The sequence below is a fragment of the Undibacterium sp. Di24W genome (assembly GCF_049340325.1).
In the GTDB taxonomy this organism is placed as follows: domain Bacteria; phylum Pseudomonadota; class Gammaproteobacteria; order Burkholderiales; family Burkholderiaceae_D; genus Undibacterium.
Map to the genome: position 1 here is coordinate 1 of NZ_JBMPOP010000011.1, position 112,270 is coordinate 112,270.

Annotated in this window: 123 protein-coding genes and 5 tRNA genes (1 of these 128 cut by a window edge); 52 read left to right on the forward strand and 76 right to left on the reverse strand. The window is 45.6% G+C overall.

The annotated features are described in order from the left end of the window. Positions 1-101: integrase core domain-containing protein (locus ACO0KZ_RS18935; RefSeq protein WP_186942982.1), on the forward strand; the 101-nt coding region annotated here is incomplete at its 5' end. A gap of 73 nt (positions 102-174) precedes the next feature. Here the strand turns inward: ACO0KZ_RS18935 and yaaA are convergent. Further along, positions 175-945, reverse strand: coding sequence for a peroxide stress protein YaaA (gene yaaA, locus ACO0KZ_RS18940; protein WP_422998111.1), 771 nt, complete (start codon positions 943-945; stop codon positions 175-177). An 85-nt stretch (positions 946-1,030) separates the two neighbouring features. Between yaaA and ACO0KZ_RS18945 the strand changes: the two genes are divergently transcribed. From ACO0KZ_RS18945 to ACO0KZ_RS18980, 8 genes are all read left to right on the forward strand, one after another. Next, on the forward strand, positions 1,031-1,477 hold the full coding sequence (locus tag ACO0KZ_RS18945; protein ID WP_422998113.1) for a putative toxin-antitoxin system toxin component, PIN family: 447 nt from the start codon (positions 1,031-1,033) through the stop codon (positions 1,475-1,477). A gap of 223 nt (positions 1,478-1,700) precedes the next feature. Beyond that, the gene (locus tag ACO0KZ_RS18950; protein ID WP_422998115.1) at positions 1,701-2,435 is read left to right on the forward strand and encodes a protein phosphatase CheZ; all 735 of its coding nucleotides are present in this window, start codon (positions 1,701-1,703) and stop codon (positions 2,433-2,435) included. After that, a complete protein-coding gene (locus tag ACO0KZ_RS18955) occupies positions 2,436-4,271 on the forward strand; it encodes a chemotaxis protein CheA (protein ID WP_422998117.1) in 1,836 nt (611 codons plus the stop codon). Positions 4,272-4,412: 141 nt separating this feature from the next. Next, positions 4,413-5,900: a protein adenylyltransferase SelO gene (locus ACO0KZ_RS18960; protein WP_422998119.1), complete on the forward strand. Its 1,488-nt coding sequence runs from the start codon at positions 4,413-4,415 to the stop codon at positions 5,898-5,900. Between the two features lie 72 nt (positions 5,901-5,972). Continuing rightward, positions 5,973-6,368, forward strand: coding sequence for a peptide-methionine (R)-S-oxide reductase MsrB (msrB, locus tag ACO0KZ_RS18965; RefSeq protein ID WP_422998121.1), 396 nt, complete (start codon positions 5,973-5,975; stop codon positions 6,366-6,368). An 18-nt stretch (positions 6,369-6,386) separates the two neighbouring features. Next, complete coding sequence (locus ACO0KZ_RS18970; RefSeq protein ID WP_422998123.1) at positions 6,387-7,004, forward strand: septation protein A; 618 nt, start codon at positions 6,387-6,389, stop codon at positions 7,002-7,004. Then, positions 7,001-7,285: a BolA family protein gene (locus ACO0KZ_RS18975; RefSeq protein ID WP_422998125.1), complete on the forward strand. Its 285-nt coding sequence runs from the start codon at positions 7,001-7,003 to the stop codon at positions 7,283-7,285. Before ACO0KZ_RS18970 ends, ACO0KZ_RS18975 begins: the two co-directional genes overlap by 4 nt. A gap of 66 nt (positions 7,286-7,351) precedes the next feature. Continuing rightward, on the forward strand, positions 7,352-8,125 hold the full coding sequence (locus ACO0KZ_RS18980) for a peptidyl-prolyl cis-trans isomerase (RefSeq protein ID WP_422998127.1): 774 nt from the start codon (positions 7,352-7,354) through the stop codon (positions 8,123-8,125). A gap of 75 nt (positions 8,126-8,200) precedes the next feature. Here ACO0KZ_RS18980 and ACO0KZ_RS18985 read toward each other — a convergent pair whose 3' ends face one another. The 3 genes from ACO0KZ_RS18985 to ispD all read right to left on the reverse strand — a co-directional run bounded on the left by ACO0KZ_RS18985 (position 8,201) and on the right by ispD (position 9,910). Beyond that, on the reverse strand, positions 8,201-8,473 hold the full coding sequence (locus tag ACO0KZ_RS18985; RefSeq protein WP_422998129.1) for a DUF4404 family protein: 273 nt from the start codon (positions 8,471-8,473) through the stop codon (positions 8,201-8,203). A gap of 70 nt (positions 8,474-8,543) precedes the next feature. Beyond that, positions 8,544-9,068: a 2-C-methyl-D-erythritol 2,4-cyclodiphosphate synthase gene (gene ispF / locus ACO0KZ_RS18990; RefSeq protein ID WP_422998131.1), complete on the reverse strand. Its 525-nt coding sequence runs from the start codon at positions 9,066-9,068 to the stop codon at positions 8,544-8,546. Further along, positions 9,065-9,910 (reverse strand): 2-C-methyl-D-erythritol 4-phosphate cytidylyltransferase, encoded by an 846-nt coding sequence (gene ispD, locus ACO0KZ_RS18995; protein WP_422998133.1) that lies wholly within the window; start codon positions 9,908-9,910, stop codon positions 9,065-9,067. The genes ispF and ispD overlap by 4 nt, the downstream gene beginning before the upstream one ends. A 30-nt stretch (positions 9,911-9,940) precedes the next feature. Here ispD and mfd point away from each other — a divergent pair, with 30 nt between their 5' ends. Both mfd and serB read left to right on the forward strand, forming a co-directional pair. Beyond that, the gene (mfd, locus tag ACO0KZ_RS19000) at positions 9,941-13,360 is read left to right on the forward strand and encodes a transcription-repair coupling factor (protein WP_422998135.1); all 3,420 of its coding nucleotides are present in this window, start codon (positions 9,941-9,943) and stop codon (positions 13,358-13,360) included. 29 nt (positions 13,361-13,389) lie between these two features. Further along, complete coding sequence (gene serB, locus ACO0KZ_RS19005; protein ID WP_422998137.1) at positions 13,390-14,238, forward strand: phosphoserine phosphatase SerB; 849 nt, start codon at positions 13,390-13,392, stop codon at positions 14,236-14,238. Positions 14,239-14,352: 114 nt separating this feature from the next. Here serB and ACO0KZ_RS19010 read toward each other — a convergent pair whose 3' ends face one another. From ACO0KZ_RS19010 to ACO0KZ_RS19020, 3 genes are all read right to left on the reverse strand, one after another. Continuing rightward, a complete protein-coding gene (locus ACO0KZ_RS19010) occupies positions 14,353-15,072 on the reverse strand; it encodes an SIMPL domain-containing protein (RefSeq protein WP_422998139.1) in 720 nt (239 codons plus the stop codon). A gap of 98 nt (positions 15,073-15,170) precedes the next feature. Further along, on the reverse strand, positions 15,171-16,634 hold the full coding sequence (locus ACO0KZ_RS19015; RefSeq protein WP_422998141.1) for a TonB family protein: 1,464 nt from the start codon (positions 16,632-16,634) through the stop codon (positions 15,171-15,173). Beyond that, positions 16,631-17,047 (reverse strand): BlaI/MecI/CopY family transcriptional regulator, encoded by a 417-nt coding sequence (locus ACO0KZ_RS19020; protein WP_422998143.1) that lies wholly within the window; start codon positions 17,045-17,047, stop codon positions 16,631-16,633. The genes ACO0KZ_RS19015 and ACO0KZ_RS19020 overlap by 4 nt, the downstream gene beginning before the upstream one ends. 267 nt (positions 17,048-17,314) lie before the next feature. Here ACO0KZ_RS19020 and ACO0KZ_RS19025 point away from each other — a divergent pair, with 267 nt between their 5' ends. Both ACO0KZ_RS19025 and ACO0KZ_RS19030 read left to right on the forward strand, forming a co-directional pair. After that, positions 17,315-18,007: a glutathione binding-like protein gene (locus tag ACO0KZ_RS19025; protein WP_422998145.1), complete on the forward strand. Its 693-nt coding sequence runs from the start codon at positions 17,315-17,317 to the stop codon at positions 18,005-18,007. Between the two features lie 104 nt (positions 18,008-18,111). After that, positions 18,112-19,347 (forward strand): DUF2863 family protein, encoded by a 1,236-nt coding sequence (locus tag ACO0KZ_RS19030; protein ID WP_422998147.1) that lies wholly within the window; start codon positions 18,112-18,114, stop codon positions 19,345-19,347. Between the two features lie 89 nt (positions 19,348-19,436). On the opposite strand, the gene ACO0KZ_RS19035 is transcribed toward ACO0KZ_RS19030, so the two are convergent. Together ACO0KZ_RS19035 and ACO0KZ_RS19040 are read right to left on the reverse strand one after the other, a co-directional pair. Continuing rightward, a complete protein-coding gene (locus ACO0KZ_RS19035; RefSeq protein WP_422998149.1) occupies positions 19,437-19,901 on the reverse strand; it encodes a CYTH domain-containing protein in 465 nt (154 codons plus the stop codon). Position 19,902: 1 nt separating this feature from the next. Continuing rightward, positions 19,903-21,039: a M14 family metallopeptidase gene (locus ACO0KZ_RS19040; RefSeq protein WP_422998151.1), complete on the reverse strand. Its 1,137-nt coding sequence runs from the start codon at positions 21,037-21,039 to the stop codon at positions 19,903-19,905. 242 nt (positions 21,040-21,281) lie between these two features. On the opposite strand from ACO0KZ_RS19040, the gene ACO0KZ_RS19045 reads away from it, so the two are divergent. Further along, positions 21,282-21,358, forward strand: a tRNA-Pro gene (locus ACO0KZ_RS19045). A gap of 70 nt (positions 21,359-21,428) precedes the next feature. Here the strand turns inward: ACO0KZ_RS19045 and ACO0KZ_RS19050 are convergent. From ACO0KZ_RS19050 to ACO0KZ_RS19060, 3 genes are all read right to left on the reverse strand, one after another. Then, complete coding sequence (locus ACO0KZ_RS19050; RefSeq protein ID WP_422998153.1) at positions 21,429-22,013, reverse strand: hypothetical protein; 585 nt, start codon at positions 22,011-22,013, stop codon at positions 21,429-21,431. A gap of 304 nt (positions 22,014-22,317) precedes the next feature. Continuing rightward, positions 22,318-22,608: a hypothetical protein gene (locus tag ACO0KZ_RS19055; protein WP_186889660.1), complete on the reverse strand. Its 291-nt coding sequence runs from the start codon at positions 22,606-22,608 to the stop codon at positions 22,318-22,320. A 297-nt stretch (positions 22,609-22,905) separates the two neighbouring features. After that, positions 22,906-22,996, reverse strand: a tRNA-Ser gene (locus ACO0KZ_RS19060). Positions 22,997-23,435: 439 nt separating this feature from the next. Between ACO0KZ_RS19060 and ACO0KZ_RS19065 the strand changes: the two genes are divergently transcribed. Further along, a complete protein-coding gene (locus tag ACO0KZ_RS19065; protein ID WP_422998155.1) occupies positions 23,436-25,259 on the forward strand; it encodes a GGDEF domain-containing protein in 1,824 nt (607 codons plus the stop codon). 73 nt (positions 25,260-25,332) lie between these two features. Here ACO0KZ_RS19065 and serS read toward each other — a convergent pair whose 3' ends face one another. After that, positions 25,333-26,625, reverse strand: a complete 1,293-nt coding sequence (serS, locus tag ACO0KZ_RS19070; protein ID WP_422998156.1) for a serine--tRNA ligase — start codon at positions 26,623-26,625, stop codon at positions 25,333-25,335. 943 nt (positions 26,626-27,568) lie between these two features. Here serS and rpoD point away from each other — a divergent pair. Continuing rightward, positions 27,569-30,013: an RNA polymerase sigma factor RpoD gene (rpoD, locus tag ACO0KZ_RS19075; protein WP_422998362.1), complete on the forward strand. Its 2,445-nt coding sequence runs from the start codon at positions 27,569-27,571 to the stop codon at positions 30,011-30,013. A 172-nt stretch (positions 30,014-30,185) separates the two neighbouring features. On the opposite strand, the gene ACO0KZ_RS19080 is transcribed toward rpoD, so the two are convergent. The 3 genes from ACO0KZ_RS19080 to ACO0KZ_RS19090 form a co-directional block, all read right to left on the reverse strand. After that, positions 30,186-30,746: an AAA family ATPase gene (locus ACO0KZ_RS19080; RefSeq protein WP_422998158.1), complete on the reverse strand. Its 561-nt coding sequence runs from the start codon at positions 30,744-30,746 to the stop codon at positions 30,186-30,188. Continuing rightward, positions 30,734-31,327, reverse strand: a complete 594-nt coding sequence (gene pnuC, locus ACO0KZ_RS19085) for a nicotinamide riboside transporter PnuC (RefSeq protein WP_422998160.1) — start codon at positions 31,325-31,327, stop codon at positions 30,734-30,736. Before pnuC ends, ACO0KZ_RS19080 begins: the two co-directional genes overlap by 13 nt. A gap of 206 nt (positions 31,328-31,533) precedes the next feature. Next, positions 31,534-32,454, reverse strand: a complete 921-nt coding sequence (locus ACO0KZ_RS19090; RefSeq protein ID WP_422998162.1) for a ChaN family lipoprotein — start codon at positions 32,452-32,454, stop codon at positions 31,534-31,536. A 635-nt stretch (positions 32,455-33,089) separates the two neighbouring features. On the opposite strand from ACO0KZ_RS19090, the gene ACO0KZ_RS19095 reads away from it, so the two are divergent. The 3 genes from ACO0KZ_RS19095 (at position 33,090) to ACO0KZ_RS19105 (ending at position 34,685) form a co-directional block, all read left to right on the forward strand. Next, positions 33,090-33,165 (forward strand) — tRNA-His (locus ACO0KZ_RS19095). A gap of 684 nt (positions 33,166-33,849) precedes the next feature. Then, complete coding sequence (locus ACO0KZ_RS19100; RefSeq protein WP_422998164.1) at positions 33,850-34,356, forward strand: toxin-antitoxin system HicB family antitoxin; 507 nt, start codon at positions 33,850-33,852, stop codon at positions 34,354-34,356. A gap of 11 nt (positions 34,357-34,367) precedes the next feature. Further along, entirely contained in the window at positions 34,368-34,685 is a 318-nt protein-coding gene (locus tag ACO0KZ_RS19105; protein ID WP_422998166.1) for a hypothetical protein, read from the forward strand. 76 nt (positions 34,686-34,761) lie between these two features. On the opposite strand, the gene ACO0KZ_RS19110 is transcribed toward ACO0KZ_RS19105, so the two are convergent. The 35 genes from ACO0KZ_RS19110 to ACO0KZ_RS19280 all read right to left on the reverse strand — a co-directional run bounded on the left by ACO0KZ_RS19110 (position 34,762) and on the right by ACO0KZ_RS19280 (position 60,554). Then, the gene (locus ACO0KZ_RS19110) at positions 34,762-35,277 is read right to left on the reverse strand and encodes a hypothetical protein (protein ID WP_422998168.1); all 516 of its coding nucleotides are present in this window, start codon (positions 35,275-35,277) and stop codon (positions 34,762-34,764) included. Further along, positions 35,277-35,723, reverse strand: a complete 447-nt coding sequence (locus tag ACO0KZ_RS19115; RefSeq protein WP_422998170.1) for a M15 family metallopeptidase — start codon at positions 35,721-35,723, stop codon at positions 35,277-35,279. Before ACO0KZ_RS19115 ends, ACO0KZ_RS19110 begins: the two co-directional genes overlap by 1 nt. Further along, a complete protein-coding gene (locus ACO0KZ_RS19120) occupies positions 35,723-35,989 on the reverse strand; it encodes a hypothetical protein (RefSeq protein ID WP_422998172.1) in 267 nt (88 codons plus the stop codon). Before ACO0KZ_RS19120 ends, ACO0KZ_RS19115 begins: the two co-directional genes overlap by 1 nt. A gap of 8 nt (positions 35,990-35,997) precedes the next feature. After that, positions 35,998-36,492 carry a hypothetical protein gene (locus tag ACO0KZ_RS19125; protein ID WP_422998174.1) on the reverse strand — a complete coding sequence of 165 codons (495 nt, stop codon included), beginning with the start codon at positions 36,490-36,492 and terminating at the stop codon, positions 35,998-36,000. Beyond that, the gene (locus tag ACO0KZ_RS19130; protein ID WP_422998176.1) at positions 36,492-36,878 is read right to left on the reverse strand and encodes a hypothetical protein; all 387 of its coding nucleotides are present in this window, start codon (positions 36,876-36,878) and stop codon (positions 36,492-36,494) included. Before ACO0KZ_RS19130 ends, ACO0KZ_RS19125 begins: the two co-directional genes overlap by 1 nt. A 2-nt stretch (positions 36,879-36,880) precedes the next feature. Then, positions 36,881-37,741 (reverse strand): glycine-rich domain-containing protein, encoded by an 861-nt coding sequence (locus tag ACO0KZ_RS19135; RefSeq protein ID WP_422998178.1) that lies wholly within the window; start codon positions 37,739-37,741, stop codon positions 36,881-36,883. 2 nt (positions 37,742-37,743) lie between these two features. Beyond that, entirely contained in the window at positions 37,744-38,163 is a 420-nt protein-coding gene (locus ACO0KZ_RS19140) for a hypothetical protein (RefSeq protein ID WP_422998180.1), read from the reverse strand. A 9-nt stretch (positions 38,164-38,172) separates the two neighbouring features. Beyond that, positions 38,173-38,763 (reverse strand): hypothetical protein, encoded by a 591-nt coding sequence (locus ACO0KZ_RS19145; protein ID WP_422998182.1) that lies wholly within the window; start codon positions 38,761-38,763, stop codon positions 38,173-38,175. A 1-nt stretch (position 38,764) separates the two neighbouring features. Further along, complete coding sequence (locus ACO0KZ_RS19150) at positions 38,765-39,682, reverse strand: hypothetical protein (protein WP_422998184.1); 918 nt, start codon at positions 39,680-39,682, stop codon at positions 38,765-38,767. Next, complete coding sequence (locus ACO0KZ_RS19155) at positions 39,658-45,063, reverse strand: phage tail length tape measure family protein (RefSeq protein ID WP_422998186.1); 5,406 nt, start codon at positions 45,061-45,063, stop codon at positions 39,658-39,660. Before ACO0KZ_RS19155 ends, ACO0KZ_RS19150 begins: the two co-directional genes overlap by 25 nt. Before the next feature lie 24 nt (positions 45,064-45,087). Next, on the reverse strand, positions 45,088-45,354 hold the full coding sequence (locus tag ACO0KZ_RS19160) for a DUF1799 domain-containing protein (protein ID WP_422998188.1): 267 nt from the start codon (positions 45,352-45,354) through the stop codon (positions 45,088-45,090). A 44-nt stretch (positions 45,355-45,398) separates the two neighbouring features. Next, positions 45,399-45,830: a phage tail assembly chaperone gene (locus tag ACO0KZ_RS19165; protein ID WP_422998190.1), complete on the reverse strand. Its 432-nt coding sequence runs from the start codon at positions 45,828-45,830 to the stop codon at positions 45,399-45,401. A gap of 105 nt (positions 45,831-45,935) precedes the next feature. Beyond that, positions 45,936-46,580, reverse strand: a complete 645-nt coding sequence (locus ACO0KZ_RS19170; RefSeq protein WP_422998192.1) for a phage tail protein — start codon at positions 46,578-46,580, stop codon at positions 45,936-45,938. A gap of 119 nt (positions 46,581-46,699) precedes the next feature. Further along, entirely contained in the window at positions 46,700-47,044 is a 345-nt protein-coding gene (locus ACO0KZ_RS19175; RefSeq protein ID WP_422998194.1) for a DUF3168 domain-containing protein, read from the reverse strand. Continuing rightward, positions 47,031-47,432: an HK97-gp10 family putative phage morphogenesis protein gene (locus ACO0KZ_RS19180; RefSeq protein ID WP_422998196.1), complete on the reverse strand. Its 402-nt coding sequence runs from the start codon at positions 47,430-47,432 to the stop codon at positions 47,031-47,033. The genes ACO0KZ_RS19175 and ACO0KZ_RS19180 overlap by 14 nt, the downstream gene beginning before the upstream one ends. Further along, positions 47,429-47,746, reverse strand: coding sequence for a phage head closure protein (locus ACO0KZ_RS19185; protein ID WP_422998198.1), 318 nt, complete (start codon positions 47,744-47,746; stop codon positions 47,429-47,431). The genes ACO0KZ_RS19180 and ACO0KZ_RS19185 overlap by 4 nt, the downstream gene beginning before the upstream one ends. Beyond that, positions 47,743-48,315 (reverse strand): head-tail connector protein, encoded by a 573-nt coding sequence (locus ACO0KZ_RS19190; protein WP_422998200.1) that lies wholly within the window; start codon positions 48,313-48,315, stop codon positions 47,743-47,745. The genes ACO0KZ_RS19185 and ACO0KZ_RS19190 overlap by 4 nt, the downstream gene beginning before the upstream one ends. Before the next feature lie 2 nt (positions 48,316-48,317). Beyond that, complete coding sequence (locus ACO0KZ_RS19195) at positions 48,318-48,521, reverse strand: hypothetical protein (RefSeq protein ID WP_422998202.1); 204 nt, start codon at positions 48,519-48,521, stop codon at positions 48,318-48,320. A 76-nt stretch (positions 48,522-48,597) separates the two neighbouring features. After that, positions 48,598-49,848: a phage major capsid protein gene (locus ACO0KZ_RS19200; RefSeq protein ID WP_422998204.1), complete on the reverse strand. Its 1,251-nt coding sequence runs from the start codon at positions 49,846-49,848 to the stop codon at positions 48,598-48,600. A 75-nt stretch (positions 49,849-49,923) separates the two neighbouring features. After that, entirely contained in the window at positions 49,924-50,658 is a 735-nt protein-coding gene (locus tag ACO0KZ_RS19205; protein ID WP_422998206.1) for a head maturation protease, ClpP-related, read from the reverse strand. Beyond that, positions 50,655-51,953: a phage portal protein gene (locus ACO0KZ_RS19210; protein ID WP_422998208.1), complete on the reverse strand. Its 1,299-nt coding sequence runs from the start codon at positions 51,951-51,953 to the stop codon at positions 50,655-50,657. The genes ACO0KZ_RS19205 and ACO0KZ_RS19210 overlap by 4 nt, the downstream gene beginning before the upstream one ends. Positions 51,954-51,957: 4 nt before the next feature. Further along, positions 51,958-53,628, reverse strand: coding sequence for a terminase large subunit (locus ACO0KZ_RS19215; RefSeq protein ID WP_422998210.1), 1,671 nt, complete (start codon positions 53,626-53,628; stop codon positions 51,958-51,960). A 2-nt stretch (positions 53,629-53,630) separates the two neighbouring features. Further along, complete coding sequence (locus ACO0KZ_RS19220; RefSeq protein ID WP_422998212.1) at positions 53,631-54,140, reverse strand: P27 family phage terminase small subunit; 510 nt, start codon at positions 54,138-54,140, stop codon at positions 53,631-53,633. Positions 54,141-54,285: 145 nt separating this feature from the next. Further along, positions 54,286-54,612: an HNH endonuclease gene (locus ACO0KZ_RS19225; protein ID WP_422998214.1), complete on the reverse strand. Its 327-nt coding sequence runs from the start codon at positions 54,610-54,612 to the stop codon at positions 54,286-54,288. Between the two features lie 192 nt (positions 54,613-54,804). After that, positions 54,805-54,874, reverse strand: a tRNA-Ala gene (locus ACO0KZ_RS19230). 250 nt (positions 54,875-55,124) lie between these two features. Then, positions 55,125-55,325, reverse strand: a complete 201-nt coding sequence (locus ACO0KZ_RS19235) for a hypothetical protein (protein ID WP_422998216.1) — start codon at positions 55,323-55,325, stop codon at positions 55,125-55,127. Beyond that, on the reverse strand, positions 55,322-55,540 hold the full coding sequence (locus ACO0KZ_RS19240; protein WP_422998218.1) for a hypothetical protein: 219 nt from the start codon (positions 55,538-55,540) through the stop codon (positions 55,322-55,324). The genes ACO0KZ_RS19235 and ACO0KZ_RS19240 overlap by 4 nt, the downstream gene beginning before the upstream one ends. After that, complete coding sequence (locus ACO0KZ_RS19245; RefSeq protein WP_422998220.1) at positions 55,533-55,892, reverse strand: hypothetical protein; 360 nt, start codon at positions 55,890-55,892, stop codon at positions 55,533-55,535. Before ACO0KZ_RS19245 ends, ACO0KZ_RS19240 begins: the two co-directional genes overlap by 8 nt. 77 nt (positions 55,893-55,969) lie before the next feature. Continuing rightward, positions 55,970-56,200 carry a hypothetical protein gene (locus ACO0KZ_RS19250; RefSeq protein ID WP_422998222.1) on the reverse strand — a complete coding sequence of 77 codons (231 nt, stop codon included), beginning with the start codon at positions 56,198-56,200 and terminating at the stop codon, positions 55,970-55,972. Positions 56,201-56,206: 6 nt separating this feature from the next. Continuing rightward, the gene (locus ACO0KZ_RS19255) at positions 56,207-56,650 is read right to left on the reverse strand and encodes a hypothetical protein (protein ID WP_422998224.1); all 444 of its coding nucleotides are present in this window, start codon (positions 56,648-56,650) and stop codon (positions 56,207-56,209) included. Position 56,651: 1 nt separating this feature from the next. Beyond that, positions 56,652-56,849: a DUF7696 family protein gene (locus ACO0KZ_RS19260; RefSeq protein WP_422998226.1), complete on the reverse strand. Its 198-nt coding sequence runs from the start codon at positions 56,847-56,849 to the stop codon at positions 56,652-56,654. A 287-nt stretch (positions 56,850-57,136) separates the two neighbouring features. Next, the gene (locus tag ACO0KZ_RS19265; protein ID WP_422998228.1) at positions 57,137-59,650 is read right to left on the reverse strand and encodes a PriCT-2 domain-containing protein; all 2,514 of its coding nucleotides are present in this window, start codon (positions 59,648-59,650) and stop codon (positions 57,137-57,139) included. Further along, complete coding sequence (locus tag ACO0KZ_RS19270; RefSeq protein ID WP_422998230.1) at positions 59,650-59,865, reverse strand: hypothetical protein; 216 nt, start codon at positions 59,863-59,865, stop codon at positions 59,650-59,652. Before ACO0KZ_RS19270 ends, ACO0KZ_RS19265 begins: the two co-directional genes overlap by 1 nt. Next, entirely contained in the window at positions 59,862-60,305 is a 444-nt protein-coding gene (locus ACO0KZ_RS19275; protein WP_422998232.1) for a phage regulatory CII family protein, read from the reverse strand. Before ACO0KZ_RS19275 ends, ACO0KZ_RS19270 begins: the two co-directional genes overlap by 4 nt. A gap of 63 nt (positions 60,306-60,368) precedes the next feature. Next, complete coding sequence (locus ACO0KZ_RS19280) at positions 60,369-60,554, reverse strand: helix-turn-helix domain-containing protein (RefSeq protein ID WP_422998234.1); 186 nt, start codon at positions 60,552-60,554, stop codon at positions 60,369-60,371. Between ACO0KZ_RS19280 and ACO0KZ_RS19285 the strand changes: the two genes are divergently transcribed. Both ACO0KZ_RS19285 and ACO0KZ_RS19290 read left to right on the forward strand, forming a co-directional pair. Beyond that, complete coding sequence (locus ACO0KZ_RS19285; protein ID WP_422998236.1) at positions 60,553-61,074, forward strand: helix-turn-helix domain-containing protein; 522 nt, start codon at positions 60,553-60,555, stop codon at positions 61,072-61,074. The genes ACO0KZ_RS19280 and ACO0KZ_RS19285 overlap by 2 nt on opposite strands. An 82-nt stretch (positions 61,075-61,156) precedes the next feature. After that, positions 61,157-61,525: a helix-turn-helix domain-containing protein gene (locus ACO0KZ_RS19290; protein WP_422998238.1), complete on the forward strand. Its 369-nt coding sequence runs from the start codon at positions 61,157-61,159 to the stop codon at positions 61,523-61,525. Here the strand turns inward: ACO0KZ_RS19290 and ACO0KZ_RS19295 are convergent. Continuing rightward, complete coding sequence (locus ACO0KZ_RS19295) at positions 61,496-61,720, reverse strand: hypothetical protein (RefSeq protein ID WP_422998240.1); 225 nt, start codon at positions 61,718-61,720, stop codon at positions 61,496-61,498. The two genes, ACO0KZ_RS19290 and ACO0KZ_RS19295, sit on opposite strands and share 30 nt — an antisense overlap. Positions 61,721-61,930: 210 nt before the next feature. On the opposite strand from ACO0KZ_RS19295, the gene ACO0KZ_RS19300 reads away from it, so the two are divergent. Further along, a complete protein-coding gene (locus tag ACO0KZ_RS19300; RefSeq protein ID WP_422998242.1) occupies positions 61,931-62,827 on the forward strand; it encodes a LysR substrate-binding domain-containing protein in 897 nt (298 codons plus the stop codon). Positions 62,828-62,875: 48 nt separating this feature from the next. Here the strand turns inward: ACO0KZ_RS19300 and ACO0KZ_RS19305 are convergent, their stop codons facing one another. The 3 genes from ACO0KZ_RS19305 to ACO0KZ_RS19315 form a co-directional block, all read right to left on the reverse strand. Next, positions 62,876-63,301, reverse strand: a complete 426-nt coding sequence (locus ACO0KZ_RS19305) for a hypothetical protein (protein ID WP_422998244.1) — start codon at positions 63,299-63,301, stop codon at positions 62,876-62,878. Further along, positions 63,301-63,591 (reverse strand): hypothetical protein, encoded by a 291-nt coding sequence (locus tag ACO0KZ_RS19310; protein WP_422998246.1) that lies wholly within the window; start codon positions 63,589-63,591, stop codon positions 63,301-63,303. Before ACO0KZ_RS19310 ends, ACO0KZ_RS19305 begins: the two co-directional genes overlap by 1 nt. 97 nt (positions 63,592-63,688) lie before the next feature. Next, positions 63,689-64,144 carry a thermonuclease family protein gene (locus tag ACO0KZ_RS19315; RefSeq protein WP_422998248.1) on the reverse strand — a complete coding sequence of 152 codons (456 nt, stop codon included), beginning with the start codon at positions 64,142-64,144 and terminating at the stop codon, positions 63,689-63,691. Positions 64,145-64,785: 641 nt separating this feature from the next. Here ACO0KZ_RS19315 and ACO0KZ_RS19320 point away from each other — a divergent pair. From ACO0KZ_RS19320 to ACO0KZ_RS19415, 20 genes are all read left to right on the forward strand, one after another. Next, on the forward strand, positions 64,786-65,022 hold the full coding sequence (locus ACO0KZ_RS19320) for a hypothetical protein (RefSeq protein ID WP_422998250.1): 237 nt from the start codon (positions 64,786-64,788) through the stop codon (positions 65,020-65,022). Beyond that, positions 65,019-65,267, forward strand: coding sequence for a hypothetical protein (locus ACO0KZ_RS19325; RefSeq protein WP_422998252.1), 249 nt, complete (start codon positions 65,019-65,021; stop codon positions 65,265-65,267). Before ACO0KZ_RS19320 ends, ACO0KZ_RS19325 begins: the two co-directional genes overlap by 4 nt. A 290-nt stretch (positions 65,268-65,557) precedes the next feature. Further along, complete coding sequence (locus tag ACO0KZ_RS19330) at positions 65,558-65,749, forward strand: hypothetical protein (RefSeq protein WP_422998254.1); 192 nt, start codon at positions 65,558-65,560, stop codon at positions 65,747-65,749. 17 nt (positions 65,750-65,766) lie between these two features. Next, positions 65,767-66,033 carry a DUF7681 family protein gene (locus tag ACO0KZ_RS19335; RefSeq protein ID WP_422998256.1) on the forward strand — a complete coding sequence of 89 codons (267 nt, stop codon included), beginning with the start codon at positions 65,767-65,769 and terminating at the stop codon, positions 66,031-66,033. A 14-nt stretch (positions 66,034-66,047) separates the two neighbouring features. Continuing rightward, positions 66,048-66,398: a hypothetical protein gene (locus ACO0KZ_RS19340; protein ID WP_422998258.1), complete on the forward strand. Its 351-nt coding sequence runs from the start codon at positions 66,048-66,050 to the stop codon at positions 66,396-66,398. Next, positions 66,391-67,257 carry a DUF2303 family protein gene (locus ACO0KZ_RS19345; RefSeq protein WP_422998260.1) on the forward strand — a complete coding sequence of 289 codons (867 nt, stop codon included), beginning with the start codon at positions 66,391-66,393 and terminating at the stop codon, positions 67,255-67,257. The genes ACO0KZ_RS19340 and ACO0KZ_RS19345 overlap by 8 nt, the downstream gene beginning before the upstream one ends. Further along, positions 67,254-67,448 (forward strand): hypothetical protein, encoded by a 195-nt coding sequence (locus tag ACO0KZ_RS19350; RefSeq protein ID WP_422998262.1) that lies wholly within the window; start codon positions 67,254-67,256, stop codon positions 67,446-67,448. Before ACO0KZ_RS19345 ends, ACO0KZ_RS19350 begins: the two co-directional genes overlap by 4 nt. Before the next feature lie 2 nt (positions 67,449-67,450). Then, entirely contained in the window at positions 67,451-67,768 is a 318-nt protein-coding gene (locus tag ACO0KZ_RS19355) for a hypothetical protein (RefSeq protein ID WP_422998264.1), read from the forward strand. Beyond that, complete coding sequence (locus ACO0KZ_RS19360; RefSeq protein ID WP_422998266.1) at positions 67,765-67,992, forward strand: DUF3310 domain-containing protein; 228 nt, start codon at positions 67,765-67,767, stop codon at positions 67,990-67,992. The genes ACO0KZ_RS19355 and ACO0KZ_RS19360 overlap by 4 nt, the downstream gene beginning before the upstream one ends. Positions 67,993-67,994: 2 nt before the next feature. Continuing rightward, complete coding sequence (locus ACO0KZ_RS19365; protein ID WP_422998268.1) at positions 67,995-68,525, forward strand: hypothetical protein; 531 nt, start codon at positions 67,995-67,997, stop codon at positions 68,523-68,525. Beyond that, positions 68,522-68,686 carry a hypothetical protein gene (locus tag ACO0KZ_RS19370; protein WP_422998270.1) on the forward strand — a complete coding sequence of 55 codons (165 nt, stop codon included), beginning with the start codon at positions 68,522-68,524 and terminating at the stop codon, positions 68,684-68,686. The genes ACO0KZ_RS19365 and ACO0KZ_RS19370 overlap by 4 nt, the downstream gene beginning before the upstream one ends. 243 nt (positions 68,687-68,929) lie before the next feature. After that, a complete protein-coding gene (locus tag ACO0KZ_RS19375; RefSeq protein WP_422998272.1) occupies positions 68,930-69,124 on the forward strand; it encodes a hypothetical protein in 195 nt (64 codons plus the stop codon). Between the two features lie 328 nt (positions 69,125-69,452). Continuing rightward, positions 69,453-69,917, forward strand: a complete 465-nt coding sequence (locus ACO0KZ_RS19380; RefSeq protein WP_422998274.1) for a DUF1566 domain-containing protein — start codon at positions 69,453-69,455, stop codon at positions 69,915-69,917. 59 nt (positions 69,918-69,976) lie between these two features. Then, on the forward strand, positions 69,977-70,351 hold the full coding sequence (locus ACO0KZ_RS19385; RefSeq protein ID WP_422998276.1) for a DUF1566 domain-containing protein: 375 nt from the start codon (positions 69,977-69,979) through the stop codon (positions 70,349-70,351). A gap of 77 nt (positions 70,352-70,428) precedes the next feature. Next, positions 70,429-70,896, forward strand: a complete 468-nt coding sequence (locus tag ACO0KZ_RS19390) for an HNH endonuclease signature motif containing protein (protein WP_422998278.1) — start codon at positions 70,429-70,431, stop codon at positions 70,894-70,896. A 4-nt stretch (positions 70,897-70,900) separates the two neighbouring features. Continuing rightward, positions 70,901-71,635, forward strand: coding sequence for a JAB domain-containing protein (locus ACO0KZ_RS19395; RefSeq protein ID WP_422998280.1), 735 nt, complete (start codon positions 70,901-70,903; stop codon positions 71,633-71,635). 110 nt (positions 71,636-71,745) lie between these two features. Next, complete coding sequence (locus ACO0KZ_RS19400; RefSeq protein ID WP_422998282.1) at positions 71,746-72,000, forward strand: hypothetical protein; 255 nt, start codon at positions 71,746-71,748, stop codon at positions 71,998-72,000. Then, positions 71,997-72,254: a hypothetical protein gene (locus ACO0KZ_RS19405; protein ID WP_422998284.1), complete on the forward strand. Its 258-nt coding sequence runs from the start codon at positions 71,997-71,999 to the stop codon at positions 72,252-72,254. Before ACO0KZ_RS19400 ends, ACO0KZ_RS19405 begins: the two co-directional genes overlap by 4 nt. 10 nt (positions 72,255-72,264) lie before the next feature. Further along, complete coding sequence (locus ACO0KZ_RS19410) at positions 72,265-72,492, forward strand: DUF4224 domain-containing protein (protein WP_422998286.1); 228 nt, start codon at positions 72,265-72,267, stop codon at positions 72,490-72,492. Then, complete coding sequence (locus tag ACO0KZ_RS19415; protein ID WP_422998288.1) at positions 72,489-73,586, forward strand: hypothetical protein; 1,098 nt, start codon at positions 72,489-72,491, stop codon at positions 73,584-73,586. Before ACO0KZ_RS19410 ends, ACO0KZ_RS19415 begins: the two co-directional genes overlap by 4 nt. A 291-nt stretch (positions 73,587-73,877) precedes the next feature. On the opposite strand, the gene dusA is transcribed toward ACO0KZ_RS19415, so the two are convergent. Further along, positions 73,878-74,909, reverse strand: a complete 1,032-nt coding sequence (gene dusA, locus ACO0KZ_RS19420; protein ID WP_422998290.1) for a tRNA dihydrouridine(20/20a) synthase DusA — start codon at positions 74,907-74,909, stop codon at positions 73,878-73,880. 180 nt (positions 74,910-75,089) lie between these two features. On the opposite strand from dusA, the gene ACO0KZ_RS19425 reads away from it, so the two are divergent. Further along, positions 75,090-76,412, forward strand: a complete 1,323-nt coding sequence (locus ACO0KZ_RS19425) for an aspartate aminotransferase family protein (RefSeq protein ID WP_422998292.1) — start codon at positions 75,090-75,092, stop codon at positions 76,410-76,412. Between the two features lie 31 nt (positions 76,413-76,443). Next, the gene (locus ACO0KZ_RS19430) at positions 76,444-77,454 is read left to right on the forward strand and encodes a type II secretion system F family protein (protein WP_422998294.1); all 1,011 of its coding nucleotides are present in this window, start codon (positions 76,444-76,446) and stop codon (positions 77,452-77,454) included. A gap of 46 nt (positions 77,455-77,500) precedes the next feature. Here ACO0KZ_RS19430 and yegQ read toward each other — a convergent pair whose 3' ends face one another. The 4 genes from yegQ to ACO0KZ_RS19450 all read right to left on the reverse strand — a co-directional run bounded on the left by yegQ (position 77,501) and on the right by ACO0KZ_RS19450 (position 82,196). Next, the gene (gene yegQ / locus ACO0KZ_RS19435; protein ID WP_422998364.1) at positions 77,501-78,865 is read right to left on the reverse strand and encodes a tRNA 5-hydroxyuridine modification protein YegQ; all 1,365 of its coding nucleotides are present in this window, start codon (positions 78,863-78,865) and stop codon (positions 77,501-77,503) included. Positions 78,866-79,033: 168 nt separating this feature from the next. Beyond that, positions 79,034-79,936 carry a DMT family transporter gene (locus ACO0KZ_RS19440; RefSeq protein WP_422998296.1) on the reverse strand — a complete coding sequence of 301 codons (903 nt, stop codon included), beginning with the start codon at positions 79,934-79,936 and terminating at the stop codon, positions 79,034-79,036. A 149-nt stretch (positions 79,937-80,085) separates the two neighbouring features. Then, entirely contained in the window at positions 80,086-81,921 is a 1,836-nt protein-coding gene (typA, locus tag ACO0KZ_RS19445) for a translational GTPase TypA (RefSeq protein WP_186920627.1), read from the reverse strand. Between the two features lie 137 nt (positions 81,922-82,058). Continuing rightward, positions 82,059-82,196 carry a hypothetical protein gene (locus ACO0KZ_RS19450; RefSeq protein ID WP_422998299.1) on the reverse strand — a complete coding sequence of 46 codons (138 nt, stop codon included), beginning with the start codon at positions 82,194-82,196 and terminating at the stop codon, positions 82,059-82,061. 47 nt (positions 82,197-82,243) lie between these two features. On the opposite strand from ACO0KZ_RS19450, the gene htpG reads away from it, so the two are divergent. After that, on the forward strand, positions 82,244-84,157 hold the full coding sequence (gene htpG / locus ACO0KZ_RS19455) for a molecular chaperone HtpG (protein ID WP_422998301.1): 1,914 nt from the start codon (positions 82,244-82,246) through the stop codon (positions 84,155-84,157). A 71-nt stretch (positions 84,158-84,228) separates the two neighbouring features. Here the strand turns inward: htpG and ACO0KZ_RS19460 are convergent, their stop codons facing one another. Continuing rightward, positions 84,229-84,687: a glycine zipper 2TM domain-containing protein gene (locus ACO0KZ_RS19460; protein WP_422998303.1), complete on the reverse strand. Its 459-nt coding sequence runs from the start codon at positions 84,685-84,687 to the stop codon at positions 84,229-84,231. Positions 84,688-84,974: 287 nt separating this feature from the next. On the opposite strand from ACO0KZ_RS19460, the gene ACO0KZ_RS19465 reads away from it, so the two are divergent. The 3 genes from ACO0KZ_RS19465 to ACO0KZ_RS19475 all read left to right on the forward strand — a co-directional run bounded on the left by ACO0KZ_RS19465 (position 84,975) and on the right by ACO0KZ_RS19475 (position 90,705). Further along, positions 84,975-85,784: a spermidine synthase gene (locus tag ACO0KZ_RS19465; protein WP_422998305.1), complete on the forward strand. Its 810-nt coding sequence runs from the start codon at positions 84,975-84,977 to the stop codon at positions 85,782-85,784. A gap of 97 nt (positions 85,785-85,881) precedes the next feature. Next, entirely contained in the window at positions 85,882-87,660 is a 1,779-nt protein-coding gene (locus tag ACO0KZ_RS19470; protein ID WP_422998307.1) for a GspE/PulE family protein, read from the forward strand. A gap of 237 nt (positions 87,661-87,897) precedes the next feature. Beyond that, positions 87,898-90,705 carry a diguanylate cyclase domain-containing protein gene (locus ACO0KZ_RS19475; protein ID WP_422998309.1) on the forward strand — a complete coding sequence of 936 codons (2,808 nt, stop codon included), beginning with the start codon at positions 87,898-87,900 and terminating at the stop codon, positions 90,703-90,705. Between the two features lie 39 nt (positions 90,706-90,744). Here ACO0KZ_RS19475 and ACO0KZ_RS19480 read toward each other — a convergent pair whose 3' ends face one another. The 13 genes from ACO0KZ_RS19480 to ACO0KZ_RS19540 all read right to left on the reverse strand — a co-directional run bounded on the left by ACO0KZ_RS19480 (position 90,745) and on the right by ACO0KZ_RS19540 (position 107,826). Next, the gene (locus ACO0KZ_RS19480) at positions 90,745-93,090 is read right to left on the reverse strand and encodes a TonB-dependent receptor plug domain-containing protein (protein ID WP_422998311.1); all 2,346 of its coding nucleotides are present in this window, start codon (positions 93,088-93,090) and stop codon (positions 90,745-90,747) included. Positions 93,091-93,265: 175 nt separating this feature from the next. Then, positions 93,266-94,579 carry an ABC transporter permease gene (locus ACO0KZ_RS19485; protein WP_422998313.1) on the reverse strand — a complete coding sequence of 438 codons (1,314 nt, stop codon included), beginning with the start codon at positions 94,577-94,579 and terminating at the stop codon, positions 93,266-93,268. Positions 94,580-94,679: 100 nt separating this feature from the next. Further along, a complete protein-coding gene (locus tag ACO0KZ_RS19490; protein ID WP_422998315.1) occupies positions 94,680-95,627 on the reverse strand; it encodes an ABC transporter ATP-binding protein in 948 nt (315 codons plus the stop codon). A gap of 254 nt (positions 95,628-95,881) precedes the next feature. Next, positions 95,882-97,402, reverse strand: a complete 1,521-nt coding sequence (gene purF, locus ACO0KZ_RS19495; protein WP_422998317.1) for an amidophosphoribosyltransferase — start codon at positions 97,400-97,402, stop codon at positions 95,882-95,884. Positions 97,403-97,506: 104 nt separating this feature from the next. After that, on the reverse strand, positions 97,507-97,995 hold the full coding sequence (locus tag ACO0KZ_RS19500; protein ID WP_422998319.1) for a CvpA family protein: 489 nt from the start codon (positions 97,993-97,995) through the stop codon (positions 97,507-97,509). A 92-nt stretch (positions 97,996-98,087) separates the two neighbouring features. Next, a complete protein-coding gene (locus tag ACO0KZ_RS19505; RefSeq protein WP_422998321.1) occupies positions 98,088-99,161 on the reverse strand; it encodes an SPOR domain-containing protein in 1,074 nt (357 codons plus the stop codon). Between the two features lie 88 nt (positions 99,162-99,249). After that, entirely contained in the window at positions 99,250-100,566 is a 1,317-nt protein-coding gene (gene folC, locus ACO0KZ_RS19510; RefSeq protein ID WP_422998323.1) for a bifunctional tetrahydrofolate synthase/dihydrofolate synthase, read from the reverse strand. A 157-nt stretch (positions 100,567-100,723) separates the two neighbouring features. Next, a complete protein-coding gene (gene accD, locus ACO0KZ_RS19515; protein ID WP_422998325.1) occupies positions 100,724-101,596 on the reverse strand; it encodes an acetyl-CoA carboxylase, carboxyltransferase subunit beta in 873 nt (290 codons plus the stop codon). A 167-nt stretch (positions 101,597-101,763) separates the two neighbouring features. Continuing rightward, entirely contained in the window at positions 101,764-102,561 is a 798-nt protein-coding gene (gene trpA / locus ACO0KZ_RS19520; RefSeq protein ID WP_422998327.1) for a tryptophan synthase subunit alpha, read from the reverse strand. A 248-nt stretch (positions 102,562-102,809) separates the two neighbouring features. Beyond that, on the reverse strand, positions 102,810-104,090 hold the full coding sequence (gene trpB / locus ACO0KZ_RS19525) for a tryptophan synthase subunit beta (protein ID WP_422998329.1): 1,281 nt from the start codon (positions 104,088-104,090) through the stop codon (positions 102,810-102,812). 17 nt (positions 104,091-104,107) lie between these two features. After that, a complete protein-coding gene (locus ACO0KZ_RS19530; RefSeq protein WP_422998331.1) occupies positions 104,108-104,791 on the reverse strand; it encodes a phosphoribosylanthranilate isomerase in 684 nt (227 codons plus the stop codon). A 154-nt stretch (positions 104,792-104,945) separates the two neighbouring features. Next, positions 104,946-106,253, reverse strand: a complete 1,308-nt coding sequence (gene aceA, locus ACO0KZ_RS19535; RefSeq protein ID WP_422998333.1) for an isocitrate lyase — start codon at positions 106,251-106,253, stop codon at positions 104,946-104,948. A gap of 316 nt (positions 106,254-106,569) precedes the next feature. Next, complete coding sequence (locus ACO0KZ_RS19540; RefSeq protein ID WP_422998335.1) at positions 106,570-107,826, reverse strand: YihY family inner membrane protein; 1,257 nt, start codon at positions 107,824-107,826, stop codon at positions 106,570-106,572. Positions 107,827-108,105: 279 nt separating this feature from the next. On the opposite strand from ACO0KZ_RS19540, the gene wrbA reads away from it, so the two are divergent. Genes wrbA through ACO0KZ_RS19560 form a run of 4 tightly spaced genes read left to right on the forward strand, consistent with a single transcriptional unit; the run spans position 108,106 to position 111,046 of the window. After that, positions 108,106-108,714: an NAD(P)H:quinone oxidoreductase gene (wrbA, locus tag ACO0KZ_RS19545; RefSeq protein ID WP_422998337.1), complete on the forward strand. Its 609-nt coding sequence runs from the start codon at positions 108,106-108,108 to the stop codon at positions 108,712-108,714. Next, positions 108,711-109,115, forward strand: coding sequence for a DUF2069 domain-containing protein (locus ACO0KZ_RS19550; RefSeq protein WP_422998339.1), 405 nt, complete (start codon positions 108,711-108,713; stop codon positions 109,113-109,115). The genes wrbA and ACO0KZ_RS19550 overlap by 4 nt, the downstream gene beginning before the upstream one ends. 24 nt (positions 109,116-109,139) lie before the next feature. After that, on the forward strand, positions 109,140-110,546 hold the full coding sequence (locus tag ACO0KZ_RS19555) for an FAD-binding oxidoreductase (RefSeq protein ID WP_422998341.1): 1,407 nt from the start codon (positions 109,140-109,142) through the stop codon (positions 110,544-110,546). 8 nt (positions 110,547-110,554) lie between these two features. After that, positions 110,555-111,046: a hypothetical protein gene (locus ACO0KZ_RS19560; RefSeq protein WP_422998343.1), complete on the forward strand. Its 492-nt coding sequence runs from the start codon at positions 110,555-110,557 to the stop codon at positions 111,044-111,046. A gap of 481 nt (positions 111,047-111,527) precedes the next feature. Here the strand turns inward: ACO0KZ_RS19560 and ACO0KZ_RS19565 are convergent. Together ACO0KZ_RS19565 and glmM are read right to left on the reverse strand one after the other, a co-directional pair. Further along, positions 111,528-111,604 (reverse strand) — tRNA-Arg (locus tag ACO0KZ_RS19565). A 109-nt stretch (positions 111,605-111,713) separates the two neighbouring features. Further along, positions 111,714-112,270 carry the 3' end of a phosphoglucosamine mutase gene (gene glmM, locus ACO0KZ_RS19570; RefSeq protein ID WP_422998345.1) on the reverse strand. It continues 781 nt past the right edge of the window, so only the last 557 of its 1,338 coding nucleotides appear in the window; the start codon falls outside the window, past its right edge — the gene reads right to left on this strand; its stop codon occupies positions 111,714-111,716.

Below are 112,270 nucleotides of genomic sequence, written 5' to 3' on the forward strand. Positions count from 1 at the left end.
TCGCACAATCCATTCAAATTTATAACAACGAACGACCACACTCGAGTCTCAAAAACAAAACGCCCAATGAGGTTCATCGGGCGTGTTTGCAACACTTTTAGTTGTCAACTTATTTTAGGACTAGACAGCATTAGTTTACTGCTTTGACCACTTTCCTTAAAAATTAACAGAGTCTCATTGCTTTCGACGATAAACCCAATGCGTTTGATTGGACTCCTCTTCGATAAATTGATATCCATCCCAATCAAAATTCTTTAATTTTTCTGGATGTCGAATCTGGTTCACAGCGCAATACCGCACCATGGAACCACGGGCTCGTTTCGCAAAAAATGAAATAACTTTGAACTTACCTGCAGAGTAGTCTTGGAAAACAGGGTGAATCACTGGCAAGCCCAAGTCTTTTAGTATCAACGCTTTAGCATACTCTTCCGAGGCAAGATTAACCAAGAACTTACTTTTTGTAACTGATAGTTCTTGCCTTAAGTAGGCACTTAGCTTGTCGCGCCAATAGGCATACAAGTTACTTCCCGCACTATTTTTTAAGCCTGTTCCCATTTCTAAGCGATAAGCCTGAATCGTATCGAGCGGGCGCAAGATGCCGTACAAGCCGGACAAAATTCGCAAATGCGACTGCAAGTAACTCACTTCTTTTTTGGGCAATTGACGCGCCTGCAGTCCGTCATAAACATCGCCATCAAATAAAAAGACCGCTTGTCGAGTTGGCATAGTATGCTTGCGATCACGCATTGCAGCAAAACGTTCGAAATTAAGCTCCGCAAGATTAGTCGATATACTCATCAGGTTCTGTAAATCTGCCACACTTAAGGTCGCAGCTAGTTGAGATAAATACGCAGTTTCGTCAGCAAATGCAGGTTCACTCGATGTCTTCACAAGCGCAGGTGTCTCAAAATCGAGACTTTTTGCGGGAGATAACAAAATCAACATAGAAGTTCAATTCAAAATTTAACTACTCAATAAAGGATCCGTGCCGCGCTACGCAAATTGCTAGGCACTAAATGTAAATACACGTATGACGCTTAAAATTATTTTAGATACGAATGTTTGTTTGGATTTATTTGTGTTTCGCGATCCACGGTGGTCTCAAATAAACGCAGGACTTAAAGATCAGACTCTGCAAGCAATCACGCGGGCTGACTGCCGCGACGAATGGTTGGCCGTACTGCACTACAAGCACCTACCAATCACCGACGACACGCGAGGCGCGATTGTAGCAACTTTCGACGACTTAATTGCTGTTGAAGACCTTCCTGCAAAAAATATAAAGCTGCCAGTTTGCACTGACAAGGACGATCAAAAATTTCTAGAGATCGCACGCGATGCAGATGCACATATTTTGGTAACGAAAGACAAAGCATTACTTAAATTAGCTAGAAAAACTCAACAATTATGTCTATTTATTATTGAAACTCCCGAAAAATTTTGCTCACGCTTAGTTGCAAATCCGCAAGCTTTGTAAATAAATTCACTAATTCAGTAATTAAGTGATGACAAATTTTGTTGCTCGGGGTTATCCTTACAACATGCAAGTCTGGTTGCTGTCGGCAAATTCCCTTAGGAATTGAGTCACTTCATGACAGCATGGCTTTTTGACTGAATCCATCTTGAAATTGAGCATGAAAAAAGCCAATTTCGATTTGAATTCGGCAATCAATATTGGCGACTATGGAGAATAAAGAATTATGACAGACTCAGCTGATGATCTAGACGCACTATTCGAGGAGATGGCGACACAACGTGACAGCAATGCCACAGAAAGTCCGTCACCTGCAGCCGCACCAGTCATTGAGACGCCACCAGCAAAATTAATTTTACAAGCAGGCACAGATGCCGCTAAGCCTATGTTTGACCGTTTAGGTGGTTTAGTTCGCATGATGCATGACTCCATGAGAGAGCTTGGCTATGACAGATCACTTTCAGACGTGGCTTCGCAGATTGCCGATGCTCAGGGCCGTCTTGAGTATGTCGCCACCCTAACTGAACAGGCAGCCAACAAAGTACTTAACGCCACCGATGCTGGCATTCCAGAGCAAGACGCTCTGGGAAAAAATGCAAAAGACATCGATGAGCGCTGGGGCACACTATTTGACGGAAAATTAAGTATTGACGATTTTAAAGTACTCGCATCAGACTCAAAGTCGTTTGCAAACAAGGTACTTGCCTCGACCGACGCCGAAAAAGCGCGTTTGCTTGACATTATGATGGCTCAGGATTTTCAAGACTTAACCGGGCAACTTATCAAAAAAGTATTGGTTATTACCCAGGCCGTAGAACACGAACTTGCCCAAATTCTGCTGGATAATGCACCTAAAGATTTAAAAGAAAAAGCCATTGAATTAATGGAAGGCCCATCGGTTCCTAACGCTGCGCTTGAGCAGGACGATGTAGACAACCTACTTGATAGCTTGGGTTTCTAAATGGATGATATGCTCAAAGAGTTTGTCGTTGAAGCTTTAGATTTGGCGATCAACGTCGAAGAACACCTGCTCTCCTTGCAACGCAATCCTGAAGATATGAATACATTGAACGCCGTATTTCGTTCTTTTCATACAATCAAGGGTGGTGCTGGTTTCATGAACCTGTCAGCAATGGTGTCGGCATGCCATCTGACTGAAAACTTATTTGACGCTTTGCGTACTGGCAAATCACCAGTGACACCAATCGCGATTGAAGCTGCTTTAGAAGCAAGTGGCTTTGTTTCAGATCAACTTACTGCCTTATCAAACGGCACCAGTCCTGAACAATTATCAACTATGCCAGCTGCTTTAGAGCAGCTATTAAACGACGCAATAGAAGGCAAAGTCACCTCCACACCGGCAAAAAAAGATACCAAAGTGGCCGCGGCGGCAGTTTCCGCGAATGCTGCAGCAGGAGCCCACACTAGCATTATTAGTGCCGACACTTTGCCCGCTGTTCCTGATGGCGAGGTAGCTTGGGAAGCTTATTATCGCGCAGTTACACCACCAGGTACATTACCCGAAGTTACTGTGGTTAATCCTGTTGTCAAACAAGAACAAGAAGCAGTTAAAACTTCTTTGGCGAGCAGCGAAATTAAACAATCAGCACCAGCCAAAGAAGAAAGCATACGTATCGATGCAGTTAAGCTCGATGTTTTGCTGGAAGTTGCAGGCGAATCGGTACAAGCTGCAAATCAGGCCGCCGTATTATTAGAAAAATTAGGGCAGTATTCGTTCGATGGTGACGCTGCGCCATTGATGTCTGCACTTACTGAAACATTGAATCGCGCCTCTCGCTATTCCACCGAATTACAACGAGCAACTTTGGCAACTCGAATGCAACCAGTCGGTCGACTATTCCAAAAGTTTCCTCGTTTGATTCGTGAATTGGCCAAAGACTTGGGCAAAGATGTTGATCTTGAAATTTCTGGTGCAGAAACTGAAGTAGATCGTGTGGTGGTAGATAGTTTGTATGATCCGCTAGTACATATGCTACGTAACTCATTGGATCACGGCATTGAATCCGCCGAGGAACGTGCGCAAACAACAAAACCCGCTCGCGCAAAAATTTTACTCAAAGCTTGGCAAGAAGCCAGTAGCGTCATGATCGAAGTAACTGATGACGGTAAAGGTATGGATGCCTCTCGCTTGCGTGAAAAAGCGATTTCTAAAGGCTTAATCAACATTCACGAAGCAAAAACTGATGATGAAGCCTTCCAACTAGTCTTCTTGCCAGGCTTCTCAACTAAAGAAGTGGCATCCAGTGTATCGGGTCGCGGGGTTGGCATGGACGTGGTAAAGACAGCGGTGGAACGTCACCGCGGCGCCATCCGAATTAACTCACATTTGGGTAAGGGCACTACATTTATCATTCGCCTGCCAATCGAATTGTCTATCGTACCAACGATGCTGGTGAGGACAGCTGGTGCGTCTCTTGCACTACCTATGTCTACCGTGCAACGTGTGGTGGAATTGCCTGAAACATTTGAAAGTGTAGGCGGACAACCCGTATTGCGAGACTTAGGTAGGCCACTTCCTATTCGTTCTTTAGGTAATGTTCTTGGATATGAGAAAAGCACTGAACGTGTGGGTATCGTCATTGCAGCACCTAACCCTTATATCATTTCAGTAGATTCTGTAGATGGCACCTCTGATTTGGTAATCAAACCTTTGACCTGCATCTCCACACCAGGTATCACGGGCACTGCACGTTCGGCCGAAGGTGAATTGGTTCTGGTCATCAGTTTGTCATTCCTCTTAGACGGCTGTAAAGTGGTGGAGCGCCACTCCGCCTAATGTAGGCAAGCTTTAAATCGCAATGACTCATACTGCGTCTGGCATTTGCAATGTCAGACGCTAGCTCAACATGAATAGCCGTTCTCTGTCAAAATAGCGCTTCGATCTTATCTTGCGCTGTAACGGCCAAATCAATTACCAATGAGCCACTCAGAAACTTCTACGTCTAACTCCCTAGAGTTTTATAAGCGCTTTGCTAGTCTTGGTCATACCTTCTATACGGAGTTACAACCTACGCCGATAAAGTCTCCGTATCTGATTGCGACTAGTCCATCAATGTTAGCTGAATTCAATCTATCAGCTAAACAAATGCAGTCGCAAGAAGTCGTGGAAATCTTTAGCGGCAATCGTGCTCAGCCTGGTAGCACACCACTGGCATCCGTATACTCGGGTCATCAATTTGGCATTTGGGCGGGACAACTGGGAGATGGTCGCGCGATTTTGCTTGGCGAGTTAGCATCAAAACAAAGTGGTGCACTACACGAAATTCAATTAAAAGGTGCCGGTATGACGCCCTACTCCCGAATGGGAGATGGACGAGCAGTGCTCCGTTCGTCAATTAGAGAATTTTTATGCTCTGAAGCCATGGCGGGATTAGGCATACCAACTTCGCGCGCACTATGCATCACAGGGTCTGATCAATATACGATGCGAGAAATGCCAGAAAAAACTGCCATCGTCACCCGCACAGCCCCAAGTTTTATTCGATTTGGATCCTTTGAGCATTGGTATTACAACGACAAATCGGAACAGTTAAAAACACTGGCAGACTTCGTCATTGAACATTACTATCCAGATCTAGCACAATCCGAAAATCCCTATCAAGCATTGTTACGTGCGGTAGTCATTAAAACCGCAGATCTGGTAGCGCTGTGGCAATCCGTTGGTTTCATGCACGGCGTGTTAAATACCGACAATATGTCGATCTTAGGCCTCACTTTAGACTATGGACCATTCGGTTTCATGGATGGCTACGACCCAGCACACATTTGCAATCACAGCGACAATCAGGGACGTTATTCCTACCAAATGCAACCGCGCATAGGCCAATGGAATTGCCACGCTTTGGCGCAGGCTTTGTTACCACTAATCGGTGACGTAGAGTCTACACAAGAAGCGTTGTCCTGCTATGTTGGGCAGTTTGAAAGCAGCTATGAGCGCGTCATGCAAGCCAAGTTTGGCTTAACAACCTTGCAAGCCGACGACCAGAATTTATTCACGGAGTACCTTGAGATAATGGCAGAAGCTGGCACGGACTTTACTTTGGCCTTCCGGCAACTTAGCCGTATCCAAACGACAAGCAAGCAAAACGATAACTTTTTGCGAGACCTATTTGTCAATCGAGAACGACTTGATGTATGGCTAGAAAGCTATAGAAAGCGACTCCAACTAGAACATTCGCAGGACCTAGAACGACAGACCTGTATGAACCAGGTTAACCCAAAATATGTCTTACGCAATTACCTAGCCCAGCAAGCTATAGAACGAGCTGAACAAAAAGACTTCAGCGAGGTTCATAAATTACTTACTATACTGGCTACACCGTACGATGAACAAATCGAACATGAAACCTATGCGCAACTTCCGCCAGACTGGGCGAGCACGCTTTCGGTAAGTTGTTCTTCTTAACCAAATAATTCAAGTTACTCATTAAAGCTGCTCAAATCCACACTAATCGATCTAAATGAGATGGGAAGCATCATGAACAAAGTAAAAAAAACAGACAGCGAATGGCGCAAGCAACTTTCCGATATGGAGTACGAAGTAACCCGGCATGCTGCCACCGAGCGTGCATTTACCGGTAAATTTTGGGATCATCATGAAACAGGCATCTATACCTGTGTATGCTGTGACACTCCCCTTTTTGAGTCTGATGCGAAATTTGATTCGGGTTGCGGCTGGCCAAGTTATTTCAAAGCGCTCAATCCTGAGTATGTCAGAGAAATCCCGGATCACTCACATGGCATGACGCGTATCGAAATTGTGTGTAATATTTGCGACGCTCATTTGGGGCATGTATTTCCAGATGGTCCACCACCGACTCGGCTGCGTTACTGCATTAATTCCGCGTCATTAAAATTTAAAGCAAAAAACTAAAACTGATCCTTTTTTATGATGAAATTCTTGTTTGATGTATTTCCGGTAATCTTATTTTTCATCACCTACAAATGGGGCGAAAAGAACGCTGAAACTTCGCAGCAACTTGCCAACCAGATTCTCTCTCATCTCACGGCCAGCAATGGAGTAGGCCTAGAACAAGCACCAATTCTGCTAGCGACAGCACTCGCAATTGTTGCTTCTATCATTCAGATTGCCTACTTAGTGGTTTCAAAAAAGAAAGTCGATCCTATGCTTTGGATCTCCTTCTTTATCATTACGGTATTTGGTAGCGCCACTATTTACTTTCAAAATGATGCATTCATTAAATGGAAACCAACCATCATCTACTGGGCCTATGGCGCTGCTTTCCTATTAAGTGAGTTTATCTTCAAGAAAAATCTCCTGAAAGTTGCAATGGGTAGCCAAATTACAATGCCAGAAACAATTTGGCGCACGCTTAGCGTAATCTGGGCACTGTATTTCATAGCGATGGGAATACTGAACATCTATGTCGCATTCAATTATCCACAAACCACGTGGGTTACGTTCAAACTTTATTCCATCGGTGCTTTGCCGGTATTCCTCATACTGCAAAGTTTCTTTCTGGCAAAACATATTGAGGAACCAAAATGAACCAATCAACAACAAGAATACAGGCTATTCAAAACAGACTAGAACTAGCACTGCAGCCACTTTCCTGCGAGTTGAATGACGATTCCGCCGCACACAAAGGACATGCGGGTGCGGCCAGTGGTGCCGGACACTTCACTGTTACAATTATTAGCGAAAAATTTGCTGGTTTAAATCGCATTTCCCGCCACCGTCTAGTGTATGATGCCGTTGGCGATTTAATGCACACGGAGATACATGCACTTGTTATCCACGCCTTAAGTCCTTCTGAAGCATCGAAATAAACACTTAAGCATTTATTTTATTAACCGTTTTTTGTTTCAATTACTTTGTTATTTTAGGAATAGATAATGACTTTTAAACCCGCTCATTTGCTGGTTGTACTTCTTGTAACCGCATTCCCTGCGATGGCGCAGAATCTGGCAACGGTCAATGGAAAAGCAATCCCTGCTTCAAAAGCAGAACCATATGTAAAGCAAGCTTTGGCTCAAGGTCAAAAAGACACGCCACAATTGCGCGCAATGATTAAAGACCGTTTGGTTGGTACAGAAGTTTTATTGCAAGCTGCAGAAAAAGCTGGCTACTCAAAAAGTGAAGATGTTAAAACTCAGATCGAAATGGCTCGTCAACAGATTTTGATACAGTCATTAATGCGTGCTCATGTAGAAAAAAACCCAGTATCAGAAGCTGATATTAAAGCTGCATACGATAAGTGGAAAACACAAAACGGTGACAATGAATACCATCCTTTCCACATCTTGGTGGAAAAAGAAGAGGATGCAAAAGCGATCATTTCCAAATTAAAAGCTGGCGCGAAGTTTGACGAATTGGCAAAACAATCTAAAGACACAGGCTCTGCTGGTAAAGGCGGCGATTTGGATTGGGTTTCTCAAGCAAATGTACCACCGGCATTCGCCGCAGCGTTGGCTACTTTGAAAAAAGGCCAATTCACAGAAACACCAGTGAAAACTGAAGTTGGCTTCCATGTCATCAAATTGGATGACGTACGTCCTTTGAAACTGCCAACATTAGAAGAAGTAAAACAACAAATTGGCGAAAGCTTAGTACAAGAAAAAGTTCAAGCTTACCAACAATCGTTGATCAAAGCAGCCGTGATTAAATAATCTGCCGCTGAAAGCAATATAAAAAAGACGCTCTTGGGCGTCTTTTTTATTTTCTAAATCGATGAAGAGGATACTTTAGACTCCCATTTTCTCCAGCATACTACCCAACTCACGCAAGGCAGGTTCCAGTTTTGGATGCTTAGTAGCAAACTGCGCATAGATCGCCCTAGAACGATCACCCAGAGCAGCGTATAAAGGATCATCTGGTTGTTCATCTTTATTCAATACGGTCTCAATATCTTGATGTAGATTTTGCAGTAGGGTTTTCATCTCTGCATCGACTTGATCGGTAGTATGCAAGCCATCCTGCAATTGTTTGAGCAAACCTTTTAACATATCGCGCTTCATATTTTCTCCTTGTTTCTTACTTAATATTTACTGCATTATTTTTCTTCACTTCATGGAAATTCGTGTGGCACTAGGCCTTAAAGAGTAAGACCACTGCTTCGGCCGCAATCCCTTCTTCCCTTCCCAAATATCCTAACTTCTCATTGGTCTTAGCTTTGATATTGACCTGTGCCAATGTCACCTGCAAATCCTCAGCAATATGGTGAACCATGCTAGGAATATGTGGCGCCATTTTGGGTTGTTGCGCAATGATAGTGGCATCTAAATTCCCCAGAATATAGCCGCTCGCATGGACACGCGCAATCGCTTCCCTTAGCAAAATACGAGAATCTGCACCGGCAAATTTAGCATCCGTATCTGGAAACAATTGACCTATATCTCCAAGTGCTGCAGCGCCAAGAAGTGCATCGGTGATCGCATGCAATAAAACGTCGGCATCTGAATGCCCCAACAAACCCGTTTTATGGGGGATATCGACGCCACCAATGATTAATTTGCGGCCTCCAACCAAAGCATGACAATCGTATCCCTGACCAATTCGGAATGGTGGGGGTAATGGCAAACTTACAGCCTGACTTTTTTCGCTTGTACTCATAGCTCTTTAAAAAATAATTTCAAAAATTCCAAATCTTCGGGAACCGTCAGCTTACGATTGCGCAATGCACCCTCAACTAGTTTAGGTCGATAACCTATCGTTTCAATAGCACTGGCTTCATCGGTCACTTGAATTGCCATTTCTAGCGCACCTGACAACAAACCCAAACGAAACATCTGCGGTGTTTGAGCCAACCACAAATTCGTCCTATCTATGGTTTCGACTTGCCCGTCAACACTTCGCTTCACCGTATCGACCACTGGCAATGCCAACAAGCCTCCCCCCATATAATCCCCGACCGCATCGATCAGCTTTCTCACTAATGCAGGAGTCAAGCCAGGACGCGCTGCATCATGCACCAGAATATGGTCATCATCTTCATAATTGCTGTATTTGCGTATCACTTCCAACCCATTTTGGACGGTATCACGACGCGTAGCGCCACCACAATTCAGTACCGTTAGCTTTTTGTGCTCAGCTAAAGCCTCATCAATAAACGCATCCTCAACACTGACTACGACAAATATCTGATCAATTTCTGGACAATCGAGAAAACAATCAACCGTCCTTTGCAAAACACTTTTCCCTGCCAAGTCTAAATATTGCTTAGGCACATTCGCAGCCATACGAGCGCCAACGCCGGCAGCAGGGATCAACGCGATATATTTGGGCTTTACGCCTGTTGAATTTGCATCTTGTAGATTCTGTGGCAAATCAACGAAGTCGGAAGAATGTTGGGTCATTTCGAGGATATAAATAGCTGGGCTTGTGCATCGTTTATAATTGATGCTCATTTTAACCGCCAATTCTTGCCACTGGGCTTTTTCCAGATCGTTTAGCATGAATTAGCAGAACTCCTTGCTTTACATCTAATGTCTTTCGATTTCATCAAAGCACTACCCAAAGCTGGTCACAGATTCGTGTTGCCGCCTACCCACGGTTCCGCCGATGCCTATGCCATCGCACAGGCTGCGTCTGCATTAAAAGCCGAGCAACGATTTTTGACGATTTTCGTTGCCAGCCCGGCAGACGCCCAACGCTTACTGAGTGAATTACCATGGTTCGCACCGGATCTGCGCTGTCATTTGCTGCCAGACTGGGAGACTTTGCCGTATGACGCTTTTTCACCGCATCAGGATCTGGTATCTGAGCGCTTGGCAACTTTATATGAAATCAATAGTGGCAACTGCGATGTTTTAATCGTTCCCGCTACCACGGCCTTAGTGCGCATGGCGCCGCCGTCTTTCTTAGCGGCGTACACTTTCTTTTTTAAAGTCGGTGAAACCCTTAACGAAGCCAAACTCAAAACACAATTGACATTGGCTGGTTACACCCATGTCTCCCAGGTCATGTCACCTGGAGAGTATTCAGTGCGTGGCGGTTTAATTGATTTGTTTCCTATGGGTTCGGTGCTGCCTTATCGTCTTGACCAGTTTGGCGATAACATTGAGACCATACGAACCTTCGACGCAGATACGCAACGCTCACTGTATCCAGTCAAAGAAGTTCGTCTATTGCCAGGCCGTGAATTCCCTATGGACGAAGCGGGCCGCAGCGCATTCCGTAATCGTTGGCGTGAACAGTTTGAAGGCGATCCTTCGCGTTCTACTGTGTATAAAGACATAGGAAATGGCATTGCATCGGCTGGTATTGAGTATTATTTGCCCTTATTTTTTGAGTCGACTGCAACACTTTTCGATTACCTTCCACAAAACACGCATTACGTTTTGATCGGTGATATAGAAGAAGCGATACAACGTTTCTGGATCGACACGCGCTCGCGTTACCAGTTTTTAAAATCCGATAGAGAACGCCCTGTCCTACCGCCAGAAATTATCTTTTTACGAGATGAAGACTTCTTTGCGACGCTGAAATCAGAGTCGCGTTGGATCTTGCAAAACGGTGGAGCAGCGTCTGAAGTCTCTAGCTTTTTACCCGATATCGCAGTCAATCGTCGAGCCGATGATCCTCTGACGAATCTGCGCTCGTATTTATTGCAGACCGACAAACGCGTTTTCATTTGCGCTGAAACAGCCGGCCGACGCGAAACTCTGCAACAGTATTTCCGTGATTTCGATTTAGAAATCAGCATCAGTGAAGACTACACCGACTTCATAACCAGCAGCACCAAATTAGTCTTAGGCGTCGCGCCTTTACATGCTGGCTTTCAAGCGCAAGACATCGCATTCATCACTGAAACGGAGTTGTACGCTGGTTCTGGCAAGCGTATAGGTCGCAAGAAGCAAGAAGCAGTAACGCAAGTCGAGCACATGGTGCGCGACTTATCGGAATTAAAGATTGGTGACCCGGTCGTCCACAGCAATCATGGTATCGGCCGCTACATGGGCCTCATTAGCATGGATTTGGGCGAAGGCGAAACCGAATTTCTGCATTTAGAATACGCAAAAGATACCAAGTTATATGTGCCAGTGTCGCAGTTGCATGTGATTTCACGCTATTCAGGCGCATCACCGGACGATGCGCCTTTACATGCATTAGGCTCGGGTCAGTGGGAAAAAGCCAAGCGCAAAGCTGCGCAGCAAATCCGTGATACCGCCGCTGAATTACTCAATCTCTACGCTCGTCGCGCTTTGCGTCAAGGTCATGCTTTTGAATATTCTGCCCACGATTACGCGGCGTTTGCTGATAGCTTTGGCTTTGATGAAACGCCAGATCAAGCGGCTGCAATCACGGCGGTGATAGGCGATATGACCTCGGGCAAACCGATGGACAGATTGATTTGCGGCGATGTCGGTTTTGGCAAAACGGAAGTCGCATTGCGTGCAGCTTTCGTCGCTGTCATGGGTGGCAAACAAGTCGCCATATTGGCACCAACCACGCTACTGGCGGAACAGCACGCACAAACTTTCACTGATCGTTTCGCCAATTGGCCAGTGAAGATTGCGGAGTTATCGCGTTTCAGAAGTGGCAAAGAAATTGCACAAGCCATCAAAGGCATGGGCGATGGCACGGTCGATATTGTAATCGGTACGCACAAGCTTTTATCCGATGACGTGAAATTCTCCCGCCTCGGTTTGGTGATTATCGACGAAGAACATCGCTTCGGAGTGCGCCAAAAAGAAACGCTGAAAGCCTTACGCGCAGAAGTCGACGTACTGACCTTAACCGCGACACCGATTCCACGTACATTGGGAATGGCACTAGAAGGTTTACGTGACTTCTCAATCATCGCCACAGCACCACAAAAACGATTAGCAATCAAAACATTCGTGCGCAGCGAAGGCGATTCTGTGATCCGTGAAGCGTGCTTACGTGAACTCAAACGCGGCGGTCAAGTTTATTTCTTACACAATGAAGTCGAGACGATAGAAAACCGCAAAGCCATGCTGGAAGCCTTGTTACCGGAAGCTCGCATTGCGGTAGGTCATGGCCAGATGAATGAGCGCGACTTAGAAAAAGTCATGCGTGACTTTGTTGCGCAACGCTATAACATTTTGCTGTGCACCACGATTATCGAAACCGGTATTGACGTACCAAGCGCCAATACCATCATCATGCATAGGGCGGATAAATTCGGTTTGGCGCAATTGCATCAATTGCGTGGTCGCGTCGGTCGCTCACATCATCAAGCCTATGCTTATTTATTGGTACACGACGTACAAGGTTTAACCAAGCAAGCGAATCGCCGATTGGAAGCGATCCAGCAAATGGAAGAGCTCGGCAGCGGATTCTACTTGGCGATGCACGACCTAGAGATTCGTGGAGCCGGTGAAGTCTTGGGTGACAATCAATCGGGTGAAATGCACGAAATTGGCTTCCAGATGTATTCCGATATGTTGAGCGAAGCCGTACGCAGCTTGAAGAATGGCAAAGAGCCCGACCTCGCAGCACCGCTTTCCACGACCACTGAAATTAATTTACACATCCCTGCTCTCTTACCCAGCGATTTTTGTGGTGATGTACATGAGCGTTTATCGATCTATAAACGCCTGGCAAATTGCAACAAACTTGATGCCATTGATGATTTACAAGAAGAGATGATAGATCGTTTTGGAAAATTACCCGAACCGGTAAAATCACTGTTAGAAACACACCGATTGCGCGTTGCCGCCAAGCCATTGGGCATTATCAAAATTGATGCCCATAGCGAAGGCGCGACACTACAATTTGAACCACAACCACCCATTGATGCGATGCGCATTATCGAGCTGGTTCAAAAAAATAAACACATCAAACTAAACGGTCAAGATAAGTTACGCATCAGCGCCAACATGCCTGACCTGGCCGCACGCGTCGCCCAGATCAAGAGCACGATGAAAGCACTACACTAATCCGCCGTCCCATTATCAATATGCAAAACATGAATCTGACCATACAAGGTTTACATGCCGTCTTAACAGAACAAGCGGCAACTATTCAAAGCATCGCGCAGATGTCAGGTGCAGAGAAAATTTTAGAAATTAATCCCAACGCAGTGCGCCTTGAGAACGTGCAATGCGACGCTGACATTCTGCAGGCCATTCAAAAACTATGCTTTAGTGCGCAACTCGATGTCTATCATGGGCCAGCGCAGCAACTAAGTGAATTTAAATTGGTTGCGATGGATATGGATTCCACCTTAATCACCATAGAATGCATAGACGAAATCGCCGACATGCAGGGTTTGAAGCCACAAGTCGCAGAAATCACCGAAGCCGCGATGCGTGGCGAAATTGAATTCCAAGAGAGCTTAATCCGCCGTGTTGGCCTGCTCAAAGGATTAGAAGCATCTGCCTTACAAAGAGTCTACGATCAACGTCTGCAGTTATCTTTGGGCGCAGAATATATGCTTCAGCAAGTACAGCAAGCAGGCTTAAAAACTTTGTTGGTGTCTGGCGGTTTTACTTTCTTCACCGACAGAATGAAGTCCCGCTTAAATCTCGATTACACCCATGCGAATGTGCTCGAGATCATCGACGACAAGCTGACTGGCAAAGTCGTCGGCACTATCGTTAATGCCGATGAAAAAAAGCGCACAGTAGAAAAAATTTGTACCGAACTCGGTATCAGTACTCAGCAAGCCATCGTCATGGGTGACGGCGCGAATGATTTGAAGATGATGGGGATTGCTGGTTTGTCGGTCGCGTTTCGCGCTAAACCGGTAGTGCGTGCGCAAGCTAATGTCGCTTTGAATTTTGTTGGTTTGGATGGAATTTTGAATCTATTTTGACACACCAAATAGGTGAAAAAAATAAGCCGAATGACACAACGTCACCCGGCTTAAAATCCCAGGGATTAGAGAAGAATGGATCAGAATAACTAGGTCTATCGATATCAAAAAAAGTCAAAATTTAATTCGAAACACAACATCCACACTTTGCTTAAACTTCAACAAGGTTGGCACCGCAAGATCTCGGGATATAGGTTTATTTTGCACGATTTGTTCTTCGCGTTTAACGACACCGTCCATACCCAAAATTGTGCTGACGCTTTTCAAGGGTGATTGAGATGCCGCATTTGCAGGACCTAGTCGCACCGATAAACCCTGCGCCAGACGTGCTGCATTTTGCTTAGCGTTAGAGGTCGCCATCAAGACAAGATCATTTTGTATTCTCTCCATATCGCTGCGTCCAAAGCTAACAGAAAAATTTCCTAAATACGGTTTCGCTAATAAACCCGAGACAATAGCGTTCCATTTTTGTATGTCACGGATGACAAGATGAAAATTGCGCATCAGGCGAAATTTCTTTTGCGCCTCTGAGCTATCTAAATATTCAACGGGACTAATATACTTTTTTACTTCTGCTGCCTCGATGTCTTCTTCAAGTAAACCTTGCTCTACCAGAAAAGCAATCACCTCCGCAGAATTCTTTTCCATAATATCCATGGTCTGCTGAGGATCACTAGTCAACTCGGTCAATTCAAAATCAATTTCACCCACATCGGGGCGTACAACAAGCAATGCTTCGCCCGTCGCATGAATAAATGGAAATGCAGGCAAAGAAGATGCGAATGTCACACTAGAAAGCACAAGGCAGAATATTGCTAGAATTTTTTTAGGCATAAATCTTTTCCTTGTCGTCAATAACGAACATAGCTCGCCTTATTAGAGATGGATAACACCACCTCCAAAAAGACGCATGCTGACCTAATTTAAAACAGTCAATCTAACTTCCACACATATTGAACTTGCGTGATCGTAGTCTGCGGTTTACCGTTAATTGATCCTGGTTTTTGTGTGCATTTTCCTGACAGCAGCTGGTTCCTGACTGAGTTATCAAGCAATTCATGTCCACTAGATTTTAGGATGCTCACTTTTTCAATACGGCCTTTGGCGGAGGTCGCAACATTAAGCGTCGTTACACCAGTCGCTTCTTTGCGCAATGCTTCGCGCGGGTATTCTGGTTTACATCCATTTTTTTCAAAATCAATGCGGGCTGCAATAACGGCATCTTGGCCACTCGCTACCTTACTCTTTGGCCGAATGAAGTCTGCTGTCGTCGATGAAGTCTGATTTGAAAAGTCAGTACTTAGCGGTGCTGATTCCACAAAATCGGCGTCGACCACATTTTCAATTGAGGTCGCTACCGCTTGATTGTGTGCGCTTGGGCGGCTGTGTTGAGACAAGCTTGGCATGGCTGCATTCGCAGCGAAGCCTACGCAAACCATTGCGATACCGACTGCTGTCACCGCGGTTTTCCAATTAACACTTTGTACCTCTGGACGTATTAAACGTTTGATTCTGGACATAAGATTTCCTCCATGTGCCGCTTGGGCGAGTTGAGGGGTGGTGAATTGGAGTAATTCCAACTCTTGTAAAGCAAGCGCCAGACGCCGCGGTTCGCCGAGCATGCTTGCGGCTAAATCATCCGCAATATTTTCTCTTTCATTACGGATTTTTTTTGAAATCCACCAGACGGCTGGATGGAAAAACAAAATCATTTCAATGACATTTTGGATCAGGTTCATCAGATAATCGTAGCGACGAATATGCGCCAACTCATGTGCTAGCAAGGCCTGCAGGTAAGACGGTTCCATACCCGTCACTAAGGACGCTGGCACCAAGACCATAGGACGCAACCAACCTATCGTCAGCGGACTTTCTATATCTTTGACGACACGTAATAAGACACGTCCGGGTAAAGCAAAATGCTGCGCTAACTCATCAAGCTGAGCTTGCCAGTACAAATTAACTTGACCACGTTGACCGCTGCCATAGCCTTTTAGCCACCACAGTCCGAGACAAAGGCGCACGCTCAACAACGCGACCACCAAGGCCCAACAAAAAACGATCCAGTGCAAATTGTTTTGAACTATGACGCTCACTTGCATCAATGGATGAACGTCCTGTGTCGACATAGCCACTTGCGCCGTTGCTTGCAAAGCCACATCGAAACTAGTTCCGCGTTCCAGTCCCTGTACAAACTTCCACACTGGGAGCATTGCGCAAAGTAGTAAGGTGACACAAGCAATGGCATAGCGTAATTGTGCCTTTGCCTTGCGAGTCAGGGCCAAAACCACCGCCAATATCAAGGCAATGACGCAACCTTGCCAGACAAAGTGTACGAGGCTCCACCCTAGTGCTTGAATGAGGTTCTGTGTGAAGTTTGAAAGTTCGCTATTCATTCTTCATCTCCATGCAAGAATTTTTGTATCTCGGCACGTTCTTCTTTGCTGACGTGCGTGCGCAATGCTGCCAACACTAAGGCCTTGGCAGAACCAGAGAAAGCTTTGTGAATCAAATCTTTGACTAGATTCGTTTGCAAATCGTCTTGTGCTTCTACGGCGCTATAAACATGCGCACGCTGGCTTTCATCACGGTTCAGCAAACCTTTGCTGTGCATCACCTGCAGCATGCGCAAAACAGAGGCGTAGGCTAGTTCTGGTCGCTCTTTAGCGCCGGCTTCATGCACCTGCTTGGCTGTCGCCGAACCTAAAACCCACAACAGCTTGAATATTTCCATTTCTGCTGCGGTTGGCTTCGGCATCACATCTTTTGTTGCATTCTTTTTGCCACGGTTTGTACCGGAGTTGCTCATTGCTTTTTCCTTTACCAAGTTGGTCACATCGATGTAGACCTATTGATCTAGATTAAATGATCTAGATTGTTTTGTCTAGATTAATTTCATCCAATTTAAAGTTTTTTTTCAATAGGGGTAATTGCAACCGTCTCGATCTTTGTTCAGTCTTTCGCACTGCTGGCGAGAATCAAGATCAAATCCCTTTCCACAGGATATAATCGACGGCAATAGGCGAATGAGAGTCTTGACCTTGCAGCACCTTGCTATTTTTTTGATGGAGAAACTATGATCGATGTTTATTCCTGGCCTACACCGAATGGTCACAAAGTTCATATCATGCTGGAAGAATGTGGCCTGAATTATCGCGCTGTCCCTGTCGACATCGCTGCGGGCGATCAATTTAAGCCGGATTTCTTAGCCATTTCACCGAATAATAAGATCCCGGCCATCGTTGATGCTGATGGGCCTGATGGTAAGCCGATTGCCTTATTTGAGTCAGGTGCCATTTTGGTCTATTTGGCGGGTAAGGTCGGACGTTTTTTAGGGAACAGCGACAGGGAAAAATATCAAACCTTACAATGGCTGATGTTTCAGATGGGTGGACTTGGCCCTATGCTAGGTCAAGCACACCACTTCCGCATATATGCACCAGAGAAGATTGATTACGCCTACGACCGCTATACAAACGAAGCGAAGCGCTTGTACAACGTCTTGGAGAAGCAACTGAGCCAACAATCCTATCTGGCGGGCGAAGACTACAGCATCGCCGACATCGCTTGCTTTCCCTGGACTCGATCAGCGGCGAATCAAGGCATCGATTGGGTCGAATATCCACATACCAAGCGCTGGTTTGATGCCATTAATGAGCGTCCAGCTGTGCAGCGTGGCCTGCAAGTACTCTCCAATTTGAGAAAACCATTGACCGACGACAAGTCCAAAGATATTTTATTCGGTAAAACGCAATACTCAAAAAAATAGACTTATGCCGAGCGGCTCTGCATTTTGGCTGCCGCTTCGCGTCACACTTGAACGATAAGTAAAGTAGCGCCAGCACACCGACAACATTAAGAATCGAGAACACTATGCGACGCGCACCGAAAAAGAAAATTCAAAAATTAGCTGGCGACGCCTTACGCATCGCCAATCTTTCACATGCGATATCGCAAGCCGGTAGCCGCCTGGAAGACAATGACTGGCAGGCTTTGCTAGATACTTTAGTGGCAAAGAATCTGGAATTAAAACATCAGTCTGTACTTGATTCTGCGGCAGAGCATGTCTTTACCAATCAGCCTGATGCCTATGAAGTCTTAATTGAAGCAATCGAGTCCATCGCAACCTCTGGCAACATTAAATTAGGCGACACCAACTATGACTTACTCTTGGTCGCAGCGCCGATTTTGGCATGGAGTCGATTTGAAATAGCTTCGGGCTCGGTCCCTCCAAACATTTTAAAATCTCTAACAAACAGTTGGCGCGAATCTTTACTTTGCAAAGGCGTGCAGATCAGTATTCTGCCAAACTTGTTTTCCATCGATCAGCTACCGCAAGATCACTGCGCCATCAATGATTTGATGCACCATACTGCCGACCATTTTTTGCGTGATAAGGCGATCGTACCAGCAAAAGATTTACCTAAAACAGTCCCCTTCCTTGCAGATAGTCGCTACTTATTAGGTGTCATTATCGCGCCTGAAAACTCACCTTTATTCCAATGGCAAATGACGCCCTCCCCTTTCGATATCGCCAAAGCGAAAGAAGCGGCTGTCTTACTTTGGAAACAAAGGGCCCATGCCGATGTCGCTCATTTATTGCCAGGCTGTGGCTTTGAATTTCTACTGCCTGAGTCCTACTACTCAGCGTGCCGCGAAGCGGACATTTTGGTGCGGCCAATTTCGATACGCTCTGCTGTTTTTTATCTGACGCAAACATTAAATGTAGAAGCCTCAGATCTCGGTGCGATCATCGCCCGCTTCGGGCCAGAAACTCACCCAGGACAAGTGGATGAATTGCGGGTAGGCTTTACCTTGAAAGGTGAGCCGGAAATTATCTATGGCGTCATCTGGCCACTCTATCAGCAAGAAGATGAAGTCAACGCATTGATCGGCCCGTCTATCTCCACGATGGACGAGCGTGAGGGTGATATCCCAACCTTGCTCAAAGAGAGTGGGCTTACGAATATACAAATGCTGGAAGATATTTTTGGCTTAGAGTTTTGCGATGACTGCCAAGCTCCCTTATATGCGGACGCTGAGGGCGAACTGGTGCATCCAGAGATGCCGGAAGACGCACCACCCGAAGGCTCAGTGCATTTTCACTAAATGCATAGAAACCAAAACCCACGCAAAAAAAACAGCCAGACGAAACATCTGGCTGTCTTTATTTAAACATGTGGATACGAAAAAAAATACTACCAAAGTTTAAAAGGATGTTTAATCAAATTAGCATTTGCATAGCGATGATCTTGACTGACTTCGTCGCCACACCAGGCAGGTTTAACAAACATCTGATCGACGCTATTCAATTCAACTTCGGCCACCACTAAACCCGCATTGTCGCCAAAGAATTCATCAACTTCCCATACCAAATCATCTATCGCAATTCGATAGCGATTCTTTTCGATCAAAGGCTGCTCGCACAAAGCATCTAAAAGTGCTTGCGCATCGCTCAATGGAATTGGATATTCCCACTCCCCTCTTGCAATACCGTCTGCTTTACCTTTGATCGTCAACATAGCAGCTTGATCTTCGATGCGCACACGTACAACGCGATTGGCTTGAGAACTCAAATAGCCCTGACGCATAAAAACAGGTTTTGCTAAAGACTTCCAGTCGTCCGCGACGACCAGAAATTTGCGTTCGATTTCTATACCCACCTTAGCTCTTCACAACATTATTTAAAGCGGTCAAAATAGGTTGCAACATCGCCTCGCCCAATTTCATACTGCGTGATCCGTCCCAGCCCACTTCCAGATCTGGCATGTTTGCATTATCTTTGAATGGCAGTTCCAAAGTCAAAGAAACGCATTTGAAGGTATGACCAATGTACTTCGATGCTAGCTTCAGCAAGTCTTCATTGTATTTACTTGCTTCATAGCCAAACTTAGTCTGAAAATCAGGGCTCGCCGCACAAAAACTATTCACGAATGCCGTTTGCTCTTGCATTTGTTTTTCGCTAAAACCTTCTAACATTTCGCTACCTGCCACGAAAACATAAGGCAAACCTTCATCACCATGAATATCAAGAAACAAGTCACAACCAACTTCTTCGATTTTCTTCTTCACGTAATACACTTCAGGACTAGTTTCTAGAGAAGGCGTCATCCATTCGCGATTCAAATTCGCGCCGGCGGCATTGGTACGCAAATTACCGCGTACAGAGCCATCAGGATTCATATTCGGCACTACGTACAAAACGGCGTCGTCCAAAATAGCGCGAGCGATAGGATTAGATGGGTCGAGCAAAGCATTCAAAGTCCCCTCAACTAACCACTCAGCCATCGTTTCGCCCGGATGTTGACGGGCAATGATCCATACTTTTTTCTTTGCAGACGGATTGCCGACAACGACTAAATTTAAGTCACGGCCATCGACCGTATTTCCTAAGTCCTCAACCCGCACTTGATCCGATTGCTCCACACTACCCAACAGGGCCAAATGGCGCTCCCAGCTGTATGGCTCAAAATACGCGTAATACACACTGTCCGTATCAGGTGTGTGTTTAATGCTCATCACTTTACCGTCAAATTCGGTCTCGACGCGGAACCAATTTTCGCGGTCGTAACTTGCTACGGCACGATAGTTTACCCAGCCGTCTGGATAAGTCGCTTCACCCGCATTCACAATGTGAATTGTCGCGTCTTGATCCCGCGCGCCCTGCAAACGAAAATAAAACCACTGTGAAAATTCGGCATTCGAGTCAGAACGCAATTTCAGCTGAATATTTTCCACATCTACCGTGCTAACCACTTCAATAGCACCGGCATCAAAATTTTGACTGATCTTTATCGACATAGAAATCTCTTTAAGTAATTGTGGATAAGTTAGTATAGATAAGCTCACTGGTAGCAAGCATCAAATCATTCGCGCAAAGAATATCCGCGCCAAGCCTCTATTGTGACTGTTTTTAAACGAGTCTGACAATCACTAAAACAAAATTGAAATGGATATTAGGCGATACGGTTTACAACTAGTAGCTAGTCGCAATTTCTGATGGATAAAAAACAGCAAATACCCTATAATTCTCCGCTCAGAGTCGGGGCGTAGCGCAGCCTGGTAGCGTACGTGCATGGGGTGCACGGGGTCGCAAGTTCGAATCTTGCCGTCCCGACCAAAAACGATATGGCTTAGCAAATATGCTAAGCCATTTTGCTTTCTGCATTTCGAATGATGCTCTAAATTTTCTATAAAGACCGGGCAAAGTTATTGATTGCAACGACGTCCGCTGGCATTGAAGTGAACGGAATATCTTCACGGATCATTATCTCTCTCAGTTCGACGTCAATTTTGCGCGCTTCATTCTCATTTTGAAATCGCCCCGTTTGCACATATTTTTTATCACTACGCTCAACCAACAAGTTAATATTATCGTGACGGTTATACCATTCTAAAATTTGGGACTTTGTCTTATCAACATCACAGATATTTTCTCTATAGGCTTCGTTGTAATAAAGTACCTGCATTAAGGCACATTCTGTCACCAGGTATTGCACCTGACCATCCAACAAATCCAGCATCTCAAATTGCCGCTGAGCGATTCGATATTGATTTCTAAGCGCATCATAATCTTTTTGCCAGACCAAAGATTTTGCGTAATCAGGAATTTGCTCAACTGATTTATGGCGCAAATTCAAATTCAAGATAATTGCAGAAGAAAATAAAGACTTATCACATCCCGGACCACCAATAATATTAATAATTTTGGTTGGATACAGACGCATCTTATTGTCGGGACGAAGATGCGAGTTTCCTGTAAATTGAATTGTCATGATGACCTCAATAGAACTTAAAACTTTATTTAGGTCTTTATGTTAGCACGAGCAATTGCTCGAAGGCGGATGCCCAATTGGAATAGTTAGTTTCAACTGGTAGTGTGGATTTTTTACATCACCTTATAGCAACGTAAAATATCGCGCAAAACTTATGGCATCCCATTCTCTAGAATGAGATCAATTTTGATTTTTTTTGATACTATGAAGTGTTGCGTTACACCTAACTGAAATCGAAAATGGGCAAAAAAATAGGATTAAATCACAAGTGATTTAATCCTATGGACGATCATTTCAAGTCGGATTAATCGACGCGAATTACCTGATCGCCAATGCGGAACTTTTCCCGACGGTCACCCATCAATGCTCGTAAATCTTTAATGCTTAAATCACTGATTTCGTGCATACGAATCAACAAAGACGCACCAACCGGTAGATGGTGGTGACGAATTTTACTAATTACTGGTGGTGCGACTTCCAATGCACGAGACAATGCCGCGTCATTCTTTAAGTGCAATTGCTTAATCAAAGTATCCAATAAATTATTTGGATTGTAATCGAAGTCATCTGACTTCAAGTCTAATAAATTTGCCATTCTTTTACTCACTCTTCACAAAATACAGCCAAATACATCTGTACGAACCATTACTGGAATAGTATGGTCGCTATTTATAATTTCAACCCAATCCTGACAAAATGTCGAGGACTAGGCTAAGGCGTCTCAGAGCAGAAATTGTGTCAAACAGCAAGTTCATCAATTTTATATAAAGATGTCTACCCTACTTACACCTTCAACTATCACCATGATGATCAATAGAACACAAAACTACGTCCTTGCATGACTTTTTTTCACGTTTTTTGATCTATGCCAAATAATCGCGTCACAAAGAGTTGGCGGAAAGACAGGGATTTGAACCCTGGATACGTCATAAACGTATGCCGGATTTCGAGTCCGGTGCATTCGACCACTCTGCCATCTTTCCTGAATACCAAGTGCAGCCAAGCGATGGATTGTAGCAAAGTTCAAAACGGTTTGGTAGCCTGTTTTTCTAGCGATTAGACGAGCTTAAAGCCTTAGTTTGCTTAGGGTTTCGAATTTATTTCTTAAATAGATAGTGCTGCAAACTTTATTTCCCTAGGAAAACAATATTTCAAGTGAAAAATTAGAACAAAATTTCATAACTTGAAGAAGTTCTCGCAAATTGTTAAATAGTGTGAAAAGCCATATCACTGCAGAAATTATCGGCAAGAAACATTATTAATGTTGATACATTCATAAGCATTTTTTTCAAACTGACATCAGCATGTCATATTCCATCGCTACCCTCTCGCCATAAAATGCACAATTCCACCAATGCAAAAAACTTCTAGAGTTATCAGCGGACTATGGAAATCGAACTCATTCAAACTAAAGAGTCCTTCATGCTTCAATCCGAAGATCCTCAACTCCTCATGCAAAATGGGCAAAAAAAGCCTGATAGTCTGGAACAATTAAATCGCATTATTCAGGGCCGACTCTTAACTGCCAGCTTTCAGCCCATCATCCAGATGAATGATGGAAGCATCTTGGGTTATGAGGGCTTGATACGTGGGCCGTCTGATAGTCCCTTGCATTCTCCTATTAATTTATTTCAAGCTGCCTTCGAGAATAATTTAACGGTATCTATCGAGCACTTATGCCGACGCGTTGTATTGGAACAGTTCAAAGCGCTCAATCTACCTGGAAAATTATTTTTAAATGTCAGCCCTGAGTGTCTTTTACAACGAGATGCAAAACACGGCGAAACTTTAGACTATATTCATGACTTAGGGATCAACCCAGAACGCGTGATTATTGAACTAACAGAGTATCAACCAACTCATGACTATGTCTTACTACAAGAAGCTGTGCTTCATTATAGAAAAATGGGATTTGAAATTGCGATTGATGACCTCGGCGAAGGATTCTCCAGCCTGCGACTTTGGTCGGAATTAAAACCAGAATTCGTCAAAATCGATATGCACTTTATCCATGGTATCGACCATGATGAAGTAAAACGACAATTTGTATTGTCAATCCAAAATATTGCCGAAAAATCTGGAACACGTGTCGTTGCCGAAGGTATTGAAACCCAGGCTGAGCTCATTACACTTCGCGATCTCGGTGTCGCATGCGGTCAGGGCTACCACGTCGCTAAGCCACACGTAAATCCCGCGAAAACGATCTCCGCGGAGGTTGCTAAAATTTTATCCTCCAGACAAAACCCTCCCGTCATCTTCAGAGCAAGGACATCAACCTCCTTGGTTCCGATTAAGCATTTACTAAAATCATCTATCACCATAGATTCAAAGGTCTTAAATAATCAAGTCGAAAACCTTTTTCTGGCAGATCCTAGGCTCAAAATTATTCCGGTCGTGGATGAGCATCACCCCATAGGTATCATCAATCGCCACACGATGATTGATCGTTTTTCACGTCCTTATCAACGTGAACTCTATGGCAAGAAGTCCTGCGCTGTTTTTATGGAAATCAATCCCCTCGTCGTTGAACATGATACTAGCTTGCAGCAAGTCAGCCATTTAATTGTCGAAGCTGATCCAGACAGCCTTATCAACGGCATCATTATCACTGAAAACGGGCGTTACTTAGGTCTAGCGACAGGTCCCGATCTCATGCGTGAGATTACAAAAATGCAAATCGACGCGGCGCGTTATGCCAATCCACTTACACAGCTTCCCGGCAATGTCCCAATTAATCAGCACATTGATCAACTGATCCAGAACCAAAAGTCATTCTTGGCATGTTATTGCGATCTCGATCACTTTAAACCTTTCAATGATGTGTATGGTTACCAACGTGGCGATGAAGTAATACAAATGACAAGTAAAGTACTAAGTGCCCATTGCGACCCACAACAAGATTTTATTGGCCATATTGGCGGCGACGACTTTATCATCTTATTTCAAAGCGACGATTGGGAAAACCGTTGCAATAAAATATTGGAAGAATTTTCCATAGAAGTGCGCGAGTTTTATAGCAATGAAGATAGGGATCGAGGCGGCTATATCAGCGAAGACCGAAAAGGAAAAAAAGTCTTTTATCCTTTAATTAGTCTATCGTTAGGCGTCATCCGTTCTGAAGCGCAACAGTACTACTCACATCATCAGATTTCAGTCGCTGCAGCGGATGCAAAAAAGCAAGCAAAACGCATACACGGCAACAGCCTCTTCGTTGACCGACGTCAAACGGAGCAATTTCAGGCATAAAAAAACGGCATCATGATGGATGCCGTTAAGATTTTTTGCAAGTAAATCAATCCAAATGCTTGCGCCCTAAAATTTAAGCAACTAACAACTTCTCGATGCCGCCCATGTAGGGGCGCAAAACTTCCGGAATATGGACACTTCCATCTTCCTGCTGATAATTCTCAAGTACCGCGACCAAAGTGCGCCCAACTGCTAACGCTGAACCATTCAAAGTATGTACAAATTCGGTCTTGCCTTGAGCATTACGGAAGCGCGCTTGCATCCGACGTGCTTGGAAAGCTCCCATATTCGAAATAGACGAAATTTCACGGTAAGTATTTTGCGCAGGCAACCATACTTCCAAATCATAGGTCTTAGCAGCACCAAATCCCATATCACCCGTGCACAAGCTCATGACACGATAAGGCAAGCCAAGTTTTTGCAAGATCATTTCTGCATGACCGACCATGACTTCCAAAGCCTCGAACGATTTTTCTGGATGAGAGATCTGTACCAGTTCCACTTTGTCAAATTGATGCTGGCGTATCATACCGCGTGTATCACGACCGTAACTACCGGCTTCGGAACGGAAGCAAGGTGTGTGTGCGGTCATTTTAATCGGTAAACTTTCAGCCGTTAAAATTTCATCGCGTACTGTGTTGGTCAATGTTACTTCAGCCGTCGGTATCAAATACAGCGACTCACCTTCGCCATCTTGTCCGCCTTTTTTTACCGCGAATAGATCTTCTTCAAATTTTGGCAACTGTCCTGTACCACGCATAGAGTCGGCATTCACCATATATGGTGTGTAGTGCTCAGTGTAACCATTTTCCATGGTCTGGGTATCGAGCATGAATTGCGCCAACGCACGATGCAAACGTGCCATGCCACCCTTTAATACTGCAAAGCGCGAACCTGTCAATTTGACAGCAACATCAAATTCCAAACCCAAACGAGCACCGACGTCGACATGGTCTTTGACTTCAAACGTAAAAGCCGCTGGTGCACCAAAAGTACGTACCACCACATTTCCAGTCTCATCAACACCGACAGGTACTGATTCATCAGGCAGATTAGGGATCGTCAACAAGAAATTATTTAAAGCAATTTGCACTTCACCCAGACGTACTTCCGATGCTTTCAATTCATCAGCAATCGCGGCTACTTCGGCCATCACCGACGAAGCATCCTCGCCTTTGCCTTTGAGCATACCGACTTGTTTTGACAGAGAGTTACGCTTACCTTGCAACTCTTCGGTACGCATTTGTATCTGTTTACGTTCGGCTTCCATGCTATTAAAGGTGGAGACGTCGAGAATAAATTTGCGTGATGCCAAACGTGCAGCCACAGCGTCGATGTCTTTACGGAGCAATTGAATATCAATCATGATCTTATTAAGAATGAGGTAAAGTGTGCCCTGCGCTTTCAAAGGCGATAGTTATTCATCGCAAGAACATCACAGGTAAACGAAAAAACGTATTGTAACAAGGGACATGCATTTCCTCTATGCTTTAGTTAAAAAAGCACGGCAAACCAATAAAAAAGCAAAATCAACCTGATAAGCAAACACGAACAAAACATAGCGAGTTCTTATTTTTATCGATGCTATTTTGTGCACTTATCCTTTTCTTAAGACAAGAGACTATTTTCGATACCGTGAATGATCCGCGATACAAAACTTCACAAACAAATTGCCTGAATAAGTAAGGTAATGCTTGTCAAGAACAGGTAAGCCGTGGATAATCCCGACCTCGCATAAAAATACGCAAAAATTCATTTAAATCTTCGTGCCCGCATCGCGGGTTTTTTATTTAATTGAGCTGGTGAAGGTAGTCGCATTAAAGAATTTCTGAATTTTGATGACAATTCTGAGGTGTCCCTAATATCGGCATTTGCTTTGCTCCATATTTTGCTTTTGTTGTTGCCATCCAAACTTGATTGGCATTTTGTTGTCGCACTTGATTTGTTACATGAAAAACAGCTTAACACCATCCGATTCGCAATCTACCTCTGCAACTGTGTCAGCAAGTACCAAGACACTCAAATTAGGCAAACCAATTTCACTCGCAAAAACTAAAGGTAACGTGCCGCAAGCCAAGACACGCACTTTTGCAACGCCAGTGCTGGCAGAGTCACCAGAACTAGATACTGGCGACATGATTAAAACTCAGGTTCAATCGGTCACCGTTGTCACAAAACGCCGCTCACGCTTGGCATTAGTAAGCACACAGACGGCATCCAACGAAATCATAGCCACAGAGTTCAACACTGAGGCAGCAGACAACCTTATGGCGACTCTAGAGCATTTGGATGAGCCAATTTCACCAATTATGAAAATTGAGCACGAGTCTGCATCAGTTGTAGCAGCTCCAATTGAAAAAAGCGTTGACGTGGCGGACATTGAACCAAGTTCTGACAAAGCAATTAAAGTACTTGAGGCTGGTGCAACCCCGCTAGAAGTAGAAGAAGATTATTCTCATCTTATGATGACACGCCCTGCTGGACCTGCGCCTGTGATCAAAGTAAAGAAAAAGAAGATAATGGCAACTGAGGCGACCTCAGTTACTAACGAAGGGGCTAACGACGCAGAATTACCTGCGGTTGAAAGTGCTGTTTTTACCGACACATCAGGAAATACACTACCTGCGAAATCACCCGTAGAAAAAACTGCGCCTAAAGCACGGGTGGCAAGAGCACCTATTAGCGCCGTCGAAACAACCAGTGGCAGTGCGGCAGCTAGTGTTGATACTTCAGCCTATGCATTCCCACCGGTAAAAGAAGCCGCGCGCCGAGGCCGCAAGCCATCCTCACCGCAAGCTTACAATGAAGAAATTCACGCTTTCAACGCGCTTGAATCCTCGGAATTGAAGCGTGCCGCGCGTGTTAAAGCTGGTAAAGTAAGCGTAGCCTCAGCGAGTAAAGAACAACTAGAAGAATATCGCCAACGCCTGACTAAGCTGATCCAGCTTGGTAAAGACCGCAGTTATTTGACGCATGCCGAGATCAACGATCATTTGCCTGAGAATGTCGATGATCCGGAGATGATACAAGGCATAATCAGTACCTTGAATGACGTTGGAATCGCAGTCTACGATCAAGCGCCTGATGCGACGATGTTGCTGTTATCTGATAACGTTGCAACTTCAGTGAGTGACGACGACGCCGAAGCGACGGCTGCGGTTGCCTTGTCTACGGTTGACTCTGACTTTGGTCGCACCACCGATCCAGTTCGTATGTATATGCGCGAAATGGGCGGTGCCGAATTATTGACCCGTAGCGGCGAAATCGAAATCGCAAAACGCATCGAGACCGGCTTAAAGGATATGTTACAAGCTATCTCTGCCTGCCCTTCTGTCATCAAAGAAGTTTTAAACACAGCAGAAAAAGTACGTAACGACGACATCATTATTGATGACATCATTGATGGCTTTCATGTGCCAGAAAGTTTAGATATCGCACCTGCGATCATCGCTGCCACAGACGACGACATCGACGATGAAGAAGATGATGAAGAAGGCGGCGCAGCAGAAACAAGCAATACTCTGAGTGCAGAACAACTGGCACAAATGAAGGCGACCGCGTTAGAAAAATTTGCGTCGATCAAGACCAGTTTCGACGATATGTTTGCGCAGATAGAACAAAATGCCTACAAGTCGCCCAGCTACGAAGCGGCGCAAGAAAACGTCGCAAAAGAAATGGAAAGCATACGTTTCAGCGTTAAGACCACTGAAAAATGGTGTGATATCTTGCGCAAACAGATGACGGAATTACGTCAGACTGAAAAGCGCATGTTGGAATTACTAGTTGATCGTTGCGGTATGCCACGTGCGTATTTCATCGCAAACTTCATGAACAATGCCACTAATCGTGATTGGTTAGAGCAAGAAATGGAAGCACACGAAGCCTATGGTGCCATCCTTAAACGCAACATCCATGCGGCACGAGAACTTCAAGGTCGGCTGATCATACTAGAACAAGAATCCAAAATTCCATTAACCGAATTGCGCTCGATTCACAAAAAAATGATCTCGGCCGAGAAACGCACACGTGACGCCAAGGCGGCGATGACTGAGGCCAACTTGCGTCTGGTGATTTCAATCGCGAAAAAATACATCAACCGTGGTATGCAATTTTTGGACTTAATCCAAGAGGGCAATATCGGCTTGCTCAAAGCGGTTGATAAGTTTGAATACCGTCGTGGTTATAAATTTTCCACCTATGCGACATGGTGGATACGCCAAGCAATTTCTCGCGCGATCGCTGATCAGGCCCGCACTATCCGCGTGCCCGTGCACATGATAGAAACGATTAACAAGTTAAATCGCATCAAACGACAATGCTTGCAGCAAAATGGGACGGAACCCGATCCGGCCTTGATCGCTGAGAAAATGGATTTACCTGAAATCAAAGTCCGTGAAATCCTGAAAATTGCAAAAGAACCTGTATCACTGGATGTACCTATCGGCGACGATGGTGACTCTCAATTGGGCGACTTCATCGAAGACAATATCACTTTGTCTCCTATGGCAGCCGCGATGCAAGCTTCAGTACAGGGCAAATTAAAAGAGATCTTAGATGCTTTGAGTCCACGTGAAGCAAAAGTATTACGTATGCGTTTTGGCCTTGAGATGGCGAGCGACCATACATTAGAAGAAGTTGGCAATCAATTTGACGTCACACGCGAGCGGATTCGTCAGATCGAAGCGAAAGCGATGAAAAAATTGCGCCACCCTTCTCGCTTGGAGCAACTGAAAAGTTTGCTAGAAAATAGCTAAGCAGATTAAAAATCTACTTGGGCCTTAAAAGCCTAAATAAAGAAATGCCAGTATCGAATTAAGCAGGTGTATTTCTACTCTGCATAGTTTGATACTGGCACTTTTTTTAAGAAATTTCAAAACCTAAACTGGCAAATTCAACAAATCGAAATCAAGGGCTTATTGTAATCAACTAAGTCAAAAAATCGAGTGCAAATCGTACTTGCTGCACACGTGAATCGAGGCTTCCTTCCACCAACATAAACGGAATCTCGCGATCATCCAAAATACTGATTAGCTCTTCATGGACTTGCTGACGCACTTGCGGTGATTCACGCTGCAAACCATCGGGTGTCCAAGGAAAATCGGGTGCTGTTACGACTGTAAATTGGTAGTTATGAATCAAATCCATCGCACTTAACGCCGGATCAAGCTCATCAAAATAAAGACGGCTGTAGAGCGCTGTCATCATTGGTGTTGTGTCGCAAAATAGCCATGTACTAGCCTTATTGGCGGCAGCATTTTCACGCTCCATTTGTGTTTTCGCGATCAACAATTGATCATTAGAACAAGGCACCCTGCCGTTTTTATCGACAAATTCACGCAAGTATTCTGCCACCCAAAGCGTCTTAAAATGTGTCGCTAAGGCTTGTGCCAATTGGGACTTGCCAGAGGACTCCGCACCCAAAATTGCGATGCGATTTACGGGTGCAATCTGCAGGTCTATTTCCTTATTTTTCATCACGTCTTGCATGTTGTTCTCCAAACGCGAGCACCATGTATCGCCATGACCACGAACACCGCATATAAAATCGCTGTTAACATCAAGTTTTTATATAGATACAAAGCCACATACAAAACATCAACAATGATCCACACATACCAGTTTTCAATTTTTTTACGTGACAGCAAGGCCTGTCCCAACAAACTACCCGCAGTCAATAAACCATCTGCTGCAGGCACATCGGTATCTGTGCAAAACTTCAAGAATAAATAGAGTGTCGCAAACATCAATAGGCAAAGAAAAGCAGACCACCAACGCTCAGCAGAACTCAAACGCGTCACAGCCAACTCGCCACCATCGCCAGTGCCTAGCAACCACTGTGACCACCCCCAGACGGAAACCAATACGAAAATGAATTGCAGTCCCATATCACCATACAAGCGCACGTCAAAAAACACCATGGCATATAAAGCAGACGACAAGATAGAGAACAACCAAGCCCAATGTATCTGCCTGATGTTCAATGCAACTGTAATTAAAGACAATAAAAAGGAAACGAGTTCCAGCGGTGTCGTGGAAAAACCGAGCACCAAAGGCAGATTTTGATTCATACAGGATTTTCTAGATATTTCTAATTTTTTTAGAAGCACTACAGTTACTTCGATGATCAGCTAGGGCGCAGCATAACAAATTTATCGCAGCTACCGCAAACAACTCCGGCAATAAAGCCAGGATGTGTATGCTTGGAAGTAGAAAACAAAAAAATGGCGCCAGACTGCGCCATTTTTTCTTGGTTTACTTGCTTGTTTCTCGAAACTTACTGTGCGGCTTTGCCCTTCACGCCAGCACAATAATCTTTAGCTTCGGTTGCACTGGTAAACCAATAATAGTCGGCTTTGCCAGCGGAACTGATATAGCTTTGTACATCATGCTGACCCGTCTTCACTTCTATCAATTGCAAGACCATCACATCAGCATCTTTTTTCTTTTGTTTTAAATGCCATGGCACCGCGGTTTCGGTGCGCACATGTTCACCGCCAGCGATTAACATCGCACTCGAGGTCTGCGCCATCGCTGACGCCATGCTCGCATCTTTAGCTAACTGTATAAGTAACATAGGCGTTAAGGTTTCTCGACTTTGCATACCGCAATGTGATGCAAAGATTTGATCCAGTAAATAAGCTTTGATTGCAGGCGTGGCTTGAGAAACTGATTCAAAACGGGAATTGCCTAACATTACTTTTTCGCCCTCTTTGTAAATGCTACCAATGAAAGCTTTACTGATATTGCCAGATTTCAGTGCATCCTTATCCAATGCAGCCTGGAAGGAAGGTCCATAACTTGCCCAGTCCCACCCCTTAGCTGGCCAACTAAGACTCGAGTGCATTTGCTCTAAACTATCACCATTTTTCAACCGTCCCAAAGCAGCATCTTGACTATCATCAAGCATTTCGAATACGACCTTACTGTTTTTTTGCTGACTCCCTTGCTGCAATCTGGCTTGGATCAGCATCAACTCTAGGCGATGATGTTCAGGATTATCATGTTTTTCACCGACAAACACATAGGCATGTGACTGCAGTTTTTCTAGAAAAATTTGCTCCTCAATAAAACTACCATCAGCCTTACTAATCTTGTTCAGCAATGGATGAGTCGTTTGCAATTGCGCGGACGCTACCATCATTGTTAAACAAGACAATACGCCAATCGTGAATTGAAAAATTTGGGTAATTCGCATTGTCAGTCCTCATGAAAACTTTGATGACTGACTATAGCCTGCGGGGAGAATGAGTGCAAGCGATGCGAGCTTTTTGCATGCTTTTGCAATAGAGGTCGGTGAGCTGCCCGGCAAATACCGAGCAGTGCACACCTGGCTGCCGTCATACATATCGGTTGTATGTACAGCAGATAGGCAGCATCTTACTTAAACAATATGACCTCCATGTGACAAATACACACTACAATCAATAGAGCGAGCATCTTCCTTAGGCAAAGCCTTCGTATAGAAAATCAACGTAAATTTGATAGCAATCAGCGGCAATGAGCTACTTTCAATATGCACCGGCACTAATATCAAGTCAGTTGCCGCTATGTTAAATTAGTCGTAGTCACCGTCATGTATCACTGTGAACCAAGTCGTAAGAATTTGTAATAAATCAAACCAACCATTAAACAACTCTTTATATTTAACCCCGTAGTATGTGTTTTATTGTATTCCTACCCTATTGTGAATATTTGCCCGCGAAGTTTGCGGGCTTTTTTTGCACTTCGCAGATTCAATCAAAAACGAAATCATTTGCCTGATTTAACAAACCCTCGTATAATGCGAGGCTCACTTGCGGTGCACTAGTGCACGAAACATGTGATCCAGTGGTGGTCGTAGCTCAGTTGGTAGAGTCCAGGATTGTGATTCCTGTTGTCGTGGGTTCGAGCCCCATCGTCCACCCCATAAGATTCAATGACTTAGCCCGCTTTTTAGCGGGCTTTTTCATTTTTACGGAAGATGATATTCCTTTTTTCGGAAGATCATTTAAGCACCCTACCTACCTCCCTCCTCCCATGGCCAGCAAAATAATGCCGCCGAATAGTGCAACAGGCGATGCGCTCGCCAGACTTGGGAGTCGCTTACTACTTCACTGAGTAACGCCTAATCAGCAAAACACTTTACCATTCGGACTTCTTATTTTAAACACTAGAAGTCCGCGATTATTTGCTCCAAGCAAATTATTAAGAGAAATAACCATGTATCATTTCATCCAGAGATATTAATAGAATATCAAAAAAACAATTAACATATCAAAATTCACTTGTTTTGGTGATTTTTGACACTACATATGGTGTCACATGACAAATTCATTGTATGATTCGACCGCCGGCTATTTAAAACGAAGTAGCACAAATATAAAGTGCACGGAACTAATAAAAATTCTGGAATCACTCGATTTTGTCGTTAGAAAAGGAGCATCTGGAAAGCACTACACTTATCTACACCCGGATATCAATGATTTTTTTGGATCTGGGTTTGATTGCGGACACGGAAGAAATCCACAAGTTTTACCGATATATATAAAGAAAATTTCCAAAATAATTGATCAATATTCTGATCAGATCCCGAAACTTAATGGGAAATCAAATGGCTAAATTTAATCCGAGCGAATACTCTGTATTGATTCAATATAGAAAAATAGATGGGCACTTTTTTTATGTTGGAACTGTAAAAGAGTTGCCTGATGTTGAAGTGTATGAAGAGTCATATGTAGATGCTTACTCTGAAGCATTGGCAACAATTACAAACTTATATGAAATGGCACAGGAACTCAGTAGACCATTTCCTTTACCTGCATCAACATCAACAGAATACAGCGGAAGGTTAACTCTAAGAGTGCCTAAGCTTTTACACAAAAAAATTGCAGAAGAAGCACAAAATGACGACATCAGCATCAATCAATTTTTGATCTATCTTATTTCTAGAAATATTGAAAAACAAAATATGATCAGCCCCATAAAGAATCGTCATATGGAAGTAGTTTTTTTGACAGGCGAAATGAGGCCACCAATCGAATATCACGTTAGCTCCGCGATGAATGCCCCTCAATTCCAATTTCGATCATACGATAAACAAAAATTAATATCACATTAAGAGGCAAAAAAATGGCTGAAGTAATTCAATATTTGTCGTCAGTTAAAGAAATGACGGAAATTATGATTAAAGCCCAAGGAATACATGAAGGTCTTTGGGCTATTTCAATTGAGTTTGGGTTTGTTGCTACTATGGCTGGGCCAACTCCGGATTTAATTCTACCCTCTGGAGTAATAAGCGTTTCTAAAATCGGCATCCAAAAAGTCGACAATACTTTTCCGATGCATGTAGACGCTGCAGCTGTGAACCCAGCTCCAAAAGTACAAGGAAAAGTATCTTCAAGAAATGTAAAGCCCAAGGTTAGTCGAACAAAGAAAGCACCAGTATAAAATTTCTTGAAGTATTTATTCCTATCAAGCCTTAAATCTGAATAGCCACTTACTATTTCAGTGCGCAACGACTAATTTATTTGATCTGAGCCGAATTGGCCAACAGCGTATCTTTACTCTGCGAGCCATGGCTCGATCCAAAATAAAACCCAATGATCATGGTCCAGGCTGTGCCAAGTGAGCCGAGCATTACAAGCAAGGGCTCAGTGGGCTTGTATTGCCCATTGAGAATCAGGAAGCCAAGTATCCCAAAGAAGCCCACAGTGACCAAGATCGCCAACACTGGCGGTATGTTGCTGCGGGTCTTAACCTGCATCTCACGCGCGTTTTCTGTGTCTTTGTAAGTTAATTCGACATATCGGAAGCCGCGCTCTTTTTCTTCATTTTGATATGCCAGTTCAAGTTTGCGCAGCTCGCTTAGTTGTTCTTCTGTGACTTGACCATCAGCAAATAGCTTGCCGATTTTTTCTTTTGTTGGATCATCAACGCCAAAGATTGAACCTAAAGCCGATACAGCCGCACCGGCTAGCGGCGAGCCTAACGCTGTAGCAACTGTTGGCGCTAGAGTTTTGATTGTGTTTAGCCAGTCCATTATTTCACCTGCTTTCCGTTTTTTAGATCTTGCAAAGTTAAACCGCCCGTGTATTGACAGTGAGCCAACTCCTTAAATGTTTTCCAGCGCCCCGCCCACTCTAAGCCAAGGCTTTCAGCAATTACGCCACACTTGGTAAAAGTCTTGGTGTCATCCCACATAGCCTTGCCATTCTTTAACGGCACAAAATCGAACGCGCAGCCATAATTGTGGAATGAGTCGCCAGCATTGGCATTGGTAACGACATCGCCTAGCGGCTTGGCTAATCGCGGGTTAATGCCGATTGTGGTACGACCTTGCGCATAGAGCGCGGCTTGTGATTCGTTGTCGCGCAGTGTGGATGTAATCAGCACATCAACGCCCTGCTCTTTGCATGCACTGACGAAAGCTGCGCACTTCGCTGCGACAATCGGCACCAGGTCTTTTAAATCACGACTGTTTTTCATTATCTTTTCTCGATCAATCTATCCAGTTTCGCGTTAATCTCGCGCAGATCTTCACGCATCGTCTTCTTAATTTCGGCTCTTTCAGCGTCGTGTCTATGATCTGTTTCTGATTGAACGACTCGCGCCTGCTCAAGCACGACTATTCGCTTGTCGACACTTTGCCAAAAGCTGCCAATCGTGCCAATAAATCCGAGGAACGTCAGGACGTGACCAAGGTTAATTGTCGCATCAAATTTGATTCTTTTCTCGGGTTCTTTTTCTTGCATATCGCCTCTCATTTACGTACCTCAATTTTGATTCGAAGCATATCAACTAACTCAAACGGTGCAAGCACGCGATCGCGCTTGCCCCATCCCGCCTTTTCATAAACCGCAACGCAAAAGCCAACACAGATCAAACGTGTGCGCCAATGAATCGCCTGCTTGATGCGGAAAAATGCACGGAAGCCAGCAGCAAGAAATCCCTCATATGCATAGTCAATTCGTTCACGCAGCATTTCGAACGTGGCTTCCCGAATGCCGATCAAACCGACTGGCATTTCGCACACATCAAAATCGAGACCTTGCCAATGGGAGAGAGGCGTTAAGTGATTACCACCACCATTCAATTCAACGAGATATAAGCCACCGTCAACCCAGATCGCAATGCCAGTGTGTGTGTATTTGCGATGTGTAAAAAACTGCGTAGCTTTGCCAATCCAGTTATGCGGCGTGATGACTGCAATAGTGTCGCCGTCTTGGATATGTTGACGAGCATCTTCGTATTTCATTAGAGCCCCGCAGCAGTAATAAAGAGTTGATCGATTTCTCCCGATGTCATACCAAGCAATGGGATAAGCGCTAAAACTAACGGCTGATTACGCTTAACTTCGCTAGAAAATTCCCACTCGATACGCGCCGCGTCACCTTGCCCCCCAGGCATCGCCGCGATTGTGCTGTTCACTGTCGCCAGTTTTCCCGCTTGGAGTAAAGCGATTCGCGCTTGGCGCATAGTCACGGCTTCTGGGACTGGTGTAGGTGCTGGAGGTGGCTTACTAAATACGCCATTGCTGTACAGATCGCCAATTGCAACACTGTCGCTGCATTGAACATAATCAGGCAGCGAACCTAAGACAACATTAACGACTTTCCCGTTTTCAATTTGTGCGCTTTTCATTTTCACCACCAGTAAATAACAATTTGACCGTCTCCGCCCTTGCCGCTTGTACCCGTATCTGTGCCGCCACCGCCGCCAGAAGGAAAGCCACCATCAAAGGCATTAGTGCCGCTGCTCAATGCGCTACCGCCGCCACTGCCAGCGCCGCCATGTAGAGCGTGTAAGACACCTTGTCTCGCTACCGCTGTGCTATTCAATGTCGTCGCATAAAAGCCAGACCTTGCGCCATTAAAACTCAACCCTGACGCACCGCCCCCGCCGCCGAATACGCTGCTTGATGGTTGTCCGCTACCATTCGCGCTTCCACCAGCACCACCACCCCAAACAGCACCACCACTAGCACCACTGCTATTAGCGGTTGCGCCTCCAAGATCGCTTGAAGCATCATATGAAAAATTTACAATTGAACCAGAAACCGTCCGCAAATTTGGCGCGCCCCCAATGCCGCCAGTGAGACTATTACCAGCGCTAAACGCACCGCCACCGCCACCGCCCAAGGTGCTACTAGAGCCGCCACCCCCACCATACGCCTCAATCAGCAAGCCCAATGCGATAGCACCGAATGAAGAAGTACCTCCAACATTACCCGCCCCAGAAGACACCGAAGCAGCGCCACCCGCGCCAACCACGCAAGGGTAAATAGCGCCAATCTTTAAAGATGCAGCAGGTATAAACACACGATGACGTGCACCTCCACCGCCGCCAGACAAACTGCCAGAAGCCGCGCCACTTCCACCTGCACCAAAAACATCGACAATGATGCCGTTCTTAACGTTGGGCATCTGAAAACCGCCCGACGATTTAAGGACTTGAAAATTCGCATCAGCAGGCGGCATTGCTGGGATACCGTTAAACCCACGCATGATTAATAGTCTCCAGTCAAAGCAATCACACGCCAGCCAGCCGCTACTGTTGTGCCGATAGTTGCGTAAAGTCGATAGCCGACCGGAATAGCTTGATTGATTGGAATAGTCACAGGCGTTTGCGCTGCAACTTCAGTCAAAGTGGTAGAAGGCAGAGACACCTCTTTCCAAAGAACATTATTCGCCGCTGTTGCGTTCGTGCTGCCGTTGTTTAAAAAAATACGCAACACAGAAGCAGTATTTGTGCCGATTGGCAAGGCTGTAATCTCTGTGCAGAATGCACCGAAAGCGCCAGCAACTTCACTGATTTGTACGACTGTACCAGTACCATCTTTTGCAGTGTTTGCAGTGGTTAGAAGTGTTGGCAGTGTCGCTGGTGCTTTTGGCGTTAGCGGAAAAATTGGTAGATTGTTAGCTGGCATGATGACCTCTTAGAAATTGTTGTACATGAAAATATTAAGCGCAGGACTAGCAGCACCCGCTGCACCTTGCGCACCTGATAGCGATACTGTCCACGCGCTGAATGTGCCGCCACCACTAACCGCCGTGGCATTGATTGTTAAATCACCCGTACCGCTATTGAATGCAGTAATAACGCCCGACATTTGATTCATTGGTGTAGCGGTGTTAGCAATGACTAATGTTTGACCGAGTGCATACGCTTTACCCGTTTCAATCGTCAAACTTTTTGAGCCCAAGCCGATTGTTATACTTGTTACGCTGCTAGCGTTTGTGCCAGGTGCGCCCGCTGCACTAGCCGCGCTTGCTGCTGCGGCGGCTTGTTTATTCGCGACATCGGTTTGCCTTGCGATCACATCAGATTGGCGTGCAACTACGTCTGATTGACGTGTGGTAATGTCTGATTGTTTCGCTGTTACATCAGACTGTCTTGCGGTCACATCGGTTTGTAGCGCATTAGCTTCAGTCACAAACGTAGGAATTTGCGATCCAAAAAAGGTATCAACATCAGTTTTAAAACTAGCACTGGTGCGATCCAGCGCAGGAATAGGAGTCATTGGCATATTAAATTAATCCTTCGATTTCTAAATTGCAGAGGTGATGTGTTGGATAGCTCACGTCGATTGAAAACTCTTTGTAAAAGCCGTAAACAATCATTGGCTCATAGCCCGGCATTTCGGTACCGATGTAGACACAAGGCGTTGCGCGTAGACTTGCGAGCGTTCTAAAAATGCGGTTAAAGTCACTCTTTGGCGCGATTGATTTAAGACTGTTACGCTTGCTATATGAGCGCTGGACAACATCAATATTTCCAAAGGTATCGACTGTCTTAACTGAGTAATCGACAATGCCAACCGTTGCGCTAGAAAGCGTCCCGCCCAAATCGACAACTTGACCAACTGCACACACCCCGCAAGAGACTGTTGTCGTCGCAGTGATTGCAACAGTCAATTCACAACTCGTGAATTGCGCAGGTAGATCGACTAAAACAAAGTCAGTTAGCTGCACATAGTCGGTGAAGAACCATTCAAAGAAGCTACCGATTACCGTACCGTCTAAGCTGACCGTGCGGTTATAGACTGTTGTGCCGGCTGGCGCGTCTTTCATTGTCACAACCGCTTGCCGCCCTACTAGCTCAAGCAGCGATAAGCCACTAACTGAGCCAGGTCTTAGCACGACGCTTAGCGAGCTAGTCGTTGTTGTAATCGTGCCGACTTTGCGGTCGAACATCGCCCATCGGTTAGATGGCCCGGTGTCTGCCCAGTTGACCGTATCAGACTCCGGCGCTGTGGCTGTCGTTCCTGCAACTTTGCGCTTATATCTACGGTGCGTTGTAGTTCGCTCTACAAGTGCATCAACTAGATAGTTTGTGCCTGCATTCCACGTCATGCCTGGGATTGGTTCTACTGGCGCAGTGGTCAGCATTGCGTCGGTGATGAGGGTCGGTTTAATTAGCTTCATGCCACCACCCTGGTCTGCCATGCATCACCATCTGGCATCGCTCTATCGAGTAGACGCGCTGTCTTTGATGTATGGCCTGCCGTTGCTTGGGCTTCTGCGCGTAAGCCTTGCACCTCTTCGCGCAGTAGTTTTATCTCTGCGATCAGGTCTTGATCTGATGCGCCACCCGAGCGCAACATGCTAGCGGTCTGACTGGCGTTGAAAATACGGGATGGTCCTGTGACCTCTAACTCAGGACCGTTTTCACCGACCAAGCGCAAGCCGCCGCCAAAGGTGCCGCCGCCAGCGAATGCAGGAATGCCACGACCCAGATCGCCATAGGTTGAGAGATATTGCTTTCTGAGCCAGTCCTTGCCCGCTTGGATAGACGCATCTTTTCCGAAGCCCCCATCAAAACTCTGCATCATTACGCTAGCTGCCATGGCCTTAAACGACTCCACTTCACCAACACCCGTCGCAGCACCTATGGTTTTAACCCAATCATTTGCATCGGCATAAAACTGCTGATATTGCTTGCCTGCATCGCCAGAGGATGGCGCTGTATATGCTGTACTTACCGCATCCAATCCATAACTACGGCCACCTGCAAAGCCATATTTGGAGCTAGCTGTATTAGGTATTGCCTTCGCCGCCTCCGCTGCTGCTTTTGCATTTGCCTGCCCAGTGATAGCATCAACAACACTAGATAAGCCACCAGATGTGAGTGATTGCAGCTCACGTATTGCGTCAGCGACAGACATCACGTTCTTATCGACACTGAGCAAACTATCAACCTGTGTTTTAAGCGTAGTTAACTGGCTTTTTGCGATGCTCTCTTGCGTCTCAGCCGTTGATGCTGAGTCGTCAAGAATATTCATCACGGTATTGAAATCGGATGTGTAATCTTCGAATGATTTGGAGCTAAGCTTTGACAACTCGATAAATTGCTGCAGCTTGCTTAATGCTTCTGGGTCGCCTTGTCTTGCACTGGCAATAGCGCTCGATAGCCCTGATTTGGCTAAATCAAATTTTTCGCTACCATTCAAAGGTGAGGAACTACCAAAGCGTAAGCTGTCTTGCAGTTTGCGTGCTGCATCGGCAAAGCTGCCCATCTTGGATATGACTTGCTCAAGCACTGAGGACTCTGCTTGATAAGCTGATTGCAACTTACTACGGGCATCACTGACGCGCTTTTCGTAATCTTGTTGCGCTTTTTGCGCATCAGCTTGCATCTGCTGCAATACCCTGTCCGATTCGGCTTTTGCGTTCGCTGCCGACTGCTTCGCTTTTTCAATTGCGGCATTACTATCGAGTGCCGCCCACAATGCGTTTTGAGTATCCCAAAGTGAAGAATCAAGTGTTTTCAAGACATCAGCGCGAGTCGCTGCCAACGCACCCTCGGAATTACCAAGCGCCTCCATTAATTGAATGTCTAAGCCTCGTCTTTGCGCAGCGATACCGGCAATGCGCGTCTCCTCTTTTTCTTTATCCTTCGCTGATTCAATCGCCGCTGTCTGTTGCGCCTTGACCGCTTGAATACTGTCAAATATTCCTTGGTTTGACTCAAACAGGGCATCGCGCTGTAGTTTCAATAGCTGCGCACTTGTCATTGTTAGCTGGTTATATTCGGCTTGCAATGACTTGTGCTCATTGTCTATATCGGTTTTTAGCTTGAGTGCATCGGCTGCGTCTCTTGCTGCTTGCTCTGTTTTTTTCAATTCAGCAGCAAGATTTACATCTGCCACGGCTTTAAATGCCGGAGCAATTGCAATCAACTCTGCATACATCTTCGCGCTTGACTCGCTAGTCAGATCAAGTCCTTGCACAAGCTCTCTAAACTCAGCGATTGTGTCAACTGAGGATTTACCCATACGAGCGAGTGTTTCAGCTACTAAATCAGCAGCAGGTTTTATTTTCTCGGATTCCTCCAAGAAGTTTTCAGCGAAGAATGCCGCGCCAGAGGTAAATTTTTCTATGCCGCCGGACAATTCAATCAGCTTTTGTGCTGAGTCTGCACCTTCGAGCGACTTGGTAAATTCTTTGATGCCAAGCGTACCGACAATCTTGTTGATGTCAGTAAAATTGGATGCGAGACGTGCCAGCGTTTGGCCTGTGCTTTCACCTGCCTTGGCAAATGACGCGAGGCTTGGCGATAATGATGCAGCTATAGAATCAGCGACGGTACCGAAAGCCGCTGAAATCGCTTTATCGTTTTCTTCCTTGGTCTTGCCCAGTGCAAAATTGATTGCATCAGCGCGACCCGCAATGGTGCTAGCATCTAAGCCGAGCGCTTTGGCGTAATCTGCTGACGCTGCTTTTAAGCTTGCATAGGTGTCGTTTAGGCTTTTGAGTAATGCGGAATCGTTGCCGACGTTGGCTGCGTCTTGATATGACTTGCCGTTGTCTGCTATCGCTGTTGAGTTGGCGAGGTTATATTTCCATGTGCCTGCGGTATCGGCATTAAACCAGCCACCGTCTTTCGTCCAATTGACGTTGCGGCTGATGTCGTTAGTACCGAGCATGCCAGAAACTGACTGGTCGCCGGTTACGCGATCCTTACCACCGCCGAATTTTGTTGCGACTGCAGCCGCTGCGAGTGCTGCCCAGCCCCAGCCGGGGATCGCTGCTAGTACGCTGGAGATACTTGCGCCTGCACCGGCTGCACCGGCTGCGCTACCCGCTTCCGCACCCGCCGCTAAGACACCGAAACCTTCGCCAGCACCAGCTACACCGACCATTGATCCTAGTCCTGTCGCTGAGCCTGCGATAGTCGGCCCTGCCCCTGCTAGAGTACCAACCGCCGTGCCGCTTAAACCAGACCCAAATGCAGAGATACTGGAGGAGCCAAGCAACGACCCAAGAGACCCGAGATAGCCACCAGCCACACTGGCGATGCCGCCGCCGACTGAGCCTGCAGCCGCGAAACCATCCCATAGCGTCTTGCCCATGCTGTATGTACTCGCAGCACTGCCAACTTGAGAAGCGCCGCCAGTTGCAGCCGCCGCAGTTTCGGCAAAGCCAGCACCCAAAACGCCAGTCATCACACCCTGCACAGCCAGTTTTAAAACAGTCGTCTTGAATAAATTCTTGATCCCATCCCAAAACGATTGGAAGAAACCTTTGCCAGCTTCGAAACCGCGATAGAGGGAGTCACTTAGACCGCTATAGATGTCCTCATAGAATTTTGTCCACTCGCTTTGCTGCGCTCTTAACTCTGCTGTTGATTTGTCTATATTCGCTTGATTTGAAGCTTTATCTATTAATTTTTGTCTTCCTGAATCTGTTAAATCCAATTGTCGTATTTTAGAAAGCTCACGCTCTAGAGACAGCTCAATTTTTCTTTGCTCGACTAGCGTTTTTCTTTCAACAGAAGATCTTCCCAATAAATCAATTTCAAGTTGAGCAAGCTCATTAGTCTCTTGCATCTTCGATGCATAGTCATCTAATGAGCTATTTACAGTTGCATAGTTATCCCGCTGTTCCTGCATCCATTTTTTAGACTGCTCTCTTGCCTTTTTACTTTCTTGGTCAATGTCTTTAAGAATCGAAGCTTCGTTTCTCAACATTTCAGGCTTGAGCTTGTCTATTTCTGCATATAGATTCTTGTAAGTAGTAGTCAGTAGCTCGTTAGACTGAATTAGATTAATCTTGTTGGTTTGCTCTGCAATTTGTGCCTGCGTTATTTTTACGTGGCCAGATGCGATTGCTTCCATGAGTTTGACGCGCAACCTTTGAGACTCGGTTAGCGGTTTTTCAGTTTTTAGCTCAACCTCAGAAAGTGCTAATTTTTCACTAATGGTTTTAGCCAAAGACTGATATGCATTTTCTTCTTTTGAGATTGACTCTTTATATTTTTCCTTGATCGCAATCAGACGCTCAGTCAGGGCCTTGTCTTTTTCCTTGTCTTCATTGCTCCGACTTTTATCACCTGAAACTGATTGCAAATACAAATTAGTTGCCTTGGTCAGCTCAATTTGCATCTGGGCTTTTTTATCCAAGAACTGAACACCCTGCTTTTGAAACTCAATGCCTGCTTGCTCGATCTTATTGGTATCTGCCTTAATGGCCGCTAATTTTTCCGCATTGACAACTTGCGCCTGCAAAATATCCAACTTAGCTTGATCTGCTGCATTTTCTGATTGCGCTTTTGGTATTAACAGACTCCCCTGGCGCTCGGTTGAGATGAAATTATTACGGCTTTGAATGTTGGCTTGCAACTGCGCTATTTTTTCAGCTCCAGTGGTATCACGACCCACGCCCAGCATCGCATCCCATGCGGATTTAGCACTACTTTTGATTGAGTTCCAGCTACTTTCTATCGTGCCAAGATTCTGCTCAATGCCTGCGGTACGCTCTTTCATTGCATCGGCATAGGCTTTTTGGGCGAGACTTACCGCATCAACTGCTTTACCTTGATCTTCAAATGCCTTGATCTGCTTATAGATGCTGGCAGTTAAATAGTTGTATTGTTCATTGAGTTTTAGCGATGCCTCAACAGGCGTTTTTCCTAAATCTTCAAAATCCTTGGCTGTGTCTGCAATGCTTTTGCCAATGATTTTTTCCATCTTGATGGCAGTTGACGCAAAACCTTCTAGATTTGCAATACTGACTTTTCCGGTGCCAACTAGCGCAGCCAGTGCCTCAGCAGATGCGGCCTTAGTGCCGCCGCCTGATTCGTTGATCTTTGCAGCCATCATCGCCAACTGGTCGGCCGTAGTGCCTGCTGCATTGCCAGTCAAAATAATGGCTTTGGCATACTCTTGCGCCTCTTTACTGCCTTGCATATACGCAACGCCCAGCGCTGCGGCTGCGCCTGCTGCAATCGTAAAGGGATTAACTAAGCCGACGACATAACCGCCCAAGGCTTTGGCTGCATTGCCAGCACCACCAAACATATCTTTTAACTGGCCACCTTGTTGCAGGAAAACCGTTAAAGGCTTCTGACCACTCTGCAAACTAACAACAATGTCAGTAAATTGTGCTGGAACATTGCGCAAGGCCTGAGCTGTTTGAGCTGCAGAAATGCCTAGATTGCCTGTTGATTTACGGGCATCTTCTTGGGCTTTTTCGACTTCCTTGAGCTTGGCCAAGTAAGGATTCAAAGAATCAAGACTTACACCGCGCTGATTGGCTAGCACTTCGTAAAATTTTGCACCTGACTTTGCGCCACCGTCTAGCTCTGCTTTGACGCGAGCTGTGGCACGCTCTACCGATGAGATTAAATTCTTTGTTGCGGCATCTACTTTTGCAGTCGTCTTGCTTGTTTCTTCACCGACCGATCCTAGACCTTCGGCCGCATCGCGCCCTGCCCTCTTGGCGCTTTTTCCTAAGTTTTCTAGTGTCCGAGTGATGGGCGCGACTCCCTCCTGTACCTTGGAGCCGTCTAGCCCTACTTCGATGGTCGCGCTTAAATTTTCAGACATAAAACACCTATAAAAAAAGCCCGCTTAATCGGCGGGCTTGTGCATTTCTTCTAACGCTGCATACTCTAAGATGCTGATGTCGTATTCCATCTGGGAATACTCTTCATCATCTAAATTCATGCGATCTAATTTTTTGTAAAGGACGTTGTAATCAAGTCCTGTATTGCCATTCGTCCCAACGCGCCATTGGGTGCGTAGTGAGATAAATAGAAGCCAGACTGGTTCGTTATCCTCAAATACCGGTATTGCTTCGCCTGCATAGTCTTCAGGGGTCAAGCCTGCGGCGTTCATTTCCGCAAGGCTTGGCTCTCGTTCATAAAATTGACTTGCAAGCTCTACAAGTTTTTTGTGCGCACCTCAGAGACTGCTTTTGCATAGGTTTGCGCAGTTGATTGCAGAGCGCCAGGAAAACGGTTTTCAAGATCGAGCAAGCTTGTTACGCAGAACTCGTTTGCAACGTCCCATCCTTGGGCAATTTTCAACACATATTCAGCAGATTTTTTATCGTTCTTTTCGCATAATTCGCTATAGAACTGATCAGAAATAGAATCTATGCCTGTTTTTTCTGATTCGCTATCAGCTGCTGCGTGCTCTGCTTTGGCGGCTTTTACGCCCTCATCGAGCAACGCTGCGAACTGTTTTTTTGTGCGGTATTTGAAAGTGAACTCAATTTCTGAAACATTCCCTTCGATGTCGATCACTTCAACATTGCGCTTGAACGTTTCAGGTGCTGTACCAAATACAAATTTAGGATTTTTTGTAGACATAATTTTCTTTCGCGTGGTTTTGAAAAATGCCTGTGCTTGGGCTGCGCTCCCCGCGAAAGGAAGACGCAGCCCAAGTCAGTGCAAGGATTGAGCTAGGTGCTCAGGTTAGGTTGCGTAGCGAACTGGACGACCTTGCAGAGCAACGCCAGATTTGACCGACATCAAATTGCCTTTGGTCAAAGATGGCGTTTCATCAAAGGCAAAAATGCCGTTGTACAAGATGAATCCGCCCGCTGGTAACGTTGCGCGGAGTGCTGTTACTGCTCGAGTTTGAGCAACAGTTTTCAACGCTTGATAGCCAGCTAAAGTAGGATCATCGGCAATCTCCAAAGCCAAAGATTGAGCGCTTGTGGTTGTTGGAATCTGGCTGTCAAAGTCCTGCTCTAAGAAAGAGTAAGTTTGATATTGAGGCTCGCCACCTGAGCTTGTGCAGCCCATAATTTGCGTGATCTGTGTCCAAGTGTTGATTTTGCGTATCGTGCCGAGACCAGAGCCAACAGGAAACAGTGTCGTCGAGGATGTATCTAGTCCCTCAGCAACAAGATTTGTACCTGAGACAGATTTGGCGCGGAATACTCGATTATTTGCACGCGACCAGCCGCTTACAAATTCAAAGTAATCACCGTTCGCAAGTGTATTGGTTACTGTTAAGACTGCTTCGGACGCATTGGATGCTGCCGTTACTGTCAAATTTGCAGCGTATGCCGTGGCAAGTGCCAAGACAATGCCGTTTGGTAGTGAGACTGACATTTGATTTCCTTTCAAGGAATAAAAAAAGCCACCCGAATGAGTGGCTTGTGTTGCGCCCGAAAGGGCAGACGAAAAAAAAGCCCACGTTTTACGGTGAGCTTTGCTATTTCAATTTTTTGCTATGACCAGAAGGAGAAATCCTGCATCGCGCCTCTGGCCTTGGTTACTTCGTCATACGTGGCAATTGAGCCGCCTTCGATATTCCCAAAGAGTGGACTCGTGACCATTAAATCTTCAATTTGTCTAATCAGTGTCGAGGCTTCGCTTCTTGTCGCACTCCAAACATTAATTTGGAATCGTGCATTCTTTTTGTTCGATGATTCGGGACCTAGAAAATTGACTGCCTTACCACCTCTTTGTTGATAGGTGATGAACGGCTTTGCTGTACCTTCTGGCGCAACATCGGGATAAACTCGATTGCTCACCAATGGCGCAAGCTTTGTAAATAAATCAGCCTCGATCATTTTTTATCTCTTCTATTTTTTCAGCGAGGCGAGTTCTTGCAGCCTGCATTGCTTCAACAATCTTTGCGTCATACGTTGGCGCGATAAATGGATATGCCGGGGCGCGGATCGTGCCATACTCAAGCAAATGCCAATGCGGGGCCTTGCGCTTATTTACACCGACTGAATAAACTTGCTTGCCATCTTTCGATAGCTTTTCATTGTAGTACTGATACAAAGCAGCTTTCAATTTGCCTGTTTCGCCTACTGGTACGCGAATTTGAATTTCTGCATACAAGACTTTAGATGCTGCGTAAGCCGCTGGACGAATCGCCTTTTCTTGTATGTCTTTTGCGAACTTCTCTAAGTTTTTCTGAAGTGCTGATGTATCGAATTTGATGTTGATCATTTGACGACCTCGCAAGCTAGATCAACGTGATCGCGTTTCGCTTCATCTGGCAAGACAGCTTTTATTTGATACGTGATGCCGTTATAAACAATGCGCATTGCTTCGGTTATGTCTTGGCGATAGCGAATGCGAATTGATACCTTTGACACGCTGACCTCTGCATCGGCTTTGACCGACTCAACGCCATTCAGAAACCGAATATTTGCCCATGGTTGCGCGAATGTTGACCAGTCCTGTATCTCCTGCCCGATAGCATCTTGAGTCGTGCCAAAACTCTGAATTGTGATCCTGCGATTGAGTCGGCCTGCGTTCATAGCGACCACACCTTGTATCGATCTAGCAAACGATCGGCAAAGCCTAACGAGTAGGTTTGCTTGCCAGATTCGAGCTCGCGGTTTTCATACAATGCGCCAAGACAAAGCTTTATCCATGATTTGATCAACTCTGGCACGCTTGCTGCATCTGCATAGCCCGTTGAGAAGATGATCTGCACTGCCTCAGGCTGTGAACGGATCGCTGGCCATACTTGGCCGTAAGCTTGCACGATGGATGCCGTGTAATCACTACCGATGACGACTTGATACACTGATGGGGATAAGGTTGTCAGGGTTCCTGCTGTATTTATGTATTTAACTGAATCAACCGATGAAACTGGCGGCATACTCAAAAATAGCGTGTCATCAAAGCCATCTAGCATTAATTGCCATTTTTGCGGCATGACCGCCCTTCCCATGATGTGCTCTGCACTTTGCGTTGCAGCGCCGATCAATGCTGTGATCAATGCATCTTCATCAGTCACGCTCATTTCTACGCGCAGGTGCAGTTTTGCCTCTGCTAAAGTAATTGGCAGTAATGTTGCTGGCGCATAGAGTTTTAGCGACATGATTATTCTGCTTTTTCAGTCACTAGTGCGATGCTTTCGGCATAGGCAACTGCTTCAGGTGCCGTGTCTACCAAGCCATTTGCTTGCGCTTGCGCGGCTTCCTCATCGGCAAGTGTGATGACATCATTTGCCACGCCATATGCACATGCAGTGAGCACACGCGCCTTGATTTGCCCTGTTTCCAGCGCCTTATTTGTTTTTGACATTGCGTTCTCCAAAGAAAAAACCACCCGTTTTGGGTGGTTTTTTGGGTGATTAACTAACTAATCGACTGTTATCTGATTAAGTAGCAGAGTGCTGGTAAACCTTGACAGCTTGGTTATCCATCAAGTTACCGCCCATGCGAGCCCAAGCTAAGAAACCAACTTGGCCTAACTTGGCGTAAGCAGAGTCATCAAAGCGGAACATGGTCACATCCATCGCGTCGCGGATCATGTAGCGATGCAGATTACCGAACGCGAGGGACTTTGCAGAAACGCCAGGCGCGGCGACGTCGTTATTGATATACACCGGATAGCCAAGCAAGGTATCTGGCGTCTTGGAAGTTAAGCCTTCGTCGTAACTTGGCGTCCAGATTGGACGACCTGCAGTATCTTTGATCTTGCGAACTACTCTGCGCATCGCTTGACTAAACATAAAGCCGGGAGCGACACCAGGCATTTCTGGCACGGTCGCAGGAATATCCAAATAGGCCGCGTCAATCGAATCAATCAAATCAACTAGATCATCGTAAGTAATCGTTAAAGTTTGACCTGTTTGGCCAGCTTTACCGACTGAGCATTGAGTAATCAGACCAAATGGGTCGGTTGAGCCGGCACCAGTTGTAAAGCCAACGTTGGCAATGCGTCCGATACGATCTGCCAAGCGCTTAAATACCATCGCCTGAATATCGATCTGGCTGTCTTGCAGCAATTCATAAGGAACTGCAACGATTTTTGAAGATGCTTTGAATACGTTCAACGCAACAGAACCATAGGATGGGTCTAATGCTGTTGCTGTGGTATTTTGAGCGATCCACTCACCAGTCTCTGCAGTACCATCAGATGTTGGGAATGAGAGCGGGTTACCTTGCGCAGTAGTCAATTGGCTTGACGTCTTACGCATGTAACCGTAGGACTTCAAATAATCGATCATCGACGCTGCGATTTCTGATTGAACGGTAAATCCGCCTTGCGAGCCAGTTGTTGTGGACATCGTATTCATGACGGCCTGACGCTCTTCGTTTGTCATTTCACGATCTGCTTTGCGCAAATACACATTGAAAGCGGCTTGAGCAGGCGTCAATTTTTTGCCGTTTTTGTGATTTTCTGCGATCTTATGATCGTTCGCATCTGTGAAATTTTCAGCCCGGTTTTCGGCGATCATTTTTTCATGTGCGTCAATTTGCGCTTTGCAGCGTTCACCTTCAGCTACATGATTGTCAAAAGTCGTTTGATCTTCTTTAGTCCACAGTTGTGAGCCTTTTTCGGCAAGGATGTGGTTTGCTGCTTTGTTGGAGGCGGCTAGGCGCTCACGGAGTGCTTGAATGCTCATTTTAATTCCCTTATAAGAATGAGTCGGACATAAAAAAAGCCACCCGAAGGTGGCTTGGTTTCTTGCGCGAGCGCGCTAGATTTGGAACAATCGCAGACGGTTTTTATTCATCTGGATCTGTTGTGCTGATAGCGCCATTAAATCTGGCGCCTCTATTTCTTCTTTTTGTTCTGGCGCATTGGCATAAGCCGACAAATTCCACTTAGCCTGTGCTTTTTCGCCTTTGCTGTTGGGGTCGATGGCGTCAATAAAACCAGCATTCATTGCTTCTTGCGCTGTGAACCATGTTTCGGCATCCATCCAAGCTGCAACTTGCTCAGCCGTTGCTCCTGTTTTGTTCGCGTAGTCAGAAGCGATAGTGCCGTCGATCTTTTCTAATAAATCTGCGGTTTGACGCAACTCAGTACGATCACCCATAGCCATGGTCCAAGAGTTGTGCACCATGAATAAACCGCCATCAGTCATACGAACTTCATTTGCAGCCAATGCCAAGTAGGTGGCTGCGCTGGCTGTCATGCCATCGATGTGGCTAATAACTTGACCTTTGTGTGCAACGAGCGCTGCAGCCATCGCACGCGCTTCAAATACGTCACCACCAGGTGAATTAATGTGTAGATGAATCGTTTTATCGCCCGCACTTGCCAAAGATTTGACTAAATCAGCGGCATTCGCGCCCCAATAGCTATCAATCACGTCATAGACGTAAAGGTGCATATCGGACTCTGTTGACTCCATGCGGATCGAGGATATATTTTCTGCTTTGTTGGCAGCGTTGTCTTTCAACAGCTGCATTAGTTTATTGATTTTCATGTCGTCGCCTTGATAGGTGCTGCCATTGATGCGTTTGCTTTGAAGAGTTGGTCGCCGTCTTTTTCGGGCGGGAGGTTTTTGATTTTGCGAATTTCGTTGACGGTCATATAGCCATCACCTGTGCCGGGGCCGCCTAATGCAGATCTGAATGCTTCAGCTTGTGCTTTACTATCGCCACGCAAGAGTCCATCAAGGTCAAACTCAATGAATGGCCCTGCATTGCGAAATAATTTTCGGTTGAGCTCTTCTTCCCACCGGCGAAGATGTGGCTTGATTGTGAATCTAACGAAACCGAGGGTAATTTGCTCGATACCTGTTCCCCAGCTTGATGTTTTATCGTTGTCGCCAATCAAAACAGGAGGGACCCCAAGCGCTTGGCAGATGTCTTCACGCTCGAAGCGGCGCGATTCGAGCAATTGCATATCGACAGGGCTGATGCTGAGTTCTTTGACTGTTCCGCCTTCGGTTAAAACCAAAGGCAATTTTCTGCCACTAGTGCCACCGTATGTAGCAACAAAGCTCTCACGCAGCAATTTTTGCTGGTCTGGGCTCATTTTGCTGGCGTAAGTAAGGGCGATTTGTGGCATTGCGCCCTCGCCTATGCTTCTGCCTGTGTAATCAGCCGCCGCCAGACTATTGCCGATAGCGTTACGCGCTGCATACTGAATCATGGAGAGGCTGCGCAAGCCATCAAAGCCAAATCCAGTGAAATGCAGCATGTCGTCTTGGTCTACTGTATAGGCAACACCTGTTTCAAGATCATAGATGTCATAGACCAAGCGTCCGATCAACCGGCGCGCGACAACACGATCTGGATGGTGAATTTTTAATCTAACGACATCGCCATAAGATGTCCCAGCCTTGCTGCGGACAATCTCTGTGAACTGGTCACCACGCAAGGCGACACATTTGACAATCCATTCTTTCCAGCTTGCTGAAGTCCATGCATCGCTTGGCGCTTCATTCAATAGCCACCACAATGGATTGCGCGGCGATTGCGTGCGCGTACCATCTTGATTGATTCGGTATTGCTCGATAGGTAGCTGAAGTATTGCCCCTGCCAGCTTGGATAAGCACGCATAAACAGTACTCACTTGCATAGCAGTTTTATCGGTAACGCTAAAACCTGATGGCGAATTGATCGGCATAAATAACTCGCTCATGCCATCTAGGTTAGAACTGACTACTGAAGCATTGTTGATGCCAATACGTTCCATTGCGCCAGGGCGCGACTTCGCCCAATCAGTCAGGACGCGCGATGTGTGGGTCTTGGCCGATAGGTTGAATGTGTTCATAGTTTTAATTTAAGTTGACGAAACCTTGATCGATGTCATCATCGGCATACATTAAGGCCCTACCCATGCCGATCAGCATGGCGACAGGCGCATCTATTTTTTCGCTTGGTTTTTCTTTGGTCGGATGCTTGAGCCCACTGAATTTCGACTCACGCATCACAACGTTGCCGATCATCCATTCCACGGCGCTGTTGCCGTCATGTTGTAGATCACCGGTCAAAACTTGGTTTTCAATTTCAATAATTGGCATGGTGAAGTGGCTGCTGGTCTGTGAGATTTCGACCATCGGTAAACCTGCTTCTGCCAGTTTTGTCACAAAATACGCTGCAAATTTGGGGTCATACGGGACTTCTTTGATGTCAAATTGCTTGGCAAAGCCTTCAATATCAGCACGGATGACTTCAAAATCGGTCGCATTGCCCGGTGTGACGATGAGTTCGCCGCGCTGCTCATAGCGCCGATAGTGCTGATTTTCTGGCTTATTGACTTCGTATTCGTTCAGATAGAGCCTAAAAAATACATAGGCCTTTCTGTTTCGCTTAAAGATCAGGCAAAGCGCTGCGATGTCGCTTTTTTCTGCAAGATCGATACCTATCCAGCATTCTTCGCCTGCAAAATCTTCAATCTTTAATTCAGTATTGCCACACTTGCGCCAGTCCGATACTGGAATCCATGACTGCCCACCGGACAACCAAATATTGAGGCGCTTTGTTTTAAAGTTTGGCTGCTCACTTGGTTGCTTGATTGCCCGAGAACATGCATCAGCGAGGCCATCCAAGTAGACAGATACGCCTAGATTCGGATTAGCTTTTGCCCATTCAATCGGATCATCGAATTTTTCCGGATCATCGACTGTGTAAATAATCCCTAAGAACTCATCGTCATCGATGGTTTGTTCAAGTACCTTTTTCGCGTAGCAGTGTTGCTCATAGCCGAAACTGCTTAGATCAAATCCTGCTGTGGTAATTTCCCATAGCATCGGCTGGCGTCGTGCGCCTTGCCCTGATTTGATAACGTCATAAATTGTTCTATCTGGGTGCGCATGAACTTCATCAAGAATCGCACCGTGCGGATTTAATCCGTCCATCGATTTTGAATCACGCCCGAGTGGGACAAATTTATCAGCCTTGCCTCGCACAAACAATTCGCTACGCCGCTCGCTGATATGCCGCCGCAAATGCGGGCTGGCATTCACCATGCGGATCGCTTCGTCATGCGTAATTCTGGCTTGTTCCATCTTGGTCGCAGCGGTATAAACCTCTGCACCACCTTCACCATCGAAGAAAAACAGGTAAAGACCAACGCCTGATAGCTTGGTGCTCTTCCCGTTTTTGCGCGGGACTTCCTCCCACACCTCCCTGAATCGTCGGGTGCCATCGGCACGCATCCAGCCAAAGGCCAGTGCAACCCAGAATTGTTGCCAAGGTGATGGTACAAAAGACTGACCAGCCCATTCGCCTTTGCTATGCCGCAAGAAGAGGAATGATTCAAGCGCGTGCTGTGCATGCGCATCTGAAAACCATAATCCCCGCTTGTGGCCATTGGCCATATCGCGATAATGTCGTTCAACCGCCAGCCGGGTCCACTTGCAAACTGGGAACTTGTCGGCGATCACATCGCGACCATAAGCATCCCAATCAAAACTACTTTGGGGCGATACTGCTAGGGATGACATATTTATTTTGGAACTACTCGCATCCCAATCGCAGTTTTTTGCGAACGGAACTTCTCAATAGGGTCATCAAACAACTGGCCTTGGCTGTCGTTGATTTTGTCACCTTTGATTTTTTGAAAACTAGGAATCGTCAAGGCCGCTTCAGGCAACCAGTCGAGCAATGCTTTTTTATGATCGCGAGCTATGTAATACAGCGGATGCGGTGCGCGATAGCCATTGGCGCTTTCGGTAATGAAGCTGCCGTTGTTCATCGACTTATATCTATCGAGTTCAATCTCAGCATCAACCCAGCTACAAAATGTTTTACAGATCACCGCCAAGGCCAAGCCATCGGTACGGTGTATCAAGTTGTACTCTTTGAGAGCAAGAGAAACATGCTCCCAAATCTTTTTTTCTTTACTCGATAACTTGATCGGCATATCAGGAATCTCAGAAAGAATCCCAATATCAACAGACGCAACTCTGCCCTCATCAACACTTGGCATTGCTGCTAAATGGCTTTGAGCGCTCATATACTTAATTTTTTGATTGAAATGCTAGGTCAAATAACGAAGGGCTGGGATTTACACCCCCCCCTACTAAAAATCTATCCCACGGAAAATTAAGGGATACGGACGGTCTGGAGCGAAATCCCGCCAGACTTTTCACCACCCCCGCTCAAGCTTTGATTCGACCAAAGCCGCCATCTTCCCTCGCAGTTTTCTGATCGTGGTGTTTCTTGCATAGAGATTGCCAGTTACTGGTATCCCAAAATAAATCTTGGTCTCCCTTATGAGGGATCACATGATCAACAATCGTAGCTAGTTCAACTCGATCTGCTTTGGCACACTCAACGCAAAGCGGCTTGCGACTTAAAAAAGTCAGCCGTGCTTTCTGCCAGCGTCCACCATAACCACGATCTGCTGCACTACCGCGACGATCATCAGTCCGCTTTCTTTGTTGCTTGATATGAGCTTCACAAAATCCACTTTCATCAAGCAGCACTCGACACCCGGGATGCCTGCATGGTGATCTCGGTCTGATTGCCATATCTCAAATACGCAAACATCAGGCTCGATTGTCTAGATCGATTCGCTAATCAAAGCTGTTGTATCTGAAGCTGCGTAACCACAAATAAAAAAAGCCTGCCGAAGCAAGCTATAAACCACCGTAACAGTGGAAGGAGTTTTCTGCTAGATGATGCGATAGGATTCGAACCTATAACGTCCTTTGCGCAAGGATGCTCTGCCAATTGAGCTACACACCAACCAAAATAATTTAGGCTAATTTATCCGTTAAGCGCTTGCCACACGCAACTATAGTCGGCTATACCAGCGACCGCGAACCCGCAATCCTTACTGGCATGGATGTAAAAAAGCCCAGATTCAATTAAGAACCGAGGCTTTGTATTTGGTATTACTTAGCGTTAGAGTGCAAAACTCAACACTAGCGAAAACATGGTACAACTTGTGACACACTCAATCAACGTCTATTTTGTGTCACAAAGTGTTGTTTCTTTACCTGCGATAGTTGATCGTCAATTCTATATCCGTCACGCCTGTTGGAATGAATTCGGCGCTGCGATCACCCTGCCTCTGTATTTGGGTAGTTTCATGCCTATCCGTTTTCCTCACCTCGAATAGTGCAATGCTTCCCTCTTCTATGCCATCCGCAAGTTCTCGCAGCATCGCGACTGACTTCATAGTTGATTCGTTCATGCTGACTGACTCCAATCGGTAATTGATAAACGTATTTCATAATCATTTCTGTTTAGCTTGCGAACATCTATGTCAGCATTGTCATTCAGAGTAAGAACATCAGGCTTCCTGCCAATAGCATGAAAATGAAACGCAAGCATTGGATCGTTTTCTATATCATCAGCCGCCTTCCTAAGAAAATCAGCAATCTCTTTCTTTCGCTCTTGGCTAAGCATATTCACCACCATACATACAATGCGCCAAATTCTCATGCATGAAAGCTAGTCGTTGCGAATAGCGCTCACGTGTGAGCTTTAGCAATTGCGCCTTTGTCTTTTGTGGGCGCTTATCTTTGTATTCCAGTGTGATGACTGCGACGAATCCAGGTGCGAAACTATGCAGATGCCCGACTAGCCTTTGCACTTCTTCTGGCAACTCATCAGGAATGAATGTATCTGTGCTTCGGTTCGCCTGCACTCGCTCATTGAGTGAGTATGATCTTGGGTATCCGTGGTTTTCTCGCTCTTCTGTGATTGCTGCCCAAAATCGCAGATCGTCTTTGATTCGGTCTATTGGTAGTTGTGTCATTAGTTCTCCTTATGGTCAGCGCAAACCGTTAAAATAAATGTTCATTCTGTCGATGTACTGAATCATTGTTAACCCTTTCACGAACCAAATTGATTTGCAAAAATCGATGCACCTTCAATTTCATTGGTATCCATACCGTGGCAAGCATTTAGACAAGCAACAATGCGTCGTGCAAATACTTCACCACCAGATACAGAATGACTATACCCATAGCAATGTGCCACACAGGTATCAGCGTCATCGACAACATGCCAATTTTTGTCCTCTCCAACACTAGGAGAAAGCAATTTGTATTTAGCTTGGCTCATCGTTAATCACTCAGCATAAGCTGCATTAATTCCATCAACAATTTCATCATTCATGGACTGCCCCTGCATCACATGGACAACATAAATAGCCGCACCAAGATACTTATCAACCGCTTCAAATGATTCACCTTCAACGACCAGTGCAGCAGCCTGTTGTAAAAATATTTGCAATGTATCTAAATTGATCGATTTTTTAGCCCGAGTTAATTTGGTAGTGGGCGGTGAATATACGCACTGCCTAAAACTTGGCCCATCTTGTCTAAAGGTTTTAGTCCAACCAAGCGACTGCAACATTAAGACAATACGCACGAAACTAAATGTAGACCCAAGCTCTAATCGAATTAGCGCCTGTACTTTGGCAACGCCTTCGCTATTCAACTCAGCCAATCCGTTAGCCAACAAGTAATCATTAAAATATTTATCCACCACAGCAATTTCAAAATCCGTCATTTCAATCCCCTTTATCTGACCTACGTTTAACCCACTCAACCTTCACAGCAGCCTCCAGCGCCTTTCTTGCCTCAACCCCTCGCTTAGTGCCAACCAACTCCAAATAAGCCCGCCTTACCCACAATCTACCCAAACTCAATACATGCCTTGCTTCACATTCCATTCGCCATGTTTCGCTTTTTGTATCTTTCTCTTCCATTTACTTCCTTGTGCAGGGTTGTGCAGGGTATATAAACAACCCTGATCAATGGAAACCCGCATGGGCATTACGTTTGTGCAGGGTGTGCAGGGTGTGCAGGGTATAAAAGAGGACATCGCGAGAAAAACAAAACCAACTAATAAAACTTTGAATAGAATTTTCTCTCGCGTGTGCGCATACAACCCTGCACACCCTGCACACCCTGCACAAACGCAGAACTGGCGCGGGTTTTCGTTGATCAGGGTTAGTCATCAACCCTGCACAACCATGCACAAAACCACGCGAAATCATGTTTTCTCACCCAAAGCATTACGGAATTTTTGCAAATCATCTTCCAGGTGCGACTCAGCATCATCGCCAACCAACAACACCGTGCGCATCTTCTTCTTGGTATCACCGCGCAACATGGCCCACTTACGGCTTTTCGTTTCGCGACCACTAATCAACTCAGAAAACTTAGTCAATGAAAGCTTCTTCTCATTGGCACGCTCACACCAACGCATATAGACGGCATGCAACTCTTCAGTCAGACATGAGCAATAAGGCGATTCCAAATCACCATCGCGCCACCGCTGGTAGAACACCTCCCAGCTTGGCAAACCAAAAGCAATCACGGCATCTTTAGAATCAGTACGAATCGGCTTGGTATGCTCATCAAAACCAGTTAGATCAACATTCAATAAGAAGTGATAAAACGCTTCACACGCCCCGTTTTTAATCGCATCTTTAAACTGGGCATAAAACTCAGGATCCATGTGAGACAAAGCTTCGATCACTTGGAAGCGGCGATCCTCAGCATCCAACGGCAAAGGCTGGCGCTCATTCGATAAGAAAACGGAATTTAAATGATTAGCTTCGACACGCTCAGGCAACCCCTTGGGATTAATGCGCATATCCTTACCGGTGATCATGTGCTTAATCGTGCCAATATAATTGTGGCGCTCAGCACGACCCAAGACTTCTTCAAACAGCACAAAGGTTTTACGTGATCGCCAATCAGTGAAAGTAGATTCAAGCTGATGCTGACCAGCCGTAGTGCCATACTCGCCATAAATCGGGCGCATGATGCCATCAAAAAACAAGGACTTACCCGTACCTTGCTTTTCACCTAACATCAAAACTGCCGTGCTCATCTTCGCACCGGGATTCTGCAATGGATAAGCCAGCCACTTAATTAACCAATCAGACACTTCATCAGCATTGCGCTCAGACGAACAAAGCGAACCAATTAAGGTCAATACTAAATTTTGAAGCGCAATATTCTTTTTAGGCGTAAGCGGATACCCGCCAAACATATTGATATGCGTATCTGGGTTACTGCGCTGTGCTGGGTCAAAGACCAGATTATCCGCATCCACCATTGTCCGTTTAGGGCTCTCCAACCAACGACCAGCCAGATCAGGAAACGCAGAACGCAATGGACCTAAACCAACCACTTTGCGCGCCATACGATCCCACACAGTTTCAGTACCGTAGAGCAGAACATAACGATCGATCAATTCTTTCAACGGGTCGCCCCCGCCCCCCTCCTTACTGATGATGGCACGGCCACCCTTCAAGATAGGCAAGTCCTTCTGATCGATGGTTTTACGCTCAGAATGCTCTACCCATTCCTTTGCCAAAACAGCCCCAGCAAATGTCGCAAACGCAGATTTTTTCAATAACTGCTTATTGAGCGCGTCCCACACATCTGTTTTGCCATACACCAATGCAAAGTGCTGCAGCAAAGATTCCAACTTAGGACCGCTAACCACTTTACTGGCTTCAACCGGAGCAAGAGTGCGAGAATCATCAAGCGCATTCAAAAATAAGGACAACTGAAAGCTCAATTGCTCCAAGCCCTCAACCACATGGAGATCATTGCAATCGGTAAGGTAAGGCAAAGCCTCATCAGTTTTCGATACACGGCGCTCAACAGAAAAGGTGACAAGGAAAACAAAGCCGCTCACTGCGTCAGCCGCGGCCTTTGCCTTGGTCAAACCTGTGTCACCCGTCAAATAATCGTCATCAGCACAAATCACAATGCGACTACTTGGGTACAACTTACGCAATATACTTACACCAGAAGCCAACAAGCCAGCATCAAAGCAGACATAAACAGCGCGAGAATAACCCAGCGCAGCACGAACAGATCCACCTGTCGCATACCCTTCAACAACAAAAATATCATCACCATCAACTGGTGCATCACCCAAGCGGCACATTGCCCCCGCTTTTGTCATACCACTACTAAATTTTTTTGAGCCATCAGCATTGATTTGCTGTTTACCAACCATGCGTGAAAGTGTTTCATCGTAACGAATCATCGGAATAATGATCGCGCCATCATCGAGAAACTTGCAAGATTCAGCGCGCACTTGTTTACGCACCAGGTAAGGACTATCGCCTTCTTTAGATGCCATGCGCCACTGACTAGCAGCACGCACCGCAGCAGCAGCCGCCGCCTTGACTCGATTAGCTTCAGACTTAGCATCACGCGCTTCACGATCCTTCTGACGACGCGCTAACTCTTCTGGCGACACTTCGACTTCATCAGCAGCAAACTCAAAACCACCGGATTTAGCCTCAGAGAACAAAGACCCAAGGCCAACCTTGCCGCCATTTTTGAATGAACGCCAAGACGCCTTGCACGCCTTTGCATCAAAACTAGATGCAGGACTAGACCAATCTACCCACGCAGAATAAGCATCGTCGCCAAATTCAGCTTTAAGCGCCATACCCATACGCACCCAGGTATCACGATCATCCGGAGGAACAAAACCCAATGCCCGCACAGCGGTCGATAACGAAGCGCCAATCATCAGACAATCTCGCCATTCGGTAATTTACGAGTCGTTCCCATCAAAGACGGCTCATTGCGATACGTCAGACCATCGGGACGAACCATTGCGCGCCAATCAGGCTGCTTCAAAGGCTTCATTGAATAAGTCGCATGTCTTACTTCAACAACTGGCGACATAAAATCAGCCAGTGAATCGGCTGTGATAGAAGCTGTGATAGAAGATGACTTTTTCATTTCTCAGCCATACCCTCTAAACGCGCCAACATGCCATGCAAAGCCGTCACAGTACGATGCACAGCCTCTTTTACGCGATCAACTTCATGCTGCTCCACACGACCATCAGCTAGTGTCGTATTCACCTCAGAGCCAACATCACCATTGGTTTGCCACACTTTAGCGATCCACTCCAACACGGCCATATCCGATGCAGAAGCCGCCGTATCAATATGCAACACAACACACCCCTGCTCTTTCGCCATCGCATGCAACACAGCCACATCACCAGTCAGGGTCATTAACTGTTCAGCATCAGACAAATAAGGATGATTCTGCGCACAATTTGGATTTGCTTTATTGCGCAACACCTGTGGGTTCATACCCAAACGCGGGGCCAACGACTCAAATCCACCTGGATAGCTCTTACATGTTTTGTAGAAAGCATCTTGTGCAGACATATAAACCCCGCGTAACAAATGTGACAAAAATTAAAAACAAACCGATACTGCGTCTAACAACACTTACTGAGAACAGATCCGCTTATGCAACTCAACAATATTCATATAGGTAGAACTAAGGCACTGTGTCTGCCCATTCAAAATGCGGTGAACGGTAGGCTGCGACACCTTGATTTCCTTTGCGAGATCAATTTCACTTAAGTTTGATTTCGCTTTAATTGACTTTAAGAGGTCTGAAATGTTATCCATGGCATCAAATTATACGCGATTGAATAATTCCAGCAATACGCAAATGAATAATAATTTGTGGGAGTTTAATTCGTGCGCGTATAGTGCGCGGATGGATATTGCCTCACGACTCGATCAAGCCATGCACAAGGCTGGCTACAAAACGCAAAAAGCGCTTGCTGATGCGTCGGGCGTGCCTCAGCCAACGATTGCTAGGATATTAAAAGGCAATGGTAAACGCGGCCCTGAAAGCGACACTACAAAAAAGCTCGCCGCTGCGTGTGGCGTAACATTTTCATGGCTAATGGAAGGGAAAGAGGCTGTGAGCTACAGCCCTCCAATCAATATCAATCCCGCGCACGTAAAACAAGAGCCAGCCGAATATGACAAGGTAAGCCTATGCTACGTTACTTCGACTGAGCTAGAGCTACTAACGCACTTTAGGCAAAGCACAGTAGCATCACGTGAATTAATTCTCAGAAATGCCTCAAAAGCACCAAAAGATCAAAAAAAGCTCAACCTCTCAATAAAATCAATGTAGTATTAAATTCTAAGAACGGGATTTAATTGCAAGAACGGAATTTTGTTGAGATCACTGACGCGCTTTGATACAGTCGGGCGATATGACAATCGCAAAACGTATCAATATCGCCATGAAATTGGCGGGAATCAACACCCAAGCAGACTTAGCGCGTGCTAGCGGTGTCCCGACGTCAACTTTAGCCAGGATACTTGCTAACGAATCACAACCAAATCCTGCCAATCTTGCAGCCATCGCAAACGCATGTGGACGGAGCATTGACTGGATCGTGAACGGTACCAATATCGAAGACAACAGCAAACCAGAAGTCTCCTTAGTGTATGTCACACTAGAAGAGATGAAAGTGCTTACCGAATATCGAGAATCAACCGATATGGGCAAGTCCTTTATTAAAATTGCTGCAAAAAACGCAGAGAAACAATCACTGGTCAGATCGCCCACCGATGACTAACTGTAAGTGAATTTGCTTTGATGGAAATAGTTCTGCGCAATCACGCGCTGTACCCATGACCATATTCCAGCCACTGGCATCAATCCGCTTTTGCAACTGAGACAGCTCTTTCACGTCCTCAGTTAAATGCGATTTTTCACGCAGGCGAGCAAGCTCATTTTTTAGATCTTGAATTTGTTCTTTTTCTGTTTTCATAAGACTTTATACCTAATTTAATTTCTTATATACATCATCTAGCTAACATACCAAGTAACAATCGGGAGCTAAATGTAACAGAAAAAAACGAGAAAAGGCGTTAGCCAAATTTATTCGTAAGTAAGTATAATTAACGAATATTGAAGGGTTAAGAGTGTCGTTTAGTAATGCATCAACAAAAAAACAACGTCATCCAAGTGGAGCGAGACGTTGAGCGACCTTGAAGCTGTCGATTTAAAAATTATTTCTTACATTCAAGAAGGTCTAAGTATTGCGACAATCGCAAGCCGAATCGGCGTCACTAGTCCCCGCATCACACAACGCTTAAATAGAATGAAAGAAGTTTGTGATGACCCGCTTATCTACAAGCAAGGCAGTCGATATCACCTCACCGACACGGGAAAAGCACTTCTAGAATTTAGCACCGAAGTTGCCGACGGCTGGTCTAAATTTAAAGCCAAGTCCGCTAAGATAAAATCAAATGATGGGCAATTACGCATAATCGGCGTGACATCCGTTTTACTCGAAGATGCCCCCACAGCGCTCGATATAGTGCAAAAAGAGTACCCTCATCTACTCGTTAAATTAATCCCAGGCACCGCAAAAGAAATACTTCATTCAGTGCTACACGGCCAAGCTGATATTGGGCTGATTGGTCTATTAAGAAGCGTGAACGATCTGACGTTTAGTCATTACAAAAGTGAAAAACTTGTATTACTGGTTGCGGGGACTCACCAGCTCGCACAATTTGACGACATCAAATTTTCACAACTTGAACGACAGACGTTTATAGGTATGAATCATACAAATTTAATGTCCGATATTATGGGCGCAGCAATGATTCGATCTGGCATTACCCCATCATTCTCCATGGTCGCAGGTGATCTAGAGTCTGCTGCGAACATGGCCACACGCAGCACATTCGGCATTGCCTTAACGCTCGAAAGCGTTGGCTTACGATATGCAAAATTGAACAATGGTAAGGTTATTTACCTCAAAGAACCTTGGGCAAACATCGAAATGGCCGCATGCTCAAGAGACCGCAGCACGCTAACAGAAGCGCAACTATACTTTCTTAAAACTTTAGAATTGCTCTACAAGAATTAATTACGAATGAAACGAATGGTCACAAAAAAACCCGCCGTAGCGGGTTTATTATTTGTTTGATTTTTTATTCTCTTTGGAGAATATCTCTGGAGGTTTAACTTCAGAATTAGTTAATGGCTGGGTGATATTTTGCTGTTGATTTTTTGGCTCTGGTTGTTTGATAGAAACATAGTCCCATCCTTTTGTAATTAAAAACCCTAATAATGTCCCAATAATCCCTAAAGCAATCGCCCCACCTAAAATTTTATTTTTCCAAGTAACTAAATCCTCAACTTTACTTTTTGTACTATTTACCGAACTATTTAGATTTTCAAATTTCGAATTTAATTCGCCAAGCGTCTTCTGCATTTCCATAATTGCCTGCAGAGTGAAGCTATGGTCTCCATGCCCACTCAGTGGCTGAATGGGGGAGGTTTGCGGCAAATAGGCCGGAGCATCGTCTGCGACCGGTGTTTTTTTTGGGCGCGTGACCATCAGTCTTCCATCTTAATTTTTAACCATTCCCACATGTCATTTGAGCCGCGACCATAATAGCCAGTGACAGGAATAATTATGCATGAGCCAACAGGACTAGCTATGCCCTTCGCTTGTCCGGTTACTTCAAGTTTATTTGAAAGATCAATAGTTGTGCCATCAAACTCTAAAAGCCAGCCCTTATTGGACTGTAGATTATGTTTGTTGGAGTCACCGGGAAAATTTCTATGGACTGATTCACTGAGTTTTTCCGCGTTGTTTTGTAGTGGTATAGCGATATATATAGGCATAGTGTCCGAAGTCTATCATTGAATTAAAATTCAAGTAATTAGATGTGTATGATTTTATTCAAACAACTTGAGAAGAATGTACTTAATTAGATCCATGTTACATTTTTTTTCTAAATTCCCAAGGTGGAATCGAAATATTTTCTACCCATAGCCCAAATCTACTTACGCGCGCTTGATTTTCAAGTGCTGGCAAAGTTGAATCTTTATTGTATTTGACGTACACCCAAGCAAAACCACGCTTTACCTGCTCTTTATTGGCCTCAATGCCATTACAAGTCACGACGGCAACGGTGCGTCCGTATCGATCTATGGTCTGCGCCTCATACGTCGCATCTGTTCCCAAGCAAATATCAGAAAGAGATTCTTTCGACTTCTGGCCAAACGATTGCTTCTTTTCCGGGGCGTCGATATTAGCCAGTCGAATCTTAAGCGACTTGTTATCGACCAGTAGCGTCATCGTATCCCCATCGCTAATACCGATGACCTTATGCGCAAAAGCAAAATCACTCAAGTGTAAGGCGATTAATGCCGTGAGTAGTTTTCGATAATTCAACTTTTAGGTGCTATCGTTTTTTTGCAAATAACTGACCAACTTTTCGCCCGATGTTTTCGGCGTTTGAAGGAGCGGCAACTTCTGGCTCGATTGCCATAGGCACTAAAACGGCCTGACAGTGCTTGCATTTTGTCGCATCTTTGCGCACAAGTTCACGGCAATCGGGGCATTTAACGTGCGTCAGTGGGCTTGGTGCATCATATAAAGCGGCTTGCCCTGCTGCGCTTTCGGTGCTTACTATTTGATCTGACCCACAATGCGAGCAAGTGTTTTTCAAGCCCGATCTGCGCCAGATCATGTAAATGATCCCAGGGATTATGTAGAAAAGTAGCAAAATTAAAGTTATTAGAAAGTGACCTTTTAACTTTTGCTCTGGCTTATCAACACTGCCGCAATTTCTACAAACATAATCCATTAAAACGACCTCACAAAATATTAAATAACATCACGATTTTTGATAATTTAATTAAATTCTTTCCAGCATTTGCCGCATTTTCGTAGAGCCATATCATCACCATAAACAGTATTGCCCAAATAGTAGCACCCATAAAAAAATACACAATAAATTATTCATTCGCGTATTGACACGAATTATTCATTCACGTATATTTGCCACATCAACCCAAGATGTGAGACAGCAAATGAACCCAATAGTCCAAATACGCAGAACATCACTAGAGCAACTGCTAGTGATCACGCAAGACCCACCAGCAGGTCAAAGCAGCCTACTTCGTGCATCAGACAATGCCCGCGTGATCGTTGCAGCATTAACCGGCATTCTGGCCAACGATGAGCCAGAGCTATCCAAAGCCCTCGCATCGCGCATTGGCCTGTCAGCAGATCAAATCGATCACCCACTGCTCAAGGTGCCAGCATGAATCAGTCAACTACAACACGTCATTGGCTGATCGCGACCTGCGCGATAGCAATACTCATAGCCCTTGGTTACATGGGTGAAGATTCGTACAACGACCAAGCCCTCAGTGCATCAGTCGTTGACGAAATTAAAAATTCGGAACAAGCCGCGATGCTAAATCACAAGCGTGAAATGGCAGCGATAGACGCACGAGCTCGCAAAATGACCGGCTACGACAACATCAAATTAGCAGAGGCGCGCCGATGAGAAACCTACTATCAGCTCGATTCACTATCGCCCTAGCGCTCTACCGTAAAGAACGCAAATTCGGCAAGGAAAAGCACCAAGCATTGCGCTTAGCTCTGCAGGCATTTATCCCGAGGTAAGCAAGCTAGATCGACTAGCAAAAACACGTAATCAGCCTTAGTGCCGGGACTTATTCACCTGGTGCAGTAAGCAGTAACCAAAGTAAAAAAAATCTCGCATGTTTCAAACAACGAATTGAAAAACTGAGGCTGATTACGTGTTTTTGTTGACTCTTGATGATGGAGCAAACCATGCAAAAAGAAGCAAATTTTGACCGCGCAACGCTCGATAGAGCCCGTTTCTTTCTAAGGACGAATCAACCCTTAGACGACATGCTCAAAGTGCCAGCGCTCGCTATTTGCCTAAAGAACGTGGCTTTAATCCGAGCAAAAAGAGAAGCAAAGCGCGATGTAAAAAAACTGCAGTCCAACGATATTGATTAATTTTCTTAGGATATTCCATGGATAACCAACACCAAAAAATCAAAGGCTATCGAGACCTCAGCCAAGAGGAAATCGATTTAATGAATGAGATCAAACAAAAAGGCGAAGAGTTACGCGCCTTAGTGCAGAAGATCGAAGCAGCCATCAAAGATGCACCAGGCACAGACGGCAGCGCAGCAACAGAAGCGGATCATCCGATGTACTGGCTTCGCTATGCGGAAGGCAGCTATCGCACCGCCACCATGTACGCAGTGCGAGCAATCGCACAACCTACATCTTACTAACAGAGAGTGAAGCCATGACCCATAAAGCCTTTGCACTAATCATGCAAGACCTCCGCGATGGACGCGTCCACGCAGAGCTCACACAGCAATTTGGAGACCTGATTCAAAAAGTCCAAGAGACCGGAAAAGCCGGTGAATTAGTCTTAAAGATCAAGGTCAAGCCAGCCACCAAGGGCAACGTTGACAAAGTCATGATCGCCGATGCGGTCAGCGTCAACATGCCAAAACCAGAGCGCGGCGAAGATGTTTTCTTCCTGACCGAAGACAACGAACTCTCTCGCAACCACCCACGTCAAGGCAATCTCGAATTGCGCGACGCCACCCCAACCGCACCAGCCACATTGAAAGAAGCAAAAAATGGATAACCCAGTACAAGCCTTACAAGGCGGCGTGATGGCTAGCGCCACCGCAGATCAACTGCATATCACGGCAGACACGATAGACCGCATCACCGAGCTTGCGCATGCATCAGTCTGTACACAGACTACAGGCGGCATTACTTTTGCGTTACTGCCAGAGGGCTACAAAACTGTTGATTTAACCAAAGAGATCGAGCAAGCCCAACCGGCACCAAACCGCAAAAAAGGCACGATACAACTCACCAGCATCGACAGCTTCTTGCAATTCATCGCGGACCAAAACCAAGCCGCGAACGCCTATATCTATGCCAATCCAGAGGCGCAGATATTGACGGCCGTATTCAACGACAACAAAGAACACGCCATCGGCTGGCGCGACCACCGCGCAACTTTCAAAGCTGAATTAAGCCGCGAGTTCGCCAACTGGATGCAGCACAACAAAGTCCAAATGCCACAAGAAAGCTTTGCTATCTTCTTAGAAGACAACATTGCCGACATTGTGGAACCATCTGGTGAGGTTTTATTGGGCGTAGCCACGTCATTGCAAGCCAAAACCGAAGTCGCATTCAACAGTGCAAAACGTCTCGATAACGGTCAAGTGCAATTCATGTATACCGAAAACATCGATGCTCGCGCAGGCAACGGCACCTTAGAAATACCCCGCGAGTTCGCATTAGGCATCCGCATCTTTAAAAATGGCGATGGCTACAAAGTCAAAGCGCGTCTCAAGTATCGCCTGCACTCACAAAATCTCAAATTCTGGTACGAACTAGACCGCCCTGAGAACGTCATCGAGACCGCTTTCAAAGAGAGCATCGAGAAGGCGCAAGCGTCTGGTTACACGGTGCTATTCGGTTCGCCATGAATATAGCCGGTGAATTAAAGCCAGGCGATTCTGTTGTCTTTACATGCCCGGACTATGGGCATGTAAAAGGCACAATCAAGCGCATCGCCAAATGCATAGGCAACGGCCAGCTACATGCAGAAATTGATCTTGAAACAAAAGGCTGGGAAGAACCAAAAACCGTCGTAAAACCACTGAACAACTTGATCTAACTATGAGCCAGCTCGACTTATTCCCAGCAACGCCAAGAAAGTCCGGACATGAACTGGTTAATAAACTTCTTTCTTCGGCTGAAATTCAAAAAGCACTAATGGATTTGTTTAAAAATCAGCCCAATAAGGTGTTTGGAGTAAGTGAAATTATCGACGCTGTTAGTGAGTATAAAGCTGGATTTTGTATCGGGCATATTTTAAGCCGGCTGGAATACCAAGGAAAAATCACCAGTAAAAAACTTTACTTTGGATCAGATCACCCAGCAAAACCAAACTATCAGGGATTTTCTTTTTTGTACCAATTAGCGAGCAACACATGAGCCACGACAACGTCAATCACCCAAAGCACTACACAACCCACCCAAGCGGCGTGGAGTGCATCCAAGTCACGGAACATATGTCTTTTTGCTTGGGCAACGTCATCAAGTACATCTGGCGTGCAGACGAAAAAGGCGCATCTATTGAGGACTTGAAAAAAGCCCGTTGGTATTTGGATCGCGAGATTGAAAAACGTGAAGCAGCGACTAACAAAGGCAAAGAATAATCATGGCACGCATACGATCAAGAGACAAACGCAAAGCGCGTCAAACCAAACAACGCAACCGCACATGCGAAAGCAATGTGAGCAATGTTGGCGGCTTGTTTATTATCGGCGCAGCTTTCGAGCGAGGCCGCAAGAAATGCGGTTTAACAGCAGAGCAAATTGTCGATATCAAATTAAGTACACGCTTGGCGCTGCAGACCATGATAAGCGGCGATTCAACTGATTCAGACTGGGGAATAATCACGGGGTCAATCAATCTAGCGCTGATCTTAACTGAACAAGGCTACGGTATCGAGCATGAAAGTGTATTCATTCGTGCGCAAGAAGCCCTAGTGCGATCACATATCAGAGGCATACGAACTGGCAAATGGCGCTTTGATGGCGAAGGCCTTCAAGACATACGAGATGCCATAACGCTGCATGAAGAACAGTGCGACATTGTCAGTATGGAAGACATTGAAAACGGTCTCAATGAAGTGGCAAACCGCATCGACAAAGGCATCGTTTTTGAAGTGCAAGAGGTAGCGGCATGAAACAAAAAACAAAAATAGCCTTAAATGCGTTTGGCTGCGGGTCATATTGTGCAACGCTAATTTCTTCAATCGCCCACGGCAACGTTGCAATCGGTTTGGTGGTGTTGGCGCTCTTGATTATTCAAGGAATATTTTTCATTCAAGAGTACAGCAATGACTAAGAAATACATTTCAGATTAAACGACTAACGGGTTGATCGATGATGGATAACGACCAAGCACAAAACCAATTCAGCGATGCACTTTACCGACTTATTCAAGCGCACGCTGAGATGCAAAGACAGATTGCTTTACACGTAGTTGATCAACTCAAAAAAAGCATCAGGAAGTCTGTTTCACAAATAGTAGCTTCAGAAGTACTTAAGCAAGTTTTTGAATCAAATAACCAAACATACCGGAGCCATCATGGAAACAATCGAAGCAAAACAAGAAGTCGCAGCAACAATAGCACCAACCACCATCAAATTAGCCGACTTACCAAAAATCGGCACTGCATTTGCAGGCGGCATCTATGCCGGCATTATCGGCGGTACCGATAACCAGCCCGACTACGCACTGATCCACGCCACAGTCGATTTTGAATTATTCGATTTCAAATAGGATGAAGCGATCACACGCGCTCAAGAGCCAATCAATGGTTTAACAGATTGGTCATTACCAGATCGCCGTGAAGCACGTCTATTGACGATCAACACGCCTGATAGCTTTGACGTGGACGATTGGTACTGGACATCAGAGCAGCACGCGGACGACAGCGACTTTGCATGGGTGCAGGGTTTCGGCGACGGCGACCAGTACGACGGCCCCAAGTCGGATGAGTACAGAGCCCGTGCAGCCCGCAGATTATTAATCATTCAGTAATTCAATCATTTCACCCAACATCGGGCGCAGCCCGAATGAATTTTTTTATTATTTTTCGGAGCTAAGCATGGATGTCACGATAGACCAAATCAAAGAAGAACACGCCAAAGTCGCAAAAATGATTGCGACTTTTGAAGCAAATCAAAAGATCGTATCAGCCTACCCAATCACACTCAATTTGCCACAGCTCAATGCGGGCGAAAAATACGTGGGCGCAATCATCAGCGCAGACGGCACCAAGCGCGATCACATCATTCTGCTGCCAGAGACCAAAGTCGATATCAACTGGAAAGATGCCACGGCATGGGCTAAATCCATTGGCGGCGACCTGCCAAATCGCTGCGAATCTGCCCTGCTATTTGCGACGATGAAAGACCAATTCGAGCCGCAGTGGCACTGGACAAACGAGCAGCACGCGGACGACAGCGGCTATGCATGGGTGCAGGGTTTCCACTACGGCGGCCAGAGCAGCACCCGCAAGTCGAATGAGTACAGAGCCCGTGCAGCCCGCAGATTATCAGTCATTGAATAATTTAATCATTCCCTAACCCACCACGGGCGAAGCCCGATTCGATTTTTTTTGGAGCAGTCATGTCAAAAGCACTTTTTATGCAGCAAACCTTGCAGCCAGGTGAACACTACGCTGGCATCGTTCTTGGCCAAAACGGCGCAGGCGATCATCACCTGTTCTTACTGCCGGCAAAAACAGAGCCCCTTACTTGGAACAAAGCCGTCACTTGGGCTGAGAGCGCAGGCGGGACACTGCCAACGCGCCAAGAACAAGCGATCCTTTACGGCAATCTCAAGCACGAATTCGAGCCCCGCTGGTATTGGTCTAGTGAGCAGCACGCGGACGACAGCGACTATGCATGGATGCAGTACTTCGACAACGGCTACCAGGACCACGACCTCAAGTCGTATGAGTACAGAGCCCGTGCCGTCCGCAGATTATTAATCATTGAGTAATTGAGTTATTTGATCGCAGCACCGGGCGAAGCCCGTCACGATTTTTTTTAGCATGGCTATCCGGACGCCTCAAAACTATGACATTTAACAAACTAACCCTAGAAGAGAAGCTTGCAGCGAAGTCAAAGCAAGAAGGTGACTGCATTGTTTGGACTGGCGCAAAGTTCAAGTCAGGCTACGGCATGATCCGAATCGATGGAAAGTGGCGGCGCGCTCACCGTGTCATGTATCAGATGGTACATGGCGCAGTCGCGGATGATCTAGTTGTGATGCACTCTTGCGACAATCCGGCGTGCATCAACATTCAACACCTATCCGCAGCGACTCAACTTGCTAACGTACAAGACATGCACCAAAAAGGTCGCGCAAAGCCGATTCATGGCGAAGTGCACCCAAAAGCAAAACTATCTACAAGCGAAATTGAAACGATCAGATCGCGCTACGTAAGCAAATCGCGGATCGATGGCGCATCACAAATCGCACGCGATTATCAAGTATCGAAGCAAGCAATTCTTGCAATTGTTAAACACAAATCGTGGAAATAATAAAATGATCGCAGAATTGACATCCAATACAACATCGCTGTATATTTCGCTCAAGTGCTTGAAATCACGATTAAACAGCGGAATGTCACCCCGTCAGTCTGTGGCATTTTTTACGCCTATAGCTTTCTCTATGGGCGCGATGGATCAGGAATGTAAGACCCGCAAGGGGAATACTGATCGCTCGGCTGTTTACGAGATTTCAACATCGCGCCCACCCCATTCGCTTGAAATCGACTGTGGTGGACTTTTTAAGAGTCTCAAACAGGAGCCTTTCATGCCTATCCCATCGCTACGCGATCGCGATGCGCGCACCGTCGCACGCGCCATTCGCATACTCGAAAAATCGTTCAACACAGAATCAGGCACACCACTTTCTTCACCGGATGCTGCAAAACAATATCTAAGGCTAAAACTCGGGTCGCTTGAACATGAAGAGTTTCATGCGGTATGGATGGATAACAAAAATCAAATTGTAGCCATAGAACCGCTTTTTCGCGGAACATTAACTTACTGCCAAATTCATCCACGAGAAGTCATCAAATCTGCATTGCGACACAATGCCGCGAGCGTTATTTTTGCGCACAATCACCCATCGGGGAAAGCAATCCCATCAAATGCAGATATCGATTTAACCGTGCAACTAAGAGATGCGCTTGCAATCGTTGACGTGCGAGTGCTTGACCACATCATCGTTGCTGGTAGTGATATTTGCAGCCTTATTGAACGTGGAGATATTTAATGCTCAGCTCCAAACAGCAGCCACACGCAACGCGCAAAGCTAGCAAAAATTGCTCTGCTGCGCGGGCATTCAGTCAACAAAGAATTAACTAAGATCTATAGGAAATCAGCATGATGAACATAGAGCAAATGATCAAGGACTTTGAGCGTACACATATCACGATGGATTTGCGCCGCTATGCCGACAATACCTATATGGCTGATGCCACCGCTGACAAATTCAATACATATCGGTCTGGATGGGTTGATGGGCAAGCAGCCATAGAACCAAAGGGAGGCGAGCCTTGTTGGGACAATTCAGATGGAAAGTGCGCAGCAAGATGCTTTGACTTTCCAAACTGTAAATGCACAGGATTAGAGCCATGACTAACACACGCACACAAGGATGCAAATGCCTAACATGGGCAAGAGTGCCTATCGATAAATTACCAATGAGCGAACATCACAAAGACTGCGAGCTTTATAAAGAAGAACGCTTTGTAAAAGTGACTTTTCAAGGCAACTATCTAATCATAGAGCCGCACGATGCAGATGAATATATTGAAGAAGGCATGGTACGCGAAGATGTTTTTATGACTCGCGACCAGTTTGAACGATTGCCAGAATTTGATGGCTTTTAACTCAAGGCAAATGATGCTAAATAACTACCTATCAGCCCCAGAGCTTGCCGACCTAATTGACTGCAAACCAAACAGCTACGCCTGCATGTGCCGTTGGCTGGATCGCAATGGCTGGCCCTACTCCAAGAGCGTGACCGGAATGCCGAAGGTGAGTCGCACTTTTCACGATGCTAAAATGACCGGACAAATCAGCGTACCCGCCGAACAAGAACCCGACTTTGGAGCACTCGCAGCATGATCGGACGCAGAAACTCACCAGACGGATTACCCTTCCGTCTCTATGTAGACAACGGCAAATTCAAGGTCAGCTATTACTACAAGCTGCCCTCTGGCAAACGCGCATTTACCTTGTCAGCATCCGTCAATAATCCTGATGCGATCGCCAAAGCCAAGGCTGAGGCTATCGAGCAAGCCAATGAACTAAACGGCAACACACCCAAAAAAGGTACGATCGCAGATCTGATCAAACGCTATTTCGCCTGGCAATCAGCGCTCAAACTAGACGATGTCCGCCGCAAAGCACGATCAACACTAGAAGAAAATGCCTACGAATCGAAAAACATCGATAAAGTATTTGGCAAGATGAGTCCCGAGGCAATCAAAGCAAAACACATCTACGGGTATTTAGCCGTTCGGGCTGATGGCGGCGCACCTGCAAAAGCAAACAAAGAAGTGGCACTATTCTCCGCAATCTTAGAATACGGCCGTACTCGAGGCGAGCTGGAGACCAACCCCTGCAGAGGCATCAAATACAACAAAACAAAGCCTAGCACCAAGCTTGTCAACGATGAGCAGCTAGAGTTTGCGATCGATGAGGCACGCAAACGCGGCGGCCAGTATGTCGTCCTAGCGCTATGCTTCTATGTCGCATACCTAACCACCAGCCGCCCGGACGAAATGCGCGGACTACTTCGCACAGCCAAAACAGCCGAAGGTCTCAAGATCCCAGTTGGCAAGCGTAGAGCAGACCAGGCACAAAAGTACAAAATTATTCAGTGGTCACCAAAATTAGAAGCCGCGATTGAAGAAGCGCTAAGACTGCAACGCACTAGCAGCATGCTGGTGTTTGGGAATACAGACGGTCAAGAGTACACACGCAGCGGATGGGGAACCATCTGGCGCCGGCTGATGACGTATTGCGAGAAGCGCGCAGAAGTCGAAGGCATTGAGTTTGAACGATTCAGCCTGAAGGATATGCGACCAAAATCAGTAACGCAACGCGTACAAGCTGGCGAGTCAAACATTATCAATTCAACGGGTCACGCAGACGAAAGAATGATCAGAAAGACCTACGATAGATCGGTCATAAAACGGGCAAATTCAACCGAATAAACAGCCAAAATTTTACGGAAGATGCAAATTTTCCCCTAGGTAAAAAATCTAATTTATTCTTGTGCATATTCCGTTGTTATCTTGTAAGTCTTTGATTTAATTGAAAAAATAATTAGGATTGTGATTCCTGTTGTCGTGGGTTCGAGCCCCATCGTCCACCCCACAGATTGAATAAAAAAGCCCGCTTTTGCGGGCTTTTTTGTTTTTCGGCAGATTATCAAGGCCTGAGTTGGGATCGCATTGCGCATTTACAAAACAGCGATCCACACCGACAAAAAAACAAATGCCGCCCTAAAGTTCGGACTCCGGATTAGCGGCCTTAACTTTCTGCATCGCTTCAAGCAACAGCTCTGGATTATTCAATGCTAATTTTTTCGTATCGGACAAAGTTTGTCGAAAAGCACGGGCACCGATCAGGCCAAAGGTTAAACCTAACATATGGCGCGTAATGCTATTAAGTTTTAATCCTTTGCCATTTTCACCGAACTTCTGTAACTGCTCGCTGATGTACGGCAGCATTGCCAATACGACCTCTTCCCGTGTCTTAGGAGTACTGGTATCGCCATAATAGCGTTCGTCAAAATTCGTCATCAGGTAGGGATTGTGATAGGCCTCGCGCCCCAACATCACGCCATCCACATGCAATAAATGTGCATCAATTTCCTGCTCGGTTTTGATGCCGCCATTGATGATAATTTCCAAACTAGGAAAATCTTTTTTCAGACGATACGCGTAATCATATTTCAGCGGCGGTACTTCTCGGTTTTCTTTAGGTGATAGGCCTTTCAATATGGCATTTCTAGCATGCACCACAAAAGTCTTACATCCCGCCTCCGCGATTTGCCCGACAAAGTCTCTCACAAAATCATAGGAATCGACGTCGTTAATACCTATCCTGTGTTTGACCGTCACGTCGATATCTACCACATCACGCATCGCTTTCACGCAGTCGGCTACAAGTTGAGGCTCGGCCATCAAGCAAGCACCAAATGCGCCTTTCTGCACGCGCTCTGAAGGGCATCCGCAATTGAGATTGATTTCGTCGTAACCCCATTCTTGACCACGCTTTGCTGCGATGGCAAGATCAGCAGGCTCGCTCCCACCTAATTGCAATGCAACGGGATGTTCTTCCGCGTTAAAATCAAGATGACGCTCGATGTCACCATGAATAATCGCACCAGTTGTGACCATTTCTGTGTATAGCCAAGTGTGTTTACTGATATAGCGATGAAACAAGCGACAATGACGATCAGACCAGTCCATCATGGGCGCTACAGATATACGGCGGGAAGGGATTACAGGAAAATTCACGGTACTTAACATGAGGAAAACGCGGACAATCAAACAGGCAGTATTGTACATCTTGACGAGTAAGCCCGCCCATGAATTGAATTTTGATCGCGAAACACCTCAAAATCATGCAATTCAGTTATTCTTAGAGGCAAATTTCACGCGACGCAAACATTTCAAAACTTTAATTTGATCCAGCAACGGATGCAAAATATGAACAATTACAATCCCGATCACTTTTGGATGCCATTTACGGCAAATCGTCAATTCAAACAGAAACCTCGTTTGTTAATTGAGGCCAATGGCATGTACTATCGCAGTGATGATGGTCGTCAAATTTTGGATGGCACTGCGGGTTTATGGTGTGTCAACGCAGGACACAATCATCCGAAAATCGTCTCCGCCATTCAACAACAGGCAGCGAAGTTGGATTTTGCACCTACATTTCAAATGGGACATCCATTAGCATTCGAGGCAGCAAGTAGATTGGTGTCGATTGCGCCAGAAGGCTTAAATCGCGTATTTTTCTGCAATGATGGATCTGAAGGCGTCGACACTGCGTTGAAGATGGCTTTGGCCTATCATCGTGTACGTGGTGATGCTGGGCGCCAGCGCTTGATCGGGCGCGAACGTGGCTATCATGGCGTTGGTTTTGGCGGTATTTCTGTCGGTGGAATCGCAGGTAATCGCAAACAATTTGGTAATGCCTTATCTGGCATTGATCATTTACGTCATCCATTAAACATCGCAAAAAATGCCTTTAGTAAGGGTTTGCCAGAACATGGTTTGGAATTGGCCGAAGAGCTAGAACAACGCATCATTGCATTACATGATCCATCGACGATCGCTGCAGTGATCGTCGAGCCTATACAAGGTTCGACAGGCGTCATTATTCCTCCTAAATCCTACTTAGAAAGATTGCGTCAAATTTGCACCAAGCATGGAATACTACTTATTTTCGACGAAGTAATTACCGGTTTCGGGCGTTTAGGCGCGCCATTTGCCGCCGATTATTTTGGCGTTATTCCTGACATGATTGTTTGCGCTAAGGGGCTCACTAACGCCGCTGTTCCTATGGGTGCAGTCATCGCTTCACAATCCATCTATGATAGTTTCATGCAAGCGGCGCCTCAAGATGCTATCGAGTTTTTTCATGGCTACACCTACTCGGCACATCCACTCGCTTGCGCCGCCGCAATTGCGACTATCGACGTCTATCAAGAAGAAAACCTATTTGAACGCGCTGCACAGATGGCGCCCTATTTTGAACAGGCGGCGCACAGCTTACGTGGGCTACCCAATGTGAAGGATATACGAAATCTTGGCATGGTGTGTGGTATCGAGTTGGAAGCACGAACAGGAAAAACGACCACACGTGCTTTCGACATCTTCGAGAAATGTTTTCATGAAAAAAATCTCCTCATACGTACCACTGGCGACATCATTGCGCTCTCCCCACCTTTAATTATTGAAAGAACTCAAATCGATACCTTGTTCGAACAACTCGGCGAAGCTATCCGAGAGCAGGCAAATTAGAGTTAAGTCAAAAAGAAGAGAACACGCTTGAATGAATAACACGAAAAATTTTTCAGATCTAAGCTATGCAACCAAGGCGATGTTATTTACCCATCTCGCCGCCATGGAGCAAGCAGGACTTCCGGCAGCTAAATCCTTCGCCAATCTGCAACTACAAGGCAAAGCACAACAACGAGTCGAAGTAGTGAGAAAAATTCTCGCACGTGGCAAAAGTATCTCACAAGCCGGCAAAGTCTCGGGTCTATTCAATCAACTAGAAACCCACATTATTCACGCGGCAACGCAGTCGGGCAGCCCAGCGATCACATACAAACGTTTTGCCGATCACTACACAGAAAAAGATCGCCGTCAGAGGCTGGTGCATGCACGCATGAAGTTGCCAGTGTTGATGTTTTTGATGTCGCTGTTTATCGCCCCGCTGTCAGCGTTAGTAACAGTATCGATTAGCACCGCAGCCTATCTGTGGCGCGTAGCAGCGCCTCTAATTGCGGTCATCTTGATCTGGCAGGGGATTGTGTTTTTGCAAGGGTACTATCGATCACCAGCATTTAGCGATAAAAACTCGACCGAAAATCCCATCGATAGTCTTGCTTTAAAGTTGCCAATTTTTGGCAGCATGAATGTGCGATCTAATGCGAATCAATTTTACGAATCTTTAGGATTGATGTTGGAAGCGGGATTGCCCATGTTTGAAGCCGTGCCACTGGCAAATCAGACTGTACAAAACAGTTTGATTCGGAAGGAGTTTTCCAAAATTCTACCGCAACTCCACGAAGGAAAAACACTATCACAAAGCTTGGAAAAACTTCGATTCCTAGGACAATGGCACATCGTTGAATTAGTCAGGACTGGTGAGAGCAGTGGCACCATACCCGAAATGCTGTGGCGTTATTGCAAGATCGAAAATGAAGCCATTTCACATTTCCAAGAACAAGTCGCGGCCTGGGTGCCACGTATTTTGTATGCCATGGTTGCCATGTGGATGGCATACAGCATTTTCAAGAGCAATGCTTTCATGCCAAATATTCCTGCAGGAATATAAATAAAGAGTGCCCTCAAATTCATCCTAAACCGAAGGGCATTTCTCTTTACAACATCCGTGCTAACAAGGCTTTATCGTATTTTCCATTCAGTGGAATGCGAACTTTGTGCCCTGCACCGCCGATCACGTCTATCGCTACGTTATGTTTGTTGCGAATTTCGCCCAAGGTAACGATTTCATTTCCACTTGGGTGAATAATTTCGATTTGATCACCAACAGAAAAACGATTTTTTACTTCGACTTCCGCCCAACCATCTGTAACCGACAATACATTGCCGACATACTGACTACGGTGAGCTTTTGACACACCTTCCATATAATTTTGATGTTCTTGGGTGTGATGACGTTGATAGAAACCATCGGTATAACCACGATTTGCTAAACCATTTAACTCACCCAACAACTGTTCATTGAATGGGCGCCCCGCTACTGCATCATCAATCGCTCGACGATAAGTTTGTGCTGTACGTGCGACGTAGTATAAAGACTTAGTACGGCCTTCTACCTTAAGGGAATCAACACCAATTTTCGCCAGACGCTCAACATGCTCAATTGCACGCAAGTCCTTGGAGTTCATGATGTAGGTACCGTGCTCATCTTCCAAGATCGGCATGAAACTGCCAGGGCGCCCAGCCTCCTCTACCAGATACGGACGATCAGCTAATGGATGACGCGGCATGTCTCCCATCGCTGAAAATGACTGATTCGCATCTTCCAAGGCTTTATTGAAATCGAACTTGATGGTTTCAACTGGAATACGTTGCAAGTCCCCGGTTTCATTCTCGGTTGCATTCTCAACCTTGTAATCCCAACGACAAGAATTAGTACAAGTACCTTGATTCGGATCACGGTGATTGAAGTAGCCCGACAAGAGACAGCGACCAGAATAAGCGATACACAAAGCGCCATGCACGAATACTTCCAATTCCATTTCAGGGCAACGCTGTTTGATTTCTTCGATCTCATCTAGTGATAGTTCACGCGACAAAATCACACGCGTCAAACCCATTTTTTGCCAGAATTTAACGTCAGCCCAGTTCACGGCATTCGCTTGCACAGATAAATGCACATTCACTTCTGGCCACTTCTCACGCACCATCATGATCAAACCTGGATCGGCCATAATCAAAGCATCCGGCTTCATCGCAATGACTGGTGCCATATCGTTTAAATAGGTTTTTAACTTCGAATTATGTGGAAAAATATTACTGGCAACGAAGAAAGATTTACCTCGAGCGTGCGCACCGTCTATGCCTTGCTGCAAGGTATCCAGTGTAGAAAACTCGTTGTTACGAGCACGTAAGCTATAGCGTGGCTGACCGGCATACACCGCATCAGCACCAAAATCGAAAGCGGCATGCATTTTTTCTAAAGAGCCTGCTGGCAATAGTAATTCTGGCGCTTTCAACATTAATGAATTCGTAGCAGAGGAGAGACTTGACATAGAACACCATCTAAAAATACTGCGCGCCTTTCAAATGTGGCACGCTCAAAGTTAATAAAAAACGTCTGCCATCTTTGTGCAGTCTGGTTCGAGCTTTGCGCGATTCTAAGCGTTTGGCAGCACTTGAACTATGCGCTAGGACAAGCTTTGTGTTTTCTTTTCCAGCCTATCCTGTTGAAATGCCATGACTTCGTTAAAAATCAGCGCACTCAAGACTACAGCGCCACCAAGTAAGGTCGCCTTGGCTGGTTCTTCGCCGATAGCGAGCCAGACCCAAAATGGACCAAGCACCACCTCTAACAAGGACAGCAACGAAATTTCTGGAGCGCTCAGGCCTTTCGCCGCATGCACCATAATCATGCATGGCAAACCAAGCTGAAACACACCTAGTACCGCCAAAATACCGATGTCGTGTAGCGACGCCGACAGCGGCAATGCAAATGGCAACATTAACAAAGCAGACAAAACCCCACCGACAAATACAGCAGGAATTAAATCGACGTGTTGCCCGCCTTTTTTCAAAATAATCACATTAGCTGCGACAGCAAAAGGAACGCACAGCGCCAACATCACGCCGATCAAGCCACGTGCATCTAATTTAGAAAAGCCGTCAACAAACATCCATAGCATCCCCGCAAAAGCAACGAAAATTGCCAGCCAAGTACGACGCGGTATTTTTTCCGACAAAAATATCCAAGCAAAGATGGCGGTCAATAAGGGGGCAAAACTCTCTACGATCAAAGCATTCGCCACCGTAGTCATCGTCAAGGCCAACATGAAACAAGTGAACATCACTGCCCACATAAAACCAGATGCAAAACCGTAACGTCCTAAGCCCAATAGTTTTTGACCTAGCTTGGCTTTGTGCTGCCAGCTCAATACAAAAGCCACAAAAATTGCAGCAAAAAAACTGCGCCAAAAACTCACTTCAAAACCACGTGCAGATTCTAGCTGACGTGACAATACGCCAGCCGTGCTCCACATAGTCGGTGCGATTATCATTAACACTAAAGCAGTTTTATGACTAGGTTGGCGCATGGACTCACTCCGGACATAGAAGACAAAAACCCGCTTGACGAAGAATCAAGCGGGCTTCTTGTGATACAAAACAAGACTCAACTTGAATGCCGAGTCTTAAGAAATTGTGTATCTTTGTTTACGTATAAATAGACTAATCAGCTATTCAATTAAGCTTCGCGAGATGCTTTTTTACGCTCATGTTCCTTCAAGAAGCGCTTACGCAAACGAATACTCTTAGGCGTCACCTCAACCAATTCATCATCTTCAATGAATTCAACTGCGTATTCCAAACTCATTTGAATTGGTGGAACCAAACGTACCGCTTCATCTGTACCAGAAGAACGAACGTTAGTTAATTGTTTACCTTTAATCGGGTTCACAACCAAATCGTTATCACGTGAGTGAATACCGATGATCATGCCTTCATAAACTGGATCGTTATGTACTACGAACATACGACCACGGTCTTGCAATTTCCAAATAGCGTAAGCAACAGCTGCACCATCATCCTGGGAAATCAACACACCGTTACGACGACCTGCCATTTCACCTTTTGTATTATCCACTGGTGCGTATTCATCAAACACGTGACTCATCAAACCAGTACCGCGTGTCAATGTCATGAATTCGCCTTGGAAGCCGATCAAACCACGTGCTGGAATACGGTATTCCAAACGCACACGACCTTTGCCGTCTGGTTCCATGTTTTGCAAATCACCACGACGACGACCGAGTTCTTCCATCACGCCGCCTTGGTTGTTTTCTTCAACGTCAACCGTCAAGTTTTCATACGGCTCATGGCGCACGCCATCGACCATTTTGAATACAACGCGTGGACGAGAAACCGCCAATTCGAAACCTTCACGACGCATGTTTTCGATCAAAATCGTCAAATGCAATTCGCCGCGACCAGAAACTTCGTACGTGGAATCATCACCTTCAGCTTGCACAACGCGCAAAGCCATGTTGGATTTCAATTCACGATCTAAACGATCACGAATTTGACGTGTCGTAACGAATTTACCTTCGCGACCAGCCAATGGTGAGCTATTAACCATGAAGTTCATCGTCAATGTTGGTTCATCGATCTTCAACATTGGCAAGCCTTCCGGTGTGTCCGGTGCGCAAATGGTGGAGCCGATACTGATTTCTTCGATACCATTAATCAAAACGATGTCGCCAGCCAATGCTTCGTCGGCCAAGACACGATCCAAGCCTTTGAACGTCAACACTTGATTGATACGCGCTTTGCTTGGCTTATCCTCTGGACCATTCATCCAAACAACGTCTTGACCGGCACGAACACGACCACGCAAGATACGACCAACGCCGATCTTACCGACGTATGAAGAATATTCCAAAGAAGTAATTTGCAATTGCAATGGGCCATTTGGATCATCTTCACGCGCTGGAACGTGTTTCAAGATGGCATCAAACAATGGTTCCATATTACCGTCACGTACTGTGTCTTCTAAACCAGCATAGCCTTTGAAGCCAGACGCGTATACGATAGGAAAATCTAATTGTTCATCGGTTGCACCGAGTTTATCGAACAACTCAAATGTAGCGTTAACCGCTTTTTGTGGATCCGCGTTTTCACGGTCAATCTTATTTACAACCACGATAGGTTTCAAACCTAAAGCCAACGCCTTACGTGTTACGAAACGCGTTTGCGGCATTGGACCTTCTTGTGCATCAACCAGCAACAGAACACTGTCAACCATGGACAATACACGCTCAACTTCACCACCGAAGTCGGCATGGCCTGGGGTATCAACGATATTAATGTGTGTGCCTTTGTATTCCACTGCACAGTTTTTGGAAAGAATCGTGATACCGCGCTCTTTCTCAATATCGTTGGAATCCATAACGCGATTATCAACCTGTTGATTATCACGGAAAGTACCAGATTGGCGCAGCAATTGATCCACTAGCGTAGTTTTGCCGTGGTCAACGTGGGCGATAATGGCGATGTTGCGAATAGCGCGTGTATTGTTGGTCATGATTGTATTTATTTGGGAGGTGATTCGAATAACCGACGATTATAGCATGCTGCAATGCAAAACTTACGTCCTGATTACAAACAAAGCAGATATTTTCGTCATTATTTCAAAGACTTACTACGTATTGATGACAAGACTTAGACTTCTGGCTCACATACATAGACTTTTACCGCACCTGTCCTTACTTCAAAAATCACTACCGCAATGGTATTGAGTGCAGAAAAATTACACATTCCCTCTTGAAATATCAACTTAGCACCACATTTGAAGCTCACTTAAGTTCATTCATCGACTCCGTCAATTCTTAAATATCGAGGAAAGCATGTCAGAAAAACAAACCCTAGGATTTCAAGCTGAAGTTTCACAATTACTCCAATTGATGATCCATTCTTTGTATTCAAACAAAGAAATTTTCTTAAGAGAGCTTATTTCAAATGCATCGGACGCTTCGGATAAACTGCGCTTTGAAGCAATCAACGATGCCAGCCTGTTCGAAAACGATGCCGAATTAAAAATCAAAGTCAGCTTCGACAAAGCGGCGCGTACGCTGACTATCAGCGATAACGGCATTGGTATGACTCGTGATGATGCTGTAAATCACTTAGGCACAATCGCTAAATCTGGTACCAAAGAGTTTTTCTCTAAACTGTCGGGCGACCAGCAAAAAGATGCGGCGATGATTGGCCAATTTGGTGTCGGTTTTTACTCAGGCTTTATCGTTGCCGACAAGATGACAGTGGAATCACGTCGTGCTGGCAGGGCCGCAAGTGAAGGCGTACGTTGGGAATCTGCTGGTGCTGGGGACTTCAGCGTGGAGCAAGTTAACAAAGAAGACCGCGGTACTTCTATCACTTTGCATTTGCGCGAGGGTGAAGATGATTTCCTCTCGTCTTGGAAGTTAAAATCCATCATCCGTACTTATTCTGATCACATCTCCTTACCGATCTTGATGCAAAAAGAAGAATGGGATGATGAGAAAAAAGAACAAGTTCTGAAAGATGAACTCGAAACCGTCAATCAAGCCAGTGCATTATGGGCGCGCAGTAAATCCGACATCACGCCTGAGCAATACTCAGAATTTTACAAACATATCTCGCATGACTACACCGCGCCATTGACGCACACGCACAATCGTGTCGAAGGTCGCAGCGAATACACGCAATTACTGTACATCCCTAGCCGCGCACCTTTTGATATGTGGGATCGCAACAAACGTGGCGGCATCAAACTCTACGTCAAACGCGTTTTCATCATGGATGATGCGGAACAATTGATGCCTGTCTATTTGCGCTTCGTTAAAGGGATTATCGATTCCAACGATTTGCCCTTGAATGTATCTAGAGAAATTTTGCAAGAGTCACGTGATATCAAAGCGATCCGCGAAGGCTCAACTAAACGTGTACTTGGGATGCTGGAAGATTTAGCTAATGCAGAAGGAGATGAAGCAGAGAGCAAGAAAGAAAAATTTGCCAGTTTCTGGAAGGAATTCGGTCAAGTTTTGAAAGAAGGTATTGGCGAAGATGCAGCGAACAAAGACCGTATCGCCGCCCTGCTCCGTTTTGCATCTACGCACAACGACAACGATACGCAAACAGTTTCATTAGCTGACTATATTGCTCGCGCCAAAGAAGGTCAGGACAAAATTTATTATGTCACGGCAGACAGCTTTGCCGCAGCAAAAAACAGCCCGCATCTGGAGATTTTCCGCAAAAAAGGCGTGGAAGTATTGTTGCTCACGGATCGTGTCGACGAATGGATGTTGTCTTTCTTAACTGCGTTTGAAGGTAAAGATTTGGTCTCCGTTGCCAAAGGTGATCTGGATCTGGGTAAACTAGAAGACGAAGCGGAGAAGAAACAACACGAAGAAACTGAAACGCAATTCAAAGATCTGGTAGAAAAGATGAAGGCCGCTTTGGCAGATAAGGCTAAAGATGTTCGTATCACTTTCCGCTTAACCGACTCCCCGGCTTGTTTGGTTGCTGATGAAAATGAACTCTCTGGCAATCTGGTGCGCATGTTAAAAGCAGCAGGACAAGCAGCCCCTGAATCCAAACCCATTCTGGAAGTAAATCCGGATCATCCACTGGTTCAACGTTTGAAATATGAAGAAGCCAAGTTCAATGACTGGTCACACATCTTGTTTGATCAAGCTGCGTTGGCTGAAGGCGGCACGCTTGATGATCCAAGTTCATTTGTAAAACGTTTGAACGAGATGCTGTTGAATCTGAGTAAATAAACTTAAGCAAAGCCCATAAAAAAACCGGAACTCAAATTCCGGTTTTTTATTTGTCGAGAAACACATTAAACTCAATGCGTTACCCTTGTAGTACGTCGATCTGACAATAAACGAACACGCTCACCAGGGCGGAAAGTTTCATCAGCATCTTGCGTAATCGCCTTCATTTCTCCATTATCGAGACGCACGGTAATTTCCACACCTCGGCGCGTATTTGCGTTGGATTCAACGTTATTGCCGATAATACCGCCCACCACAGCACCGACAATACCAGTTGCAGTTGAACCTCGACCGCCACCTACACTAGATCCTGCTAAGCCTCCCAATGCAGCACCTGTTAAAGTACCGACACCGCTACGACCGCCGTCGATCGTCACTTCACGTACTGACTCGACCACGGCCAGACGAACTGACATTTCGTTCTGGGTCTGATAAGGACGATAAACACTACCTGAGGTATGAGTGGAAACGCAGGCTGTCATAGTTGAAGCGGAGGCAATCACTGCAGCAATAATTATTAATTTTTTCAAAATAAACTCCTTACTTGATTTCATTAGATTTGATGTGATTAGCGTGTGTTGACCTAAAATTCACAAATTGACTACCTGTGCGTTTACAACGTTACATTTAACATTCAGTTGACAATTCGATCAAGAAATAATGCCACTACAAATATTAAGACAAAGAGCGAAGAAATCAATGACACATCTAACAACATAGCGTTTACAATCGATCTCTGCTGCTATTTTGTAGATATTTATCGTAAGCATTTGTTTCAACGCATGACATTTCCGCCATCGCCGGCATACTTCCTAACATGTTAATCAAACGAAAATCCATAGAAGCTGAATCTAATTATCGCTCTGGCCCCACTGCTGCGAAGAGAGACGTTCCTCGCAAACCAAAATTTGCCCCAGTAACGTTGTCTGAACATGATGGCGTACGTTATCTTCATTTTGGCACTGAATGGGTGCAAGGCGCTATGCGTCTGCGCAAACCAGACTGGTTAGAATTGGAATATGCCCAGCAAATGATGGCTTGGATGCTTTTTCATGATCACCCTGAGAAAATTGCACAACTTGGCTTGGGTACCGCAGCCCTCACCAAATTCTGCTATCGCCAGTTTCCCAATGCAAAAGTCACTGCAATCGATGTAAATCCAGCCGTCATTATGGTCTGCGAAAGCATGTTCAAATTACCCCAAAATGATGAACGACTCAAAGTCATTGAAATGGACGCCATGGATTTTGTACTCGATAACGACAATCATGATCAATTCCAGGCACTGCAAGTCGACCTATATGACGCCACCGCGCGCGGACCAGTGCTCGATACGACGGAGTTCTATCAAGGGTGTGCTGATTGCTTGTCGGCAGATGGCGTGTTAACCGTCAATCTATTTGGTGATCACCCCAGCTTTGCCAAAAACATCAAAGTGTTGCGCTATGTGTTTGGTACTGTATTGTGCTTACCTGAAGTGCATGATGGAAATGTTGTCGCGATCGCCTTTAAACAACGACTCAAACTCGATTTGCCCGTATTGTATGAGAGAGCCGATACAATCGAATTGCAAACAAAACTACCAGCACGGACTTGGGTTGACGGCCTCGCAGAAACCCAAAAATAACAATTAACACATAGAAGCTGATGCCGGACTTAAAGCCGATTTTATAAGAATAGACTGTTCGACTATTCCGTCCCTTGATTTTACTCAATAAAAAAATATGAACTCAACACCGAAAAAATTAAGTCTGCAACAGATATTCACTTGGTTGATGGAGGACGGCATCATCAAAAAAGAGGATGCAAAAATCTCATTCAATCATGCACGGGGCATACTCAAAAGCGGCACCGCAAATATGCACCCGTTCACCGCCATTGCCCAAGCAAAACTATATTCGGCATTGAGATCACAACATTTACTGACATTGGATTGGGTTACCGAATGGGCGGCACGTAAAGTCGGCTTGCCCTTCTATCGTATCGACCCCTTAAAAATAGATTTCACAAAAGTGTCCGACGTGATGTCCTCAACTTATGCAACACGCTTTAATATTTTACCAGTGGAAGCTGACAACGATAGCGTCACAATCGCCACGACCGATCCTTATGACAATGAGTGGCTCGATGAGATCACCAAGATCACACATAAAGAAATCAAACTAGTCCTGGCAAATCCGCTCGATGTGGCGCAATACACTGCACAGTTTTTTTCGCTGGCAAAATCAATTAAAGATGCGCGTAAAGCGAATGGTAACGATGTCGCGCTAAGAAACAATTTTGAACAATTAGTTGAACTCGGAAAGTCGAACAAGCAAGTCGATGCGAACGACCAACACGTGATTAACATCGTTGATTGGTTGTGGCAATTTGCATTTGATCAGCGCGCCTCAGATATTCATCTGGAGCCGAAACGCGACATGGCTGCAATACGTTTTCGTATTGATGGCGTCTTACATCAGGTATATCAAGTACCCGCCATTGTGATGATCGCGATGACCGCCAGGATTAAACTATTGGGACGCATGGACGTTATCGAAAAGCGTCGGCCGCAAGATGGTCGCGTCAAAACTCGGACGTCGGATGGACAAGAAGTTGAACTACGTCTTTCTACCCTGCCGACTGCATTTGGTGAGAAACTCGTGATGCGTATTTTCGATCCAGAAGTAGTAGTAAAGACCTTGCCCGAGTTAGGTTTTCCAAAAAATGACGCGATACGCTGGGATAATTTAACAAAGAAACCGCATGGCATTATTTTGGTAACAGGGCCGACAGGATCAGGAAAAACCACCACTTTATATACAACGTTAAAAGCGCTCGCCACCCCCGACGTCAATGTATGTACGGTGGAAGATCCAATTGAAATGGTGGAAGGTTCGTTTAACCAAATGCAGGTGCAATCAAATATTGACCTGTCTTTTGCCGACGGCATACGTGCGCTGATGCGACAAGATCCAGACATCATCATGGTCGGTGAGATACGCGACTTACCAACAGCAGAAATGGCAATCCAGGCAGCATTGACAGGACACTTAGTGCTTTCAACCTTACATACGAATGACGCACCATCGGCCATCATGCGTTTGTTGCAATTAGGCGTCCCTTATTATCTGTTAGAAGCGACTATTGTGGGTATCTTGGCACAACGTCTGGTCAGAACGTTGTGCCCTCATTGCAAAAGCGACGATGGTGAAATCCAAGACCCGGTGTGGTCAGCTTTAGTCGAAGATTGGCCAGTCGAAAAACCAGCAAAAGTATATCGTCCAGTAGGATGCCTCGAATGCCGTCAAACAGGCTACAAAGGTCGAACCGGCTTGTATGAATTGTTAACTATCACACAAACATTTAGCAAGTTAATTCAGCAAGATTCAGACATCCATGCTCTACGCAAACAAGCCATCAACGACGATATGAAACCATTACGCATTGCAGGCGCGCACAAAATTATTGACGGTGTCACAACGGCGGATGAGGTCTTAAAAGTAACATCAGCCTTATTTTAGCAAATTAAATTTGCCGGGTATCGCATCGGTGTTTTCAAGCGAAAACATCGATGCAGCCGCAACAAGCGAGAGAAGCAAGCGATCAGGAAACTTTCTCTTTACACCTGTTTCAAGTAAAAAATCTTTGTGTTAAATTGCATGATTAGCCTACTTCAGGCTTAACCCAATTTCACAATACTTTGCGAATAAAATCGCAATAGATATTGATGCGTGCTGGCTTTTAGATGCGATCTTACAATGGATTTATACGCTTTAGACAGTGAAGTAAATGCTATTGAAACAAGAGTTTCATTACTTGAGGGCGCGGATCGAGTCCGAATACTGGTAAAACTGGCTTGGTATCTGCGTCAACGCGACTGCCAAAGAACTTTGCTTCTACTACTTGAGGCGAAGACACTACTCGAACAGAATCACGTCATTCAAATCGGCATCGAGCCAGATGAACGAATTATCCTCAACGCCAGAATTAACTTAATCCATTGCGAAGTTCATTGGTTAAACGGTGAACTCGATTCTGCTGAAAAAAACGCCAAGCTCGCGCTACAAAGTTTCAGTACCTTGCAAGACCACGTCGCCATCGGTGATACCTATTTTCTTTTGAGTTCGGTTTATCGCGATTTTGGCGAAATCGATAAGCGTGATCATTTTCTAAAAGCCTCGATAGAGCAATTCCATATTGCAAAAGATACGACGCGCTACCAAGTCGCTTTAGCGCGTAAATTACATAACAGTGCCATCAGCGATCCCAACCAAACCGCACCATTACTTGACAAACATTTTTCTAGCTCGCCAGATTATCCACTTGCGGTTCTCGCATGGCTAGACAGCGCTCGCGCCATCGTCGCGAATAAAATTGGAGCGCTGGGTGATTCATGCCGATTGCACATCCAAGCGCACAGAGCTGCGCAAGAATCGGGGCAAATTCGCCATGCCATATTGACGGCCACCAATGCTGGCGACTCCTTTGCTACGTTGGGAGATTTGGACTCAGCTTTAGAATGGGATGAAGCCGCCTTAGCACTCGCACGTCAACAGCAATGGCCGAGTTCACTGGCGATCGCACTACTACAAACGGGAAATGCGCTGCGCTTGCTAGAGCGCTACGCGGACGCTAAAGAAAAATTGATGGAGTCCCTGAGCATACAAGAAAAAATTTCTGGCTCGCGCACTTTCGCACATACGCTTGCCTATCTCGGCGACTTATCGATTGATTTAGAAACACCCTACGAAGCATTACGTTTTTTCGAATTAGCTGCAGACAGAATACAAGTACATAATGAACCTGTTTTTATCTCAGATTGCTGGCGAGGGCAAGCGATTGCCCACTGCCGATTAGGTCAGGCCAAGCTTGCCCATGAAAAAATTCAACAAGCATTAAGTATTGCCCGCGATCAGAAAAATCTGGACGAACAAATTAAATGTCTGCGCGCCTATGCAGAATTGGCAAAAAAACATCCAGAGCTAATTTCAGCGCCTGCTAACTCAACAAAGCTCAGCCTAGCCTATTTGTTGGAGGCACTCGCACTTTGCGAAAACCTAAAAGCGGGCAATATCCCAGCAAAGCTGCTTGACGATATTGCGGACAATTACGCACAAATAGAAGATTTCGAATCGGCTTATCACTACGCAAAACTAGCAGCAAAAGCGAAAGAAGATCGACGCCTACACGAAGCACGTAATCGGGCTACAGCTATGCAAGTTAAGCTAGATAATGAACGCCACCGTGCTGATGCCGAATACCACAGACAAATCGCGGCAACCGAAGCAGCACGCTCTGCCAGTTTGCAAGAATCGAGTGGCACCCTAGAAACACTAGGCTTGATCGGACGCGAGATTACTGCCAACTTAAACGTCGATGCGGTTTTTGCCGCATTACACCGTCACGTTAATGAGCTCTTAGACGCGACTAGTTTTGGAATTTCTTTGCTTGCTGCTGACGGTTTGACACTAGAATTTGTGTTTGGCATTGAAAATGATATGCCGATATCAAATTTTTCTACCGCCATCGATCATCCGATTTCCTCTTTTGCCCGCTGTGCACGTGAGCGCCAGGAAATCGTCCTAGAACACGAGCCTGGAGCGACTGGGCGCTTCATCGTTCCCGGGACAATGGAAACACTGAGCTTGCTTTACACACCGCTCATTGTCGGAGAGCGACTACTGGGTGTTATGTCAATTCAATCGATTCGACCACATGTCTATGGCGAACGTGAAAGATCTATCCTGCGAACCTTGGCCGCCTATGGCGCTATTGCACTTGACAATGCCGCAGCCTACAAGCAACTGCAAGCGACGCTCAATGAATTACGCGAAACGCAAATCCAATTAGAAGAAGTGAGTATCACAGATCCGTTAACTGGCCTCAGGAACCGGCGCTTCCTACTCCAACACATTGAAGCTGATGTGGCGCGAGCGATGCGTGCTTACGAAAATCAACTAGATTCTTCACTTGATTCAATTGATCCAAATAACGATGAAGATCTGGTCTTTTTTATGGTCGACTTGGACCATTTCAAATCAGTCAACGACACCTACGGTCACGCTTGCGGCGATATGGTATTAATTCAAATGCGTGATCGTTTGCAAAGTGTATTTCGCGAATCCGATTATCTAATACGTTGGGGTGGCGAAGAATTCTTGGTTGTCGCGCGGAGTTGCAATCGTAAAGACGCGGGCATCGTGGCAGAACGGATACGCGAGGTAGTGGCAGCTTGTCCGTTTAAATTACTTGATGACATAGAAATTTCACGTACCTGCTCGGTTGGTTATGCTTGCTTTCCTTTTATACCCAAACAGCCGCACCTGATCACTTGGTCGCAAGTGATCAATTTCGCGGATCAAGGCCTATATATGGTAAAAAGAGCCGGAAGAAATGCCTGTATCGGCGTCGCTCAAGCACCTCATGTTCAACTTGAATTATTGCCTCAAACTGATGATTTCTACAATCGCATCATGCGCCATCCACAGCAAGCAGCGCAATCTGGATTAATCCAAATCATTACGCATAATGTGAGTGACTTAGGTGACGTAATTAATGCTAGTTGAGTCTCAATTGACCACGACCTTTGGCATCAAATCCTCAGACTAAAGCTTCAACTCCAAACGCAGATTAAATACTGTGTAGGTTTTAGAGCGGTTGCTTTGCAAGTAATGCACGCCACCTACATACACAGTGGTGCCATTGACCGAATCATTCGCTTGTAAATTACTGGCAGATAGGCGAATTTTTGCGTTTGGGGACAATTTCCATAAAGTGTACACGTCCAACTGGCGCTTTATTCCATAACTGCTGGTTTGCGTATCGCTAGTCTGGTTTACATAGGCTGGCGTCCAATTAATATTCCCCCCCATACTCAACGGCAAACCACTCACGCGATAATCCATACCTAAGTTGGCGGTTTGGGTCGGTTGCTGGTCGAGTCGATTGTTAGGACCTTTGACATCATCAACATTTGACCAAAAACGACTGTAATTAGTTCGCAAATCAATTGCCGGTCCCTCAGGGAAAAATTCCTGAGTCTGAAACTTCGCTTCTAGCTCTATGCCTTTTGCGAGGGCGTGACCAATGTTGATCGGTGAATTCACCCAGCGCAATTCGTTACCTACCTTTACCTGCTCAGTACGTCGACGTATCAGGTCATCGATGTTTTTGACGAATAAATTGACGCTCATAATCCCGGCACTTTTCAGATAGTGCTCATAAGCGACGTCAATACCACGCGATAATTCAGGCTTCAAATTAGGATTACCGGTACGATCAGGACGCGTTGGTCCATTCAAGGGTGAAATTGCAGGCACAGCAATCACATCATTCAAAGAAGGCGCGCGATAGCTACTGGTCAAGCCCATACGAATCTGATCTTTTCCAAAATCAGGAATTCGATACACCGCGTGCACAATAGGACTAAACACACTGGTCGAATTATCGACAATATAGTTGGACCGGCTGCTGTGCGTTTTAATACCTTCCCAGCGCAGACCAGCATAGCCAGACCACTGTGCATTAATATCAATTTCATTTTGCACCCAAGCCGCCACACGGCGCGTCGAAGCATCTAAGTTATCACCAGAATCGCTAAACTGCGGCCTGCCATTGTCCAAAGAAACACGCTTTTGCTCGCGCTGACTGTTTTCGATATCCCAGCCTGCTGCCAGATTTTGCTTGTCACCAACTGGTGTTGTGTACTTACCGCCCGTGCTAAATGAATTATCTCGAGTGTTATTTACATCAGTAATGACATTCAATTGATTGCCATTACTAGCATACTGTGTGCGATAACTATCGCTATTTGAACGTCCTACACCGCCACCAATTTTCAGAGTTAGTTTCGCAGTATCCTCGAATCGATGCTGATAATTTGAATTAAAACGGAAGAAAGTAGAATCAGAATTTCCGTTTGAATTAGCCGACGCCACTGGCGCGAGATGAGTCACAGGATCTGGCAACTCTGGTGTCTGTGTAATTGCAGAACTCGTGCGTGAGTGGCTACGTGAAGTCATCAAAAACGGTTGTACCGTTAAATTATCACCACTCTCAAATTTATAGCTAAAACGAGGCGTAAAATGAATCCCACTAGACTCACGTTTGGTTTGATCAATTTGATCTTGCACCAATTGAATACGGCCGTCATCGGCCTGTTCAATTCTTTGTGAGGTGCCATAATCGTTCTGTCCATTCTTAAAAATGGAAGCGCTCAAAGCATAGTTTAATTCGCCTAACTGACCTGGGTAAGTGATCGATAGATTTGGTGCCACTCGACCTTGTTCCATACCTAATGACAATTTCAAATCAACGTCTTTAGGATGGTATTCTTCACGTAAAACAATATTGATCGTGCCAGCAATCGCCTGTGTACTAAACTCAGCAACGGGGCCGCGCATGACTTCGATCCGTTCCACTTGATCCGGTGATAGTGACTCCATAGAGAAACCACGTGGCGGGCGTTCACCGTTCAATAAAATTTGTGTATACCCGCCCCCCATACCGCGCATGCGGATATCACCACCACGTCCCGGACGACCACCTGTCGTCACGCCAGGTAAGCGCTTCAAAATCTCACCAACGCTAGAATCACCATCTCGATCTAGTTCTTCGCGGCCTACAATGATTTTTCCAGCGATAGAGTTGCGGCGTAAATCGATGTCCGATTGCTTGGAGCCATTCACCGTGACTTTTTGTACGACTTGGGAATTCTGTTCTGGTGCAGCTTTTAATAACGCAGCATTTTTTTGCGCACTGGCTTTGCGCATGGAGTCCAAGGCTTTTGCTTTTTCCTCGGGATTTTTTGTTTCTTCTTTACTTTTCTTAGTTTGCTCTTCCTGCGTTTTGTTCGTGTTGACAGTTTCACTTTGCGCCTGAGCGCTTTCAAACACGAACAAACTACTAACGGCAAGCGCGACAGCACTCAATTTAAAATTTGGCGTAATCATTATTTTTCTTGGGCTTTACTAAGAATGTGAAAATGGCGATAGCTAGTCGAAACTGCGCTGTCGCCATTATATTTTTAATTCCTAGCCATGTTGCCAAAATCACTTAGTCAATTTTGTATGAATTTGAAACAAGCAGCCGATTACTGTTACTTAAGGATACGTGGATAATTAAAATTTAATGTTGTTCTTTGTTTGCGTTAAAACGCCATAATGCCAGTACAGAAAACAAAGCTGTAAAAGCTAACAACACACCAACATTGGGCAAAGCCGCATCAAAACCCAAACCACGCCAGGTCATCGCGTCAAATCCATCCACTGCCCAGCGCGTTGGTATATACAATGTGATACTTTGCAACCATTGTGGAAACATAAACGAAGGTACCCAGGCACCGCCTAACATCACCATAATCAAAGTAGCAAAAATCGAAATACCGCGTGCCGCTTCCGGTGTCTTACCAAACGCTGCGATTAACAAACCAAAACTAGCTGTCATTAGGGCAAAACTGAGCGCAACTACAGCCAAGCCTAGCATGCTTCCCAGTATCTGCACCTTAAACACAGTGACAGCAACCACATAAATAAGAGCCGTCACAACAAAGGCAATCAAAGCACAGGACAAAGCTCGCGCCACAATCAAAGTATTGAGTCCTATTGGCGCTGCCAACAAACGCTTCCAAATACCTTGCTTACGTGCCAGCAAAACCGAAATTCCCGCATCAATAGCCATAAACAAAATAAACTGCACGATCATGCCGGCAAATGAGTGGGCATAGCCATTGTACTGACCATGAAGTGCATCGCTTGCCACCATCGCTTGTTCATGTGTCGTGAACGGCATGCTTAGGCCAGCCTTTGTTGCTGTATTGCTTGGTTCACTGGCAGCCATCCGTGAGTTTTGAAATTTTCTATAACTCACGAGAAATTCAGTCAATTCTTTGTCTCGTGGTACCACCTTTGCATCGCTTTGCTTTTGCGCCAACTGCTCCAAACTTTGATCAACAAACTGACCACCCGCCTTGCCTGAAAACATTTCACCGCTCACGCTCTGCATCACTTGTTGTGTCAGCATGCCCTTCACCATCGCCAACATCGCATTCTGCGAAGGGTCAAACAACAGCCTTAATTCAGGCTTGGCTTTAGCATTAAATAGGGCAGCGCCTGCAGCCTCGCCAAATCCCGCGGGCAAGATCACAGCGACGCTCAGCTTACCTTTGCGCACCGATTCTTGTGCTTGCTCTAAAGACAGTAGCTTAATATTCAAAGCACTCTCTGCCTGCAAGCCAGCAACAATATTTTTACTAATCAAATGGTCATCTTGCTGTACCACGCCGATTTCAATCTTAGCCGTTTCTTGCTTGCCACTACCACCAAAAATGTAGCCAAAAAAAGCTGCTAGGACTATGGGCATCATTAAAGTCAACAATAAGGCTCGCTTATCATTCACAAATAAAATCAGGTCTTTTCGAATTAAGGCGATTAAGGGAATCATAATGAGTCATCCGTATCTATATATATTGGAATTTGTACTTAAGTTCATATTAGGATTTATATCGACGCAAGTTTCTGTTGGAACTGGCAGTTCGATTTAACTAGTCACGCAGACTGCGTCCAGTCAAAGTCAAAAAGACGTCTTCTAAATTCGTTTTGGCGGTTGCAAAATGCAAGATCTGAATACCTTCGCTTTGCAAATAATTGAGTAGGCCCAATGCATGTCCACCATCGTTCAATGAAATGGCCAGTTGCAGATCTTGGTCTTTACTTTCTACCTTAATCACACCAGCTTGCTGCTGCATTTTTTGCAGTTGTTGAGCTGTCAGTGCCTGCGCTAACTGAAGCTCTAAGGCCGCTTGCGCTGGCAAACGCTTGAATAAATCTACAGGACTCTCGTTCGCTATCAGTTTGCCATGATCGATAATGACAATATGATCGGCTAATCGCTCCACCTCTTCCATGTAGTGACTGGTATAGATCAAAGAGCGACCTTGTGACTTCAACAGTTCCAAAGCATCAAAAATCGCATTGCGGCTTTGCGGGTCAACCCCAACTGTAGGTTCATCTAAGATTAATAATTCTGGCTCATGCAGCAGCGCTGCAGCGATATTCAAACGACGCTTCATACCACCTGAAAACGTCGCAGCTTTGTCTTTTGCGCGATCTGAAAGACTCACCAACTCCAAGACCGCATCACAACGAGTTTGCAATCGATTACCCGATAAACCATATAAAGCGCCAAATATCTTCAGGTTTTCGCGAGCGGATAAATCTTCAAAAAGAGCAAGATCCTGCGGTACTAAACCGAGCTTCTGTTTCGCCTGATTATTCCCAGCACTCATTTCCTGTCCGGACAATTTCACGCATCCCCTATCAGCTTGCAATAAGCCACAGATGATATTAACGGTAGTAGATTTACCAGCGCCATTTGGCCCCAAAAGACCGATAGTTTGACCTTGGCGAACCGAGAACGACACCTCATCGACCACTTTGCGCGCGCCAAAAGATTTTGTTAATTGTTGTACTTCAAGCAGAATATCGGCCATGCTGTTTGCTCCATTGCGGTCGTAAATTTAATGCAACTCACTTTAAAAAGCTTCGTCACCGGATGAAGACTATTCTGAAGGAAAAGCTTCACTTTAAATAGAACAATTTGCCACGACTTTAGTATGACAAATGTCACCTACTTGCTCATAAATTCGAGCATTCGTGACTCCATGACGAAAAAAAACCAGCAATCAATATGACTGATTGCTGGTTTTTTTATGTTGAGCACTGATGCAGCTGCATCACTCTGGATTTAATCTGCGCTATGCGACAAATTCAAGTTCAGCTGAGAACGCACCATATCTTCTTTATCTGGGCGAGAACCATTGCGAGCTGCCTCTAATCGATCCAGATATTCTGGTGTCACATCACCGGTAATATACACACCATCGAAGCAAGAAGCTTCAATACTCTTCAACACCGGATTCGCATCGGAAATCGCGCGCTTCATATCGTCAACATCTTGGTAAACCAAGGCGTCAGCCGTAATTTCACGGCAAATCTCTTCTTGTGAACGACCATAGGCAATCAGTTCACTGCGTGTTGGCATGTCAATACCATAGACGTTAGGGAATTGTACTGGAGGCGCAGCAGATGCAAAAATCACTCTACGAGCACCGGACTCACGTGCCATCTGCACGATTTCACGACTTGTCGTTCCGCGAACAATAGAGTCATCCACCAACAACACGTTTTTGCCTTTAAATTCGGAGGCAATCGCATTCAATTTTTGACGTACAGATTTCTTACGAATGGCTTGCCCTGGCATCATAAAGGTACGGCCAATATAACGGTTTTTGATGAAACCTTCACGGTAATCCAGGTTCAAACAGTCCGCTAATTCCATCGCCGAAGGACGAGATGAATCTGGGATAGGCATCACGACATCAATATCACCTTGTGCGAATTGGCTACGGATTTTTTCCGCTAAATATTTACCCATATTCAAACGCGTTTGATATACCGAAGTACCATCAATCGTTGAATCTGGACGTGCCAGGTAAACATACTCAAATGCACAAGGATTTAAGCTAGGATTTTCTGCACACTGTTCGCTATACATATTGCCATCGAGATCGATAAAAATCGCCTCACCGGGAGCGACATCACGTTCAAACTTAAAGCCAGTGCCTTCCAGTGCGACGGATTCACTCGCCAGCATGTATTCGACGCCCTGATCAGTTTGCGCCGTTCCTATGCATAAAGGGCGAATACCGAACGGATCACGGAAGGCCAACAATCCATAACCAGCAATTTGTGCTACGACAGCGTATGAACCGCGTACACGACGGTGCAAGATCGATACCGCACGGAACATCGAAGCAGGATCCAGGGAATAACCGCTCACCACTTCTTGAATCTGATGTGCCAAAATATTCAACAACACTTCCGAGTCGGAGTCTGTATTCAAATGACGGAAATCATTTTTGAATAATTCGATTTTCAATTCCGCTGCATTGGTCAAGTTACCGTTATGCGCGAGCACGATACCAAACGGTGCGTTGACATAAAATGGTTGCGCCTCTTCTTCACTGGTAGAACCAGCGGTTGGATAACGCACTTGACCGATACCGATATTGCCCGGCAAAGAACGCATATTGCGGGTACGAAACACGTCACGCACCAAACCATTCGCTTTATGCATTGCGAATTTATTGCCATGACTAGTCGCGATACCTGCCGCGTCCTGACCGCGATGCTGCAAAAGCAACAAAGCATCATAGATCAATTGATTAACGGGATTTTTTGAAACTACGCCGACGATGCCACACATGGTGGACTCCTAAAAAAACAAAAAGAAAACGATAAAAAATAAAGCGAATTACGAAAACCAATTGCGCGGTTTTGCTGTCACAGCAAAATATCCCAACTTAACACTCACAACCTGACATGCTGAGTGACAGAGCCGGGCAAAAAAGGAATTACGGTTCGAACGGCCGCTACCGCGACCGGACTAAGTAAAGCATCACGCCAAAATGCTTGCTGAGGAATCGCAGTCATGCCACAGACCAGCACCACCGCCATCACAATCACGCAACCACGCGCCAAACCGAATAAACCTCCAAGACCGCGATCAGCCAAATTCAAACCTGCAGCTTTAATCATGGCGTCCACTGCACGCATCAATAAAGCCATCAACAATCGCACACCGATGAACAAGGCAAGGAAGGCAACGATCATACGTGTCAATTGACCTGGAATCACATCCGGCAACCAGCCTGCTACCGTACCGCCAAATGCATTAGCAACGACTAAGGCGACGATCCAACTGATCAAAGACAAAATTTCTTTCACCAAGCCACGCATAGTGCTGATCACTACAGAACAAATAATAATGAACAATACAATGTAATCAAATAAGGTCACGAATCTATCCGCTCTATGGTTTCTATGGCAAATCTAAATAATGGAACTTCATCACTCAATACTCTTTAGGCTTCTTATTTTTTGCAAGCCACTTAGTTTGGCAATAATGTACCGTTCAAACCTAACTTCACCAATTTAGCCCGCATTTTTTCGGCTTCCGCCTTATTCGCAAAAGGGCCAACCCGAATACGGCTGACTTCACCAGTTTTAGTCGTAATCTTTTGCGTGTACGAATTGATGTTTGCCGCTTTCAATTTGACCTGTAATTCACGAATTTTTTCAGGTGAGTTCAAGGCTGCGACTTGCACGGTAAAACTACCTGCGGCATTAGCGGTTTGAGGCGTAGGTTTTGTTGTGTTTTTTAATTCGTCAGGGGGTAGTGCACGGCCTTCCAATAACGCGAGCGCACGTGCAGCGTCATCCTTATTTTCTTTCTTCACGTCTGTCTTAGTTTCGGCCTTTGTTTCAGCCTTAGCATCAACTTTCGCTTCCGTTTTCTTCACCACGTCCTGCGTTACTTTGTTGGTAACAGGAGGCAAATTCGGCATAACTGTCTTGTTGATAGCGCCGCTCTCAATTTTCTTATCTGAAATTTTTTCTGACGATTTTTGCGCGTTCGCGCTCTCAACCTTCACCACATTGCGCGTATCATCGAGTTTAGCAACCGCGGCGGTTTTCGGTAATGAGACAGGAACAGTAGATGTCACAGGCGCTGCGACGATCTCTTCTGTTTTATCTATGCCTTGAACCAATCCAGCGTCACTCGCAGGCACAGTAGAATTACCGCCAACTCGTACTGGATTGGTTGTCGCTAAAGGCGTGTCTTTCGATGGAATTTCTATGGAGATTTTTTGACTACCCGGCTTAGGTTCAGAATCGAACACCATAGGCAAAACTATAATTGCGGCTAATACCAAGGCGACAGCACCAATTAAACGTCGACGTGCACGTTTTTTCTCTGGCAAGTCGGCGCCATCACTGCCATTCTTACGACTATTAGTAGGGCGTTTATTGGTTTTCGCGGCTCTGCCACGGCCAGTAGATTCAGAAGCGGCCAGACTTTCTTCTTCGGAACGGGAACGAAATTCACCACTAACCTGATCGTCAGCGATTTCTGTGTCGTTTTTCTTCTTGTTGTTTTGCTTAAATAGCGAGTCCAGGCTCATAGCAAATTTCTGTTTTATCTCAAGCTGATTTTAGTAAAAACATCTGAAAAAACACACTTACTGCTGTATTCTTTTTTGATGTTGACAATCAAGAACTGGCATTTCTTCTGGCTCGCATTACACCTGCAACCGTTAAAAAAGAACCGAAGACCACTATTCTATCATTTTCCCCCGCTTTGCTCAGCGCAAACGCATAAGCTTCTTCGGGTGAGATGAATTTTTGCAAACTGTGCTCTTTATCTTCCAACACACCGGACACTTCAAGAGATTGCGCCAATTGATCTGCAGAGGCAGCGCGCGGCAAAGGCAAATCACAGACACACCAGTGATCGACTTTTCCCTTCATATGAGCGATCACACCAGGGATATCTTTGTCTAGCATAGAACCGAACACGGCATAGGTATAGGCATGGAAACCCATGCTATCCAAACTTTGCGACAATGTGGCCGCAGCATGCGGATTATGCGCAACATCCAATACTACTGACGGACGTCCAGGTAGAACCTGAAAACGTCCAGGCAAATCGACCATGACCAAGCCGGTACGCACCTCTTGCGCACCGACCGGCAACTGATGTCGCAAAACTTCCAAAGCAGCCAAAACGGCGGACGCATTCAACAGTTGATTAGCGCCGCGCAAACTAGGATAGGCCAAGGAATTACGGCGCTGTTCGCGACCACCAAAATTCCATTGTTGTTTATCCCCGTTGTAATTAAAGTCACGTCCAAACAAACGCAAATCAGCACCAATTGCCTCAGCGTGATCAATCAAACTTTGCGGTGCTTGCGGATCACTGCAAATGGCGACTTTACCGCTGCGGAAAATACCGGCTTTTTCAAATCCTATCTTCTCACGCGTATCGCCTAGATAATCAACATGATCAATATCCACACTAGTCACTATCGAGACATCGGCATCAATCACATTCACAGCGTCAAGACGACCGCCCAAGCCCACTTCCAAAATCACGACATCGAGATTTTGACGTGCTAATAATTGGCAGATCGCCAAAGTCGTAAATTCAAAATACGTAAGGGAAACATCGCCGCGCGCGGACTCGACTTCTTGAAAGGTACTGACAAATAATTCGTCGACAACAGGTATGCCGTTAATACGAGCACGCTCATTAAAATCGAGAAAATGGGGCTTACTATACAGCCCCACTTTATAGCCAGCTTGCAGCAAAATTGATTCCAGCATGGCACAAGTGGAACCCTTGCCATTGGTCCCCGCCACCAGAATAACCGGACAATTGTAGTGAATGCCCAGCTTTTGCTTGACCTGCATCACGCGGTCCAGACCCATATCGATTTCTTTGGCGTGGCGCTGCTCAAGCAATTTAAGCCAATCAGCCAGATTGTTTGGCTGGTTCGACGAGGCGGGATTCACAATATTGGATGACATAATTAATTAACTTAGTGATGTTGTAAGTGACGTTATTTGTTGCGTTATTAGTGTGGGCGCTACTAAAACTGCGCAAACGATCAATCTGAAATGAAAAGAGCCTGAAGATTTTGCCTTTTCAGCAAATATCTTCAGGCTCCGTAATCGCGTCCAAAAATTAAGAAACCGCTTCGACTGGTTGATTCTGCAATAAAGCCATTAAACGCGCTAACTCCTCACGCATTTTACGACGATCAACAATCATGTCGACAGCGCCCTTTTGAACCAAAAACTCTGCTCGCTGGAAACCTTCTGGCAATTTTTCACGCACGGTATTTTCAATCACACGCGGACCTGCGAAACCAATCAAAGCCTTAGGTTCAGCGATTACGATATCCCCCATAAAGGCAAAGGAAGCGGACACGCCGCCCATAGTTGGATCAGTTAAAACCGAAATAAACGGTAATCTTTGTTCTGTCAGCTTGGTCAACATGGCTGTCGTTTTTGCCATCTGCATCAAAGACAATAAACCTTCTTGCATACGCGCACCGCCAGTGGCAGTGAAACAAATAAACGGCACTTTTTGCTCCAAAGCTGCTTGTACGCCGCGTACAAAACGCTCACCGACGACGGAGCCCATAGAACCACCCATAAAACCAAACTCGAAGCATGCAACCACAGCGGGCACTGACATGATCGAACCGCCCATCACAATCAAAGCGTCGGTTTCATTGGTGCTATCCATAGCATCTTTGAGACGCTCCGGGTATTTTTTACTGTCTTTGAATTTCAAAGTATCGACTGGCAAAACCTCTTGACCAATCTCATAGCGACCACCGGTATCGAGCAAGGCATCGAGGCGTTCACGCGCGCTGATACGCAAGTGGTGATTACACTTGGAGCACACATGAACATTTGCTTCTAAATCGGAACGGTATAAAACGGCTTCGCAAGATGGGCATTTGACCCATAAGCCTTCAGGCATGGAACGGCGGTTAGCCGTTTCGGAACGTTGAATACGTGGGGGAAGTAATTTTTCTAACCAACTCATAGCTCTCTCCTCATATCTATTTGATCAATTTGCATTCATCAAACGGGGCGCACTCTTCTGAGAGTGCAGCAATTGGCGCGTATTCTATTCTATTTCCGCGCCAATTGCGACTCAGATGGCTAATTGACAATCATCAAAACCATAGTTTTCGATAACGGTATGTCAATTTAATTATCAAGAGCACTACGAATACCGGTGATAAAACTTTGTACTGCCGCCACAGCTTTCCCTCTTGGCGTATTTTCCAGCTCTTGAATAATGCGAGAACCAATCACTACCGCATCGGATACTGACGCAATTGCCTTCGCAGTCGCTCCATCACGAATGCCAAAACCCACACCGACAGGTACATTCACGTGCTTCTTGATACGCGGAATCATCGCTGCCACCGCGTCCAAATCGATCGCTCCAGAACCAGTGACGCCCTTAAGAGAAACGTAATACACATAACCAGTCGCGATTTTACCGACCTGTGCAATGCGTTCGTCAGTCGAGGTCGGCGCCAGTAAGAAAATCGTGTCCATGCCGTTTTTGTGCATATTTTCTGCGAAATACTCACACTCTTCTGGCGGATAATCGACCACCAAGACACCATCTACACCCACATCGGAAGCTGCTTGTATAAATTGCTCCTGCCCCATACGTTCTATGGGATTAGCATAGCCCATCAAGACAACAGGTGTAGTTTGATTCGTGGTGCGGAATTGCTTGACCATTTCCAATACATCACGCAGACCAACGCCTTTCAGCAAAGCACGCTCAGAAGCACGTTGTATGACAGGGCCATCCGCCATAGGGTCGGAAAACGGTACACCAAGTTCGATGATGTCAGCACCACCTTCGACTAAGGCGTGCATCAAAGGTAAAGTTAATTCAGGATCAGGATGACCCGCGGTGATAAATGGGATCAGACCTTTTTTGTTATTTGCTGCCAAGGCAGCTAAACATGCTTGAATTCGGGACATAATTTTTTAAAGTCATAAGTTAATCGAACACAGATTTATCACTCGCACGAAACAATTTATTCGAAGTCATGCTGAACTTGATCCCATAGGCGTCAACTTTAGTTTTGATGCTAGAAATCTGTGCTTTTAGCCCCTTCCCCTTCAAGGGGAAGGTTGGGATGGGGATGGGTTTTGGTCTAAATCTTTGAGATTTTGTCGCAAAATTTAAACCCATCCCCACCCTTGCCCTCCCCTTGAAAGGGAGGGAATTAGGTAAACTTCAGCCCAGCTCGTTCCGCGACAGTATGCATATCCTTGTCGCCACGCCCAGACAAATTCGCCAACACGATCTTATCCTTAGGCATGGTCGCAGCCAATTTCGCGGCATAGGCTAGAGCATGACTCGATTCCAAAGCAGGAATAATCCCTTCGATACGACAACAATCATGGAAAGCTTTCAGCGCTTCTTCATCCGTAATGGTCGCATATTGCGCTCGACCAGAGTCTTTTAGCCATGCATGTTCAGGACCTACACCTGGGTAATCGAGACCCGCAGACACTGAATGCGTTTCAATGACCTGACCGTTTTCATCTTGCATCAGATAAGTACGGTTGCCATGCAACACACCTGGCGATCCCGCCGTTAAAGACGCAGAATGCTTACCCGTCTCCAAGCCCTCACCCGCTGCTTCAACACCAATCAACTGCACCTCTTTCAAGTCGATGTAAGGATAAAAAATCCCCATCGCATTTGAACCGCCACCGACACAGGCTGTGACGACATCAGGTTGACGCCCCGCCACTTCGGGCATCTGCCATAAGCATTCTTCTCCAATCACCGATTGAAAATCGCGCACTAACATAGGATAAGGATGTGGTCCTGCGACGGTGCCAATAATGTAGAAAGTGTTATCCACATTCGCAACCCAATCACGCATCGCTTCGTTCAAGGCATCTTTCAAAGTTTTAGAACCTGACTCCACTGGCACGACAGTCGCGCCGAGCAATTTCATGCGATACACATTTTGCGCCTGACGTTTCACGTCTTCTGAGCCCATGTACACCACGCATTCCAGACCAAAACGAGCGCAAATGGTAGCCGTCGCAACACCATGTTGACCCGCACCCGTCTCTGCAATCACGCGAGGCTTACCCATACGTTTTGCCAACAAAGCTTGACCGATGACGTTATTGATTTTGTGTGCACCAGTGTGATTCAAATCTTCACGCTTAAAATAAATCTGCGCACCACCCATGATTTCAGACCAGCGTTTTGCATGATAGATCGGCGATGGGCGACCGACGAAATGTTTGAGCTCGTAACGAAATTCTTCTAAAAATTCCGGGTCATGCTGATATTTGGCGTAAGCGTCCTTCAACTCATTCAAAGCATGGGTCAAAGTTTCTGAAACAAAGGTCCCGCCATACATGCCAAAATGGCCTTTGGCGTCGGGGAAATTATAAGTGGCGGAATGATAAATCGCTGCTGGCGCTTGACCGCCTACTGATTGACGCTCGAAGTGGGCGTCAAGAGATGATAATTCTTTCATGAGAATTCCTTGGAAAACTAATTTTGATTGTCCTGCATGCCATCGGCTAAGCGCACTGCTTGCAAAAACGCTTGTACCTTAGCTGCATCCTTCACGCCTTTTGACAGTTCGACACCACTACTGATGTCCACTGCAAACGGCCGTACACCCACAACTGCGTCAGTCGCGTTTTGTACGCTCAAGCCACCACTTAAAACGACCCGAGGCGCGAGTTCTTTTGGAATGAGAGACCAATCAAAAACCTTTCCACTACCACCGAAACTATCTACGAAAGTGTCAAGCAACAAGCCCTGAAACAAAGGACTGACTGCTTGATATTCAGCTTCGCATTCTAACAAATCTGCCGCGCTTGTGTCAGGTTTTACCCGAAAAGCCCGGATAAAAGGCCGGTTCACTGCACTGGCGATACGATGGCACTCTTGCGCAGATTCATCACCATGGAATTGCAATAACTGTATAGGGGCTAGTTTAATGACGGCTTGTAGCTCCTCAAGGCTGGCGTTCACAAACAAACCCACCGAGGTCACAAATGGTGGCATCGCGGCAATCAAGGGTGCCGCAGCTTCAGGCGTCAGGGAACGCGGGCTTGGTGGGTAGAATACAAAACCGAGTGCATCCGCGCCTGCATCGACCACAGCACGCAAATCCTCTAGTCGCGTGATTCCGCAAATTTTTATTCTAGTTTTGTTAGGCAAAGGCATAAAACACAATCTTTCAAATATTTACTGTCAATTTTTCTTCAATCGAAATACTAACCTATCAAGCCTTTTTTCGCGCCCAAATCCAACTATTAACAAAAAAAACGGTAGCATCTCTCAATGCTACCGCTCTATTTCAAACCAATGCTAACTAAACTTAAGCCACTTTCTTAGCATCAAAAAATTGCTCATCCTCAGTAGAACCATGCAAAGCCGTCGTTGAAGACTGACCTTGTTGAATCACCTGAGTCACCGCATCAAAGTAACCAGTACCCACTTCACGTTGATGTTTGACCGCAGTAAAGCCCTTCTCTGCTGCTGCAAATTCTGCTTCTTGCAATTCGACGAAAGCTGACATCTGACGACGTGCGTAGCCGTGTGCGAGATTGAACATGCCGTAATTCAATGCATGGAAACCTGCCAAAGTGATGAATTGGAATTTATAACCCATTGCGCCCAATTCTTTTTGGAATTTAGCGATGGTTGCGTCATCCAGATTTTTTTTCCAGTTAAAGCTTGGTGAGCAGTTATAGGCCAATAATTTGCCTGGGAACTTGGCGTGAATCGCATCGGCAAATGCTTTGGCAAATGCCAGATCAGGTTTACCTGTTTCACACCAAATCATGTCGGCGTATTCTGCGTAAGCTAAACCGCGAGAGATGGACTGTTGCAAACCTGGATGAGTTTTGTAGAAGCCTTCCACCGTGCGTTCGCCCGTCAAGAATGGTTTGTCGTTATCGTCGATATCTGAAGTAATCAAATCAGCAGCTTCAGCATCAGTACGTGCCAACAAGACTGTGTGTGTACCCATCACGTCCGCCGCCAAACGTGCTGCATTGAGTTTTTCTACAGCTTCACGCGTTGGCACCAAAACTTTGCCACCCATGTGACCGCATTTCTTTACGGATGCCAATTGATCTTCAAAGTGGACGCCTGAAGCACCTGCTTCGATCATGGCTTTCATCAATTCGAAAGCATTCAATACACCACCAAAACCAGCTTCAGCGTCAGCAACAATCGGCGCGAAGAAATCAACATCGCCAGAGCCTTCAGACCATTGAATTTGATCTGCACGAGTCAACGTATTATTAATTCGCTTAACGACCAATGGTACCGAATTGGCTGGGTACAAAGATTGATCTGGATACATTTCGCCAGCGACGTTTGCATCACCCGCTACTTGCCAGCCAGAGAGGTAAATCGCTTTCAAGCCCGCTTTAACCTGTTGCATCGCTTGATTGCCGGTCAAAGCGCCGAGTGCATTAACGAATGGCTCGTTATTGACCAAGTCCCACAATTTCAAAGCGCCCGTTCTAGCGATCGTATGTTCAACTTGCAAAGAGCCACGCAAACGCACCACATCTTCTGCAGTGTAATTACGTTTGATACCTATCCAACGCGGGTTGGTATCCCAGTCTTTTTGGATTTCTGCAATTTGCTGTTCGCGTGTGAGTTTTTGCGTCATGGTAGTTCTCCTGTTGTGATTGCTGCGGTTTTTAAATCAGTGCTTAAAAAAGTGTTCGTCCTTGAGATCTATAGTAGGACAAACCTTGCAGCGCAACAATGTCTTATATAAGACATAGGAGAAATATTTTTAACATATAAATCAATAGCTTACGATTTACATTTCATGATGCAAAACAACCTTCCTCAAAATGAAATAAAAATTTGGTGCAGCACATTAGAGCTTTTCACGATGTGAAATCGCTATTTCACCATGCAGGATTTACCGAATTAAATGACCCTCAATCGACTTTAGCCAAATAAAATTAAGGGCACCCTCAATGCATTAAGAAATGCTCGAACAAGCTTTCCGACATACCGTCACCAATAACGCGATGGACTTGCTTGGCCAAAGCAGAATCTGCCGTCGTATCGAACACAAAAAGTCGATAAACGTCTGCCAAACATAAAGCGGCGGGATTCATAATCAATATCCAACGCTCGGCACCCGCATCATGTTTACGCCACCACTTTGTTGGCTTGCGATTGGGCGTGTCCAAAGTGAGTCTGGCAACCCAGCCTACTTCCAGCATTTTTTCCAAAATACCTTCAATTTCATCGACACCAAAGCGAGTTTGTGCCCGCATTTCTAAGACATTCACGGACGCATTGGCATCTGAATTGCGCGCCAATACCAAGATACGTAGTAAAGCGATCGCATCTTCAAATGCACTACCCTTTTCTGGTACATGCCACCAACGTTCGTATTTGACCACGGGCAAAGAAGCCGCAATGACTGCGCCTATCAAGGTGATTAGCCATGACAGGTAAATCCAAATCAGGAAAATCGGTATTGCCGCCAGAGCACCATAGATCACGGTATAAGTCGGAAACTGTTTAACAAACACGGCGAACAAGCGCTTGGCGATTTCAAATGCCACCGCCGCAAATACACCACCCCAGGCGGCATCACGCCAATCTACGGGACGATTTGGCACCGTCAAATATAAAAGCGTGTAAGCACCCGTCGTAAAAGCAATTGAGACGCTGGTATAAAAAATCGTCCCTAACACGGGTACAGTTTTCATCAAACCATTGGTGGCCATAAATAAATTCGACGTCACACTCATGGAGATACCGATCAGCAGCGGCCCCAAAGTCACAATCGCCCAATAGACAACGATGCGCTGCACCAAAGGGCGCGACCGTTTTACTTGCCAGATTTGGTTAAAGGTTTTATCTATCATCGCCATGGTCGCAACCGCAGTAACCATTAAGACCACACCACCAACCGCCGACAAGCGTGTCGCCTTGGTCGCGAACTGCGTCAGATACCCCATCACCGTGGTGGAAATCTGCTTGGGCATCAAGCTCTGAGTAAAATAAGCTTCTAAGGAAGCCTTAAAATCGGTGAATAAGGGAAAAGCGGTCAAAATCGCTAAACCTATGGTCAAAATCGGTACCAATGCCAATACCGTCGTAAACGTCAAACTCCCCGCGACCTGGGGCAAACGCACTTCTTGCAAACGGCGATTGGCAAATTGAAATAAATTCTTCAATTGCCCCCAACTCAAACCTCGAATAAAACCACCCATACTTTACTTCCCATTTCCAACGTAACTTATGTTGCTAAGGCTTCTTGCTTGTAACTCTTTCTGCTTTCCAGACTTGCCCGAAATTGACGATCTTACTAAAACGCTCATTTTACCTAGACTTGCCTATGAAGCCTTGAAATATTTACAGTTTTCATAAATCGGACTCGAACTCAGACTCCCACTCAGGTTAAAACTTAAGCGCCAACTTATCAGCTAACTTATGCCTAAACTCAGGGCATAAACTCCCAGAGAAGGTCGAAATTCTTTATAATTCGTCAAATGAATGCACACCCTATTCCCCTCCTTGTTTTGTACTACTCCCGTCACGGCAGCACACGCCAGTTGGCTCAACTTATCGCGCAAGGTATAGAAAGCGTTTCCGGTTGTGAAGCTCGCCTGCGCACGGTACCGAGTGTATCTCCTGTGTCAGAAGCAACTGAAGCAGCGATTCCATCGGATGGCGCGCCTTATGTTGAACTCAGCGATTTCAAAGAGTGTGCAGGTATCGCACTCGGCTCACCTACTCGTTTTGGCAATATGGCTTCAGCGATGAAATATTTTTGGGACGGCACAGCAGCAGACTGGGTTTCTGGCACCTTATGCGGCAAACCTGCTTGCGTATTTACCTCAACCGGTAGTCTGCATGGAGGGCAAGAATCTACACTACTATCCATGATGCTGCCGTTAATGCATCACGGCATGTTGATCATGGGTCTGCCCTATACCCATCCGGAATTGATGTCGACCAAATCGGGTGGCAGCCCTTATGGCGCAACACACTGGTCCGGTCTGGATGGCAAAATGCCGATTACCGAAGATACCCGCACTCTTGCAATTGCTCTCGGCAAACGCCTAGCAGAGACCGCTTTACAACTACAAAAAATATGAATACGCATCAAACTTTGTTTTATCGACTCGCCTCCGCTAGTTTAATCGCCTTGATTTTGCTTTGTCTTGCTTGGGAAATGTGGCTCGCACCCTACAAACCTGGCGGTTCCATTTGGATAATTAAAGTTTTACCATTATTATTTCCTTTGCGCGGAATATTGCAAAAAAATATTTACACGATGCAATGGTCATCAATGTTTATTATGTTTTATTTCATCGAAGGCGTGGTACGCGCGATGAATGACGCGGATGGAACATCTCGGGCACTTGCTGGCATTGAGATTTTACTCAGCGTGATATTTTTTCTTAGCACGATTTACTATGTACGCCCTTTTAAAAAAATTGCTAAGGCTGCCAAGAAACAAGCTGAGGCAAAGCACGATCCAAACAACCCTATTTAGTCAATTAATCCCGCAGATCAACTAATGCAAAACTTTCTGAATCTCTGCAAATCCTCGATTGGTGAAGAAAATGTTTTGCTAAATGCCGAACAACAAGCGCCCTATTTGCAAGACTGGCGGCAACGAGCAACAGGCAAAGCTTTAGCAGTGTTAAGACCAGCAACGCCAGAACAAGTTGCCCAATTAGTGAAGCACTGCGCCAAATATCAAGTGCCGATCGTGCCACAAGGTGGAAACACAGGCCTGGTACTTGGCAGTATCCCAGATCAATCTGGTAAAGCAGTCGTTTTGTCACTACAACGACTGAATCAAGTAAGAGCGATTGACCTCGCAAACAGCACCATGACAGTCGATGCTGGCTGCTTGCTAGCGCAAATCCAAAACACGGCGGACGAGCAGAATTTACTGTTTCCATTATCACTGGCATCTGAAGGTAGTTGCACCATAGGCGGCAATCTTTCAACGAATGCGGGCGGCACTGCGGTTTTACGCTATGGGAACATGCGGGACTTGTGCTTAGGTCTGGAAGTTATCACTGCACAAGGTGAAATCTGGCACGGCCTACGGGGCCTACGAAAAGACAATACGGGATACGACTTACGCGACTTATTGATTGGCGCGGAAGGTACGCTGGGCATCATCACCGGCGCGGTGTTAAAACTCTACCCCAAACCCATTAGTTATGGCACTGCCTTCATTCGCCTCAATTCCATACAAGCGGCTGTCAGCTTACTCACTTTAGCAAAACAGCACTGTCATACTTCAATATGTGGTTTTGAAGTCATCAACCAACTCAGCCTGCAATTAGTCCACAAGCATTTCCCGCAATTTCAAAAAATATTTACTGAAGAAAGTCCCGTCTACGTATTGCTAGAACTATCGGGCAGTGACACCGAACAATCGACCTATCAACAGCTCGAACAGCTAATTGCAAGCGCTCTCGAGGCGCAAATAATTGAAGATGCAGTCATCGCCAATTCGCTGACGCAAGCCAAAAACTGTTGGGCCTTACGTGAGTCAATTTCAGCAGCGCAGGCGAAAGAAGGCAAAAATATTAAGCACGATATTTCACTCCCGATCTCTGTTATCGCCGATTTTGTCGCTGAGACAAACCTAGCTTTACAACAAGCCTTTCCTGGCTGCCGCATGGTCACTTTCGGCCATTTGGGCGATGGCAATTTACACTACAACGTGTCACCTGCTTGCAACGCCGATCACGAACAATTCCTCTCCCATCAAAACCAGATCAACCGCATCGTCCACGATAAAACACATGAATATGGCGGCTCGATATCAGCAGAGCATGGCATAGGTTCACTCAAAAAAGACGAATTGCAGCGTTATAAGTCGACTGTAGAGTTGACAATGATGCGTTCCATCAAGCGAGCACTAGACCCGCAAAACATCATGAACCCTGGAAAAATCATTTAGGAGGCAAAATGACCTATCTCGCTTTAGTGAAAACACCATTGCGTTTAAAGTTCAGCATTTTGTTGAGCGTGCTTTTAAGCTGCAGTTTGTTCGGCCTTGCCAGCTACGCCGACACACCCGCTTTCAAATGTCAGGAAAATGGCAAAACGATTTTTAGCCAGACCCCCTGCAAAGGCGTACCTTCTACTCCCATAGAAATCAAAACCAGCCAAATTCCAGAAGAAGAAACTCAACGAGCGTTAAAACGCCATCAACATCGACTCAGCGAATCCCAAAAAAACCAAAAAGCGAGAGATCGTGAGTTTGCAAAGGAAGAAACTGCAAGTCGACGTATCGCCAGCAAAAATGCCAGCAAAAAAAAACAGTGCGAGAACTTGCAAATGAAATCCAAATGGGCGAAAGAAGATCTAAGAAGCACCCAACCCAAGGGTGAAATGAAAGCACAGAAAAACTTAAAACGGGCTCAAGAACGCGCGGATTTTGTTTGTAAAAATACTTAAGGCAGATTCAATTTTAATACACTAACTATTTTTTAAGGCAAATTCGAAGGTGAAAACTAGTTACAAACTCAGAATAATTTATTCGTGCTGACAGACTACATTTAGAAAGCGATCGAATCGCTGCCAAGTGTCTTTGGTTGCATTTGATAAGACTCGCGTCTTAAACAGTAAATGTCTCACTAAAGTAAGAGCTTCGAATATTAAACCCAGATTTTCCACTAGGCGTGTCTTCGACGCTATTTGAGCGCTGGCGGCGCATTTTTGGTCATTTTTTTCGTTCTTCGTTGCAAATAGCTCGCAATTTTCGCCTCATTCACGTAAAAACTGCATCGAAAAGTGCATCCACCATCGTCTCAAATCCTATTGGAAATTCTGAGTTTAACTTGAACTTCGAACCGGAAATTCAAACAACAAAAAAATAAAAATCGCAGAAAAAAAAACCCATCAACGCAAGTTGATGGGTCTTTTTCAAGAATCTATTTGGTGCGTCGGGAGGGGTTCGAACCCCCGACCCATGCCTTAGAAGGGCATTGCTCTATCCAACTGAGCTACCGACGCACATACATTTTTAGCCCCTCAATTATTCGCTAAGGACTAAAAATCAGAAGGCTGCATCTTACAGGGTATCGCTATTAACTTCAAGAATGATTCCCAATTTGTTCAAAAATTAGCTTATGCAATTAGCCAATCGACGCGCCATATTATTAGCAATATCTGCGTCAGATGTTTCTACCATTACGCGAACTAGCGGCTCAGTACCAGATGCACGTATTAACACCCGCCCCTGTCCTAACAATTCTTTCTCAACCAAGTTTTTTTCTGCGACCATCGCCGCATTGCTTTGCCAGTCAAAGCCTGGGGTTACGCGAACATTGATCAGTACTTGAGGAAATAGCTTTAGGTTTTCAAAACACTGATCTAAAGATTTGCCATTGCGTTTTAAAGCAGACAAAACCTGCAATGCAGAGACAATACCATCACCTGTAGTATGCTTATCGAGGCACAGCAAATGACCTGAACCCTCACCTCCTAATAGCCAGCCCTGTTGCTGCATTTGTTCCAACACATAGCGATCGCCGACTTTAGCGCGGATGAAGCCAACGCCTAGTTCTTTAAACGCAAGTTCCACTGCCATGTTAGTCATCAAGGTACCAACGGCGCCAGCCACCGGACCGATGGCCATACGATCAAGTACCATCAAGTACAATAATTGATCACCGTCAT

Excerpts from the sequence above, each read along its gene's own strand:
- ACO0KZ_RS19020 (WP_422998143.1), bottom strand. The coding sequence starts at position 17,047 with ATGAGCAACTCCGGTACAAACCGTGGCAAAAAGAATGCAACAAAAGAT.
- ACO0KZ_RS19390 (WP_422998278.1), top strand. The coding sequence starts at position 70,429 with ATGACATTTAACAAACTAACCCTAGAAGAGAAGCTTGCAGCGAAGTCA.
- ACO0KZ_RS19485 (WP_422998313.1), bottom strand. The coding sequence starts at position 94,579 with ATGATTCCCTTAATCGCCTTAATTCGAAAAGACCTGATTTTATTTGTG.
- ACO0KZ_RS19400 (WP_422998282.1), top strand. The coding sequence starts at position 71,746 with ATGATGAACATAGAGCAAATGATCAAGGACTTTGAGCGTACACATATC.
- ACO0KZ_RS19205 (WP_422998206.1), bottom strand. The coding sequence starts at position 50,658 with ATGAAAATCAATAAACTAATGCAGCTGTTGAAAGACAACGCTGCCAAC.
- wrbA (WP_422998337.1), top strand. The coding sequence starts at position 108,106 with ATGAATGCACACCCTATTCCCCTCCTTGTTTTGTACTACTCCCGTCAC.
- ACO0KZ_RS19330 (WP_422998254.1), top strand. The coding sequence starts at position 65,558 with ATGCAAAAAGAAGCAAATTTTGACCGCGCAACGCTCGATAGAGCCCGT.
- ACO0KZ_RS19370 (WP_422998270.1), top strand. The coding sequence starts at position 68,522 with ATGAAACAAAAAACAAAAATAGCCTTAAATGCGTTTGGCTGCGGGTCA.
- ACO0KZ_RS19040 (WP_422998151.1), bottom strand. The coding sequence starts at position 21,039 with ATGTCGATAAAGATCAGTCAAAATTTTGATGCCGGTGCTATTGAAGTG.
- ACO0KZ_RS19100 (WP_422998164.1), top strand. The coding sequence starts at position 33,850 with ATGGCTAAATTTAATCCGAGCGAATACTCTGTATTGATTCAATATAGA.
- ACO0KZ_RS19010 (WP_422998139.1), bottom strand. The coding sequence starts at position 15,072 with ATGCCTAAAAAAATTCTAGCAATATTCTGCCTTGTGCTTTCTAGTGTG.
- mfd (WP_422998135.1), top strand. The coding sequence starts at position 9,941 with ATGTCTTTCGATTTCATCAAAGCACTACCCAAAGCTGGTCACAGATTC.
- ACO0KZ_RS19375 (WP_422998272.1), top strand. The coding sequence starts at position 68,930 with ATGGAAACAATCGAAGCAAAACAAGAAGTCGCAGCAACAATAGCACCA.
- purF (WP_422998317.1), bottom strand. The coding sequence starts at position 97,402 with ATGTGTGGCATCGTCGGCGTAGTTTCAAAAAATCCCGTTAATCAATTG.
- ACO0KZ_RS19175 (WP_422998194.1), bottom strand. The coding sequence starts at position 47,044 with ATGATCGAGGCTGATTTATTTACAAAGCTTGCGCCATTGGTGAGCAAT.
- ACO0KZ_RS19080 (WP_422998158.1), bottom strand. The coding sequence starts at position 30,746 with ATGCAAGACGTGATGAAAAATAAGGAAATAGACCTGCAGATTGCACCC.
- ispF (WP_422998131.1), bottom strand. The coding sequence starts at position 9,068 with ATGAGTACAAGCGAAAAAAGTCAGGCTGTAAGTTTGCCATTACCCCCA.
- ACO0KZ_RS19125 (WP_422998174.1), bottom strand. The coding sequence starts at position 36,492 with ATGAAATACGAAGATGCTCGTCAACATATCCAAGACGGCGACACTATT.
- ACO0KZ_RS19380 (WP_422998274.1), top strand. The coding sequence starts at position 69,453 with ATGGATGTCACGATAGACCAAATCAAAGAAGAACACGCCAAAGTCGCA.
- ACO0KZ_RS18955 (WP_422998117.1), top strand. The coding sequence starts at position 2,436 with ATGGATGATATGCTCAAAGAGTTTGTCGTTGAAGCTTTAGATTTGGCG.
- ACO0KZ_RS19285 (WP_422998236.1), top strand. The coding sequence starts at position 60,553 with ATGGCATCAAATTATACGCGATTGAATAATTCCAGCAATACGCAAATG.
- ACO0KZ_RS19185 (WP_422998198.1), bottom strand. The coding sequence starts at position 47,746 with ATGAACGCAGGCCGACTCAATCGCAGGATCACAATTCAGAGTTTTGGC.
- ACO0KZ_RS19425 (WP_422998292.1), top strand. The coding sequence starts at position 75,090 with ATGAACAATTACAATCCCGATCACTTTTGGATGCCATTTACGGCAAAT.
- yaaA (WP_422998111.1), bottom strand. The coding sequence starts at position 945 with ATGTTGATTTTGTTATCTCCCGCAAAAAGTCTCGATTTTGAGACACCT.
- folC (WP_422998323.1), bottom strand. The coding sequence starts at position 100,566 with ATGTCATCCAATATTGTGAATCCCGCCTCGTCGAACCAGCCAAACAAT.
- ACO0KZ_RS19355 (WP_422998264.1), top strand. The coding sequence starts at position 67,451 with ATGAGCCAGCTCGACTTATTCCCAGCAACGCCAAGAAAGTCCGGACAT.
- ACO0KZ_RS19160 (WP_422998188.1), bottom strand. The coding sequence starts at position 45,354 with ATGAACGCCGCAGGCTTGACCCCTGAAGACTATGCAGGCGAAGCAATA.
- dusA (WP_422998290.1), bottom strand. The coding sequence starts at position 74,909 with ATGTTAAGTACCGTGAATTTTCCTGTAATCCCTTCCCGCCGTATATCT.
- ispD (WP_422998133.1), bottom strand. The coding sequence starts at position 9,910 with ATGCTAAACGATCTGGAAAAAGCCCAGTGGCAAGAATTGGCGGTTAAA.
- ACO0KZ_RS19170 (WP_422998192.1), bottom strand. The coding sequence starts at position 46,580 with ATGTCAGTCTCACTACCAAACGGCATTGTCTTGGCACTTGCCACGGCA.
- ACO0KZ_RS18985 (WP_422998129.1), bottom strand. The coding sequence starts at position 8,473 with ATGAAGCGCGATATGTTAAAAGGTTTGCTCAAACAATTGCAGGATGGC.
- ACO0KZ_RS19015 (WP_422998141.1), bottom strand. The coding sequence starts at position 16,634 with ATGAATAGCGAACTTTCAAACTTCACACAGAACCTCATTCAAGCACTA.
- ACO0KZ_RS19440 (WP_422998296.1), bottom strand. The coding sequence starts at position 79,936 with ATGCGCCAACCTAGTCATAAAACTGCTTTAGTGTTAATGATAATCGCA.
- ACO0KZ_RS19270 (WP_422998230.1), bottom strand. The coding sequence starts at position 59,865 with ATGAAAAAGTCATCTTCTATCACAGCTTCTATCACAGCCGATTCACTG.
- ACO0KZ_RS19195 (WP_422998202.1), bottom strand. The coding sequence starts at position 48,521 with ATGTCAAAAACAAATAAGGCGCTGGAAACAGGGCAAATCAAGGCGCGT.
- accD (WP_422998325.1), bottom strand. The coding sequence starts at position 101,596 with ATGAGTTGGTTAGAAAAATTACTTCCCCCACGTATTCAACGTTCCGAA.
- ACO0KZ_RS18945 (WP_422998113.1), top strand. The coding sequence starts at position 1,031 with ATGACGCTTAAAATTATTTTAGATACGAATGTTTGTTTGGATTTATTT.
- ACO0KZ_RS19540 (WP_422998335.1), bottom strand. The coding sequence starts at position 107,826 with ATGGGTGGTTTTATTCGAGGTTTGAGTTGGGGGCAATTGAAGAATTTA.
- ACO0KZ_RS19220 (WP_422998212.1), bottom strand. The coding sequence starts at position 54,140 with ATGAGCGCTCAAAGCCATTTAGCAGCAATGCCAAGTGTTGATGAGGGC.
- ACO0KZ_RS18970 (WP_422998123.1), top strand. The coding sequence starts at position 6,387 with ATGAAATTCTTGTTTGATGTATTTCCGGTAATCTTATTTTTCATCACC.
- ACO0KZ_RS19560 (WP_422998343.1), top strand. The coding sequence starts at position 110,555 with ATGACCTATCTCGCTTTAGTGAAAACACCATTGCGTTTAAAGTTCAGC.
- ACO0KZ_RS19310 (WP_422998246.1), bottom strand. The coding sequence starts at position 63,591 with ATGCCTATATATATCGCTATACCACTACAAAACAACGCGGAAAAACTC.
- htpG (WP_422998301.1), top strand. The coding sequence starts at position 82,244 with ATGTCAGAAAAACAAACCCTAGGATTTCAAGCTGAAGTTTCACAATTA.
- ACO0KZ_RS19155 (WP_422998186.1), bottom strand. The coding sequence starts at position 45,063 with ATGTCTGAAAATTTAAGCGCGACCATCGAAGTAGGGCTAGACGGCTCC.
- ACO0KZ_RS19240 (WP_422998218.1), bottom strand. The coding sequence starts at position 55,540 with ATGCTTAGCCAAGAGCGAAAGAAAGAGATTGCTGATTTTCTTAGGAAG.
- ACO0KZ_RS19025 (WP_422998145.1), top strand. The coding sequence starts at position 17,315 with ATGATCGATGTTTATTCCTGGCCTACACCGAATGGTCACAAAGTTCAT.
- serB (WP_422998137.1), top strand. The coding sequence starts at position 13,390 with ATGAATCTGACCATACAAGGTTTACATGCCGTCTTAACAGAACAAGCG.
- ACO0KZ_RS19475 (WP_422998309.1), top strand. The coding sequence starts at position 87,898 with ATGGATTTATACGCTTTAGACAGTGAAGTAAATGCTATTGAAACAAGA.
- yegQ (WP_422998364.1), bottom strand. The coding sequence starts at position 78,865 with ATGTTGAAAGCGCCAGAATTACTATTGCCAGCAGGCTCTTTAGAAAAA.
- ACO0KZ_RS19395 (WP_422998280.1), top strand. The coding sequence starts at position 70,901 with ATGATCGCAGAATTGACATCCAATACAACATCGCTGTATATTTCGCTC.
- msrB (WP_422998121.1), top strand. The coding sequence starts at position 5,973 with ATGAACAAAGTAAAAAAAACAGACAGCGAATGGCGCAAGCAACTTTCC.
- ACO0KZ_RS19250 (WP_422998222.1), bottom strand. The coding sequence starts at position 56,200 with ATGAGCCAAGCTAAATACAAATTGCTTTCTCCTAGTGTTGGAGAGGAC.
- ACO0KZ_RS19415 (WP_422998288.1), top strand. The coding sequence starts at position 72,489 with ATGATCGGACGCAGAAACTCACCAGACGGATTACCCTTCCGTCTCTAT.
- ACO0KZ_RS19290 (WP_422998238.1), top strand. The coding sequence starts at position 61,157 with ATGACAATCGCAAAACGTATCAATATCGCCATGAAATTGGCGGGAATC.
- ACO0KZ_RS18960 (WP_422998119.1), top strand. The coding sequence starts at position 4,413 with ATGAGCCACTCAGAAACTTCTACGTCTAACTCCCTAGAGTTTTATAAG.
- ACO0KZ_RS19410 (WP_422998286.1), top strand. The coding sequence starts at position 72,265 with ATGATGCTAAATAACTACCTATCAGCCCCAGAGCTTGCCGACCTAATT.
- ACO0KZ_RS19145 (WP_422998182.1), bottom strand. The coding sequence starts at position 38,763 with ATGCCAATGACTCCTATTCCTGCGCTGGATCGCACCAGTGCTAGTTTT.
- ACO0KZ_RS19165 (WP_422998190.1), bottom strand. The coding sequence starts at position 45,830 with ATGTCTACAAAAAATCCTAAATTTGTATTTGGTACAGCACCTGAAACG.
- ACO0KZ_RS18980 (WP_422998127.1), top strand. The coding sequence starts at position 7,352 with ATGACTTTTAAACCCGCTCATTTGCTGGTTGTACTTCTTGTAACCGCA.
- ACO0KZ_RS19430 (WP_422998294.1), top strand. The coding sequence starts at position 76,444 with ATGAATAACACGAAAAATTTTTCAGATCTAAGCTATGCAACCAAGGCG.
- serS (WP_422998156.1), bottom strand. The coding sequence starts at position 26,625 with ATGATTGATATTCAATTGCTCCGTAAAGACATCGACGCTGTGGCTGCA.
- ACO0KZ_RS19050 (WP_422998153.1), bottom strand. The coding sequence starts at position 22,013 with ATGACAATTCAATTTACAGGAAACTCGCATCTTCGTCCCGACAATAAG.
- ACO0KZ_RS19215 (WP_422998210.1), bottom strand. The coding sequence starts at position 53,628 with ATGTCATCCCTAGCAGTATCGCCCCAAAGTAGTTTTGATTGGGATGCT.
- ACO0KZ_RS19255 (WP_422998224.1), bottom strand. The coding sequence starts at position 56,650 with ATGACGGATTTTGAAATTGCTGTGGTGGATAAATATTTTAATGATTAC.
- ACO0KZ_RS19335 (WP_422998256.1), top strand. The coding sequence starts at position 65,767 with ATGGATAACCAACACCAAAAAATCAAAGGCTATCGAGACCTCAGCCAA.
- ACO0KZ_RS19265 (WP_422998228.1), bottom strand. The coding sequence starts at position 59,650 with ATGATTGGCGCTTCGTTATCGACCGCTGTGCGGGCATTGGGTTTTGTT.
- ACO0KZ_RS18950 (WP_422998115.1), top strand. The coding sequence starts at position 1,701 with ATGACAGACTCAGCTGATGATCTAGACGCACTATTCGAGGAGATGGCG.
- ACO0KZ_RS19505 (WP_422998321.1), bottom strand. The coding sequence starts at position 99,161 with ATGAGCCTGGACTCGCTATTTAAGCAAAACAACAAGAAGAAAAACGAC.
- ACO0KZ_RS19350 (WP_422998262.1), top strand. The coding sequence starts at position 67,254 with ATGAATATAGCCGGTGAATTAAAGCCAGGCGATTCTGTTGTCTTTACA.
- ACO0KZ_RS19180 (WP_422998196.1), bottom strand. The coding sequence starts at position 47,432 with ATGATCAACATCAAATTCGATACATCAGCACTTCAGAAAAACTTAGAG.
- ACO0KZ_RS19275 (WP_422998232.1), bottom strand. The coding sequence starts at position 60,305 with ATGTCTGCACAAGATGCTTTCTACAAAACATGTAAGAGCTATCCAGGT.
- ACO0KZ_RS19245 (WP_422998220.1), bottom strand. The coding sequence starts at position 55,892 with ATGACACAACTACCAATAGACCGAATCAAAGACGATCTGCGATTTTGG.
- ACO0KZ_RS19550 (WP_422998339.1), top strand. The coding sequence starts at position 108,711 with ATGAATACGCATCAAACTTTGTTTTATCGACTCGCCTCCGCTAGTTTA.
- ACO0KZ_RS19055 (WP_186889660.1), bottom strand. The coding sequence starts at position 22,608 with ATGGCAAATTTATTAGACTTGAAGTCAGATGACTTCGATTACAATCCA.
- ACO0KZ_RS19295 (WP_422998240.1), bottom strand. The coding sequence starts at position 61,720 with ATGAAAACAGAAAAAGAACAAATTCAAGATCTAAAAAATGAGCTTGCT.
- ACO0KZ_RS19140 (WP_422998180.1), bottom strand. The coding sequence starts at position 38,163 with ATGCCAGCTAACAATCTACCAATTTTTCCGCTAACGCCAAAAGCACCA.
- rpoD (WP_422998362.1), top strand. The coding sequence starts at position 27,569 with ATGAAAATTGAGCACGAGTCTGCATCAGTTGTAGCAGCTCCAATTGAA.
- ACO0KZ_RS19210 (WP_422998208.1), bottom strand. The coding sequence starts at position 51,953 with ATGAACACATTCAACCTATCGGCCAAGACCCACACATCGCGCGTCCTG.
- ACO0KZ_RS19105 (WP_422998166.1), top strand. The coding sequence starts at position 34,368 with ATGGCTGAAGTAATTCAATATTTGTCGTCAGTTAAAGAAATGACGGAA.
- ACO0KZ_RS19190 (WP_422998200.1), bottom strand. The coding sequence starts at position 48,315 with ATGTCGCTAAAACTCTATGCGCCAGCAACATTACTGCCAATTACTTTA.
- ACO0KZ_RS19480 (WP_422998311.1), bottom strand. The coding sequence starts at position 93,090 with ATGATTACGCCAAATTTTAAATTGAGTGCTGTCGCGCTTGCCGTTAGT.
- ACO0KZ_RS19365 (WP_422998268.1), top strand. The coding sequence starts at position 67,995 with ATGGCACGCATACGATCAAGAGACAAACGCAAAGCGCGTCAAACCAAA.
- ACO0KZ_RS19120 (WP_422998172.1), bottom strand. The coding sequence starts at position 35,989 with ATGCAAGAAAAAGAACCCGAGAAAAGAATCAAATTTGATGCGACAATT.
- ACO0KZ_RS19115 (WP_422998170.1), bottom strand. The coding sequence starts at position 35,723 with ATGAAAAACAGTCGTGATTTAAAAGACCTGGTGCCGATTGTCGCAGCG.
- ACO0KZ_RS18975 (WP_422998125.1), top strand. The coding sequence starts at position 7,001 with ATGAACCAATCAACAACAAGAATACAGGCTATTCAAAACAGACTAGAA.
- ACO0KZ_RS19130 (WP_422998176.1), bottom strand. The coding sequence starts at position 36,878 with ATGAAAAGCGCACAAATTGAAAACGGGAAAGTCGTTAATGTTGTCTTA.
- trpA (WP_422998327.1), bottom strand. The coding sequence starts at position 102,561 with ATGTCCCGAATTCAAGCATGTTTAGCTGCCTTGGCAGCAAATAACAAA.
- ACO0KZ_RS19470 (WP_422998307.1), top strand. The coding sequence starts at position 85,882 with ATGAACTCAACACCGAAAAAATTAAGTCTGCAACAGATATTCACTTGG.
- ACO0KZ_RS19305 (WP_422998244.1), bottom strand. The coding sequence starts at position 63,301 with ATGGTCACGCGCCCAAAAAAAACACCGGTCGCAGACGATGCTCCGGCC.
- typA (WP_186920627.1), bottom strand. The coding sequence starts at position 81,921 with ATGACCAACAATACACGCGCTATTCGCAACATCGCCATTATCGCCCAC.
- ACO0KZ_RS19555 (WP_422998341.1), top strand. The coding sequence starts at position 109,140 with ATGCAAAACTTTCTGAATCTCTGCAAATCCTCGATTGGTGAAGAAAAT.
- ACO0KZ_RS19150 (WP_422998184.1), bottom strand. The coding sequence starts at position 39,682 with ATGGCAGACCAGGGTGGTGGCATGAAGCTAATTAAACCGACCCTCATC.
- ACO0KZ_RS19260 (WP_422998226.1), bottom strand. The coding sequence starts at position 56,849 with ATGGAAGAGAAAGATACAAAAAGCGAAACATGGCGAATGGAATGTGAA.
- trpB (WP_422998329.1), bottom strand. The coding sequence starts at position 104,090 with ATGAAAGAATTATCATCTCTTGACGCCCACTTCGAGCGTCAATCAGTA.
- aceA (WP_422998333.1), bottom strand. The coding sequence starts at position 106,253 with ATGACGCAAAAACTCACACGCGAACAGCAAATTGCAGAAATCCAAAAA.
- pnuC (WP_422998160.1), bottom strand. The coding sequence starts at position 31,327 with ATGAATCAAAATCTGCCTTTGGTGCTCGGTTTTTCCACGACACCGCTG.
- ACO0KZ_RS19030 (WP_422998147.1), top strand. The coding sequence starts at position 18,112 with ATGCGACGCGCACCGAAAAAGAAAATTCAAAAATTAGCTGGCGACGCC.
- ACO0KZ_RS19135 (WP_422998178.1), bottom strand. The coding sequence starts at position 37,741 with ATGCGTGGGTTTAACGGTATCCCAGCAATGCCGCCTGCTGATGCGAAT.
- ACO0KZ_RS19340 (WP_422998258.1), top strand. The coding sequence starts at position 66,048 with ATGACCCATAAAGCCTTTGCACTAATCATGCAAGACCTCCGCGATGGA.
- ACO0KZ_RS19345 (WP_422998260.1), top strand. The coding sequence starts at position 66,391 with ATGGATAACCCAGTACAAGCCTTACAAGGCGGCGTGATGGCTAGCGCC.
- ACO0KZ_RS19235 (WP_422998216.1), bottom strand. The coding sequence starts at position 55,325 with ATGAACGAATCAACTATGAAGTCAGTCGCGATGCTGCGAGAACTTGCG.
- ACO0KZ_RS19110 (WP_422998168.1), bottom strand. The coding sequence starts at position 35,277 with ATGGACTGGCTAAACACAATCAAAACTCTAGCGCCAACAGTTGCTACA.
- ACO0KZ_RS19490 (WP_422998315.1), bottom strand. The coding sequence starts at position 95,627 with ATGGCCGATATTCTGCTTGAAGTACAACAATTAACAAAATCTTTTGGC.
- ACO0KZ_RS19405 (WP_422998284.1), top strand. The coding sequence starts at position 71,997 with ATGACTAACACACGCACACAAGGATGCAAATGCCTAACATGGGCAAGA.
- ACO0KZ_RS19360 (WP_422998266.1), top strand. The coding sequence starts at position 67,765 with ATGAGCCACGACAACGTCAATCACCCAAAGCACTACACAACCCACCCA.
- ACO0KZ_RS19320 (WP_422998250.1), top strand. The coding sequence starts at position 64,786 with ATGAACCCAATAGTCCAAATACGCAGAACATCACTAGAGCAACTGCTA.
- ACO0KZ_RS19090 (WP_422998162.1), bottom strand. The coding sequence starts at position 32,454 with ATGCGAATTACCCAAATTTTTCAATTCACGATTGGCGTATTGTCTTGT.
- ACO0KZ_RS19065 (WP_422998155.1), top strand. The coding sequence starts at position 23,436 with ATGCTTCAATCCGAAGATCCTCAACTCCTCATGCAAAATGGGCAAAAA.
- ACO0KZ_RS19530 (WP_422998331.1), bottom strand. The coding sequence starts at position 104,791 with ATGCCTTTGCCTAACAAAACTAGAATAAAAATTTGCGGAATCACGCGA.
- ACO0KZ_RS19325 (WP_422998252.1), top strand. The coding sequence starts at position 65,019 with ATGAATCAGTCAACTACAACACGTCATTGGCTGATCGCGACCTGCGCG.
- ACO0KZ_RS19200 (WP_422998204.1), bottom strand. The coding sequence starts at position 49,848 with ATGAGCATTCAAGCACTCCGTGAGCGCCTAGCCGCCTCCAACAAAGCA.
- ACO0KZ_RS19465 (WP_422998305.1), top strand. The coding sequence starts at position 84,975 with ATGTTAATCAAACGAAAATCCATAGAAGCTGAATCTAATTATCGCTCT.
- ACO0KZ_RS19385 (WP_422998276.1), top strand. The coding sequence starts at position 69,977 with ATGTCAAAAGCACTTTTTATGCAGCAAACCTTGCAGCCAGGTGAACAC.
- ACO0KZ_RS19280 (WP_422998234.1), bottom strand. The coding sequence starts at position 60,554 with ATGGATAACATTTCAGACCTCTTAAAGTCAATTAAAGCGAAATCAAAC.